A 115343-nucleotide genomic window follows, 5' to 3' on the forward strand; every position below is an offset into this window, starting at 1 on the left:
TCCAATAGCGTTCGTAAACTTCATCTGTATCGCCAAGGGGTGAAATACGTTCACATTTATTCAAGATTTCTTCATCTGGAAATAAACTAGTATTAGTTTGATATTTCTTGGGTAATAAATCAAAAGATGCCTGATTAGGAGTTGCTAAACTGAGATTGATGGTTAATTGTGCTGAGACTTCGGGTTGTAATAAATAATTGATCCAAGCATATGCACCATCGGGATTTGGAGCGGTTTTGGAAATTACTAAAGTATCAGTCCATAAAGAAGTCCCATTTTGGGGAATAATATATTTAAATTTAGGATATTCTTTCATAATCTTAATCGCGTCACCAGAGTAACACATGGCGATTAATGAATCACCTGATAAAATTTTATTTCGCCAGGCATCAGTATCAAATCCAGCCAGAGATGGTTTGAGTTCCTGTAATTTCTCATAAGCTTGTTTAATCTCACTTTCATTGGTGGAATTGTAAGAATAACCCAACATTTTTAAAACTGCTCCAAACACCTCACGAGTATCATTTAGCAAAGTCATTTTGCGGTTGAGTCGATCGCGATTTTTCCAGAGATATTCCCAATCACTAGGAGGTATTGTTAAAACTTCACTATTATAAATAAAACCCGTTGTTCCCCAAGTAAAAGGAATACTGTAGCGGTTATTTGGGTCATAGGAAGGGTTTTGAAATTGGGGAAATAAATTTTCCACCCCAACAAGGCGATCGCGTTGAATTTCGCTTAATAATCCTTTATCTATCATCTCTTGGACTTTATAGTCAGATGGATAAATAACGCTATAAGCTCCACCTCCACCTGCAAGCATTTTTGCCAGCATGATATCGTTAGATTCGTATAAATCAGCTAATAATTTAATTCCTGTTTGAGCAGTAAAAGTTTTGAGTAATTCTTTATCGTCAGTATATTGTGTCCAAGTAAATAAATATAATTGGTCACGCTGTCCTGTGATATTAGCTTGCGCTTTGACATTACCAAGTTTCCAGCCGCAGCCTGTGATTGATAAACCCGATAATGCTGCTAAATATTTCAAAAATTCTTTTCTTTTCATCATCACTAATGGCAAATAGACAAACAATCACTCTCTCCCCACCATGCATAAACTGAGGTGTTAGAGTCAGGTATAATTCCCGCAGTATTCGGCTGCATCACTGTAATGCGATCGCCTGTTTCCAGTTCAACGACGTAGTTAACGTGAGTACCCAAATACATAGCATTAATCAGTTTGCCTTCAAAAAAATTGTTTTGCACACTGGGCTGATAAAGTGACAATTGAATTTTTTCTGGACGGATACAAACTGTGACTGATTGTGATATTGCAGTCGGTGAATTTTCAGTCCGACTCACTATAATTTTTAATCCCGTTTTAGTTCTAACTTGCAAATTTTCTGCATCTATGGTGACAACCTCACCAACAAATAAATTTGTATCACCAATAAAATCGGCGACAAATGTCGTCTGAGGCTGTTCGTAAATTTCACTAGGGGAACCAATTTGTTCCACCTTACCTTTATTCATCACCGCAATGCGATCGCTCAATGACAGCGCTTCCTCTTGATCATGTGTCACCATCACAAAAGTTAACCCCAAGTCTTGATGGAGGTTCGAGAGTTCAACCTGCATTTCTTTGCGTAATTTTAAATCGAGCGCCCCTAAAGGCTCATCCAACAAGATAACCGCAGGTCGATTTACCAAAGCTCTTGCTAAAGCTACACGCTGCTGTTGCCCCCCAGAAAGCTGCGATGGAAAACGCGATCGTAATCCTTCCATCTTCACCAAAGCCAAAGCATCATTAACCCGATTTTGTATTTCCGATTTGCGTAATTTTTGTAACTTTAAGCCAAAAGCAATATTATCCCAGACACTTAAATGCTTAAATAAAGCGTAGCTTTGGAACACAGTATTAACTGGTCTTCGGTAAGGTGGAACATTCGCCATCGATTGTCCACGTATCAATAACTTCCCCGCATCTACCGTTTCAAACCCAGCAATCATCCGTAATGTCGTTGTTTTCCCACAGCCAGAAGGACCGAGAATACTAAAAAACTCCCCCTGTTTGATATCTAAATCAATTCCATGTACGGCTGGCTCTTGGTGAAAAAACTTAAACACATTTTGCAATTCCACATCTAATGGTTCTAGCGCCGCTTGATTACCCCGGTTTTGCTGTACAGCTTGAGACATAACCCTGAAATCTCAGTAAATATACGTATTTAAACAAATCGATATAGCCTATCAGGTAGACTGTGAATACTACCTTGGTTTATTGTATCCGCCAACAATAAAATATACAGAACAAAAGAACCCCACCTTGGTTTTCGCCATCAGCAAAACCGGGTAGAGTTCTAATTCAAAGTTGTAACTTTGTTTACATTAATTTAAGCTTTTTTCAACCAGCTAAACATAGCTCGTAAATCTTTACCAACTTCTTCAATTGGGTGTTCAGCTTCTTGACGACGCATCGCCGTAAACCCAGCTTTACCAGATAGGTTTTCCAAAACGAATTCCCGTGCAAACTGACCAGATTGAATTTCCGAGAGAATTTTCTTCATTTCGGCTTTCGTTTGGTCGGTGACAACACGGGGTCCACGTGTATAATCACCATATTCGGCGGTATTGGAAATGCTATCACGCATTGTCGCTAAACCACCTTCAACAACCAAGTCAACAATTAATTTGACTTCGTGCAAACATTCAAAATATGCCAATTCTGGTTGATAGCCAGCTTCAACTAGGGTTTCAAAACCAGCCTTAATTAAAGCACTTAAACCACCGCAGAGTACCGCCTGTTCGCCAAACAAGTCAGTTTCAGTTTCTTCGCGGAATGTAGTTTCCAGGACTCCGGCACGGGTTCCACCAATTCCTTTCGCATATGCCATCGCGCGATCGCGTGCTTGTCCGCTAGCATTTTGGTAAACTGCAAACAAGGCTGGTACACCCTGTCCCTGTTCATAGGTGCGACGCACCAAATGTCCAGGTCCTTTGGGTGCAATCATCACCACGTCTACGTTTGGCGGTGGTACAACTTGTCCAAAATGAATGTTAAAACCGTGGGCAAAAGCTAAAACATTACCTTCTTGAAGATTGGGTTCAATCTCATTTTTGTAAACGCTTCTTTGAACTTCATCGGGTAACAGAATCATAATGAAATCTGCTAAGGAAGCCGCATCTGCTACACTTTTGACGGTTAAACCTGCTGCTTCAGCTTTTGCTGCTGACTTACTACCTGGATATAACCCGACAATTACATTCATGCCACTATCTTTCAGGTTTAACGCATGGGCATGACCTTGCGAACCATAACCGACTATTGCGATCGTTTTCCCAGCTAAAAGGTCTAAATTTGCATCTGTGTCATAATACATCCGAGCCATAAGTCGCGTCTCCGTCAGCAAGCACCTGGTTTACTCAGATTTTTGATTTTATCCTAAATCAAGACCCTTACTATTTTTTTCCTTAATTATTTTTTCAGAAGAATGCAGGAGTCAGGAGTCAATAATTAAGAGTGATACGGAGACTTAGAGACGCGGGGACACGGAGAAATTTGAATTATAAGTGATTATCAGAACATGATATCAGTAGGGGTAATCTAAGTATCAGCATTTAAGTGTTTTTTCCTGAAATCTCACCTATTTATACATAGCTCTCACAATCTCACAACGATAAAATTGGTGTCACCACCTATAATCTGTTGCTTGTTTGTTGGGAGTTGAGATTAAAGGGTATTGCTTCTGTTCTTCAGGATTACAAGAGCGCTGATGGGAGCATAATTAGTATAATATCCCCGACTTCTTTGGGAAATCAGGGATATTTTAAACAGCCAATTTTGGATAAGGAGAGATAACTTTAATTATTAGCTAAATTTGGCTTCACTTCATCACTAGCTAATAATTGTCTTAATGCTCTGACAACAGTCTTCTGTAACAATTGCTCGGTAATTTGCTGACCTAATCTCTGTACCCCAGGATTAAAAAATATTTGCGTAATTTGGGGAATCAATTGATTGGCATCAAAACCTCGTGTTTGTTGCAGAATTTGCACAACATTCTGAATATGTTCTAATGTTTCTTGCTGTTCTAAATTGGCTGCTGCTGTTTCCTTAACTGCGGTAATTCCTACTTGTTCACGCAATAAATAAGTAAAGTTATGCAAGAAATTTTTCCGCAAACCATCGACACTTTTTAATAACTCATCAACCAACTTTTCACGAATATACTCACCGCGTTCAGATGAAAGAAAATCGATTGCTTGATTCAAAACTAAATCGAAATCATACTCTTCATTATTTCGAGCATTTTTGAGGAGGTTTTCTAAACGATTCCAGCGAAAACTGCCCTCTTTAAATAATAAATCTCGTAATGATGTTCTTAACTGCGGTGCTGGGTCGGTTAATAGCCGTTTGGCGACATAGGGATAGGCTTCACTCAAGACTTTGAAGTCAGGGTCAATGTATATTGCAATACCTTCCAGTGTTACCAAGGAACGAATAATCAACGCATAGTAAGGAGGTACGCGGAAAGGATACTCGTACATCAACTCGGAGAGGTCGTCAGTTATACTCTTGATGTTGAAATCGGCGACGCTAGCACCTTGGGCATTGGCAAAGACTTTCGCAAATGCGGGGATAATGGGTGTGAGGTCAGTATCGGGCGAGAGAAAATCTAGTTTGACATAATCGTTCGCTAAACCTTCAAAATCACGATTGACGACATGAACGATCGCCTCAATTAACCCGTAACGCTGAGGTGGTTGTACTTGGCTCATCATCCCAAAGTCAAGATATGCTAACTTTCCATCTGGGGTAGCGAGTAAGTTGCCTGGATGGGGGTCTGCGTGGAAAAATCCATGTTCGAGTAACTGCCGCAAGGAACACTGTACACCCACCTCAATCAAGTAACGTGCGTCGATGCCATCTGCTTCTAATTCTTGCGTTTGTGTGAGTTTTTTACCGTTAATCCATTCCATCGTGAGCACGCGACGGTTTGTATATTCCCAGTATATTTTCGGTACATATATGTCTTTCATATGACCGTAAAGTTGGAAGAATTTTTCGGCATTTTCACCTTCATGGATGTAATCCATTTCTTCAAAAATGCGATCGCCCAATTCGTCCAAGATACCAGCTAAGTCGCTACGCACCCTTTTGACTTTCTGTTTCGCCCACACAGCTAATTTGCGAAGAATGTATAAGTCAATGGCTATGGCTTCGCGCAAGTCGGGACGCTGAACTTTGATGGCGACTTCTTCACCGCTAAATAATTTACCTTTGTAAACCTGTCCTAAGGATGCTGCGGCGATGGGATGGGGGGAAATCTCCGCATAGATTTCTTCAGGCGTTTGTCCCAGTTCTTCTTCAATAAATTTATAGGCAGTTTCATTGGGAAATGCAGGTAATTTATCTTGTAACTGGGTTAATTCTTCTAAAAATACGGGGGGGACTAAATCTGGTCTTGTAGATAGTGCCTGACCGATTTTAATGTATGCTGGTCCCAATTTAGTCAGTAATTCTCGAAATTGGACGGCGCGACGACGATCATTTTTAACCTTGACACCTCGTTTGCCATCAAACCAGACCCCAAAGGCAAAGCTGAGTGTCGGTGCTAAAACTGTCAAAATCCGACTAAATACCTTTAAAGGTCGAGATTGATAATAGAATGCGATCGCATCCGCGTCATACTTTAATTCAAATTCTAAACTTTTGCCAGGATTTACTACAGGGGATGGCAAGTTTGACACCTCCCCTCTCAAAGCCAGCAAACTCACCTCCGTTAGTTGGCTTGGGTGACTGTCTTTTTCTAGCACTTGGGAAGTAGGAGTCATTGTTTTCGCGTTCATCTAAACTTACCACCGCATCACAAGAGTAATGTTAAGTATTGTAACAAGGAATAAATTAAGGTTTGATTAAATTAGCTAAATTAGCTAAATGAGATTAGCTCTTAATTAAGCTTAACGTGCAACTAGTGTGGTGACGTACCCGGAGAACCGAAAATTTCTTCCTAGCTAACCGATGGCAAAGGAGAAGAGGAAATAGGAAACTTCGGCTTGTAGTTATATCTATCTAAGATAAATGGTGGCATATACGACAGAATCCAACTCTGTAACCATCGTTAAATCATAGGTACAAATATTCTGAAGTAATAAAAACAATGTTAAGTATTCCCGTAAATTTACCATTACCGCGATCGCCGCGTTTGGTGACAACTTTGCCGGGAGAGCGTGCAAGAGCATTGGTAGAGCGCGATCGTGCTGTAACATCACCATCCTATACCCGTGATTATCCCTTAGTGGTGGCACGGGGTCAAGGTTGTATGCTGGAAGATGTGGATGGTAATGTTTTTCTGGATTTGACAGCAGGGATTGCGGTGACTGCAACAGGTCATTGTCACCCGGAAGTTGTGCAGGCAATTCAAGCACAATCCGCAAATCTACTGCACATGTCTGGTACTGATTTTTACTATGAGCCAATGGTGGAGTTGGCGGAAAAACTAGCAGTTAAAGCGCCATTCCCAGGGAAAGCACGTATATTTTTTAGCAACTCTGGTGCAGAATCGAATGAAGGTGCAATTAAGCTAGCAAGATATCATACCGGACGTAATTTAATTGTGGCGTTTTTGGGTGCATTCCACGGGCGCACCTACGGAGCCATGTCGTTGACGGGTTCTAAAACGGTGCAAAGGGCAAATTTTGGTTCCCTACTTCCAGGAGTGACACATATACCTTACGGTACGCACACCAGTTTGGACTATCTGGAGCAGCAGTTATTTACGACGCTGTTACCAGCGAATGAGGTGGCGGCAATTGTTGTTGAACCAATTCAAGGAGAGGGTGGTTACATCGTACCCGAAGATGGTTTTTTGCCACGTATCCGGGAGATATGTGACAAACACGGCATTTTGATGATAGTTGATGAAGTGCAATCGGGGATGGGGCGTACTGGAAAGCTGTTTGCTGTCCAACATTGGCATGTCATGCCCGATATTGTGACTACGGCAAAGGGGATTGCTAGCGGTTTACCATTAGGAGCAATTATAGCGCGATCGCACATAATGACATGGCAGCCTGGTTCCCATGCCACGACATTTGGCGGGAATCCGGTAGCTTGTGCTGCTGGGATTGCCACATTACGGTTGTTAGAAAATGGATTGATGGAAAATGCCACTCGTATGGGGGAAATTTTACAAGCTGGCTTATTTAAATTACACCAACGTTTTCCCCGACTTTCATCGCCACGGGGAAAAGGATTAATGGTAGCGGTAGACTTATTTGATGAGGTGGGAAATTTTGACAAGGAATTACGCGATCGTTTTTTACAAGCTGCTTTTTATCGTGGTTTGTTATTACTTGGTTGTGGAAAATCTGCAATTCGTTTTTGTCCACCTTTAGTTATTGATAGTGAACAAATTCAAATAGCTTTAGATATTATTGCGAAGATTTTAGCGGAAATAATCGAGTGAATAAATCAGTAGTGAGAATGCAGAATACAGCACTATCATTTGAGCGAAACACATTTAAAATCTGCTTTTGTCTCAGACTTCTATCTTTGTAATTTTTTCTGCATTCATCTACTATTTTATTCCCATGATTTACATCATTAATGGGTAATTTGGCTTCAATACAAACAAAATTTATTATCGTTCAATTAGTTTTTGCAGAAATATAATTGATATTGTTAGAAGATTATATGTAAGCCTCAGGAATAAAGACGATTATTTTTCATCATAAATATTTATGATCAACACTATTAGTAAAATCACAAAATAAAAATATGAAACCAGAAAATATTAAACTAGTTTGGAATTATCTTTGGCAAGAATATATCAATCGAGTCAGTTATGCCCGTACTTACCAAGAAATGATTATAACTGCTGGAGGAACTATTGCCAATGACCATATTGCTTTTCGTTCCCTACGCTTAGATATTAATACAAACCAAGGTCAAATTAATTTAGGAATTAAATTATTTGAACCAATCTTAAATTTCATGGGATATGAACAAGCTGGAGAATATTTTTTTCCAGATACACATTTATATGCGCGTCATTACAAACATCCAGAGCAGAAAAAATATGATTTACCCAAATTATTCATTAGTGAATTAATCATTGCAGAATTACCTGAGGAAATCGCTGCTCTAATTAGCAAAACAGTAAACGATGGGAAATTTGATTATTTGACTCAATTGTCCACATATAGTCAGCAACTAAATGATTTTGAGTTGAATATTGAACCCAAAACAATCTTTACTCGCCCTTGGCAAACTCCTTATCTTTCAGTGATTGAAAAAGTCAATCAAGTCAGTCAATATGGTGCTTGGGTATTATTACATGGATATGCAGTGAATCATTTTACAGGTTACATAAATCGTCAAAATACATCTAAATATCCAGACATTGAGATAACATCTCGTGAATTAGCTAACTTAGGCATACCAATGAAAGCCGAAATTGAAGGTAGTGTTCATGTGGGTTTGCGACAAACTGCAACCCATGCAGTTAGCGAACAAGTCACAGTCATTGATGATAAATCTGGTGAAGAAATTCAAATTCCCTGGACTTATGCCTATTACGAATTAGCTCAAAGATATATGGTAGAAATTGAGCCAGGAAAGCGAGAATTATTTGATGCATTTCTCGGTCAAAATGCACGACAATTATTTGAAATGACCAAGAAATAACTTAGGAGCAAGAATCATAAATCAAAATTCAAACTTTCATAGATTTTCAATTTCAATCCTAAATCTAATATATAGAAATCATTATGATTTCTGCATTCTTGATTCTCCTAAAATCACTAAATTAGCTACTAAAAACACGTTCAAAAAACTTTATAATCTCTAACCAAGCAGAAGTCGTAGCAGCAGAATCATACCTATAACCATCATCACGCATAAACGTATGTTCAGCAGCATATAAAAACACTTGGTGAGGTATTTTTGCCCCTTCTATTGCTTTTATGAGGATATTGCGATCGCTCTCTGGAATATGGGGGTCTAATGTACCCAAAATTAACAACATTTCCCCATTAATTTCCCCTACCCTTTGAATTGTATCGGCGACATCTTGACCTAATTTACCACTAGGAATACCCGTCGGATAACAGCAAACACTTGCTTTAATTTCCTCTTGAAACGCAGCCCGAAAAGATAAATGTCCACCAATACAAAAACCAAGAGTACCGATTTTACCAGGAGTCACCCCACTATCAGCTTTTAAAAAATTAATAACTGCACTACAATCGCGATCGTATTCAGCAACTAACGTGCGACGAGCATCATCATTACCCCGCATTCTCCCAATATTATCAGGTTCAATTATCGTGCCCACAGGCTCAATTCGATGAAAAATTTCTGGTGCAGCAACCACATACCCAAAACCAGCCAAGTAGTTAACAATCCTAATCATTGCACCACCAAGTTGATAAATATCACTGTAAAATAAAATGCCTGGATAAGTGCCTGGTGGTTTCGGAGATGCGACATAAACCCGCATTAAACTATCATCAACTCTTAAGTCAAGATTACGTTTAATTATTTGCATAAATTTTGAGATCAAGTTTTAGATTTATTTTGTAAATAATAGCTTGTAGTGATTTTAGCAATTGGATAAATTTATTAATTTATCACTCATCAACTATTACACAAAATATTTAGCAAAACTAATATTAAATATTGCTTAAATATTGCTGAGAGTTAAAATTATTTTTAATTTTATAAAAATTTATCTAAACATTAATCATTTACTAGTAAAACTACACCTAAACAGGTATTAAGAAAAACAGCACTTGTAATTACGTGGTTATAATCCAAACAAATAATGAGGGTGTAATAGGCTCTCAAAGAAAACACACTACACTTTGAGTTCTATATTTAATGAAACCTACCTACTCTTAACTTGGAGATATCGCATATGTATAAAAGGTATTTAGATAAATTTATTTGTTATTAATCCTGCGCCCTGGAAAATTAAGTAACTGGCAATAAGGAGCAAGTATAAATACTTTACTTCTTGCTGGATTTATGCCATGCATTAGAAAGTAAACGTGAAGATAAAAGAACCTATAGAGGCGATCGCATTACATCAATAAGCAAATACGATAAAATTTTTTCTCGTTATCGTCGAAATTTGCCCAAATTCTTAACCCAAGAATGCCCTGACTATGGCAATCTGGGAAACAGAACATTTAAAAATCTGATATTTTCGCTACAAAAATTTACCTAATCAAGGTTATGCAAACCCTGCCCACCCCTACTACTAGCACTGCATCCAGCCAACCCACTTTTGACACAACAATCAAAAGGCGCAAAACCCGTCCTGTAAAAGTGGGTGATATCACCATCGGAGGTGGATATCCGGTGGTAGTGCAGTCGATGATTAATGAAGATACCCTGGACATTGATGGTTCAGTTGCTGCCATTCGTCGTTTACACGAAGTCGGTTGCGAAATCGTTCGTGTCACCGTCCCCAGCATGGCACATGCCAAAGCCTTGGCAGAAATCAAGCATAAATTAAAACAAACCTACAAAGACGTACCTATTGTTGCTGACGTGCATCATAACGGCATGAAGATTGCCTTGGAAGTCGCCAAGCACATCGAAAAAGTACGGATTAATCCAGGTTTGTATGTATTTGAAAAGCCTAACGCCAATCGTACCGAATATACCCAAGCCGAATTTGAGGAAATTGGCGAAAAAATAGCAGAAACTCTCAAGCCATTAGTTATTTCCTTGCGTGATCAAGGAAAAGCAATGCGTATCGGCGTAAATCATGGTTCTCTGGCTGAAAGAATGCTATTTACCTACGGTGATACCCCCGAAGGCATGGTGGAGTCAGCTTTAGAATTTATCCGAATTTGCGAATCCCTCGATTTCCACAATATTGTCATTTCGATGAAGGCATCGCGAGTCCCAGTCATGGTGGCAGCATATCGTTTGATGGCAAAACGAATGGATGATTTGGGGATGGATTATCCATTGCACTTAGGTGTGACTGAAGCTGGTGATGGTGAATACGGACGGATTAAGTCTACTGCTGGAATTGCGGCATTACTTACCGATGGAATTGGCGATACGATTCGGGTATCCCTAACAGAAGCACCAGAAAAAGAAATTCCCGTTTGCTATAGTATTTTGCAGGCGTTGGGACTGCGGAAAACAATGGTTGAGTATGTCGCTTGTCCATCTTGCGGACGTACTTTGTTTAACCTGGAGGAAGTATTACATAAAGTCCGGGAAGCAACTAAACACTTGACAGGGCTGGATATTGCTGTTATGGGCTGCATCGTCAATGGACCAGGTGAAATGGCTGACGCAGACTATGGCTATGTTGGGAAAACACCCGGTTATATCTCCCTGTATCGCGGTCGGGAAGAAATTAAGAAGGTTCCCGAAGATAAAGGTGTGGAAGAGCTAATTAATTTGATTAAAGCCGACGATCGCTGGATCGAACCATAATTGGGATGTGGGGACAGGGATACTTGGGAGTAAAAAGAGTAAAGTTAAAGATAAAAAATATAAATCTTTTCCCTCCCTTTCCCCCTTAATATCTCCAAAATTTTGATAAAGTTTGTATTATCTGCCACACAACTAACCGGATTTCAGAGAAAATATTTAGAAATAACATAATATGCTTAGTCAGTACAGTGGTAGCCTGTGTTAGATTGAGCATACTGACTAAAATAAATTTTTTCCTCTGGCGCAGCAGTCATTATGGTAATTACTAAAAGTGGACTTGTTTTGGGAGCTACGGCTGTGACGCTAACTACAATAGCTTTTACAAGCCTAGGCATTCATTCTCAAGGACAAGCTCTATTTAAAGAAAGCCCTAAAGAATTGGTCGATGAAGTTTGGCAAATTATCCAACGCCAATACGTGGACGGTACTTTCAATCAAGTTGATTGGCAAGGTGTTCGCAAAAAATACTTGAACAAGTCTTACAGTAATAGGCAGGAAGCCTATAAGTCTATCCGGGAAATGCTAAAACTGCTGGATGACCCCTACACCCGGTTTATGGACCCAGAGGAATTTAAAAACATGCAGGTGGATACCTCAGGGGAACTTACGGGTATTGGTATCCAAATTGGTCTTGATGAAAAAACTAAAAAGCTGACTGTCATTTCACCAATTGAAGATACACCAGCGTTTAAAGCCGGTGTTTTAGCAAAAGATATTATTACCAAAATCAATGGTAAAAGCACTGAAGGCATGGATACTAACCAGGCAGTATCCTTAATCCGAGGTGAAGCTGGCACCAAGGTAAAATTAACAATTCTGCGTAGTGGTCAGCCAAAGGAATTTGAAATTACCCGTGCCAAGATTGAAATTCACCCTGTGAAGTTCTCGCAACAAAATACTCCCATTGGTAACATTGGATACATTCGCCTCAACCAGTTTAGTGCGAATGCTGGTAAGGAAATGCAAGCTGCAATCAAGGATTTAGAGAAGAAGCAGGTTTCTGGCTATATTTTAGATTTACGTGGAAACCCTGGTGGTTTGCTCTTCTCTAGTGTGGAAATTGCCCGGATGTGGATGAATAAAGGGACAATTGTTTCGACAAAGGATCGTAAAGGGGAGCCAGAACGAGAAATTGCGAATGGAAAAGCACTCACTGATAAGCCTTTGGTGGTAATTGTTGATAAAGGCTCGGCAAGTGCCAGTGAAATCCTGTCGGGTGCTTTCCAAGATAATAAACGAGCGGTAATTGTCGGTTCGCAGACTTTTGGTAAAGGCTTGGTACAGTCAGTACGTCCCTTGGATGATGGCTCTGGGTTAGCGGTGACAATTGCCAAATATTTCACTCCTAACGGTCGGGATATCAATAAGCATGGTATTGATCCTGATGTCAAGGTTGACTTAACAGACCAACAGCGTCAGGATTTGTGGTTACGGGAGCGTGATAAACTGGGCACAATGAAGGATTTACAGTTTGCTAAAGCTGTAGAAGTATTGGGTAAGGAAATCGCCAGTCAGGGTACGACGAGAGCTGAAAAGTAATCAATTTAGAGACGCGATATGTCGCGTCTCTGCTGAATGATTTGCTAAATTATTGTGGTTGACATTTGCCTGCGCGAATAAAACTAATAGCCGGTACTAAAGAGTAATCTCCCAATCAGCTTTAACGTTGAGCATGGCTGTTGATTGAATGATATATCCAGAATCAACAATCTGGTGACTATCCATCCACCAAATTGCAGTTTTTCCATTACTATAGTTACGCCAGATCAAGTCATACTTATTATCACCATTATAGTCTGCAATTGCTTCAAGTTTCCAATCAGTGTCTTTTAAAAATACTTTATTGGACTTTTCTATAGCAATAAATTCACCATGAACAGAGTAATTATTAAAACTATCTAACTGATTAACATCGACAAACCAAACAGCCATTTCCCCGGTATAATAATTACGCCAAACAATATCATCCTTGCGATCGCCATTTAAATCGCCAACTTTTTCTATCTTCCAATTTAAATCTGTTTTTACTAAAAACTTAGCATCTTTAAGCCGAGAACCATTCATTAGCCAAATAGCATTTTCACCAGTTTTAGAGTTTCGCCACAAGATATCACTTTTACCATCAGCATCAAAATCGCCAGCATCAACCATTACCCAATCAGTATCAATGGTTCTATATTCTAAAAACTGACCATCCAGTTGAAAGTCATTCATGAACCAAACAGCATTTTCACCAGTTTTAGAGTTCCGCCATAAGATATCACTTTTACCATCGCCATTAAAATCAGCAGCAGCAATTATTTTCCAATGAATATCTTCGACTCTGGTAATAAATTGGCGAGACTCAGCACTAAGAGGCTGCAAGCCATCCATCATCCAAATCGCATTTTCACCCGATGAATAATTCCGCCAGAGAATATCAGCTTTACCATCACCATTAAAGTCACCTGTAGTCACAATTTTCCAATTCACATCTGGAACTGGAGTTATAAATTCGGCATCGCGAAGTTGGAAATTATCGACTGTCCAGATAGCATTTTCCCCAGTGGTTTGATTCCGCCAGAGAATATCAGCTTTGCCATCACCATCAAAGTCATGTTTGCGTCTCTGAATTTGGGGTTGGTTATTAAGTAGCACGGAAATAGTATTTGCATCATAATTTGTCACCACCAAATCTTGTTTACCATCACCATTACCGAGCAAAACTGAGATGTTGTTAGACTTATAATTTGCTACCGCCAAATCTTGTTTGCCATCACCATTAATATCCCCAATACTAATACCTTCAGGTCCATCCCCGGCGGTGAAATTGATTGGAGCAGCAAAAGTACCATCACCATGACCTAGCAACACTGAAATGTGATTAGAATTTGGCACGGAAGTATCCCCATAATAACCGTACTTTGCCACTGCCAAGTCTTGTTTGCCATCACCATTAATATCTCCAATACTGACGGCGGCAGGAGCATTTTCTGCGGTTAACTCAGTGGGTGCGGCAAAAGTGCCATCACCATTTCCCAACAATACTAAGATTTTGCTGGAAATATAATTGACAATTGCTAAGTCTTGTTTGCCATCACTATTAATATCTCCAATCGTGACTCTAGCTGTATCCATAGAACCAGAGGCGACTGTGAAGTTAGTGGGGGCAGCAAAAGTACCATCGCCATTACCTAGCAACAATGAAACATTATTGCCATTAAAATTGGTGACTACCAAGTCTGGCTGGCGATCGCCATTAATATCACCAATACTGACCCCAGAAGGACCATCTCCGGCGGTGAAGTTGATTGGGTTGGCAAAAGTACCATCCCCGTTACCTAGCAACACCGAGACATTATTGGAAATATAATTGGCAACTGCTAAATCTTGCTCACCATCACCGTTGATATCCCCAATGCTGAGTGCCCAAGGAGCCTCCCCTGCTGTGAAGTTGATGGGGGCAGCAAAGGATAGGTTGAGTGTTGAACTGTTGAGTGTTGAACTATAGGTTTGAATTGTTTCTGTAGTCAAAGCAATAACTGATTCAATACTTCCAGTCTTAACTTCCAAGTCCCAATCACCACCAAGGACTATATTTCCTGTTAAGTTGTTGGAAGCAGCAACATCTGCCCCTGTCAACTGACTCATCAAGTTAACAAATGCTTTTCCTGTAGTACCTGCACCAACGTTACAGCCATAAAGCAAAATATCGGCATCTTGGGCGAGGGCAGTTTTCCAAGACTGCATTTGATTGGCGTAATTGTTAAGGTTACTCACATTTAACCAATCGTTGCCTAATTGCAATCCTCCTGTGTCTCCGTGGGAAATAATATGAAGGCTAGAAATGCCTTCGCGTCCCATCAAAGTCTCAGTAATTTGAGCGATCGCATCTTGGTCTGAGTTGAGTATATGAACTTCACTTCCCTGGGAAATTCCTTTTACTAGGCTTTGGTAATCCGCAATTCCAGTATCAATAAAAACAAGGGAACTGCTAGATGTTGATAGTAATAAGTTGGTATTTAATGGTGGAGATGTGAGATTGATTGCAAAATTTGAATTTATTTTTGTGTTTAATTCTTGATTGGTTTTACTTAAATTATTCATGATTTATTAATTTGATTTTAAATTGAAATTTTTAAGTTTTCTTTTTAATCAAAAGTAAGAATGAAAAATCAATACTTTATGTACATAGACGCACAAATTCTGGAAATGATTCCATATTTAATGAATATAAATATGTAGATATCTTAAAAAGATTATCAAGATTTCGTATTTTCTAGAAATGACTAGAGTACGTTAATTTTCAATAGTTTATATTATTATTTTTCTAATAAATGACAATTTCAAATTTAAAGTACACTAATAGTTCTTATTAACTTAATGTACAAAAATAAACATATCTTGCTAATCGAAAAATTACTGAATATGTGCAAGATTATTTTTATGAAAGCAAGTATAAACACTGAATAAAAAGAACATTAATACAAATAAAATATACACAAAACAAACATAGCAAACATTTTTTCATACATCAGATTTTATCCGTTCGCATGAATCTACACCTCAAAAACACTGATAGTCACATCAGCCGCGACTTTAGTGATTATTATTTTGGTTGGCATTTACCTGTGCGAATTAAACCAATACGACGTGCGATCGCATCTCCTTGAGAATCAAATGGTCCCCATTTTTCGATAATGTCTTGATTATTAATTTCTTGTTCACTGGGGACAATTTCGCACTTTCCTGTCGATTGTTTGATGATGTACCAAGTTTGCGCGCTCTCGGTCATAAATTTGTAAATGGGTGATTCAAAGGATTTATAGTATTTACACTAATGACAAAAAAATAGTATTTTTTTTAGACTTTTAATATTGTTTTTAATATTAATTAGATAGTTAGATCAATATGAAATTTACAATTCTTTCTTTAAGCACAGCTTTAGTTGCTAGTGTATCATTTCTACCACCAGTTTTCGCTGAAAGTGTAAGTTTTTATTCTGGAGGCGGTTACAGTGTCAAAATTGTCGGGTTTGCGGGTTCCGCATCTTATACAGGATGCGATCGCCAGAATCGCTGTCTCACAATTACCGAAGCATCCAACTACAGTCGGGGTAGTTATGTTTGGGAAAATCGAGGTTACACTTACTCAATGTCACCTGTGGGAAGAAGTGGTAAATATCGTTTGAGGGTTTTTAACCCTAGCGGTAAAGTATTACTCAATCAAGTCATGAATCCAAGATAGTAAATATTATTTTTTCATCCCGATGTCGTTACTTAAGCTGTGGATATAGAGGAGGTAGATGCACCCTAATTCAACTGTCACCTCAGTTTCAAAGACTGAGGTTTTTTATTTTTAAATATTTCTTTCGCGGTATAGCCTCAATACAAACTTACCCGCAGGTGTTTCTCGAAATTCTTCAATTTCTGATGCCATTTTCACTGGCATTTCTGCTAAGGGACGAGGTTTAATCGGATGTTCAGGAGGTTGAATAATAGGCGCAGCAAGGGCAGCAAAAGTCAAGTCCGCAGCCGAAAATTTATCACCTACTAAATAATTACGTCCATCTGCTAGTAATTCACTGACTTTCGCAAAGATTATTTTGATTTGCGCGTAAGCTTCTTGACTCGATTCTGTAGTTAAATCAAATCTTTTTTTTAAAATCTTTTGCATGTAGGGGAAAATCAGAGGCAGTAATATTTTTTCAATTCTGGGAACACCTTTGCACCAAGCACGCTGAATATTTTTGTAGTTATGATTAATGTATGAATATCCCCAACGACGTGTAGCAATTCCTAATTGACTATCAAATAATTCTTCTAACTCTTCAACTTGTTGCCGTAGTTCGGGATTATTTGGGTATAGTTTATGATCATTCAGGGCAATTGAATCTAGATACTTGAAAATATCTGTTGAATCTGTAAACACTTCCATATCGGTGACTAAAATCGGAGTCGTTTTCCCTCCTAATTTTGCTGTCACAAATGTGTGAAATGGTGGCGTGTGGGGTTCTTCGATGAAATTAAATTTCATTCTGGTTAGTGCCCAGCGTACTTTTTCGCAATAATGACTCACTGGGATGGTAATCAAGCGAAATGGTTTTTGTTGATTCATAACTGTTTAGGGTTTTGAAATAAATTAAGATGAATAAGACCGAGCGGTCTTTTATTGTGCAAAAAAACTTGAGTTTTGTTGAGAAAATTACATCAAAAATTCTACGCCTTCAAACTACTATTAATGTAATTATTTAAATGTGCGATCGCTCGTTCGAGATGAATTGAATCGTCGCAGAGTTTACTCATCATGACTGAGCCTTCCAGGGTGGAAATGATGATACTCGTCACTTCGTCAACATTAATATTCGGCTGGATTTCGCCTTTTTTGATACCTTTGCGGATAATTCTGCTCAATAAATCACTCCACGAATTCATTGCCTGTTTTGCCCGTGCTTTCAAAGCCGGATGGGCATCATCACTTTCAACAGCAGTATTTAATAATGGACATCCACCTTTCATAATCGGATGTTCAGGATTGTCGATATAGGCACGAAATACATTAATAATCGCTTGCAAACGTTCTATGGCATGGTTTTTGTCTTTCCAAGCCTCGCGGAAACGTTGCTGGATTTGCGAGACTGCATAATCGAATGCCTGCAATGCTAAATCATCCTTACTAGCAAAATGATTGTAAATTCCTCCTTTCTGTAAACCCGTCACCTGCATAATGTCGGACATTGACGAACCAGCATAACCCTGTTGATTAAACAAGGCTGCACTTTTCTCAATAATCATGGCTTTGGTTTCTTCGCCTTTTGACATTATTGCGATCGCCTGACTCCAGAAAAATTAGACCGATTGGTTTGAAATTAACACAATATATTTTTGCAGTCAATTAGGGGCGAACCTGAATATATGTTTATATATGGTTGATATTCGCCCCAATCAGGAAAATATTAGGCGCTCAGAGTCAAAATTTTCTCCACAGTTTCCGGGTTTACGTCTTGTTTTTCCCCTAATGCAGTGTAGCCATAACTTTTCAGGCGATCGATGACTAAGGGAATCGTGTCTAAGCCGACACCATAGTCTGATAGTTTTGTGCGCGTACCTACTGACTCAAAAAAGTCACGAGTTTTAGCGATCGCGGTATTGACTCGTTCTTCTTCACTTCCCTGCTCGATTCCCCAGACTCGTTCAGCATATTGGAGGAGTTTTTGCCATTTATTATCCCGTTTTACGGTTAATGTGCTGGGTAATACAACTGCTAAACTTTGTGCGTGGTCAAGTCCGTGTAATGCAGTTAATTCGTGCCCAATCATGTGAGTTGCCCAATCTTGAGGGACACCAACAGCAATAATGCCATTTAATGCCATCGTTGCACACCACATAAAATTAGCACGGGAATCGTAGTCGCTGGGGTTGGCAATGGTTTTTGGACCTTCTTCCACTAATGTTTTGAGGATAGCTTCAGCCATGCGGTCTTGCAATGGTGCATTGACAGGGTAAGTTAAGTATTGCTCCATTGTGTGGGTGAAAGCATCAACAATCCCATTACTGACTTGGCGAGGGGGTAAAGAAAATGTGGTTTCGGGGTCGAGAACTGAGAATTGGGGAAATACTAGAGGACTGTAAAAGTGTCGTTTTGCTTGGTTTGCGGCTTTAGTAATGACAGCTGCTGTATTCATTTCTGAACCTGTGGCGGGAAGGGTTAAAACGACACCAAAAGGGATTGCAGATTTTACAGGTGCAGCTTTTGACAAGATATCCCAAGGGTCGCCATCAAAGTCAACGGCGACAGAAATAAATTTTGTGCCATCGACTACGGAACCACCACCAACAGCAAGTAAGTAATTTACATCTTCTTGTCTGACTATTTCCACTGCTTTCATCAGTGTTTCGTAGTGGGGGTTGGGTTCGATACCCCCAAATTCGATCAGATTATGCTTTGATAATGCAGATTTAACCTGGTCATAAACACCATTTTTTTTGATGCTACCACCACCATAGGTCATTAATATTTTGGCATCTGTGGGTATTTCGGCTGCAATATTAGCGATTTGACCTTTACCAAAGAGGATTTTGACTGGATTGTGGAAGGTAAAGTTTTGCATTGATAGCACCTTGGGTTAATTGTAGGGACGTGGGATTGTGGAAATTGCTGATTTAAACTACTTATAATCATTGTAGCTAGTGGTTCGCTTCGTGCTGATGTGGGGTTTTTTCCAGTAACGAGGCGATCGCATTTGGACTAATTTTGCCTAAAAATTTGTTGCCACCAAAATTAATATGGCTGCTGAGGATAAAAACCTGCATAAATAATCACTTTGCAACCTATGAGTAAGTAGTTGGATATCACCAGTTGTAAAAGAGATGAAAGCAATGAAAAAAGCAATTAGAAACCTACTCTTGGGATTAACAATCCTGCCATTAAGTGTTTTAGCTCCTAGCGGTAACGCCCAAGCATCCTTCGCGGTGACACAATGGTTTTTCGGGAATTGGGACTGCACTATTGATGGTAGACCTGCAAAGATGCAATGGCGGGTAGTGGATGATACCCAAGTCAATTGCAATGGTGGGGTCTGTAGCAGTTCATCAGGCGTTAAAGTAGTTGGTCGGTTTAGCGATAATGGTAGCGCTTGGGTTCCTTTAGCGACAAGATATTCTAACCGGACAGACTTGGGAATTCGTTATTTGGGTCGAGAACAGGATAATTGGTTTTTGCGATTCCAGCCACGGGGACAGTCAGCAAGTGGTTGGACTACTTGGCGTGGAAATCGCTATCCTTTGATGTGTCGGAAGCTGGCAAGCTAATGACTGATTTCGGATTATCAGGGTTCAGGTAATTTCCAGAATCAAAAGAATTAAGTATCCTCAGATAGATGTGAGACTAAACTCCTTCGATTAATTTAAAAGTGTTAACTAGGAACTGTAAACTATTAAAAAAATATGTAATGTTGAGTAAGGTTGTTTTAATTAATATGACGGAATTTATTAATTTTTCCTGATGTTAATGACAAGTCACATTGAGTTTGCCAATATTTAGCCGACGTATCACTTCTAAATCTTAAATTAAGATTAATAATAATTACAAAGAGCCTCATTTAGGCAAGTTTAATTTTCTCAAAGTCTACTTTAGTAAGCATTAGACAAGGATGAGTGAAGATGTTTACAAGGCTAAAAATTACAAGATGATTTAAGAAAAGTGCATACAAAAGCACAACCAACTTTCAAAAGATTTGCCTAGAATATAGCTGGGGGATATAAAACAGGACTTGTCCAGTAAGTGATGATCGGTAATTGTCAATCCTGCAATTGTATTAGTTAAGTAATTGGCTCATAAACCCAGGCAAAGAACAACTAATCAACCTCCAACAAGAAACCTAATTGCCGAATATTCAAGCGCATAGCAAATTAAGTTCCATCAAAACAAAATCAAATTCTATAAGTCCTGAAGAAACCAAGTCCCAGAGGAATTTTATGTCTAATTTACTCGAACAATTGCGAAAAATGACTGTTGTCGTCGCCGATACTGGAGATATTAGCGCGATCGCAAAGTTCACACCAAGAGATGCAACCACCAACCCTTCCCTGATTACAGCCGCAGCCCAAATGCCTGAATATCAGGAAATCGTTGACCAAACCCTACTTACAGCCAAGCAGGATTTAGGTAAAAATGCATCACAAGCAGAAATACTCAGTTTAGCATTTGACCGCTTGGCAGTTTCCTTTGGCTTAAAGATTCTGGAAATTATCCCCGGTAGAGTTTCCACCGAAGTTGATGCTCGTTTATCTTACGATACCGAAGCAACTGTGAAAAAAGCCCACGAATTAATTGCTCAGTACAAAGCTGCTGGTGTTGACAAAGAACGGGTATTGATTAAAATTGCTACGACTTGGGAAGGTATTCGTGCGGCGGAAATCCTGGAGAAAGAAGGAATCCACTGTAACTTAACTTTACTATTTGGTTTGCATCAGGCGATCGCTTGTGCTGAAGCTGGTGTCACCTTGATTTCTCCTTTCGTTGGACGTATTCTCGACTGGTATAAGAAAGAAACCGGACGCGATAGCTATCCTGCTACGGAAGACCCAGGTGTAGTTTCTGTCACCACAATCTACAACTATTACAAGAAGTTTGGCTACAAAACTGAAGTCATGGGTGCAAGTTTCCGTAATATCGGTGAAATTATTGAACTTGCTGGTAGCGATTTGTTGACTATTTCGCCCCAATTACTAGGTGAGTTGCAAGCTACTATCGGAGAACTTCCCCGCAAACTTGATCCTGCAAAAGCTGCGTCGATGTCCATTGAAAAAATTACAATGGATAAAGCGACTTACGACAAGATGCACGCCGCAGATAAGATGGCAAATGAGAAGCTTGATGAAGGTATCAAAGGTTTTACAAAAGCCTTGGAAAGCCTTGAACAACTATTAGCCGAACGTCTAGCGAAACTCGAAGTTTTGGCTTAGGTTGAGCTTAGAGAACAATTGCTGAATTACCTGAATAATTAGTTCTGTATTTTTAGATATATCCCTGACATAAATGTCGGGGATATTTTAGTTGTGGTAGTTTGCAAATGGAGATTTCAGCTATAAAACAATACGGTACTGCTCCGCAGAAGCAAGCTACAGTTAAGGTTATTAGTCAATCGATTTGTTGAGAACCAAGATTTGGGGGACGGTTGCGTCCCCCAAGCCCCCTCCAAAAAAGTTGATCTGTTTTATTCGCAGTAATTGATTTTATTCTTAACTGAACTGTATTGAGCTATAAAAAATTCTCGGTATGATAATCAAGTAAGAGGGTAAGGATACGGGGGACGCTCGCATTCTTCTACTTTCTATTGTCCAAAATCCCCAAACACCATGTATATAAAAATTCTAAAAATATGAAAGTGTTAAAGCTAGAAACGGTGATTGATGCATCAGGAAATTTACACCTTGACATTGCAACAGAATTATCACCTGGTACTGTTGATGTAGTTATTGTTTTAAATCCGAGCATCCCAGATACAGTCCAGACAAAATCCTACGATTTTTCTGATTTAGCGGGAAATTTAAGCTGGCAGGGTGACGGTGTCGCGATGCAGAGGATGTTACGGGATGAGTGGTAAACGGTATTTGCTTGACACAAATGCCATCGTCGCCTTATTGCAGGGTTCTGTTACGTTAGTTAAATTATTGCAAAATGCTGACTGGGTTGGAATTTCCATTATCAGCAAAATTGAATTCTTAGCATTTTCGGGCTTGAGTAAAGATGACTGTCAGCTATTTGAAGAATTTCTCAAACGTGTAGAAGTGGTGAATTTGCTAGCTAGTAACAATTTATTAATTGAACAGATTATCCAAATTCGTTTGCAATATCGGATAAAGCTTCCAGATGCGATTGTTGCTTCCACTGCACTTCAAGCTGAAGCTAGTTTAGTAACTGCTGATGAGGAATTTACAAATAGTGACAAGTTTGACAGTTGTGAATTGGTAATGACCAAAATTCAGCAGGTTAGAGGGCAAAATTATGAAAATACTAGTTTTGAATGCAGGTTCTAGCACCCAAAAGAGTTGTTTGTACGAAATTAGTGGTGATACTCTTCCCCAGCAAGCACCAAAACCACTTTGGGAAGCAAAAGTAGATTGGAGTCACCATCAAGGCAAAGCCGAAATTGAGATTACAACTGCAAACGGTGAATCTCTACAAGAGGAAATATCTACAGATTCGCGTGTAGAAGTTACCGCATATTTACTAAATACCCTTAATCAAGGCTCTACTAAAGTCATTAATCAGCTTACAGAAATTGATATTGTTGGGCATCGAGTAGTACATGGTGGTAGAGAATACCGAGAAAGTACAGTCATTACAGAAGATGTGAAAAATGCGATCGCTCATCTTGCAAATCTCGCACCAGAACATAATCCAGCAAATTTAGAAGGAATTATTGCCATTGAAAAACATCTGGGCAATATTCCCCAAGTAGCAGTATTTGATACAGCTTTTCACAGTAATATGCCTGATGCGGCTGCTATCTACCCAATTCCCTACGAATTAACAGAGAAAGGTATCCGTCGCTACGGTTTCCACGGGATTAGCCATGAATATTGTGCCAACCGTGCAGCACAAATCCTCGGACAAGATTTAGCTGCTTTACGCTTGATTACCTGTCACCTGGGTAATGGTTGTTCCCTAGCTGCAATCAAAAATGGTCGTAGCATCGATACAACTATGGGTTTTACACCTCTGGATGGTTTAATGATGGGGAGTCGTTCGGGTGCGGTTGACCCTGGTATTTTAATTCACTTAATGCAGAAGGAAAATTACACCCCTGAAAATTTAAACCATGTCTTAAATAAAGCCTCTGGGCTACGTGGAATTTCTGGTATGTCCGGCGATATGCGCCAAATTCGCCATGCTATTTCCCCAGAAAGTAATACTCCCACAGAAATTCGCGATCGCGCTCAACTGGCATTAGATATTTATATTCATCGCCTCAAGTCTTATATTGGGGCAATGATTGCTAGTTTAGGTGGCTTAGATGTGTTAGTTTTTACTGCTGGAGTTGGAGAAAATGCGCCAGAGGTTCGCAAACTTGCCTGTGAAGGCTTGAGTTTTTTAGGTGTAGAACTTAATCAGGAGAAAAACAATAGTTCATTAATGGATACAGAAATTAGCACCGTAAATTCCACAGTACGAGTATTAGTTATCCACACTCAAGAAGATTGGCAAATAGCCTGCGAATGCTGGCAGAAAATCATCAAAAATCAAGTTAAATTTGGAACAGATTAATTTCATTTCTGGAAGTAAAACTTAAGAGCGGCTGAAATACCCAGATAATTATCAAATACTAATCAAATACTAATCAAATAAAAATTTGAAAAAGCTGACTCCAGACTACTATTAGTCTATTGTTCCCTTCTCAATCGCGTCATCCTCAACGTAAAATTACCCTCCACAGATTCATTCCCAAAGCTGCGAACTCGAATAGTATAATTGCCTGTCTTGGGAATACGAGCAAAAATCAGCGAATTTGTAACTCCTTCTCCGACATCATCATTTTGTTCAATTGTTATGCCCTTCGGAGAAAGTAGAGCCACAATAGTATCAAAAGTTTCTGATTTTACCTCAATTTCGATTAAATCATCTGCCGTCAGATTCACAATATAATCGCGAGCAAATCCACCTTCACCTGTGGGAATATCAGATTTTGAAAGTTGATCTTTAATTTCTTTTCCCAGTGTTAAAGGAATGGGATTATATGTTTTATTAGGAGTTACTGCTTGTACGTTAATTTCAGATGTAATCAAAATAATAGAAGTGATAATCGATTGATTTAATATTTTTTTTAGCATGAATTTCATATCCAAAATTTTAAGTGTGAATAAATTTCTGTGAGTGTAGTTGAAAATATATGAATAATCAATAATATCTCAAAAATGCTTTGATTGTATCTTTAGAGTCTTTTCAATATTTTATTATCTTCCTCATGCCGTTTCAATGCAAAAAGCACATCACTTCTGTACTTCCATACTTCTCGATCGCTCGGATTTATTTCAAATGCTTTATTGTAGCTAAATAATGCATCTTCCCAAAGATTTAATGCAGTTTGACTAATTCCTTGATTTTTCCATGCGTGATAATCATCTGGTTTCAGTTCTATGACTTGATGATAGTTTTCAATTGCCTCTTGATACCTTCCTAAGGTATGCAGCGTATTTCCCAAATTAGTTAAAGCCTCAATAAAATTAGGGTAAATTTCCAAAGCTTTTTGATAGCTATGAATAGCAGCTTCATATTGCCCCAAATAATGCATTATCAAACCTCTTTGACACCAAGCTTCCTCATATTCTGGATAAATATCTAAGGTTTTATTGTAGTTTGTTAGTGCTTCTTGATATTGCCCTAAAGAATATAAAATACAGCCACGATTGTACCAAGTTCGATAGTAACCTGAATACATTTCAATAGATTTATCGTAACTAGCCAAAGCTGATTTTACGTCACCTAAATACCCTAAAACATCACCACGGTAATGCCAAGCGAGATAATCACCAGGATGAAGTTGCATAACCTTTTCATAATTTTCTAGTGCTTCTTGATAGCGCTTTAACTTACACAATAAATCGCCACGCTGATACCAATTAGAAATATCATTAGGAAAAACTTCTAACTTTTGATTACATTTTGCCAAAGCTTCCTCATAGCGTTCCCTTAAAGAAAGTAAATTAATCTGCGATCGCCAAGCATCATGAAACCAATGCCAAGGATAATTAAAGCTAGTTTCTATACTTTGAGATTGGAGATTAACAATATGATTATAAGAATCAATGGCTTCATCATAGCGTTCTAAATTTCTCAACGCATGTCCGCGTTCTAACCAGATAATATAAGCATCCGGCTTCACAGCTAAAGCCTGATCAAAACAAATTACAGCTTCATCATCTCGTTCTAAACTGCGTAATAAATTACCGTATTTATGCCAAGCTTCGTGGAAATTGGGCTTGATAGTCACCGCTTGTTCATAATAATTGATAGCGGTTTCTGTGTCTTCCTCTTCTTCAAAAATATTACCCAGGTGAAACCAAGCCTCAGCAAAATCTGGCTTAATGGCGATCGCATGTTCGTAGGAAGCGATCGCATCTTCAGTCAGTCCTAAATCAAATTGTTCGTTTCCCAAGTTGTACCAAAACTCATAGTCACCTAATACGCTCATATTTGGCTCTACCATCGCAGTAACAGATGAAACTCAAACTCACCAATTGATGATTTGAGCAAACACTAATCTAGCCTAACTTCATGATTTTTGACTTTTTGCAGCCACATTTACGTTCAACATGAAGCTATAACTGAAGGACTATAAAATCCCACATCATCAAAACACAGATTGAACCTTCTTGAAAGTTCATGCTGCTAACAATTACAACTACACAGCAACCTGCAACTGACTTGGGGTATTCTCCCACTGGCTACATTGGTGACAAGTTAAGGCTGTAAGTCTTTTGTCAATAAGCTTTCAGAGAATTGTTGAAAAAAAAACTGGTCAGACCCTCGTTGAAGATCGGGAAAAGGAGCGACAATCAACTTAACATTTGGTTTTCGTTTCTGTTTGATAATACCTAAATCTCGATTGTGGGGGTCAGCAAAATACTTAACGGGATCTGTTGCCTTACCTTTTTGATGAGCCATAGTGAAGTGATAAAGACCGCGATAAATCATTTCTAATGAAATCTCATCAAAGGGGAGAGAAAGTTCATCCGCTACAGCATCACCTAAATCTACTAAAACAGCATAAAATAACCAAGTCGCCCAAATTTGTAACTTAATTCCATTGAGTGAACCTGTCCACAAATAACTTAGCCCCAAGAGTCTTTTTACTGTATTAAAAGCATCTTCAATCCGCCAGCGCCGCCGATATAAATCTGCTACTACATAAGGGGGTAAAACATTAGGGTCTAGGACACTAGTTAAATAAGAATGCCATGTTTTTCCTGACCTTACTTCAATCAGGCGTAAGCTAATAAATGGAGTCTTATTTGTTCCAGAACCCAGACGTATCTTACGGTCTCTCAGTCCATAACTATCTGTAAATACCTGTTCTACCTTGATTGCTGCTCCTTTTTTTATTCTGGTAATAAATTCAACTTTTTTCTCGATTAATTGTAGCCAAAAATTAAAGTGATAAAACCCTCTATCCAATAATATAATGGTGTTTTCTGTCACTAAATTTAGGATATTTTTTTCAAGTTTAATATCAGAAGCTTTAGGATTTTCTTCAAACCAAATTTCTACAGGTAATCTGGTCATTAAATCAATGACTGTACTCATCTTTCCTGCTAATTGTCCTCTTGGAGCCAGTTCTAGGCTTTGTAATTTCCTAAACAATGCTTCCAATGTTGAGCCATCTACTATCCAAATTTTCTCAAATTTTAATAAGGTAAACTGAATACTTTCTGGCAGTGGACGTTTATTTCTACTGTGCCAAGCTGTTCTCAAACTCGGCAATAAATCTTTAAATACTTTTTCAAATAATTCGGATGGAAATGTCAAAAATCTCTGTGATACAGCTTGTTGACTAACTTTTGTGGGATTACACCACAGAAAACCGTAAGAGAGCTAATATTCTTGTCAGTTCTCTGACTCCTGCTACATCTCTCCACAACAGGGTTAACACTGCTGCCATCATTAACGGTAAATTCAGTATCCGTTCTCTGAGTCCTAATTTACGGTAGTAATTTTCTTGATTTGTAATGGCTGGTGTCAGTAATCTTTCCAATTGCTCGGCTATGACTTCATCTTCCACCATTGGTCGCTGTTTCTTTTTTGCGTGGTCTCTGTTGGTTTTTTTGCTGCTGCTCATGGCTGGACTCAATCGCTCAATTACTTGTCTAGATTGAGTTTCCCACTATTTTTGACCTCGGCAAATACTACCCTTGACAATTTCCCCTTTTCCTTAACTTGTCACCAATGCACTGGCTATGTTTTACTGGTTTATTTTGGTTACGGTATTTACTTCAGAACCAAGATTTGGGGGATTCTCTCCCAAACCCCCGATTGGGTGAAGTTTATGGGGAAGCTTTCCTTCCACAAAACTATCCTTCGGGAACCAAGCTACGGATGGTTGCGTCCCCAAAGCCCCCTCCAAAAAGTAGATATGTTTTGTTTGCGGTAATTGATTAATTATTCTTAAGAATGTTTTTTAGTCTGGTTTCAATCCCTGATAGGGATTAGTTTGAATTGCAATATTGGCAGGCGATCGCATAAAATACTGTCGTATTAAGTTTCAATCCCTGATAGGGATTAGTTTGAATTGCAATCCCACTCCAGAAATTATGGAATGGTTAAATGAGGGTTTCAATCCCTGATAGGGATTAGTTTGAATTGCAATTCTCGTGGCAGCACAAGCTAATATCTACTGGAGATACGTTTCAATCCCTGATAGGGATTAGTTTGAATTGCAATGTTTGTGATTTGATTTTTACAGCACAATTTAGAGTTTCAATCCCTGATAGGGATTAGTTTGAATTGCAATTTGACTGTGGGGTACACCACACTTTCCTACATTCTGTTTCAATCCCTGATAGGGATTAGTTTGAATTGCAATTGGTAGCATGGCTCCTCCCCAAGTGCCGTTTGTTTCAATCCCTGATAGGGATTAGTTTGAATTGCAATGCGATACGACGCAAACTTACTATTGTCCCTATTTTGCGTTTCAATCCCTGATAGGGATTAGTTTGAATTGCAATAATATTAAGCAAAGGGATGGAATGCGATCGCTTGTTTCAATCCCTGATAGGGATTAGTTTGAATTGCAATTTAATGAGCAGATGAAAGAAAGTGGATTGCCAATGGTTTCAATCCCTGATAGGGATTAGTTTGAATTGCAATTAGTTTTATTCCTTGATTCTTACTACGACGAACTTAAGTTTCAATCCCTGATAGGGATTAGTTTGAATTGCAATCAATGGAATAGTTCATTGTTATCTCTAATTCCTGTTTCAATCCCTGATAGGGATTAGTTTGAATTGCAATCAACAAATAGCACAATCGCAAATAGCGGATAGTCAGTTTCAATCCCTGATAGGGATTAGTTTGAATTGCAATCGACTTAGTTGGTTTATCTCTACTACAACGTAAGGTTTCAATCCCTGATAGGGATTAGTTTGAATTGCAATAATAGGAATGACTGAAAGCAACTACCGGAAATTGGGTTTCAATCCCTGATAGGGATTAGTTTGAATTGCAATTTTAGAGTCTTGATTGCCCATAAATTAGGATACTGTTTCAATCCCTGATAGGGATTAGTTTGAATTGCAATAAGATTCTATTATCTTTGCTGTTTATTTAGTTGAAGTTTCAATCCCTGATAGGGATTAGTTTGAATTGCAATAGAGGGGTTTTACCCTCTAAACCCTGGTTAGTAGTTTCAATCCCTGATAGGGATTAGTTTGAATTGCAATTTGGTAAGTCCCCTTCAATCCCCGTGGCTTTTTTAGGTTTCAATCCCTGATAGGGATTAGTTTGAATTGCAATCTGCTAGGGAAATACGATATACGACAGCAGTAGGTTTTGTTTCAATCCCTGATAGGGATTAGTTTGAATTGCAATTTGTTCTTCCGCCGCGCCCGCCGTTGAGGTTTTTGTTTCAATCCCTGATAGGGATTAGTTTGAATTGCAATAACGGAATCAAGGCAAAGGTACTACAAGAATACTACGTTTCAATCCCTGATAGGGATTAGTTTGAATTGCAATAGGTTGCACCACAATCTTTTTCATTGGGAGAATAGTTTCAATCCCTGATAGGGATTAGTTTGAATTGCAATGCCAGCGCAGCTTCTCCTTCTCCCAGCCTTCGTTTCAATCCCTGATAGGGATTAGTTTGAATTGCAATAGCTCGCTACAGAACCCTTACTGTATTTAGTTTTCAAGGTACATTTGCGCTAACCTCCTTTAAAATACTATTTCAGCCGATTAAATGTCAATACCAATCATGACCAGAAACGCCAAAACCCTTACACAGCAACATATTTCAGACTTGCGCCAACCTCACTTCTGCAAAAAAACGCTAAAACCTAGACTATACAAAGAATCTAGCGGCTAAAATCCATACATCTTTTCCAACACCCACATATTGGCGCAACAAGCTAGCAAATATCAAGCAAAATTTCTCTCCCCATCTCCCCATCTCCCCATCTCCCATCGATTTTATCGTCAGTGCAATGCTTACAATATTAAAGTAAAGAAATATTTATTTTGCTTTAATTTTACAGATGAAATATATTGTTTTAATTGCCGGATTTGAATCATTTAATGCCCAATTATACCGCAAAGCGGCAGAATTAGCGGTTTTACGCTGTTCTGAGTTAGATATACAGGTATTTAGCGATCGCGATATTACAATTCAGCCAGAAAATGTTGAAAAAGCACTCCAAAAGGCAGATGTATTTTTTGGTAGTTTGTTGTTTGATTACGACCAAGTCATGTGGTTGCGCGATCGCGTTTTACAAATTCCCATCCGACTCGTGTTTGAGTCAGCTTTGGAATTAATGGCATTAACAAAAATTGGGGAATTTGCGATTGGTGACAAACCCAAAGGAATGCCCAAACCCATAAAATTTATTTTAGATAAATTTAGTAATGGACGTGAGGAAGATAAACTTGCGGGTTATATTAGTTTTCTGAAAACGGGTCCCAAATTACTGAAATTTATTCCTGTTCAAAAAGTCCAAGATTTACGCAACTGGCTAATTATATATGGTTATTGGAATGCGGGTGGAATTGAGAACGTCGCTTCATTGTTTTGGGTATTGGGGGAAAAATATCTAAAGCTAAAAGTTGGTGATATTCCCGCAGTTCGGGAAACCCCAAATATCGGCTTACTTCATCCCGATTATCAAGGTTATTTTGAATCCCCACGGGATTATTTACAATGGTATCAAGAGAATAAATTACGAGGGGAAGAAAGTGGAAAAATCCTCAATTATCCAACGATTGGTATTCTTCTTTATCGTAAACATGTAATTACTAAACAACCCTATATTCCCCAACTAATCCGCAAATTTGAAAATGCCGGTTTAATTCCTTTACCTATATTTATTAATGGAGTCGAGGGACATGTAGCAGTTCGCGATTTGATGACAACGGAGTATGAAATACAGCAAAGAAAACTGGGAAATATTGAGATTAAATCCCTATCGCCAACAGCAGTTAAAGTTGATGCCATAGTCTCAACTATTGGTTTTCCCCTCGTTGGGGGACCCGCAGGTTCAATGGAAGCAGGGCGACAAGTGGAAGTAGCAAAACGTATTTTAACTGCGAAGAATATTCCGTATTTTGTTGCTGCACCATTGCTAATTCAAGACATTCACTCCTGGACACGCCAAGGTATAGGTGGCTTGCAGAGTGTTGTCTTATACTCGCTACCCGAATTAGATGGTGCGATCGATACTGTTCCTCTGGGTGGCTTGGTTGGAGAAGATATTTATTTAGTACCTGAACGTGTCAATCGTTTAATTGGTAGAGTTAAAAGTTGGATTAATTTAAGACAAAAACCTGTATCAGAACGCAAAATTGCGGTGATTTTATATGGTTTTCCACCAGGTTATGGAGCCACTGGAACAGCAGCTTTATTAAATGTTCCTCGGAGTTTAATTAAGTTTCTACAAGCTTTAAAAAATCAAGGTTATGACATTGATAATTTGCCAGAAGATGGGGAAGTATTAATTCGTTTGCTAAAAGAGGCGGACGAAGAGATAAAAATTGCAGATAAACATGGATTAATACAGATGAATGTTGCGAATACTATTAATACTGTTAATGTTCGCACTTTAGAAAAGTGGCTAGGTTATTTACAAACCAGCCGGATTGAAAAACAATGGAAATCATTAACAGAAAGCGGCATCAAAACCTATGGTGATGAGTTGCAAATTGGGGGGATTACTTTAGGAAATATCTGGATTGGAGTACAACCTCCTTTGGGTATTCAAGGTGATCCAATGCGGTTAATGTTTGAACGTGATATGACACCACATCCGCAGTATGCAGCATATTATAAGTGGCTCCAAAATCAATTTCAAGCAGATGCGATCGTGCATTTTGGAATGCATGGAACTGTGGAATGGTTGCCAGGTTCCCCATTAGGAAATACTGGTTATTCTTGGTCAGATATTTTATTGGGTGATTTACCAAATCTCTATATATATGCTGCTAATAATCCTTCCGAATCAATTTTGGCAAAACGTCGCGGTTATGGTGTGTTGATTTCCCATAATGTCCCACCTTATGGACGTGCAGGTTTATATAAGGAATTAGTGACTTTACGTGAGTTAATTGCAGAATATCGCGAAGATGCAGAAAAAAATTATGTCTTGAAGGAAGCAATTTGTAAAAAAATTGTTGATACAGGTTTAGATGCTGATTGTCCGTTTGAGGAAGCGAAAAAATTAGGAATATCATTTAGTCCTGAAAATGTGCGTATGTTTAGTAATCATATATTTAATGATTATTTAGTCAAGCTTTATGAGTATTTGCAGGTTTTAGAAAATCGCTTATTTTCTTCCGGTTTACATGTTTTGGGAGAAGCTCCAAATGAAGAAGCGATGCAGTCTTATTTAAATGCATATTTTGGAGAAGAGAAAACAGAGAATATTTCTGTTTCCGAAGATAATTTAACAGATAATTCACAAAAGAATATCCAAGAGAATCAAATTCGTGATTTGTTAATGCAAAATACCGATGAGTTAACAAATCTTTTACGGGGTTTAAATGGCGAATATATTCCTCCTGCTCCTGGTGGTGATTTGTTGCGCGATGGCGCTGGTGTCTTACCAACTGGCAGAAATATTCATGCATTAGATCCTTATCGAATGCCCTCTCCTGCTGCTTATGAAAGAGGTAGGGAAATTGCTCAGAAAATCATTCAACAGCATTTACAAGATAATGGTAAATACCCGGAAACTGTAGCAGTCATGTTATGGGGTTTGGATGCAATTAAAACTAAGGGTGAATCTTTAGGTATTCTCTTAGAATTAGTTGGTGCTGAACCTATAAAAGAAGGTACAGGACGCATTGTTCGATATGAATTAAAACCTTTAAATAAAGTTGGACATCCACGAATAGATGTACTTGCCAATTTATCAGGTATTTTCCGCGATAGTTTTGTAAATATTATCGAACTTCTGGATGATTTATTTCAACGTGCAGCAGACGCAGATGAGCCGGAAGAACAAAATTTTATTCGTAAGCATGTTTTAACTTTAAAAGCACAAGGTATTGACAATGCGGCAGCGAGATTATTCTCGAACCCATCCGGTGATTTTGGTTCTTTAGTAAATGACCAAGTTGTTGATGGGAATTGGGAATCTGGAGATGAATTAGCAAATACTTGGCAAAGTCGAAATTCATTTAGTTTTGGGAGAAAAGATAAAGGGCAATCACGTCCAGAAGTTTTAAAAAATTTACTACAAACTACTACTCAAATTATCCAAGAAATAGACTCAGTTGAATATGGCTTAACTGATATTCAAGAATATTATGCTAATACTGGCGGTTTGAAAAAAGCTGCTGAAAAAATTAGTGCGAAAAAAGTCAATGCCAGCTTTGTTGAAAGTTTTTCCAAGGATACAACACCGCGAAAATTAGATGATTTATTGCGAATGGAATACCGTAGCAAATTACTAAATCCTAAATGGGCAGAAGCAATGGCAAACCAAGGTTCTGGTGGTGCTTATGAAATTTCCCAACGGATGACAGCATTAATTGGTTGGGGGGGAACTGTTGATTTTCGTGATGATTGGGTTTATGAGCAAGCATCTGATACTTATGCTTTAGATGCAGAAATGGCAGATAAATTACGCCAAGCAAATCCAGAAGCTTTTCGTAATATTATTGGTCGAATGTTAGAAGCACATGGGCGCGGTTTTTGGAATGCGAAAGAGGATAAATTACAGAAGTTACGCGAGTTATATGAGTTGACAGATGAACAATTAGAAGGAGTGACGGTTTAAAGTCAAATTACAGTACAAAAGAACTATGTAATTCTCACTTGATTTTAGGCACGGGAATTTAATAACTTTTAATTCTCAACGAATATAAACATGCTGCGTTACGCTGTGCTAAGGACACCCTGCTTTTGCACTTTATTTACCTTAGTGTAGCTTACGCGTTTCTCGCCAAGCACCCGAAAATAGTGAACCTGATTCAAATATAAAACCAAATTTCCATATCTTCATCAATATGGAAATCTCACCGACGAGGGCATAATATTGCCCACAAGTTTCCCTCCAGCGAAGTATATTAAGCATTCCTAAGGTGAGACGAATAAATTTCGGGAATGGGGGAAAATGAAGTTGTAGTAGTAGATAACAGGTTGGACACAAACCGAGCATGACTAACTAGCCATATTTATAGACATGTTATTTCAACCAGCCTACAGATATCAAAAATGAATAAAGTGTGGGGGAAGAAACATGAGAAGCAAATTATTGACAGCAGTAGCATTAGTGAGTACGTTATCTTTTGCGGCACCAGCATTTGCACAGTCGGAAGTAAATAGTAACGTTCGTCGCTTAATAGAAACTAGGGAATGCTACGCATGTAATTTGACTGGCGCTAACCTCCAAGGGGCACATTTAATTGGTGCAGATTTGCGGAATGCGAACTTACAAGGTGCAAATCTCAAAGATGCCAATTTAGAAGGAGCAGATTTAACTGGGGCAAATTTACAATCTGCAAACTTAACATCGGCATTTATTAACAGCGTCAGCTTAAATAACGCCAATATGATGAATGCCAATCTCACAAACGCTCAATTTATCAGTGCCGAACTCGATGGTGCTAACCTCATTGGTGTAAACTTGGCAGGCGCAGAATTATTTAACGTCAACCTGGGTATTGGTGGAGAATATTAATTGATTGGGGTTTGAGATATCAGCATATAGCAACCAACCCCTATTTTCGCGATTTTAGTCAAATCGGTATTGCCCATACAAGGTTTTACTGCACAATAATTTAGTGCCTGTTTAATTTGTAGTTCAGCGAATTAAGCTAGGTACTAAATTTAGTTGATCATACATCATGACATTAGCAGATTTTCAAGTTAGCGATCGCGATATCAATGAAGAAACCCTGTCAACTTACCTAGAAAGTGATGCATTAGCGGTTGATACCGAAACAATGGGACTACTTCACCAACGCGATCGACTTTGTTTGGTGCAATTGTGCGATAATTCCGGTACAGTTACGGTAGTTAGGATTCTTCGTGGACAAACAGAAGCTCCCAATTTAAAAAAGCTGCTGGAAGCTAGCAACGTCACCAAAATCTTTCATTTTGCTCGATTTGACATTGCCACACTACGTCACCATCTGGGCATTCACGTCAACCCCGTATTTTGTACAAAAATAGCCAGTAAGCTAGCCCGTACATATACAAATCGTCATGGACTCAAAGATTTAATTTTAGAACTCGAACAAGTGGAACTTGATAAAAGCTCTCAAAGTTCTGACTGGGGAAACGCCATCAATTTAACCGAAGCACAATTAAGTTATGCAGCCAATGATGTACGTTATTTAATTAGTGCTAGACAAAAACTCATAAATATGCTTAAACGTGAAGAACGCTACGAATTAGCAGAACAATGTTTTCAATGCCTATCTGCGATCGTAACGTTAGATTTAATGCAATTTAAAGATATATTTGAACATTAGTGTTTGAGAATATTTGAGGATTCGATAACTCAAAACTGGGTTTGGGGTAAAAGGTTTTCTCTTTTACCCCTCACTTTTTTCTAGAATTGACAATGCTAGAAATAAAGCGATGTGTCAACGCTACTAATTTCAAATTCGCAGGCACGAGAAACCAATTCTTGAGGTAATTCCTCAAAACTTACCAAAGGTAAATGTTGGGGATTTTCCAGTAACTCTTTGGCAAGTAAGAAACCAGCAATTGTCCAAGTTTGATATTTTCGAGATTGCTTACCAATCAATCTTCCTTTTTTGCCATCATAATATTCAATCCATTCATCCTGCCGTAAGCGTGGTTGGGCAATTGCTAATGCCTTCTTCGCCAAATCAGTACGGTTGGTTTTTACCGCCGCCGCCGCCAACATCCACAATAATACAGGCCAGCTACCCCCATTATGATAAGACCAAGGAATATTCTTTGGATCGCATCCAGTGACAATACGATATTCTTCACCCTCCAAAGCTGGAAAACAAATCTTCATTGGCATATCACCAATAAGATTGTCCCATCTTTCATCAATCAAATTCATAATGGCTTGTGATTGTTCTTCGGTAGCTAATTCGGAAATAATAGCCATTAAGTTACCGAGTGAAAAGAAGCGTGTATCCAGTTGAGATGGTCCTACATTTCCTGCCAGATAACCACCTTTAACAGGCAACCATTTATCTAATTCATAATAAGGCAGAGAATCGGCATAAATATTAAAGAGATTGACTGCCATTTTCCCATATTCTTCGCCTTTAAAACGGTAAATTGTATTGAGACGATTTAAATCAATCCAGTAGTGTTGGCGAATATGAGCGCACAAGAGCGGTAAGCGATTATCAATAGCCGCAATAATATCCTGATTTCCGGTATTATTCTCACAAATTAATAGTTCGCGGGCGGCTCGCAATGCGGCATAAAATAAAGCTTGGATTTCTAAAGGGTGTCCGTAAATTCCCATCCGACGGTCAATCATACAAGCACCATCTGGTACTAATAGTGTCGGATACATATCAAAACGGTTAGCCAAACACAATTCCAGAATTAACTTAATTCCTGTTTGGAATTCTGGACGATATGCAAAGCAAAAATCCTTTGTCGCAACTACATAAGCCCGTAATAATATTATCCACCACAAACAAGAATCTACTGGTGTAACTCGTGCGATCGCATGTTCACCAAAATCTGCATCAAGGAACTCTTTCCCATCAACTGAAACAACTTTAAAACTTGCAGGCATTAATCCTCTTGCAGCTTTATAAGCATCAAGTTGCCTTTCTTTCGGCTGCAACTTTAAGGTTTCTTCTAAAAAATTGCGAACAATTTCAGTTCTACCTTTAGCGAGGAAAATCAAAGCTGAAGATACAAAATCCCGGACAAATACTTGGTCATAATTGAGAGCATCTGCTGAAGTATCAACAGCTGCTACTGTGCCAATTGGTCGCCCCTGATAATATACAATAGATTTTTCTAATGCTTCCCAAGCTTCCGCTTCGATATTTTTTACTGTCACAAAATCCTCTAGTTGCATTGCCAGAATAACTCCAGTTTAATTGTTTTTTCGTGAGTAGATGTACATTATTTGTATTCTGCTATTTTCAATCTTAAACAATTATTTTATTATCTATCTAGATGATAGATAGCTGTAAAATCATGTAATCTTAAAAACAAATATATAGCGCCAGTTAAAGCTGCTTTTTTAATCACAACCATCGCTAAAATTTGTCTTGATTTTTGGCAATTAATATTCTCAACTTAACCAGCTACTAGGGCTTTAGCTTCATATATAATATTAATTGCTAGGAAATTACACTCAATTACTTATTAGATAAAAGTGTCATTTTTTGAAAAAACACAATATTGTTTTCACAAGGAAATGTACTTTTGACGAACTTAATTTCTGAACTTGAATAGCAGGAAATTACAGAATTACTATTTACCCATATATTAATTATAATTTATAACTTTTTTTCACAATATGCAATATGATTTTCAGACTTCCTGCATTACACTGATGTCTAAGTAACATAATTGACGTAAAAAGATGTTTTTAAAGATTTACGCCAGCAGAAAAACACTGAAAAATATTTAAAATTATGCCTTTTTACCCCTAAAAGTGATCTCCGACAATAATATCGGTACTCCAGTATAAAATTTTTCTTGTTCTGCTAATAAATTCTTAACTAGACACATCATTATTACTAAGCATCTTTAATAAAAATGAGAGGTATACAAGGGAGCATTTGACTCTTTTCAAAAGTAATAATCTTAACCATTTGCTTCATTATTTTAGTCAATAAATATGAAGTAGTTATGACAAAATTTATTGTCAATTACTATACAAAATCATATTTAATGCTTTTATTTGATTTACTGAGTTCGTTTACAATCGTTTCTGAAGCTTTACAGCATAAGTATTTTAGACTAAGAGTTCGGAAAATCCGGTATTAAAAATTAAAGTTTTAGTAAATTTACTCATTTGACAGCGATGTATATATTATTCCAGCTTAACCTTAATTGTTAAATCGCCCTTTAAAAATTATCATCCGTTATTATGCTGAAATATATATTATCATTGATAACTAGCACACCACATATATACTTAAGTAATAACTCAGAGATGATTTTTGATACGTAAAGATTTTTTTGGAAAGATACCACTTGGGTTACAATGTGTGAAAAAATATTTTTGCAAATTGTCAACAGAACTTAGCTAACACAAGTATTTTCAGCATCTATCACCGACAAAATGTGATTAAAGCTACAAATTAGCAGTTAGATATCCAAAGTATATGGTGACACTGGTAATAATTGTTTATACCTAGCAAGAGCAGATGCATATTTTTAATTGAAATTGGTATATATTTTGACAATTAATTTGATTATTTGGATTCATCTGCAAAAATGACTTTAAGGCGTTACTCAAAAAATAGACAACTCAAACTACCCCAATCTGTGGGGTAGAAGAAGATTAACATTCCAAACAAGCATTTGTGTAGCTTGATTTACTCCCAACTGTACTCATCTAAAAACAGAGAAAAATCTGATGTTAATAAATGCTGAAGTCATAAGTAAACCATTGGTTGAGAATTTACTAAATCTTTGGGCACAACGTTACACAATAAACTTAGCTTCGGAAGAAGCACAAAATTTATTATCGAATCATGCCTTGTTAAAAGCCATATCACCTCAAGGGCGTAGCCGCACCGTCCAAAAATTAAATGGAAATATCTTAAATATAAATTGTCAGATGGCTTTAATTCAAACCAAGAGTTTGTATACCTATAAATCAAATACATTAGATTTATCTGAAGCAAAACGAATTTCGCAATTTACTTTTCGTATTTATAAAAAAATTGTTGATATCTATCAAAATCATCATTTGGAAGCAATTGTAACTGCAACAGAAGAATTACTTAATAATTCTAGTATTTCCATGATAAAGGTAATTGGAATCCCAAATATTCTAGAACTTTCATCCGCACTCGAACCAACATTACTGATATTTCAGGAACAACATATAATATCCAAAGACTGGTGTTCTTTAGGATTTATGACAACACACTTAAACTTTTGTAATCAATTAATTTTGAACAAACTAGAACCAGCCGAGAAATTTTTGTTTACTCCCTATTTAAAATTTCTTGAGGAACAAGTAGCAATACCTTGGCAACGAGTTTGTGTAGCTGCAAGTAAGGACAAAATTGATTTTGTGAAGCGCAAATTAGTGCAAGAGATGCTTCCCAAAGCCCATGAGATAGCTGATGCTGCGTATTATAAACTTTTAAATTTATTACCTCGTCATCATAGCCGTCGGGGACTTTTAGATGATAAGAGAATTAAGCATTCTTGTATTCGCGATTTGAATATGTTTCAGGCATATTTTTGGCTATGTTTTTTGGAAGAAACTGTTGCACCAGTTGAACAAGAGTTATTGCCTTTGTGTGTAATGGTGGTTGAGGGTATGAATATTCAATGGGAATTGACGCAGAAGTGGTGTGAAGTTTTAGCTGTGGAAATGATGAATCACCTGACTCCAGAATCAAAACATTTATTACAACCTTGCTGGCAAAATATTCAAGAGGTATTTTGGCAGCAGCGCCATAATTTAGGTTGTAGGGAATAAATAAATTTACGAGAGTTAATTGAGGAATTTAGGAATTTCAGAATTAAAAATTATCAATGAATCCTATAAATTTGAATATTGGTGTACAGCATAAATTAAATCATTTGGTGTACCAATATCTAGATAACTGCCATTTGGAAAGACTTCTGCTTCAACATGCATCCCATTTTCAATTGCGGCTTGAATAACATTACCAATAGGAATTTCTGGAAGTTGTGAAATGTTAGCCTTATTTTGTAACGTCAAAATATACTCGTGGAGAAATTCAGTGAATACAGGTGTCCAAACTGCGATCGCCCACATGTATTTTAACTGAGAATGTTGCGGTTTTTCTATAACTAAATTAACTTTTCCCCTGGCATCAAAGTCAACCATGCCAGCTTTTTGTGGCGTAGAAGTGGGGAATAATCCTAAAACGACATCCGCATTTGTTGTTGCTTGACGCGCCAAAATTTTTGTAAAGGCATCCTCTGGTTGAAAAAGAATATCAGGGAAACCCAATGCCACAATTGCATCCCTGACAAATGGATACGCCTGTTCTAGTGTAAAGGGAACACCATAGGATAACCCCATGATTAAATATCCCAAGTTCATCGACAGCATTGTGCCATCCCCAAAATATGTGGGAATATCCCATTTGCCAGGTCGTAGGATAAAATAAGCTATCTCGATTCCTGCCAGGCACATTTTTTCTAACAGGTAATGTGACACCACCTTTGGGTGTAAATTAGCTGAATTACTTTGATTATTTAAACTTTGGAAGCCAATTGGATATAATTCTTTACTCAGTGGTAAAGGCGAAATACGTGCCGCTTGTCCTCCAGCAGGTAACAATCCAATAATTTTTCTTTGATTCATAATTCATTGGCATGAGAATATAATGTATTATTTTACTCACGAATGAACTCACAAATATCCGTTTCCAAAATTCGCTAGTACACAACGGCGCAAATAGCGCCAAGTTGGCGGTGTCGGTTTCCGTCATACTAGTATTTGGCTAATACTTATTAATATCAAGTTCATACGCCCCAATAAGCAAATAAAAATATCCCCTTCTTTACATCCACTTTTGAGTAAATAATGCAAGAAAGGGTTAATACATTGTATTCTTTTGTAATAATTACTCAACTGACACAGCATCAACATCAATTGATTCGGTTTGAGATGTCGATTGCGAAGATGCATTAGCAGTTTGGGATTCTGGGGTGCCTCTGCGTGCTTTAAAACCTTCAATGGCAATCTGTGATACTTCTGATACTAACAATGTCAAAATCAAAACATCATCGAGTTGTCCAACAATAGGTAAGAAATCAGGAGCAATATCAATGGGGCTAACAAGATATAAGAATGTTCCCAGAACAACCCACCAGCGATATTTGGGATTGCGAAGTAAGCCGCGATACCAGTTATAGAGAGCTTCGATAGAAAATTTCATTTTTTTCACCTCTAGTTACCTTTAATTTTTACTCGTATTGCCCTAAACTTCCTGTGGGAATAACCGTCCTAAAATTGTCTGGAAGGTGCTACATAGGTTTTTCCGTAAAGCCTAATAGTGAGATACTTAACACCAACAAGATATTTATACATCTATCTCCAGAGACGATTATTTCGGGAAAACGGATATAGAAATCAAGGGAGGAAAGTTAGCAAAATGGATATATTAGCTGAATTTAGAAAGGGCGGGATTGCTATGTACCCCCTAGCAGTCTTGTCGGTTTTGGTTGTGAGCGTCATTTTGGAACGGCTTTGGTTTTGGCTGCGACTTTTAAACCAGGAGAAGCAAATTGTGACTCGTGTACTAGAAGCGGCACGGGAAGATTGGACTGTAGCGCGGGATATTGCTCAACGTGCTATAGATCAACCTATCGGTAGATTTTTGTTTGCTCCTTTAAATTTACCAAAAGCTGACGCTGAGACCTTTAGATTGGCGCTAGAATCATCCGCAGACCATGAATTATCGGGAATGCGGCGAGGTGATAAACTATTGGAAGCCGCGATCGCATTAGCTCCGCTTTTAGGATTATTTGGTACTGTGACGGGATTAATTCAATCTTTGCGAGGTATCAAAATTGGTGATTTGGTGGAACCAGAATCGATTGCGAGGGTGACTGGCGGGATTGGTGAATCCTTATACAGCACTGCAACCGGAATGGTGGTGGCAATTGTGAGTTTGGCTTTTTATCGTTTATTTCAAGCATTTATTTTCAACCAAGTCAGAATTTTTCAACGGGCTGGTAACGATTTAGAATTGCTCTATCGCCAGTCTCCCCCTAATTACGATTTATTACGTTTAAGTGCAGAAACTCAGAATCCAGAACGTTACTCAGCAGCAAACTATCCCACAGAAATCACTCCAGCAACTACCCCAAATCCAACGACATCGGAAACAACCACACAAGATTCTTTCAATTATCCCCGTCGTCGCCATCAGCGCAATTTCGGCGAACCTTACGAACCCTCAAGCGATAATAATTCTCCCGATTCGGAAAACTCCTGAGTAAATCATTGAGTTTGTCGCCATTACAATTACTCGATAACTTCTGCCATCATCTTGCCGCTATGAAAATCAAATCAACAACTCCAACCGATGACGTTCAAGTGCAAATTGTCCCCCTAATTGACGTTATTTTCTGTATTTTGACATTCTTCATTTTGGTGACACTGCAATTTTCCCGGCAAGAAGTTATCAAAGTGATTAATTTCGACTTACCCAAATCAAATACGGGAACAGCGATTCCTGGTGCGAGCAACTTACCCGGTTCCCCTGCGGAACCCCAAAGATTAGTTTTACACCTGGATGGACTCGGACAAATTCGCGACACGAACCAACCTGGGCAACCTGTAATTACTAAAGAACAGCTACCTGCTTTTTTAGAAAATTATGTCAAGCAAAATCCAGACAAACCTCTGATTTTGAACGCTTCGCGATCGGCACAGTATAATGATGTCATTGAAACCCTGACATTATTGCAACAAGTTGGGGGTTCCCGTGCCTCTCTTGGTGTTGCCGACTCTTCATCCTCCCTACAACCAACCAATCCAGGTTTTCCTTCCTTTCCTGGTACAGTTCCCCAAGAAAACAATCCCCAACTCACTCCAGTTAATCCCCAAGGTGGCACAATCCCGAATCTACCACCCACTACCAATCAAATTCCTGAACCAGAAAAACCTGCGGCGACAACAGTACCACCGCAACAATAAAAAACTAAATATTAAGTTCGCCTCAATACCTGTCGAAAAAAAGACACGGGGAATTTTTAATCACAAGTGTTGATTCTGAACTTAATATTTACATCATTTCTACATGATTCGCCATAATTCACCGCAGAGATAAATACATTCCCACCCTGTTAGCGGGGGTGCTTAGTAATTGGAGAATGATTTTATTTAAATAAAAACACGTAAGTAATTATACTGTTAAGTATAATAAACTTTAACTGTTACTGGATAGCTTCAGTAATCTTTGTGATATCATAATTTATAGTCTTAAAAATTAGCTAACTAAATAAAATTGACCAGTCTACCACAACTGGTCAAAACTCACTCTAATTTATCTTCTCAGTAGAGTATGTCCCGTTTGCGCGTCTCAAAGCGCACCAGGAAACTTTTCTTAACAATATTGTAACATCCAACACAAAATTTTAGTTGACTTTTCTAAAAAAAAGTCTAGTGGAGAATGGCAAAAATAACTATCCAGTTAAAAAAGTTGAGAAAGCCCTGAAAACAACGCCTTCTTCCCGAAATTGGCTTATTCGCCATTCAAACTAACTTTATTCTCGCTAATTGTGGTTGTCCCCAAAGAATACGTTCATTTTTGTAAATTGCGATTCCTGGCTTGGCACCTTTGGGTTTGTAGACATGTTTGAGTTGGGTATAAACTACAGGAACTTGTTCACTTTGGCGGGCACGGCTGTAATAGGCTGTAATATTGGCAGTATATTGTAAATCGCTTTCTTCGGGAACTTTGCCAGCTGGGAGGCGTAGAAGGACATGACTACCGGGAATTTCTTGGGTATGAAACCATAAATCGTAATCGCTAGCCACACGAAATGTCAGTTGATCATTTTGACGGTTATTGCGTCCAATCAGAATTTCAAAACCACTGGGAGTCCGATCGCGTCTAAAATTAAAAGTGGGTTCATCGCGATCGCGACTTTTATAGCCTGTATCTTCGATATACTTTTGAGAAACCAATTCGTCGCGAATTTCTTCTAAGGCTTGTAAATCCTCGGCTGTTTGATAAGTTTCAATTTGAGTGATTGCGGCTTCCACTTGTTCTAAATATTCGATTTCGGCACTAACTTCTGCCAGTAATGGTTCAACGGCTGCACGCGCCCGTTTTAATTTTTGGTGCTTTTTGTAGAGAATTTGGGCATTAACTACGGCATTTTTATCTGGTTCGAGAGTGATAGTTACAGGTTCTCCAGTTTCAAAATCAGCCAGTCTCATTTCCTTCATCCCTGGTTCCCAGGTATGCAGATGTGCCATTAGTAAATCTGCTTTTTGGCGGTATTCATCCGCGCGATCGCTTTGTTGCAATTTCTCAGTAAAGGTGATTGCCTTCTGTCGCAGCTTTTCCAAAATATTGTTAAGCTTTTGACTCAATTGGTGCCGCAACTGAGAAAATATTAATTGATTAAACTGGCTTGTATAGTAGCTATTTACCAATTGTTGTGTATTGGCTGCCTTCTCGATGCCACCCCAACCAAGAACACTGTACCCCGATTCCAAAAAAACAGGCTCAAATTGATGTTTTTGCAAACATCCCAACCATGACTGCCAGTGTAAAAATAAATTTTGCCATTCTTCTACACTCAAGGAGTCAGTATTCACTTCCAAATCAAGATTTGCAGCCTTTAACATCGACTGAATTAAGGCTGGGGACGTACCGCGATAATTTTTGAGTAATTGTTTTTTTAACGCGCCCGGTAATAAACTGACTCTTTCTTGCCAGCGTTGCGAAGATTCCTCCAGACTCGGTATGGTATTCGTCATCCTGGGTGGTGATTCATACAATTGCCCCGTGAGGACGGTACGGATACTTGATTGTTGTTGATTTACTTGATGAGCCGTAGTAATAATCTCATTTTTGGCATTTGTCAGCACAACATTACTATGCTTGCCCATGATTTCCACATAGACATGGTATAAAGCATCCTCCCCAGGACGACGGGCAAATTGCAAATCAACAACCCGTTCCCAAGGTGATGTAGTTGCAATTTCTACAAGTGCTAAACCACCTAACTGACTAAGGAGCTGCTGACTGAAAGTAAAAGTATCGGGAGTGCGGGGAGGCGCATCACCAATATGTAAACGTGCCGCTTGGGGATGCCAAGAAATTTCTAGCCAGCCCCGTCCCTGTAGCGTACGCAGGGCAATACTAATTGTAGCGCGATCGCGTTGATAAACTTGTTCCAGACGCGATGGTAAAAAGCTTTGGCGCAGTTCGCTACAAACCGCAGTTAGGGTAGTAAAGTCAAAGGATTGCACGGCGAATGCCCATTTTGGTTAAAGCTTCGTTGGTTAGTATAGCTTGAGTTTATCGGTGTTTGTCAGCTGTTATTGGTTTCAATGATTTTTTGGGTAAATGAACCACACTTAAGAACGGGAATTTAATAACTTGCAATTCTCATGGAATATAAAATGGTGTGCGACGCTGCGCTAACTGCACTTTTGTAATTTATTTAATCCACATTCGTTACTGACAGTCGCCCAGTCAAATGATTTCCTGTAAACTATTGCGGTTTATTTACAGAATTGTATTATTAACTTAAGAAAAAATTTGTAATATTTAGCGTCCCCCGATCATGCAATGCTTGCAGGTGACATTAGCGTTAAAATCATCGCTTCCATGCAGAGACTGGAACACCTGTTGCGAGATTACAAGTAATTACAACATTATTTTATAAAACCCAAGCCTAAATGCAGAAACCAAAAATAACTCAAATTCCCAAGCCAACTCGCTACCAGAATGCAGCGATAGATTACTATATGGGAATTACAGGTTCTTCCTATCTCCATTATGGGTATTGGGAACCACTGCCACAACCAGGTGAAGAACTGAATATATCCCGCCTACGTGTTGCCCAAAAAGCATATACAGAGAAGCTTTTCAGTTTTCTTCCAGAAGGTGTTAATACTATCCTTGATGTTGGCTGTGGTATAGGTGGTAACGCAGTATACTTAGGCGATCGCGGTTTTGCTGTTGAGGGGTTAGCTCCTGATATCATTCAAGAAGAAAAGTTTATTCAGAATACCAAGGGTAAAATTCCTTTCCATTTGACGAGATTTGAAGACTTTCAGTCATCCAAAAAATACGATTTAATCCTGTTTAGTGAAAGTAGTCAATATATTGCTGTTGATGATTTAGCTGAAGGTGCGGCTGGTTTACTGAGTCGTGGCGGCTACTTACTGATTGCTGATATGATGCGTGCGGATGCCGAATATACAGAGGGCATTTTTTCCAATTGCCATGTAGTTAGCGAACTGAAGATTGCTTTGGAAAAAGCTGGCTTTAGTTTAATTAAAACAGAAGATATTTCTCATGCGATCGCACCTACGATTGATTTGAGTATTGAGAATTTCCGAACTTTTGGGTTGACGACGATTAAATATATTGCTGACGTTGTCAAGATAGCTGTACCACCCATACATGCCATCGGCAGTTGGGCATTTAAGCGCTGGTTAGAAAAACTAATTGTCGAAGGTTTGCAAGCAAAGAAAATCTTTGAAAGTCATCTGTGTTATGAAATTCAACTTTGGCAGCTATCAAAGTGAGTCAAAAATCCTAATTGTTGGATTTGCTAACTATATGGTGTTAGGCAACACCCTCAAAGGCACTACCTGAACACCATATGATTATTGAATCATTATGCAATGCGATCGCTCACATTCGCACCAACTCCGACTTCGTCGGCAATTCCCACTAATTTAGCTGTTAATTCCCACATACGCACAGCTTTTTCGTCATCACGAGCTTGGGAAGAGACTCTTTGCACAAATGCTTTACGTTCTTGGCTGTTGCGATTTCCCCAACTCCAGTATGCACCAGATTGCTTAAATTCTGGGTCGGCAATTACCGAGGCAACTCTTTCTCCGGCTAATTCCTGAGAAACGTAACCCTTAGTTATATACTTTTGGAACAAGGGGAAAAGTTTCTGGAATAATGGATAGTGATTGCGGAATAGGGGTGTATCGGCAACGCATCCGGGATAAAGTGAGGTAAAGCTAATCCCAGTGGAGTCATGGAAGCGTCGGTGTAGTTCCCGCATGGTTAGCACATTGCAAACTTTACTATCTTTGTATGCTTTGACGGGTTCAAATTTTTTCCCATCAACCATCGAAATTGGCTCTTTAAACCCAGCTTCAAAGCCTTCAAAATTGCCCAAGTCGGGGCGAGGATAAACTTTTCCACCTGGCTCATCGGGATTGTGGGTGACAGTACCCAAAATCACCACTCGCTTGTCATACTCTGGCGAGTTTTTCAAATCTTCCAACATCAGGTTACACAGCAAGAAATGCCCCAGGTGATTGGTTGTCATTGTCAACTCATAACCTTCTGGGCTTCGCAACGGTTCTTTCAGCAAAGGCATGTAAATTGCGGCGTTGCATAACAAAGCCTTGAGAATCTTACCACTGGCTCGAAATTCCCGGACAAATCGGCGTACACTTTCCAAGTCGCCTAAATCAATTTGCATAATGCTATAACTACCCTGTGGCATTCCCACAGCTTGAGCAGCGTCTCCAGCCTTGCGGACATCGCGACAAGCCATTATCACATGCCATCCTTTGTTAGCAAGGGCTTTTGCAGTGTACAAACCGACTCCAGAGGAAGCTCCTGTAATGATTGCTGTTGGTTTTCGCTCTTGCATGATTATTATTAAAACTTCTTTTTCTTTTATCGTGTTGACTGTATCTAGAATCGCATATCCGGCTCTCAGTAACCTTTATTTTTTTTTAAGCTGCTCTTGCCCTTCGGTAGCTAGTATGTGAAGACGAAAGTAAAAAGCGCAAAGTAGAAGGTGTCGGTTTCCTTCACGTCTAACTTTGTAAGAGGGCAAAAGAAAGACAGAGGATTATATAAGTTTTTCAACCATTTTTGGATGGTGGCTTTATTGCCGCCGTTGTGTAATAGATTTATTGATTAAAATGGTGTTTTTACGACCAATTTACATATCTTGCTGAAGTTTGGATGTCTAAAAGTAAGTTCTCTAGCGTGCAAATGTAACCGATTCACATCTGCCTGACACCCATACAATTTATCACCTAAAATCGGCATATTTAAACCCATTTTATCACTGGCATGTACCCGAATTTGGTGAGTTCTTCCTGTGATTGGTTGAAATTCCACACGGGTATATTTGCTTTGTCTTTCCAGAATTTTATAATGGGTTACACTTGCTTTCCCATTGGTGAAATTAACTTCTTGATAAGGACGATTTTCGGGATTTCCCCATAATGGTAATCTGATGACACCATTCTGAGTTTCTAAGTAACCAGAAAGCACTGCTTCATAAATTTTTTCCACCTGTCTTTGGAGAAATTGCTGACTAATTTGGCGATAAATATCCAGGTGACGAGCGAATAGTAAAATACCAGAAGTTTCTTGATCTAATCGATGTATTGCCATTAAATTCATTCCATCTGGGAGTAGATTTCGCAAGCGACTGAGAACACTATCTTGGGTATGATGATATCTACCAGGAACAGAAAGTAATCCTGCTGGTTTATCAATCGCAATTAAATATTCATCTTGGTAAATAATTGGCAGTGGTGAATGGGGATTAGTAATTAGAGATGGGGAGATATTTTCACAACTTTTTTGTGTCTTATTGTCCACCAAATCAAGTTTCTCCACTTTTTCCTTTTCCCTAGCTTGATTTCCTCCAATTCCAGATAATAAAAACCCCATTATCGGCTGACAACGTTCCCCACAAGCCCCATAAAATTCTCCTGGTATCTTATCACCAATTCTCGAAGGTTCACCCCACCAAAATTCTGCCATTGCTAAGGGTTTTAATATATTTATAGCCGCATAATGTAGTAGTTTTGGCGCACAACAATCACCTGTTCCCGTCGGCAAACCTAAAGGCATTAATTGTCGTAAAGTTTGTGATATCCCCAAGAAGTTTGTCAGGGAATATGTGGTATGCATTTGTGCTTGAAGTTGTTGAGAAAGTTGTTTACGAAGTTGTTTGAGTTCTACAATGCGCTTATCTGCAACTTCTATAATTTGTCGAATGGAATGTGTTTTTTGATTGACTTCGCGTTTCCATAATTTTAATTCAATTCCATCTTGACGACTGGCGGCATCGAGTTCTGCAAGAGCTAGCGCCAATGTTTCTCCAGTCAGGGTTGCAGTAAATATTTGTCGCTGTTGATGTCGCTGTTGTTTACGTTGTTGGTGAACTTGCTGAAGATTTTGCGATCGCACTGCCAATTCTCGAGCTATAGTTTGATATTGTTGGCGTTCTGGTATTTGTTGCAGGGTAATTATTTCCTGTTTAATATTATCTAATTCTGCTAAAGTGCGACTTTCATCTAAAGCGACTGCATCTCTTCCAGGGATAGGTGGAACCCAACCTGCAACTTGACTACATCCATTTAATAATCCCGAAAATGCTTTGAGTATTCCTTGTTCGCCATTTGGTAATTCAACTAGTAAGATGCCATACATTTTGCCTTCGCGGGAATATTGTTCATCGCTGGCTAAATACTGCATTAATCCACGAGCAATATTTTCCACTAGGGGAGTACGTGGAAGTTTGAGTAATGTACCAGTTTGAGGACAATTCCCTTGGTAGAAGTAATTGGCACTGGCGGTATTGAGATAGTGCTTATCAATGGGATAATTATGATCTAAAAAATCTGATAGTGGATGTAAAAGTCCCATATATGGAAAAATAAAATGGACAAAATCAAAGATGCGATCGCAATCTATGCTGCTAATTTCGTTTTATTCAGCTTAATTGTTCTCTCGATTCGATTTCCAGCTAATATTTTGAATGAAGTCATAGTATCTAATTTACCAAAAACTACTAATGAATTACTACAGGCTGCCAACGAAGTCAGAATTGCTAGTTTAATTAGTGCAATTCTAGACCCTATTTATATTGGTGCAATTGTTTACTGTGTGTGGCAAATTAAACGAGGTGGAGCTTTTAATTATACTAATGCAATGTCTGTTGGACTACAAAATTGGGGCAAATTATTTACCGTAAATTTAGTAGTGGGAATATTTATTGTCTTAGGTACTATTGCTTTTATTATTCCCGGAATTATGTTAGCTGTGAGATACTCCTTGACTACATCAATTGTGATTGTGGAAGGATATGGAAACAGTTCGGTAGTTTTAAAGCGCAGCGCTAATTTAACCACAGGAAAGCGTTGGCAAATATTTAGCATTAGTTGTGTATTGATTATTTTATTGTTGATTATGTCAATTATCATTGGCATCCCGTTTGTATTTTCAAACAGTATTATTAGTAACGTCATCTCTGCATCTATTGTTGATTTGATTATCCCTATATTTGCAATTGTGCTGTTTTTATATTATTGGCAAGCACAACAGGAAGAAAAAATTGCCTAAGGGAACCTGAGTTCGGGTTAAGAGTTTTGTTTCAATTTGAATTAAGAAGCGTTGCAATTTGTCAAACCCAAAAATTTTTCTATTTCTTATTTGCAGGGGGCTTGGGGGACGCAACCGTCCCAAGTTTGACGGGAAGAAAATCTCCCCCCAAACTTCTCCCAATTCTTGGTTTTAGCCATAACAACAGAAAAAATATTAGTTGGATTCAAGGAATTGTGCTGAAATTTGAATAAAGTAACATCACAACCACTATCTCAGCTGATCCCGAACTCAGGTTAAGTAAGCAGTTATTGAGCGATCGCACTTTTTGTATAAGCTAAAATAATACCCTGAACGAGAAAAAAGCAAATTTATAATTTTTATGTCTACTACTACGACTGTAAAGACTGAGTACGAGGCGATTATTGGCTTAGAAACCCACTGTCAACTCAGTACCAACACGAAAATTTTCTCCGATAGCTCCACAGCATTCGGTGCTGACCCTAATACTAACATTGACCCTGTTTGTATGGGTATGCCTGGAGTATTACCCGTTCTCAACCAAAAGGTTTTGGAATATGCGGTAAAAACTGGGTTAGCTTTGAATTGTGAAATTGCTAAATATAGTAAATTCGATCGCAAGCAATATTTTTATCCCGACTTACCCAAAAATTACCAAATTTCCCAATACGATTTACCGATTGCGGAACATGGCTGGTTAGAAATTGAGTTGATTGATAAGGATGGGAATCCGACTCGCAAAAGAATTGGTATTACTCGCCTACATATGGAGGAAGATGCAGGCAAATTAGTCCATGCAGGCAGTGACAGACTCTCCGGTTCCGCATACTCTCTAGTAGACTACAACCGTGCTGGTGTGCCTTTGGTGGAAATTGTCTCCGAGCCGGATTTACGTTCTGGGCAAGAGGCTGCGGAATATGCCCAAGAATTACGGCGAATTGTCCGTTACTTGGGTGTGAGCGACGGTAACATGCAAGAAGGTTCGCTACGGTGTGACGTAAATATTTCTGTGCGCCCTGTCGGGCAAGAAAAATTTGGCACAAAAGTCGAAATCAAAAATATGAACTCCTTCAGCGCTATCCAAAGAGCGATTGAATACGAGATTGAACGTCAAATTGAGGCTGTGGAAGCGGGTGAAGAAATTATTCAAGAAACTCGACTCTGGGAGGAAGGTTCGCAACGTACTATCAGTATGCGGAAAAAGGAAGGTTCCAGCGATTATCGTTACTTCCCAGAACCAGATTTGGGTCCAATTGAAGTTTCTAGCGAACAGCTTACCACTTGGAAAGGCGATATACCCGAACTTCCCGCCAGTAAACGCCATCGCTATGAAGAAGAATTGGGACTTTCAGCTTATGATGCGCGTGTGTTAACGGAGGAATTCGCAACTGCTGCATATTTTGAAGCTGCGATCGCATCGGGAGCAAATGCTAAAATTGCTGCTAACTGGATTACCCAAGATATTGCTGCTTACCTAAATAAGCAAAAACTGAATATTTCCGAAATCGGTTTAACTCCCCAAAATCTCGCAGATGTGATTACTCGCCTCGAAAGTGGCAAAATTAGTAATGCGATCGCTAAAGAAAAGTTACCCGATTTGCTCAATGGTGTTACTCCTGAGAAAGCCTTCGCTGGTAAGGAACTTATTTCTGATCCTGGGATTCTTGAACCCATAGTCGATGAAGTTATCGCCGCCAACCAAAAAGAATACGAAAAATACAAAGCCGGAAACACCAACCTCAAAGGCTTTTTTGTGGGACAAGTCCTGAAAAAAACAAACAAACTCGCCGAACCTCGTCTCACTAACGAGTTGGTGGAGAAAAAACTCAACGCCTAATCTCAAAGCACAGAATTATTCTGACTTAAACCGAATTAAAATACCAGGTTTCTACTCAAATACTACCTTGCACAATAGCAGGATGAATTAGCCTCACCCAGAGATTTCAGACATTGAATCAGCAGCACCCAAATACTGAGACTGTGTAAAGCCTTAAAGATATCTTTACAAAATCTTTACCAGAAAAGTTACAATAATGGGTAGCGCCCCTCATCCCTATAGTGATAGTATGTGTTAAGTAGATGCACCCTGATGATCCGGAGAGCTACGCAAGTGGCTCTCTTTTTTGTGCAAAGACATTTAACAAAATATCACTAACTGGTGACACGAACTTGATATAATCGCCAGTCGAGTCATCAATGGGAAAGAGTCATGGCAGACTGGTGGGAAATTACAGGCGGAGTTACAGCACCCAGAGGGTACAAAGCAGCAGGAATCAAAGCTGGATTAAAACCTTCGGGATTACCAGACTTAGCTTTAATAGTTTCAGATGTAGATGCGATCGCCGCAGGGGTGTTTACAACAAGTTACGTGAAAGCGGCTTGTGTGGATTATTGTAAAGAAAGATTGCAGGCAAAACACAGTTCCCGTGCGATTCTCTGCAATGCTGGACAAGCGAATGCCGCGACAGGGGAACAGGGAATGCAGGATGCTCTAGAAAGTGCGGAATTACTCGCAAAAGCATTAAATATTTCGCCAGAATTAATCCTCCTGGCATCAACGGGAGTGATTGGACAGCGCATCAAAATGGAGGCAATGCGAAGCGGAATCCCGCAACTTGTGGCAGCCCTTTCGGAAACTGGTGGAGATGCGGCGGCAGGGGCAATTATCACCACAGATTTAGTCACAAAAAGTATTGCTCTAGAAACTAATATAGGCGATCGTCCGGTGCGAATTGGGGGAATTGCCAAGGGTTCGGGGATGATTCATCCGAATATGGCGACAATGCTAGCTTTTGTCACCTGCGATGCTGCTGTATCACCTCATCTATGGCAGCAAATGGTTTCCCGTGCGGCGGATAGAAGTTTTAATTCGATTACCGTTGATGGCGATACTAGTACGAATGATAGTTTAATTGCTCTGGCAAATGGAGAATCTCGGACTCCAGCAATTACAGACATCGGTGCAGAAGCAGAGAAACTCGAAGCAATGTTGACAGCAGTTTGCCAGCATTTAGCTAAATGTATTGCCCGTGATGGAGAAGGAGCAACTTGTTTAATCGAAGTTCAAGTTACAGGTGCAGCTGATGAACACGCAGCTCGTCAGGTAGCAAAAACTATCGTTGGTTCATCTTTAGTTAAATCTGCAATCTTTGGACATGACCCCAACTGGGGGAGAATTGCGGCGGCTGCTGGACGGGCAGGCGTGGCGTTTGAACAAGAGAATTTACGGATACAGTTGGGTGATTTTTTATTGATGGAGAATGGACAACCTCTACAATTTAACCGCGCTGAAGCCAGTGCCTATTTAAAGCAAATTTCCGCAAATTCATCTCTGCCAGCAAATGTGACTGCTACCAATATGAGCAATGTTGCACCGCAGCGAGTTGATAACCCTGTCGTCATTCAAGTTAATTTAGGAAACGGACATGGTTCGGGAATAGCTTGGGGGTGTGACTTGAGTTACGATTACGTCAAAATTAACGCTGAATATACAACGTAGATAGGAAAAATAACAGAAGCTTTCATAATCATGTTTTCCTAGACTACTGGTGATAAAACAGATGCAGATAGTTTTGAATCCTCAGTAAGTAATCGGGTTCAATTAGAGCAAAGCAAATGCCGGGTTTCGATACTCAAGCTCTGTGCATTGCCATAGGAATCATGTTTGATTGTTGTTGGCGTAGCCTGTGCTTTGCACTTATAAAATCTCGTAGTCGGGTATGTTAGAACAGAGTTCGTAACGCACCAAATCCTCGCGAATGGTACGTTACGCTGTCGCTAACGTACCCTACGTATATTTTCAATAATCAAATCTGACTCCTATATGCTCAACCCTAATTCAGTAGTTGTTTTGAGCATTGAGGGTAGTCGAAATGCATCTTACCAACAATTCCGCCTTCCCACTTAACTCAAAATCAAAAAATTAAATATCGTCAGGTAAAATCCATTTGGGCGGTTCCATCATTTTCTTCATCCGCGCCGCTTCGGCAATTTCCAACATTTTATCTAACGGAGTATCTTCGATAAACTTTGATGTCGCTTCACGATGCTCGATACTAGGACACTTATCACCCAAAACACAACCATTGACACAATCAACTTGGCAATTAACTTGTTTTTCTTCCACCATAAATTTTCTCTCCTCTACATTTTTGATTTTGAGTCGCAACTGAATTCTCAACCGCTCATCAGCAAAAATATTGGTATTCTCTCAAAATGATTTTAACTTGATATCTTATCCAGAAATGGAACTATTAGTGCGATCGCAACTTGATAATTTTAGCTTGACTCGTCGTCAATCATGTTAAGATTGCCCCACCCATTAACCGCTCATAGCGCGATCGCAATTCTTGCTTCATCAACTGCCATCGCTCTAAAGTCACGTCAATTTCTATAACTTTTTCCGCAGCTTGGCGCGCCAAAACTAATATTTCTTCGTCTTCAACTAAACTGGCTAGGGTAAAATCTGCGACACCAGATTGCCTTTTTCCTAACACCTCACCGGGACCTCGAAATCGCATGTCCATTTCTGAGATAAAAAAGCCATCTTGCGATTGTTCTAACACCTTCAATCTTTGCTGTGCATCGGGACTTTTGGAACTACTCATCAACAAACAATAGGATTTTGCTGCACCCCGCCCCACACGTCCCCGCAATTGGTGCAGCTGTGATAAGCCGAATCTCTCGGCATGTTCAATCAGCATTACCGTGGCATTGGGCACGTCTACACCCACTTCGACAACAGTCGTAGAAACCAAGATTTGTGTTTGGCGATCGCGAAATTTACTAATAGCTTCGTCTTTTTCTGCGGAACTCATGCGCCCATGCAATAACCCAACTTGAAATTCCGGGAAAATTGCTTCTTGTAATTTTTGATGCTCCTCTATCGCCGATCGCAAGTCTAATTTTTCTGATTCTTCCACTAAGGGTAAAACGACATAAACCTGTCTCCCTTGGACAATTTCCCGACGGATTAAGTCGTAGGCATCACTGCGCTGACTTGCCATTAATGCTGTAGTTTGTATCGCTTGTCGTCCTGGTGGTAATTCGTCGATTTGGCTCACATCCAAGTCCCCGTGAATGGTTAATGCCAGGGTGCGGGGAATCGGAGTCGCTGTCATTGTTAATACATGGGGTTGGTCGCCTTTTTGTTGCAATTTTGCCCTTTGTTCGACCCCAAAACGGTGCTGCTCGTCAATGACGACTAAGCCAAGACGGTTAAAGTTGACTGGGTCTTGAATTAAGGCATGGGTTCCCACCAGTATGGGTAATTCTCCGGTTTCTAAATGGGCATGAATTTGTCGTCTTTTTACTGTTCTGGTTGAACCAGTCAGTAATTCTACGGGCAAATGTAAAAGATTAAACCAACTAACTAGCTTGCGATAATGTTGTTCTGCCAATACTTCAGTGGGAGCCATTAGTGCTGCTTGATACCCAGACTGGATGGCGGCAACAATAGCAATGACGGCAACAACTGTTTTTCCAGAACCGACATCACCCTGAACTAAACGGTTCATCGGTACAGGTTTTTGTAAATCTTCGAGAATGTCGCTGACAACACGTTGTTGTGCCCCTGTGAGTTGGAAAGGCAAAATTTTGTAAAAGTCTTCGAGTAATTGACCACGAGGGGTAAATACGGCAGTAGTTTGGACTTGTTTAGCTTGTTGTTGACGTTGGAGTAAACCCAGTTGCAGGTAGAAAAATTCATCGAACACAAGACGACGACGGGCTGCTTGCAAAGAGTCACTATCGGGGGGAAAGTGAATATTCGCGATCGCATCCTTCAATTCCATCAAGTTGTATTTGTCTCGCAAACCTTTCGGTAAAGGGTCTTTGAGGTTGTATGTGGCTGGTAGGGCTGCAATTACTGCTTGACGCACCAGGTTAGCAACTACGCCTTCGGTGAGGGCATATATGGGGACGACACGACCGATGGTTAAGGATTCGATAGTGTCGCCGGGATGTGCCAAAACTTCGAGTTCGGGATTGTCTAAAGTTTTGCCATATTTACTTTCTTTGACTAATCCGCAAGCGGCAAGGGTTGTCCCAACTGGATATTGCCGTTTTATACTTTCTTGCCATCCGCGACTGGCATACCTAGCACCTGCATAAAAACGGCTGATTTTCATGCGTCCGCTATTGTCCCGCAGTTGCATTTCCAGAATGGTTAATTTTTTGTTTCTGGGGCTGGTAAAGCAATTTATACTTTTGACGGATGCGACAATTGTCACCGTTTCCCCTGCTTGTAATTCGATAATTTTGACTTGTTTGGCATAGTCAATATGATCGCGGGGATAGTAAAAAAGCAAGTCGCGAACGGTATATAAACCAAGGCGGGCTAATTTATCAGCTTGTCTGGGGCCAATTTCCGCTAATTCACTGAGTTTCTGGTTAATGCTGGGGGCTAATCTTTTGCTGATTTCCGCGACTATGGGGGATTTAGGATTGGCAATTGCAGGAGATATGGAGACTGAAGAAGTGCTTGCGTCCTTTTTGATTTGCCCACTGTCTTTATTTCCCCCTTCCTCCAGTTTTTGTAGTTGGTAAATATAACGACGGGTTTGGGCGATTAAACTTTGACGTGCTTCGATGTCTAGATGGGGATAATTGGCAAATTCCTGGGCTAATTGCTGCCAGCGATCGCGATGGGACTCTTCTGGTGTATCATCTATTTCGGTTAGCATCCCTGTGGGAAATTTACCGAATGTTAAACACAAAAATTCGCTAAAACGATATTGTCTCCCCATCAAGTCAGTAAAACCTTGTTCTGCTTCGATGGTGAGGGCTTTTTGCAATCGTAACCAATCTGGTTTTTCAATCATTAGTTAATAGTCAATAGGTAGTAGTTAATAGTTAAGTGGGTAATGAAGACAAAAATTGATAACTCATAATTAATAACTAATAACTAATAACCAATCAATAAATAACTAATCTTCAAACCAACTGGCACGCCATGCGTTTTCGGCTTCCACAACAGCACGTTCACGTTGTTTTTTCAGGTAATCACGGCGTAGTTTTTGCAACTGTCCCATCAAGATACGAATTTGCTTGCGTTTTGCAGCCAGAGCGACATCAGCAAACTCAATTTCACCCAAGCGTAGGTGAATAGCCATAATTTTGGTCAGTTTAGCATTACGCGATATTCTTGCCCCTTCCGGGAAAGCTTCGCGCTCAGAATTGCTACGTGGCGATCGCCTTTCTCCATCCACTTCTATGACTAAGTTGATCAAATTTGGTGGTCCAGGCATAACTTCGGTTGTAGCTTCAGATGCCACCGCAGCTATCTCTAAAATTGGTTCAGGTAGCTTTTTCGGTAAAATTCCGGATTTTTGAATGGATAAGTTTGCATCCCGTGAGGCTTTTTTTAAGGTAAATTGCAATGCCATTTCTAGACTTTGTTGCCATTTACTAATTTCGACGGGATTCGATGGATTAATTTTGGAAAAATGTAAAGGTTTGGGCGGGGTAAGTTTGGAAAATGGGAAGGCTGAAGACAATGACGATAATACGGAAGCGGGAATTCTTTCGAGAACTTCCTTTTTCAATTCTTCATTGTTTTCGCCCTCTTCACCCTCTTCGCCATCTTCACCATCTTCATAGTCTTCATCTGCATCTAGTTCTCCCATGTCAAAAGGAGAATCTTCGTCACTCAATGATAATTCCACAAATGCCAAGGGATTTGGACTATCATCAGTATTTTCTAATACCTCACCTGTCAAATCAAAACCTAGTGCTGCCTGGATATCCTCCATATCATAATCATTTGAAGAGTTATCAGATGCCGATCGCTCTTCACTATTAATAGATTCATTAGTTAATTCTGATACCTCTGGTTCCGCGTTGATGTACTTCAGAAGTTGTTCAGCTGTCTCTGTGCCTAAATTACGAATCGCTTGTTGAACCTTTTGTCGCTGACTCAAGGACAAACGCAAAAAAGCTTCTGGGTATCCTTGTGTACATAGGTGATACGTTGCCAGCATTAACTGCTGTCGTACTGCTTGTCCTAATGAACTGAGATAGGCAGTATAAGAATCATACAATTCCTGGGCGACAAGTGCGATCGCCGCTTCTAATGATTGTATATCACGCTCAATTCGCTCAATTGCTCTCGCCATATTTTCTGCTGGTACATACGTAAATACAAAACAGATTTTTTAGTACAAAATTACTTGTATTATAAAACGTAAGTTAGTAGTTAATAGTTATTTATTGGTGGTTATTAGCTGTTTGTCCAAAATTCGCCATTGACAAAATATAATGAACGAAAAACAGGTCAATCGCTTGACCTGCCTTGTCATATAGTTACGATGAGGTAGCGATTAGTTACAAGCTAAAAGTTAAATACCAGACATTAAAAACTAAAAGTTAAAAATATTAACTCTTAAATTTTAACTCTTAACTCCTAACTCCTAACTCCTAACTAATTACTTTGCACCTATTTGTGCTGCAACTTCATCAGCAAAACTAATTTCTTGTTTTTCGATACCTTCACCCAGAACATAACGAACAAAACGTGTAACTTGAATTGTATCGCCAAGTTTTGAACTAGCTTGCTTAATTAATTCTTCGACAGTGATGCTTTGGTCACGAATGTAAGGCTGATCAAGCAAAGTCAATTCTTTCAGGCGTTTTTCAATACGTCCCTGCACAATTTTTTCTTTGATATTATCAGGCTTATTCGCGAGGTCATCGCGTCCCATCTCAATGTCTTTTTCTTTTTGAGCAATATCAGCCGGAATTTCGCCAACATTGACATATTCAACGTTGGGACAAGCGGCAATTTGCATTGCTACATTTCGAGCTAATGTTTTAAAGTCTTCATTATTAGCTGCCGTTTCCTTTTGGCAATTTAATTCCACCAAAACCCCAACTCTACCACCAGTGTGAATGTAGCTATCAACTGCACCTTGTGTACCCTCTGGCAATGTAAAATTGACAAAGCGACGCACTTGCATGTTTTCACCCAATTGGGCAAATAACTCTTTAATTGATTCGGCAACAGTCACGTCTTTGTTGGCAATGTAAGGTTGAGCCAATAGGGAATCAACACTATCAGCAGTGGCAGCTTGCTTGGCAATGTTATGTACTAGTGCCTTAAAAGCTTCATTACGGGCAACGAAATCAGTTTGGCAATTGACTTCAGCCAATACACCAACCCGACCATTTGCTTCCACAAAAGTATCAACTAAACCTTCAGCCGCAACTTTACCTGAGGCTTTCTCGGCTTTGATCATACCTTTCTGACGCAACCATTCGGAAGCCTTTTCGACATCGCCCTCATTTTCTTTAAGGGCTTTTTTGCAGTCCATCATACCAGCACCAGTTTTTTGGCGCAGCTCTTGGACAAGTTTTGCAGATATTTCCGCCATGTTGCCTCAATCCCTAGATACCTATTTGACTGACACTTTACTAAAAAATCAGCGCTGAGTAATGAGTACCGCGTAATAAGTTTTATTTGAGATTCAGATTTGAGATTTAAAAATAACAATTTTCAACTTCAAAATCTGATAGTGCGATCGCTCATCAGCAGACGCAAATCACAAAATGCCGAACATTTGGTTAAATATTTGAGTTAAATATTTAGCGAAATATCTATCATTCTACTAACTACCAGCACTCAGTCCTCAGCCCTAAACCCGCAGAACTAAATAATTACTCTGCTTCTTCTTCCGAAGGTTCGACATACTCAGATTCTTCGTATTCGTATTCTTCTTCTGCACCTTCGTAATCTTCGTAATCTTCCTCAACATCCAACTGACCGTGACGACCTTCGTAGATTGCGTCAGCGAGTTTGCCAATAATTAGCTTAATCGAACGGATAGCGTCATCGTTGGCGGGGATGGGGATGTCTACAACATCAGGGTCACAGTTAGTATCCAACATGGAAACGATGGGAATACTTAACTTTTGGCATTCCTGGACGGCGTTATATTCACGACGCTGGTCTACAATGAGAACAACATCGGGTATTTTCCGCATGGCTTTGATACCGCCCAAATACTTCTGTAACTTCGTCATTTCCCGACGTAGCATCGAAGCTTCTTTTTTGGGTAACAGGTCGAGTGCGCCATTTTCTTCGCGGCGTTCGAGGTCTTTAAGACGATCTACGCGAGTTTTAATGGTTGTCCAGTTGGTGAGCATTCCCCCCAACCAGCGTTGATTGATGTAATATGCACCACAACGAGATGCTTCTTGAGCGATGATGCCTGCTGCTTGGCGTTTGGTGCCGACAAATAAGAATTTTTTACCTGCTTCAGCTTGCGATCGCATGTAAGTATACGCTTCGTCCATTAATTGGGCGGTTTGCACCAAATCAATGATGTGAACACCATTACGAGCTGTATAGATATACGGATCCATTTTGGGGTTCCAACGGCGGGTCTGATGCCCAAAGTGAACCCCTGACTCCATCATTTGAGCCAATGAAACTACTGGCATATTTGCTTTTCTCCGATTCGGGTTAATCCTCCACCCAAGTGCATTTCCAATATCGGAAACACCCGAATGCTTGGATGTGCGGAATTTTGTGAACTATATTAAGTTAGCATAACTTGGCAAATGTGAAGGGTGGATTTCCCGAATATTTTTGAGGAGAATACTTGACTGAATAATGACTTCATCAAATAATCTGACTGCGATCGCACTCCAGCATGTCTTGAGCAGGCATCAATCCAAAAACCTGCTAGCATCTGAAAATACTAACAGGCACAAGTTTTAAGTTTTCATCAGAAAAAGTTCTTCAATACTAAAAATCGGAGCGGCGGGATTCGAACCCACGACCTCCACTACCCCAAAGTGGCGCGCTACCAAGCTGCGCTACGCCCCGTAACAGCGATTTTAGATTGTTTACACGACTAATCTAAGCTTCGCATCGGTCAACCAAAATATAATAGCACAATCTGCCAGAAAAATAATAATATCGCCAGAAAATTAAAATACTTTGAGCATACTCGCAGCTTGAAGTAAACCAGAAACGGCAGTGGCGGCAAATTCCCCCTCTACACAGCGCCCAGAGTTGAGAATAAACCGCAAACTATAGTTATCGGGATAACCAGCAACTTCCATCCAAACTAAATCGCTTTCAGCTTCACAAGCAATTTTTTCTTCATCCATCAACTCAGATGCAAGTTGTTCCATGGTATTTGCCAGTTGTGCAGATAAACGGCAAAAATCATCCAATTCAGCCTCAGTTAATTCCACAGCCCAATTATCAGTACCCACTAACCCTTTAAATAAAGGTGCAGAAGGATTCCAACCAATTCGCCAACCATTTCCAGATTTAATGACACGATTCATGATTTTGGATATTGGGCATTCTCCGCTCTTTGGCTTTCCTTCTCTTTTTATCTACTGTTTTTTGGGACTAAATACATTTACCAAAGCTTGGACTAATGTATCACGTTGGCGACGAGAAAGTTTGGTGATCGCGGCTTTATCTCCATCCAAGGGATTTTTTCTCAAAAGTTCGTGCCCTGGATAATTTGTGTCATAAATAACTTCGTTGACACCTAAATAATCAGCTAAGGTTAGTTTCCAATCCAAGCGGTAATTTGGTGCGCGTCCTTTAAGATAGACATGATATTGAATCATCCGCCCAACTAATGTGTTATTTTCGGCAATTTTTCCGCCTTCTCTATTGGTGTAAGTATTTTCTTTAGGAAAATTGGGTAATTGCTGATAAACTTGTCGCCAAGCATCACCAACCGTAATGCGCTGTGCCATCACGGGTTGAGTCGTGAAAAAGTTGGAGATGAGATTAGTATTGATATGACTGGGTTCAGCACTAAAGAATACAGCAGCCATGACTATGAGTAATAGTGCTAAATATAAAATTCTGCGAGTTGATTTCAGTCTGAAAAATCCCGATTGAGTAATTAAGTTAAAAGGGATATTTGGCATATTGGGAATTTTATGATTAGCCATTGTTTTTAGGAGTTTGTCTATTTATTGTGTCTACATTTGGTCTGCCGATAAAAATAATTTTAAGTTATATTCAAATCCGGTGAATCAGTTATCATTAATTTTCTCCACCTCGGTTTTATCCTCATTATTTCGGCGAACGTAATATTACTGCCTCAATTAAAATTGAAACGCTGGAAACGCTACAAATAGGGAATTCCTAGCCAAAATATAATCTTACGAATATATGGAATATATATAATTTGCGGGCAAAGAGTTCTTCGATTTAATTCAAAGATTCTTCGCCCGCCCCTATTATTCAGATATTACGTCCCTCAGTTTTTCCGTAAAACTTAAAGTTCACCAATAATTTCCGGTTGAGTCAACTCATCAGACATCTCGATAATTGCCCGCAACACTGGTTTCATCATCACATCATCCGCATTGTCGAAATCTTCGTAACGACGACGCTTTGCACGGTTTGCTACTTGAACGGTAATACGATAGCGATTAGAAGCAGCATGAATCAAATCTTCTGCACGATGCATAATTTGAGATTGCGTTGTCTCGAACTTAGAGCGCTTGAGCATAATCACTGGTTCTTGAGGTCAACTTTTAGTGTAACAGCAGTGCATAGGGAATAGGACATCTCTATTCCTCCAACAACGCGATCGCATCTCCTATAATTTTCCCACAAATGCGATCGCTAAAATTCAGTTACTAACAGGCTCTAAAATTATGGGAAGAAAGAAAAATTATCAACTCTGCATCTTCCCCTTTTGGGAAAACAGACAGCATCTTTTATCGTCTATTTCAATAATTTCCCTATATCTTCTTTGAATTAATTGGCAATTCTCCCGACCTTACAGCAAATTACCAATTTTCATCAGTAGAAATCAAGCAAACAGCTTTCCGTATTGATGGTGTGTTTATTCCCCAAACCCAAGAACAACCAATTTATTTTGTAGAAGTTCAGTTTCAAGAGGATTTGGGAATCTACTCACGTCTATTTTCTGAAGTTCATTTATACCTTCGACAAAATCAACCTGAAAATAATTGGCTAGCTGTAGTTATTTATCCATCCCGCAACATTGACACCGCATCAACCAACCATTACAGCGAATCCTTTGCTTCCGGGAGAGTCACCTGTATTTATTTAGATGAACTTGGGGAAAGTGCATCCCTACCCATCGGAATTGCTACGATAAAATTAGTCATAGAAAATGAAAAACAAGCAATAGACCAAGCCAGGGAGTTAATTACTAGAACTAACCAGGAAGTTGCTTCAGTAACTCAACAGCAACAATTATTACAAATAATCGAGACAATTTTGATTTATAAATTTCCCAGAATGAATATTGAGGAGATACAAGAAATGTTTGGATTAAGTGAGTTAAAGCAAACACGGGTATACCAACAAGCTTTTGCAGAAGGTGAACAGAAAGGAAAACAAGAAGGAAGACAAGAAGGGAAATTACTTGCTGTAGCACCAATGTTAGCAGCTGGGTTAAGTATGGAGCAGATAGCGCAAGCTTTAGGTTTAAGTGTGGAGGATGTGAGAAAAGCTGCACAAAAATCTCCCCAGTAAAAAATGGCGATCGCACACTCCAAACCCATCCCACTCAAACTAAAACGCGATCGCACTCTCGTCGCGCAAGCTTCGCTAACTACAAAACAAACTCAATTGCTAATTTATCTCATCTCATCAAAGCTTGAAAGCCTGCTTGTACAAAATGCTGGTCGAAAGTTAAAGCTTGAGTAATTCCAGATTGCTTCATAACTATAAACGAAATACAATCAACTAAACCCCATGCTTTATCTTGATGGGTTTTGTAAAGCTTAAATGCTTGTGTAAAGAATTCCGGGTTCAGTCGTACAATTTCTACTTCATCTGAGGTCAGGAAATGCTCAATAATTTCAACAGCCTCATCTTTGTAGTTTCGAGCTAGAGCATTACCAATTTCCAATAACACTGCATCAGTTGTGATTAAGGGATGAGTTTCTAAGCTATCAGCTAATTCGCTAGCTTTTTGGTGATATTGGTCACGCTGGTTAATCAGTGCTACCACGAATAATGTATCAACGAATATTTTATTTCTCACCCTCATCCGCAACTAGATAGGAATCAAGATTACTAGCAAAATCCTCTGGAGCATCAATTTTAATTTGTTTCAATTTTGACATAAAACTATGCTTTCTCAAGTTTTGTTTGGATTGGGCAAAATCTTTAATTAAAAGATATAGCTCGTCTAGATATTCTTCGTTGAGGCTATCAATTTCAGCTTTGATGTTGTCTTTTGCGGTCATTTTCGCCTTTCCTGTAAATACCATACTTATTGTAACTTTTAGGCATAGTTGGAGAGCGATCGCACTCCCAAACCCATGCCAAACAAACGCGATCGCACTCCCAAACAAACCTAAAATGCGATCGCATTCCCTACAGCTTCCCCAAAAACGCGATCGCCATTCCTCAAAACCAAACGCGATCACATCCCCCACAACCACCCTACAAACGCGATCGCCACTCCAAAGTTTCCCAAACAACCGCGATCGTCACCCCTACAACCCAAACAGTGTCGTCATCTCCGCAACCACCCCAAACCAAGCGCGATCGCATTCCCTACAACCCAAAACGCGATCGCACTGCAACCCTTCCGTCATTGCGAGGAGGAACGACGAAGCAATCGCAATATCTCCAAAGTCAACGCGATTGCTTCACTCCACTTCGTTACGCTCGCAATGACAGACTGAAAAACCCTCCTTCGTTACTTCAACCCCAATTTTTTCCTAAATTCATTACTATAGTATGCGTCTTCCCAATTCTTGGCAGCTTTCACTTGCTCAGGTGTGAGGTTTTGAACATATCTTAAGTCTGAGCCTTCCAGGTTGGCATTAGTGAGGTTGACACCTTGGAAATCAGCATTCCAAAAATTAATAGAACTCAAGTCAGCACCACTGAGATTAATACCAGGAGCTATCAATATCATTTGCTCTTTGCTAGGGTCAAAATTTTGGGGTAGTTTTGTATCTTTGTTGTAAATAGCTTTTTCGAGGTTTGGAATCAAGAGCTTTGCATTGCTAAGGTCGGCACTAATGAGGTTAGCACTACTGAGATTAGCACTACTAAGGTCAGTATTACTGAGTTTAGCAAGGCTGAGGTCGGCATTACTGAGGTCAGCACCATAGAGCTTGGCACCATTGAGATTGGCAAAGCTGAGGTTGGCATTACTGAGGTCAGCACCATAGAGCTTGGCATAACCAAGGTTGACACCATTGAGATTGGCATAACCAAGGTTGGCATAACCAAGGTTGGCACCATTGAGATTGGCATAACCAAGGTTGGCATCCTTGAGGTTGACACCATTGAGGTAGGCATCATAGAGATTGGCTCTGCGGAGGTCGGCATCGTTGAGGTCGGCATCGTTGAGGTCGGCATCGTTGAGATTGGCTCCATTGAGATTGGCTCCGTAGAGGTTGAGTTTGCTCAAGTCTTCACGATAAAAACTAGAACACCCCCCAAAGAATAGAAATAATATATTTTCGGGAATCCATTGCCACTGCCTTTTTTCCCAACATCCCTCAGTCAGTAATTCCATCGCAGCACGGCTTCCTAGTTTCTTATTCCTAATAGTGTTCCATGCTTCGTTGAAACTTTGCTGCCTCAAGTGCGGAATAATAACCAAAAATGCCACAAAAATCGGAATTGTCACCCACCCAGCAGTTAGCAATAACGCCCTTTGTCGATATTTCTCACTCGCTTTGATAAACTCTTCAGCCAGCTGTGAAAGCCCTAATTGTTTCCCTTCCCCTTTCTGCCATGCTTTCACCTTCTTTAATTGTCCACCTGGCAATAAATAATCCTTTTTTCTGCCTTGATTGCTCCATTCCTGTGCCGCAGCTTCAATTTTTCGCTTTTCTCTCAACCTATCCCGGTTCTCATCCAACCATTTTCTCAACAGCAACCAATGACGAATCAACGCCTCATGGGCTACATCTACAAATTCTTCCTGGGTGACAATTAACCGCGCATCTGCCAATTTTTGCATTACCTGTTCCACATGGCTGGATGTCACCAAATCCCGCAATAAAACCCGTCTGCGGGTATCTTCCGTTCCCTCTCCCAACTGCGTCAACTCTAAAAAAATCCGCTTGGCTGCTTCCTGTTCCTCCCCTGACAAATCCTCATACACCTCAGTTGCGCGTTTTTGTAGGGTTCCTTTCACCCCACCCAAACGGGTATAAGCAGCTAGGGTTAATTTATCCTCTGTTCTCTGTCCCCATAATTCCGTCAGGGTATATTGCAACAACGGTAAAAAACCCGGAGAATCAGCCACATCGCTAATTATCTGCTCCACCAATTCCGATTCCAGGGCTAAATTTACCTGCTTTGCGGGTGCGGTAATTGCTTGTCGCAATTCGGACTGACTCATGGGGGTGACTGTGAGTAAATTATCCTGAATTTTTGCCGCTAGTTCCCCATGTTCTGCACATTTACCAAAAAAATCTGCTCGCATGGTCAACACCAAGCAGAGTTTATCCCCGCACCGTTGCAAACCAGCCAATAAATAATCGAAAAATTGCTGTCGTTCGTTCCCATCGCTACAGAGGGTAAACACCTCCTCGAATTGGTCTACCAGCAACACAACTCGCGGGGTATAAAAAACGGTAATTAACTGAGAAAAACCACCCCCAGCAATCAATGCTTCCGCTTGCTGTAACTGGGATGCGCGTTCAATATCCGATAACCCACCCGATAAACCAACACTCACAAAAGCCCGTGCTAAACTCTGCAAGGGATGCTCACCGGGTTGAAAAATCTTGATTTGCCAGGTGTCACTCCCCGATAACCGTTTACCTTGCTGCAATTGATACAGCAGCCCCGCCCTCACCACACTCGATTTCCCGCTTCCCGAAGCACCCAAAACCGCGAGAAAGTTACTTACCCGGACTTTTTCTAGTAATTGGTCTGTGAGTGATTGCCGACCGTGAAAATACTTAGCATCTTCTTGGATAAAGTCAAAATATCGTAATCCGCGATAGGGACAAACCAGACTCGTCACCCCATTCTCAGCCACTTCTTTAATTGGTTCCTGGGTGCGGGTAAGGTGAATAATACCGCCAGAATTAGCGAAAATCGGACGCTGGGGAAACTTGGGTAAGTTTTGAGAAATGGCATCCACTACAGTATAGTTTGTCACCTGTTTCTCTTTCGGTTCCAAAGCCTGTAGCAGCGCTGTGGTAAGGACACTGTGATTTGTGTCGATCGCCTCAAAAGCTGGCTCAAACTCCCGTGAAGCGGCAATAAAACACCTATCTCGACCTTTTCCCCTATCCCCTGGATCGGCTTCGGCAAAGTTAAGCAATTCCCCACTGTAACAACAATCTAACCAGATAATTTGCTGTTTAACTTCGCTTGACTGCAATAATTGCCGTAACCATTGCAAAGACAAACCCCAGTTACCCAAATCTGGATTGACATCACTCGTCGCTAAATATCCTTGGTGAATACCACCGCGACTTTTTCGCAACCCATGACCGGAAAAATACAGAAGCGTAGTGTCGGGAATATTTCTCCCTTCCGGTTTGAATAATTGGACTATGGCATCTTCTAAATGAGCTAAAGTTACTCCAGTTTTCTGCCCAACCTTAATCGTATTATTTTCCTTATTTTTAACCGCAGGAAGTCGTTTAACGTTAAACTCACCGTAGCTTTCCAATAGTTTCGCTACTGCTTCTGCATCTTGTGCTGGTGCTGTTAAATTGCTCAGACGCTCGTAACTATAAGTATTAATGCCAACAACCAAAGCGTCTCGACTCATAGCAGCAAGCCTTGTTTAGTTTTGTAGAGTGATGATTTTACTTACACAGCTACAAAATATTTACCATGATTTCCAAGTAATTTTGCTGAAATCCTGTTTTAATTAGTAATTATTTTTCTCTTGCCGCATCCATAACTATGACTCAACTCACACCTATCCAAATAGATGAAAACACAATCATCTACATCGAAGCATCGGAAGACGTAAATATTTCCCCTGTTGCTACAGAAGAAGAGGAGGAAGAAGCACTAGATGAAAAAGGAATGAGTCCGGAAGCAGTTCGCAAGCAAATGGTGCAAAATTTCCAGGCAATTCAAGGCACAATCCGCGCTTACACAGTTTATTCTTTGAATGCATTTAAACAAATGCCTGTTAGTAATGCCAATGTAGATAAAGTCACCCTAGAATTTGGCATCGAACTCGGTGGAGAAGCAGGAGTTCCCTATGTGACAAAAGGAACGGCGAAAAGCAATATGAAAATTACCGTTGAATGTTCATTTCCCAAAGAAAAGGAAAACAAATAGTGACATGCGTGACAAGTTAAAATGATGCACTGGGAATTGAGCGTTAGCGCAGTTCCTCCAAAGGAGGTTAGCATCCTTAACAATCATGTTTCTTTCCCAGATTTTGACAATATTTTAAATACAATGACTTATTGACAAAAGGAAAATGAACTTAACTTGTCAGCAATGTCTCCTAATTTCTATTTTGCTACTCCCAAAATGCAACCGCTACGGGGAGCTACATCTAAACTAAGAGTTTTTGTTTTACCTTTTTCATTCTCTTCAATTTTTGCATTCCCATAAAGCAATTTATTAGGAAGAGAATCCAACTCAGCCACATCTAAATTTGCTTTTGCTGATACTGTACCTGCATTGACTGCAATTATTAACTCTTCATTTCCCTGTTCATTTTTCAAACTGCGGGCAAAAATATACAACTCACCTTGGGCATACAAAGTTTTGTAGTCTCCAATCCGCAAACATGGGTATTGGTGTCGAATTGCAATTAGCTGGCGATGCGTGTCAAATATATCTTTATCCCAATTTAATTCTAGGGGAAATACTCGACGACAATCTGGGTCTATTCCTCCTGGTAAGCCGACTTCATCTCCATAGTAAACACTGGGCGCACCCGGAAATGTCAGTAACAACAATGTGGCAAGAATGACACTATCTTTATCCCCACCTGCTATTGTCATTAATCTTGCAGTATCATGACTAGCAAGTAAATTTAACTGTGTCAGTTGGATTTCCCAAGGGTAAAGTTCGAGTAATTCTTCAATTTTGGCAGCATATTCAGTAGCAAACAATGGTGGATACGGTTTGTAATCGCGTGACTGTACTTGTTCTAAAACAACTCTATCACCTGCTGCAAATGCGATCGCAGCACCGGCAAATAAATAATTCATCACGCCATCAAATTGGGTTCCATCTAGCCATTCTCTAGAATCTCCCCACACTTCGCCAACAATATAGGCTTCGGGATTAATTACTTTAACGCGATCGTGAAATTCTTGCCAAAAACCTGGTGTCTTAATTTCAAATGGCACATCCAATCGCCACCCGTCAATGCCAAATTCAATCCAATATTCGGCAATTTCCATGATATATTCCCGCACTTCGGGGTTATCGTGGTTAAATTCTGGCAAGGCACGGTTTCCAGCCCAACTTCCATAATTTGCTGGTGCATCTCCAGTGTAAGGAGCCAGGGGCCAGTTTTCTATTTTAAACCAATTGACCCAAGGAGAATAGGGACCATTTTCTAAGACATCGTGGAAAAAAAAGAATCCGCGACTCGAATGATTGAAAACCCCATCCAAAACAATTTTGATATTACGTGCATGTGCAGCATCCAATAATTCCTTAAATGCCCTATTGCCTCCCAGTATGGGGTCTACTTGATAATAGTCGTGAGTATGATAGCGATGATTGCTGGCTGACTGAAAGATGGGAGTGAAGTAAATTGCATTAATCCCTAAAGATTCAATGTAGTCCAATTGTTCGAGAATTCCCCACAAATCTCCTCCCTTATATCCTTGTAAAGTTGGCATTGCTTCCCAATCTTCCCAAGTGACATTATGGAATAATTTTTTGCGGGGTTGTTTACTTTTGGCAAAACGATCTGGGAAAATCTGATAGAAAACAGCGTGTTTTACCCAATCTGGTGTTTGAATTTGCATGTATAGCTGAGTTATAGCTTCATCGCCATATTTACAGATTCATTTGAGTTTGCGATCGCACTTATGATAGAGTTATCGCCTCTATAATTCCTCACACAAGCTGATTTCAACATGTGAAGAAATGTTACTAAATTTATTATATCGAGCCAGAAAATTGGCTGAAAATTGATACTTAGTTCAAGGGCGATTAGGTAGCCAGTTTAACCAAGCATCCCAATTTTTAACAATATCAGCAAATGCTTGATAACCTCCAGCACGAGGGTGGGCTTTGTCATAAGCGTATACTTCATCAAACCAAATATTTGATTGTTTTAGAACCGAAAAAACATCAAGATAGGGAATGTCTAACTCCCGACAAATTCTTGCAAAATACTTTGATAATTCCGCAATCCGAGTATTTTGATCATTATCCAACATCGGTGGAGGTCCCACCATTAAAACTGGATATAATTCTTTTGCTTCTCTCAAAATTTGTCGCACATTAAAGATAGAATTTAGCAGCGATACCCGCAGTTTCCCATTGATAATGACTGTATCGTTGACACCAAACGAAAATACAACTCTACCGTTACAATCGGATGGTAAACGATATATAACTTCATTTCGCCAGCGCTGTTTGAGTTCTTCAGTTGTCTCGCGTCGAACTCCTAAATTGTAATAAGTGATGTCATAACCTCTTTTATTTGCATCGACACAAATTCTCCCAGTCCATCCCAGACATTCACTATCGCCGGTTCCATTCACAAAAGATTCGCCAACAAAGCAAATTCTGACTTGAGACTCTTGTTCTGGTTTCACTTTTTTTAGATTTAAAAATATATATTGTTCAAAAATCTTAACCGAATAAATCCCTATCGACAAATTGCGATCGCAAATTTTGAGATTTCTCTCTGAAAATAATTTAGTAATTTGGTATTAGTTGTTAAAAACAATACTGAAAAATAAATAGGAGAGATAGAAATATCTACCTCTCCTGTACAGGGGATAAAGAAAAAATTAAAACCCTAATTGCTTAACCAGACTCAAACTTCGTACTCAATACTAATGTATCAAGTCTTAATACTTAGTAGCGATAGCCACCACCACTTGTACCTGGTTTGTGAACGATAAAGCTAAGAACTTGACACTGTTTGATATTGTCAAAACCAACAACACGGATGTAGCAGTTGCCATACTGTGAGCGGCACTGTTGTACTTCACCAAGAACTTCTTGGGTACTACGTGCATTGAACAAAGGCAATTTCCACAATGTCCAGTAAAATTCAGTTGGTTCAGACTGTTCATTGAACTCAACCGCAGGAATGTAACCTTGGTTCAAAATGTATTGAACTTGTTTTTGGATTTGAGCGTCAGAGAGAGGAGGAAGGTAAGAAAGAGTCTCAAAACGACGCTCTTTTGGTAAAGTTTGCATAGCTTAATGGTGTGATGGGTTGCAATAACTGGTTATTTGTGATGCTGGGGAAAATCGCGATTAGGTTTCCGATTCCGTTTTCAATTCAGTGTCCGAACTAGGGTTAGACAAGCTAAACTGCGTGATGCGTTCGAGATGCTGCTTACGGTGTTCCATATTGGCTTGCTGAATACCGGTGCGTACCATTTCTGGTAAAAACTCGGCGACTTCTTCGGCAATGTGTTCGCGAACAGTCATGATTCGCATTGCTAAATCTGGCTTTTCACTAAACAAACTTTCCAGAAACTTTTCCCCATCTTGCACCTTCCCGGCAGAAAAGTTATGCAACCAATGCTGTAAGGGAGGATTTGTTTCATCAAGCTGTAATAACACTGTTCGCAATGCCTGATATGTCAAGTAGCTTTGCAGCGTCTTTGCTGTGTCTTTCGCAATTTGCTTTATATTCATGCCTGACCCCAGCCTTAGGAGTTATGAGTTATGAGTACAAATTTTTTGATTTAGTTAAGATTCGTGTATTTTGAGGAAAACTTTCTGTCTAGCAGAATACTTCACTCAAGATACTGAATTTTCCCTAAACTAATTAGCACTAATAACTCAACACACATCTGCGTAGACGCTTCGGCTTCTGAAAAAGTGAAGACTGAAGGCTACAACACTGAATATTAAACGGTATCCATTGCCTCGAACTCGAACTTGATTTCTTTCCAAAGTTCACAAGCAGCAGCAAGTTCAGGAGACCACTTACAAGCTTCGCGGATAACATCGTTACCTTCGCGAGCCAAGTTGCGTCCTTCGTTACGTGCTTGGATACATGCTTCCAAAGCAACACGGTTTGCGGTTGCACCAGGCGCATTACCCCAAGGGTGTCCCAATGTACCACCACCGAATTGGAGAACGGAATCATCACCGAAGATTTCCACAAGTGCGGGCATGTGCCATACGTGGATACCACCGGAAGCAACTGCCATCACACCAGGCATAGAAGCCCAGTCTTGGGTAAAGTAAATACCGCGAGATTTATCTTGCTCAACGTAGTTTTCGCGCAATAGGTCAACGAAGCCCATTGTAATTCCACGTTCACCTTCCAACTTACCAACAACGGTTCCGGTGTGGATGTGATCACCACCAGACATACGTAGGGTTTTAGCTAAAACGCGGAAGTGGATACCGTGGTTCTTTTGACGGTCGATAACCGCGTGCATCGCCCGGTGGATGTGTAACAAGATACCGTTATCACGACACCATTTAGCCAAGGTGGTGTTAGCGGTGAAACCTGCTGTCAGGTAGTCATGCATAATGATGGGCATCTTGAGTTCTTTGGCGAACTCAGCCCGTTTCATCATTTCTTCACAGGTAGGTGCGGTAACGTTGAGGTAGTGACCTTTGATTTCGCCTGTTTCTGCTTGGGCTTTGTGGATTGCATCAGCTACAAACAAGAAGCGATCGCGCCAACGTTGGAAAGGCTGAGAGTTAATGTTTTCGTCGTCTTTGGTGAAGTCCAAACCACCACGTAAACACTCATAGACAGCGCGTCCGTAGTTCTTTGCCGACAAACCTAATTTGGGCTTAATGGTACAACCCAACAAAGGACGACCGTATTTATTTAATTTGTCACGCTCTACTTGAATACCATGTGGAGGACCTTGGAAGGTCTTGAGGTATGCAACTGGAATCCGTAAGTCTTCCAAACGCAATGCACGCAACGCTTTGAAACCAAATACATTTCCGACAATCGAGGTCAACATATTTGTTACAGAGCCTTCCTCGAACAAGTCCAAAGGATAAGCAACGTAAGCGATGTATTGGTTATCTTCACCAGCAACTGGCTCGATATCATAGCAACGACCTTTGTAGCGGTCTAGGTCGGTGAGCAAGTCAGTCCATACAGTTGTCCAAGTACCTGTGGAAGACTCCGCCGCAACAGCAGCACCAGCTTCTTCGGGTGGAACTCCAGGCTGGGGAGTCATCCGGAACGCAGCAAGAATATCTGTATCTTTAGGTGTGTAATCTGGGGTGTAATAAGTAAGTCTATAATCTTTTACCCCTGCCTGATACCCGGATTTGCTCTGGGTCTTCGTTTGAGCGTAAGACATATTTCCCTTCCAACAAGATGTCACTATTGACGCGATCGCAATTCCCACATTATGCAATTTCCGCTTTCTAATTCCTCAAATCAAGGAGCCTTCCCCAAGGACTAAGCCTTATAAACGAAGGTTAAGCATTGCCGCCACAAATACACAGGATAAACACCTCTGATAGTGAGTACCAGAGTTAACTAACCCTTAAAACCAAAGGTTTTACTTACTTGTTGACATTTAAACCATTTACTCAAGCATGTCACTTTAAGTTGGTCTTGCTCTTCCTGTCTGCTAGATGAAGAGAGCTTCCTTATCTCTTTGCTTAACATCCAACTAAATCGTCTCGACTTCATCGACCACTCCGAACAACGAAGATGGCTCTGTATTTTGTTTCTCTGTCATACTCTGAGAATTCAAGTTTCTGACTCGCCAAAAGTCTTTTCGGCTCTCGATCGCGATTTGACTTGACTCTAAACTAGGCACGGCACAGACAAAAAAATTCTTTGACGAATACTTAGCTGAGTGATAAGCGAAAGACAAAATTGCACACTGCGTAAATTGTGATTCGTTAATCACTATACCAACTATACAATAAGTTAATCTTTGAATATTCTTAACTTTCTGATTTAAATTTTTTATTACATATTGTTTTAAACATTTTGTAACAACCCATTTACAAACTGTCCAAGATGTGAGTCAAGTTGAAGATAAACAAGAAGCAATTTATACTTATAAATAAAACATACTTAGATAATGTTGAAATTTTCTGAATTTGGGAACACTGATAATAATCCTGAGCTTTTCGCAAAGGCGATGGGGAGTGTCTCCAAAGGAAAGTTGACAGTGATATTTTTTCGCAAGCATATTAATTTAATCATGACCTCAGCCTTGACAGGGTTGATGGTTTTTCCTGGGGCAAATACAGCGACATTTGCCCAAAGCAATTTAGTAGATATTGATCCATCTGAGTTAACTCCAGCTTATCCATCTTCAGCACCTCCTCCTGGGAAAGAAGAATCAAGCGATCGCACCCAAGAAATTGACTATCGGGTAAATGCTTTACAAAGGGATTTTACAGGTAATCTTTGGGTTGGTTCATGGCGAGGATTATCGCGGATTGACCCGAATACAGGTCAAATCTTAGCGAGAGTTAGTTTACCGAATACAGCCATTGGTGCGATCGCTCAAGATAAAGTTGGGCGTTTATGGGTGGGAACTTATGAAGGCTTGAAGCGAGTAGATTTACGTACCAGTGAAATCACCGCTCAGAATTTATTTTTACCTTCTAAGCGCGTTCTTTCTTTGTTAGTAGATAAACGCGGTTACTTGTGGACAGGCACTGATAGCGGTTTAGCCTTAATCAGCCCCGACCAAGGTTTAATTATGACCACAGTCAAAAATTTACCTGGTGTGAGTGCGAATGCCATGACCTTAGATGCCGAAGGACAACTTTGGGTAGGAACCTTAGATGGCTTAGTACGGGTAAATACAGCCAATGCCTTCATTATGAAAAAAATTCAAAATTTACCAGGGGGGACAGTACAAACCTTAGCAATTAGTCCCCAAGGCTTAATTTGGGCGGGTATGCCAAATAACTTACTCGTGATTAATCCTAAAAATGGTATGGTGTTACGCTCTGTAACAAGATTGCGTGGTAAAAATGTGACATCAATTCGCTTTGCCAAGGATGGTAGTGTTTGGGTGGGTACAAATAATGGTTTAATGCGTTTAAATCCGAATACAGGCGCACTTTTAGACCAAGTTGCTGGTTTACCATCAAGTCGAGTTTTGTCATTAGAACCTGATACCGGTAACAAATTGTGGGTGGGAACTAGCGAGGGTTTAGCCTGGTTAATGCCGAAAATGCCAAAAGCAAAAACCCATGTAGCCTTCAGTCGAGAAGTAAAATAATAACTATGGGAATGAAGGGGGATATGGGGATACGGGGACGCGGGGACGCGGGGATGCGAGGACGCGGGGACGCGGGGACGCGGGGACGCGGGGACGCGGGGACGCGGGGACAAAGAAGCAAAGAGGTTTCTTTTATTAATCTCCCACTCTCCCCCTCTCCCACTCTCCCACTCTCCCACTCTCCCACTCTCCCACTCTCCCACTCTCCCACTCTCTCCCTCTCTAATTCCTAATGCCTGTCACTATTCAGCAACTTATCCAATGGAAACAACAAGGTCGTTCAATTGTCTCTTTGACGGCATGGGATTATATTACGGCACAACTTCTTGATGCGGCGGGTGTTGATTTAATCTTGGTTGGCGATTCAATGGCAGTCGTGCTTGGGTATGAAACGACACTACCAATTACGCTGGATGAAATGCTGTATCATGCAAAAGCTGTACGACGTGGAGTAAAGCGGGCATTAATGGTCGTAGATTTACCATTTTTGACGTATCAAGAAAGCATCAAACAGGCAATACATTCGGCTGGTCGAGTATTAAAAGAGACAGGCGCACAGGCAGTAAAATTAGAGGGAGGATATCCCGCAATGGTGGCAACTGTCGCGCGTTTAGTGCAAGCAGGGATACCAGTGATGGGACATGTGGGTTTAACGCCGCAGTCAGTACATCAATTGGGTTTACGACAGCAGGGAAAGAGTGAAAAAGAGAGCGATCGCATTTTTCAAGAAGCTGTAGCATTAGCAGAAGCAGGAGCATTTGCGATCGTTTTGGAACATATACCCGCAGATTTGGCTTTACAAATTACCCAAAAATTAAATATCCCCACAATTGGTATTGGTGCAGGTGTACATTGCGATGGACAAGTTTTAGTCACTTCTGATTTGTTGGGCTTGTCAGAAAAACAACCACCTTTTGCCAAGGTTTATACTAATTTACGTCAGATAATAAATAGCGCAGTTCAGGAATTTAGCACGGAAGTCAGAGAAAAGAAGTTTCCCCAATAAATCCCCAACAAATTTGATTATTATGTAAAGGCAAACTCCAACCTCAATTAACTTGGAGTATTCCTATGGTTCTACAAATTCAACCAATCTCAAAAGAACCGATTGTCACTTGGGAAGCACTCCCAGCAGACTATGTCCTCCCCGATGATCCAGTGGAAAATATTCAACAACCTCCCCTTGCAGCAGCACTTACCGATGCTTTAGGTGCAGCAGGACGCATTCAACCACAAATGCTAATTGGTTCTAACTTTGGATTAGTCGCGACAGTCAACAAGAAAACTGTCGTCAAAGCTCCAGACTGGTTTTATGTACCCCAAGTACAACCTGTCGCAGCAGATATTATCCGTCGTAGCTACACCCAAAATTTAGAAGGTGCTACTGTTGCTGTTGTCATGGAATTTCTTTCCGATACCGAAGCTGGAGAGTTATCGGTACGTTCGACTCCTCCCTATGGGAAGCTTTATTTTTACGAAAATATTCTCAAGGTTCCGACTTACGTTACCTATGATCCCTACGAACCAAGTATAGAAGTACGTTGCTTGCAAAATATCGAATATACCAAGGTTGCCGCCGATGAGAATGGACGCTATTGGATTCCCGAACTGGAATTATTTTTGGGAATTTGGCAAGGTGAAAGGTTATGTCAAACCCTAAACTGGTTGCGGTGGTGGGATAAGGATGGAAATTTGCTGTTGTGGAGTAGCGAACAAGTTGAACAGGAAAAACAACGTGCCGAACAGGAAAAACAACGTGCCGATTTATTAGCAACTAAATTACGAGAATTGGGTATTGACCCAAACAATCTATCGTAATCAGGTTCTTGTTCTAGTTTAACCTCTACTGCACTAGAACTTTTATACTAAAATAATCATCGAAATAGTAGAATGCAGTTTCATCACAAGCTTATATGACTTCTACTCCAGAAATGTTATCAATTTCAACACCAGTTCCTTTCCCAGACCACAAGCAATTACCAGAGTCTGATGGTAATTTTGTGAAAAATTTTCAAGAGCATCCCCAAAGTATTTTACTAACAGATTCAATTACTCCAATCTTGCAAAAAATTCATCCAAATGGAGACTATTGTATTGGTCAAGATAGTGGAATTTATTGGCGAATGACAGACCCGCCAGAAAAAGGTGCAGAAGCTCCAGACTGGTTTTATGTAGGAAATGTACCACCAGTTTTAAATAATCAAATGCGACGTTCCTATGTGTTGTGGCAAGAGTTGATTCCCCCACTAATTGTTTTAGAATTTGTTTCTGGAAATGGCGAAGAAGAAAGAGACAAAACTCCTTGGTCTGGTAAATTCTGGGTTTATGAACAAGTAATTAGACCTGCTTTTTATGGTATTTATGAAGTGCAACAAAGTCGAGTAGAAGTTTATCATCTAGTCGAAAATCGTTACGAATTAGTTACAGAAAACCAACGAGGGCATTTTTCGATACATCCCCTTGGCGTGGAATTGGGTATTTGGCAAGGTCTGTACCAAAATGTTACTTTACCTTGGTTGCGTTGGTGGGATGCCGAAGGGAATTTGTTATTGACGGGTGATGAGCGTGCCGAACGAGAAAAACAGCGTGCTGATTTATTAGCAGCTAAATTAAGAGAATTAGGTGTTGATCCCAATACTCTTTCTTGAAATAAATATTAAGTAATTTGGTATTAAAGAAATCAACCTATATAACTAAACAGAAGCGGGATTTTGGAAAATATTTTGATTTGGATATTTTTGGTATTTAGAGACGCAACATCTCACGTCTCTATGATATTTTGAGATTTATTTTCCGTAGGAATTTATTCAGTAGGTTTTGCCATATCTCCAACTTTGAATGTAGTGCCAGAAATAATTTTACCAACGCTGGATGAGGCATCAACTTCTGTTAATTCAACTAAGCCAATTTGTTGAGTAATTTTGCGAAGAACTTTACCTGTTGCCGGGTCTTTGACTTCTCTAGTGACTCGTTCAATTGATAGTTTCATACCTTGACGATAACCACTAGCACTACCTTGATTCAAGATTACAGTTCTACCAGAAATATCAGCAACTAAAGCTTCTTTTGTTGGTAATGATTTTGGGACTGCTGCAATTTGACTGGAATCAGAATTGATTTTTTTGGCTACTTGCTCGATCGCATCTGCTGTTGCCAGTGTCAGTAATTTCGACTCTTTGTTGGAGTTACTATTAATACTAAATCCACGCACACTGAGGTTGCCATCACCGCGTCCTGATTGACCTTTTCCTTCTGCGGTGGCAATAATTTCACCTGTGGTTGTATTTACCATACGTATATTTAATTGAACATTCGCTGAAGCTTTTTTACCTCCTGCACAAACTCCAAAAGCGCAAACTCCACCATTATCACGTTCAATATTAAAACCAGTTACAGAACCAATGACAACAACATCGACTCCCAAAAGTTTACCAATTTGGGCGGCAGTGCTAGTATCAACTCTTCCCGAAGCACCAAGATTTTGCTCTTGTAAAATTGCGTCTAATTTACTCCGTTCAATGACACTATATTTGCCACTATCTACTAACTTATTGACTAAAATATCGCTGACACCTTTACCATCACCTCGAATATACCAGTACCAGGAATTGTAGTCAGCAACGGAACTATAATCAAAATCGAGGACAGCTATTCTAACTTTGCCTTTGGATGTGGATTTAAGATTTTTAAGTTGAGGATTTTGTGACTGGATATTTGCGGAATTAATATTAACAGATACAGTATTTTGTGTCGATATATTTACTAGTTGTTTCTCTGCGGCATTTACACCATTAATATTGATGATTCCTCCACAGCCAAATATTAATCCAGTAGTGATGAGAGGTAAATAAAAGCGTCCTAAAGCCATAATATTTTGTGTAGATTTTGTATTTTTGCTAATTTTATGCATTTGTATTACTCCCTTCACCATCAATTTAACTGAGTAGCATTGAGTCTGATTTTTCTGCTTCTAAGTATTTAGCAGGTAAATAGATGACTCATAATATCTATAATCATCTCCTAAAAACAGATATTTTCACTAGCTAACTCAGCAAATTTACTTAATCTTCATCACTTACTGTCAGTAAACACAACTACAAATTAGAAATTTGATTTCCTAACCCCGTAACTTAGAAATTTCATACTAAAAGTTGGCATTTTTATTGTGGGAGAACCTAAAAGTACAGAGAATTATGAAAAAAATAATAAAAGTATTGGTATGTGGGGGCAAGCAATAGTTTATATTTACCGAATGGGGCGATGCGCCTTCGGCGTTAAGCTTCGCTGATTGCAGTCACTAGCTTCTTGATAGTGGAGTACCCAAAGCCGCACAAGTAGACTTAAACAAGTGGCAAACGAATAATAACGAATAATAAAAGTTATCAAAAGTTGTTGTCGTTCCTGCTGAATCGGAAGCATTTAAGTCTAAACTGAAGAGTCTTGCCCAAAAATACCTCAAGCTTTAAACCTCAAGCTTAAAAAATCAAGCAATCATGTCTAAGGTTCTCGTCTCCGATCCAATTGACCAGGCTGGGATTGATATCTTATCCCAAGTCGCTACAGTTGATGTAAAAACAAGTTTAAAACCAGAAGAACTCATTAGCATCATTGGTGAATATGATGCCCTGATGATTCGTTCGGGTACTCGTGTCACCAAAGAAATCATCGAAGCTGGTACGAACTTAAAAATTATAGGTCGTGCGGGTGTCGGTGTTGATAACGTTGATGTTCCTGCGGCAACCCGTCACGGGATTGTAGTAGTCAACTCGCCAGAAGGTAACACGATCGCGGCAGCTGAACATGCGATCGCCATGATGCTATCCTTATCTCGTCACATTCCTGATGCTAACGCATCCGTAAAACGTGGAGAATGGGATCGCAAAACTTTTGTGGGTGCAGAAGTTTATAAGAAAACCTTGGGCATCGTCGGTTTAGGCAAAATTGGTTCCCATGTTGCTGCTGTTGGCAAAGCAATGGGAATGAAATTGCTTGCTTATGATCCTTTTATTTCCAACGAACGTGCTGAACAAATCGGCTGTCAGTTGGTGGATATGGATTTATTGGTACAACAAGCTGATTACATCACGCTCCACATTCCCAAAACACCGGAAACCGCCCACCTGATTAACGCTGAAATGTTGGCGAAAATGAAGCCCACCACCCGCATTGTTAACTGCGCCCGTGGGGGTATCATCGATGAAGCCGCTCTGGCAGATGCAATCAAGGCTGGACAAATCGCAGGTGCCGCATTAGATGTATTTGAATCTGAACCCCTGGGTGAGTCTACACTACGGGACATCGGCAAGGATATCATTCTCACACCCCACTTAGGTGCATCCACCACGGAAGCCCAAGTCAATGTTGCCATTGATGTCGCCGAACAAATCCGCGATGTTCTCCTCGGACTTCCCGCACGTTCTGCTGTCAACATCCCCGGACTCGGGCCTGATGTTCTCGAAGAACTCAAACCCTATATGCAACTGGCGGAAACCTTGGGTAAATTGGTCGGACAACTCGCTGGTGGACGAGTAGAATTACTCAATATTCGCCTACAGGGTGAACTGGCAACCAATAAGAGTCAACCACTTGTAATTGCTTCCCTTAAAGGTTTGTTGCATCAAGCTTTGCGCGAACGGGTTAATTATGTCAATGCCAATATTGAGGCAAAAGAACGGGGTATTCGCGTCATTGAAACCCGTGATGCATCAATTCGCGATTATGCAGGCTCGTTACATTTAGAAGCGACAGGTAATTTAGGAACCCATGCGGTGACAGGGGTGCTTTTGGGTGATAGTGAAATCCACCTAACTAACATTGATGGTTTTCCGATCAATGTTCCCCCCAGCCAACACATGCTATTTACTCTACACCGCGACATGCCAGGAATTATTGGTAAATTAGGTTCCCTGTTGGGTAGCTTTAATGTCAATATTGCTAGTATGCAAGTTGGTCGTAAAATCGTGCGCGGTGATGCGGTAATGGCTCTCAGTCTTGATGATCCCTTACCTGATGGCATTTTAGCTGAAATTACCAAAGTCCCTGGTATTCGAGATGCGTATACAGTAAACCTGTGAATTTTCTGTTAAGTCTATAGATTCCTGTCTATCGATGGTTGGGAGTTAAGAGATATGAGTTAAGAGTGATTAGTTAAGAATTAAAATCTAGAATTTCTAACTGTTTAATTCCTAACTTTAACTTTATTCTCACTCTTAATTCCTAATACTGATTCAAAAAATGTTTGCAACACATCCAGAATATGAGACGCGATACATTGCGTCTCTACAAAATTCATCTGTCGCATTCTTTTTTCAAATTGGTATAACTTTAAATTTGTCCAACTCTAAACTCCTAACTCATAACTGTTTGTTGTGTCTAACACCTGGTGGGAATTACAGATTTTTTGCGAAACTGAACTAGAAGACTCTATTTTCTGGCGATTAGAGAATTTTGGCTGTCGCGGGACTGCAAGTGAGAAAAAAGGCGATTCCAGCCTGGTTAAAGCTTATTTGCCGCAAATAAAAGTGGATTTACTCGATTTAGCGGCACTATCATTGTGGCTGCGACAGGATGCCCTTTGCTTTGGCATGGCTGAACCAGAATTACAGTGGAATTTGATTGACGAAGAAGACTGGGCAAGTAGTTGGAAACAGTATTGGCATCCCCAGGAAATAGGCGATCGCTTTTTAATCAATCCGGCATGGCTACCTCCACCAGAAAATTCAGATCGTCTCGTCATTAAACTTGACCCTGGTGTAGCTTTTGGGACAGGCAATCATGCCACTACCCAACTTTGTTTAGAAGCCTTAGAAATGCGTTTCAGTGACTATAATGCCTTTTTTCAAAGTGGGAATACGAAAGAAGACAATGTGGTAATTGCGGATATTGGTTGCGGTTCCGGTATACTTTCTGTAGGCGCAATTTTACTGGGTGCTAAGAAAGCTTACGGAGTTGATACAGACCCTTTAGCAGTCAAAGCGACTATGGAAAATTGCCTTTTAAATGGCATCGCTGACGGGCAAATAATCGCGAGAGAAGGCAGCGTGGAAACCTTGGCAAAAATCCTCGAACAGCCAGTAGATGGCATTGTTTGTAATATTTTGGCAGATGTAATTATTAGTTTAGTACCCCAAATGAGCGCGATCGCTAAACCTTCAACCTGGGGAATTTTTAGCGGAGTTTTAGTCGAACAGTCCAAATCCGTGGCAGACGCTTTAGAAAAAAATGGTTGGATAGTGGCAACCCTATGGAAACGTAAGGAATGGTGCTGTTTAAACGTGCGGCGTTCTTAGGATTTCAGATTTTCATCTGGAAATTGAAGTTTGAATTGAACTTTGAATGGCAATGCAATCTTCCCAACTTCAATCTTCCCAACTTAATGAGATATATGAGCAACATAACAACCGGGATACTTCAGCGAAGAGCCCGGTTTTGTGACATTTCTAGTTAATTTAAAGCTTCGATTCCAAATGTCGGACTAAATCAGGTGCTTGCATTACACCCTCAATTTTGTCCACAGGTTGACCTTGTTTAAATAAAACTAGCGTTGGTAAAGCGTAAATCTGATATTGACTTGCTAATTGCGGATATTTTTCAGTATCGATTTTCGCAACCTGCATTCTACCTTGGAGTTGGGCATTTACCTGTTCTAAGATTTGGCTCATGAGTTTGCAAGGACCGCACCAATCAGCATAAAAGTCAACCAGTACGGGCACATCAGAATGAGCAAGCATTTCTTCAAAACTATTGAATTGCTTTTTCGTAGCCATATAGCACCGACTTATTCTATGGTTCGTCTCTAATCTTAGTTTGGGAAAAGGGGAAACGGGAAAAGAGAAATTTTTATTTGTAATACTCTCCTTGAACAGCAAAAATCAGCCACAAAATTCCATTAACCATTACCCCTAAACCTGTAAGATAAATTTGCGCGTTAATTAAATATCTTGAGGAATCTTCAATGGAATTGCTGCCAGAAAACTTGCAAACATTACGGAGTCAAGTTGCGATTGTTACAGGTGCATCGAGAGGGATTGGACGCGCGATCGCACTCGAATTATCCAAGCAGGGTGCGACTATCGTTGTTAATTATGCCGCTTCTAGTGCTGCTGCCGATGCAGTTGTTGATACCATTACCCAAGCTGGAGGTAATGCGATCGCTCTCCAAGCTGATGTTTCCAAAAGTGAGCAAGTTGATGCACTCATTAACGCAGTGATGGAAAAATTTAGTCGTGTTGATATCTTAGTTAATAATGCTGGTATAACTCGCGATACTCTCTTACTCAGGATGAAGCCTGAAGACTGGCAAGCAGTAATAGACCTAAACCTCACAGGTGTATTTTTTTGCACTCGTGCTGTCAGTAAAATTATGCTCAAACAGCGCTCCGGTCGCATTATTAGCATAACCTCCGTTGCCGGACAAATGGGCAACCCCGGACAAGCAAATTACAGCGCTGCCAAAGCTGGGGTAATTGGTTTTACCAAAACTGTCGCCAAGGAACTCGCTTCCCGTGGCATTACAGTAAATGCGGTTGCTCCTGGTTTCATCGCTACCGACATGACTAGTGAACTAGGAAACACCGAAGAAATTTTAAAATTTATTCCCTTAGCCCGTTTTGGTCAACCTGAAGAGATTGCGGGAATGGTACGCTTTTTAGCAGCAGACCCAGCCGCAGCTTATATTACTGGGCAAGTGTTTAATGTTGATGGTGGTATGGTGATGGCGTAGGGGGTTTATTTGTCTTAGATAACGGTGAAGTTGTGCGGCGGCAGATAACCTCGAACACTCACCGATAAACTCTAATCTGTCTGCACCAGTGTATTAGGTGTGTATCTGTTGTTTATGATGGGCAGGTTCCTCCGCTAATCACAATTACAGACCACTAGCAACTACTGGAACAGCTTCAGCAGCCCATTGCAAATAATTATCCAAAACTTCTAGTTCTTCTGCAACAGCCTTAAGGGATAACCGCCTTAAAATATCTATAGTTATTGGTCTTTTGTCATCCCAAAAAATCATAGAGTCAAAAAACTCTAGGGAAGGATTTGAGGTAACAAGACCAAAAATAAATCTAGCTTCTTCCTCAGTATCAAACGACAAAAAATTTACAGTATCGTCAAGCATTACTGGCTTTCCGCCCAAAGGTTCGATAAGGCAAAATCTTAATTGCTTATAAAGCCCAGAAATTGCTATTTTCCAGCTTTTGAAGGAATACGAGCCAATGCCAAATATAGAATATGGTGGCTTATTCTTATAAATAGAACTTTTTCTGTTTTTTAGATGCTCATCGTGTTTAAGTAGATATTCCCAGGTTTTAGGTGCTTCATGTTGAATGATGCTTGTATCATCACCAATAAATTTTTGTGTAATCAAAACAAGTTTTCGATAATCATTGATTCTGCCATTACCAACATCTGAACTTTTGAGGAGAGGATATAAGTAGCTGTTCTCTAAAGGATATTTTTCACCCATTCCATTTATAAAAAAAGTATCATGAGCTTCCTCTAACTCCATCACCTTAGAGCAGTCATGCTTAATTCCAGAATGCCAAATATATCTTAATTCCTGTCCTGCCAAATGTTTCCACTTCTCAAATTTAACCGTATCTTTTAGGAGTAATCCATTTCTTTCACCAATTAGGTATGATGCCTGCCTAGACTTTAAATCCTCATAAATTTTACAATCAAGGTTATCATAAGAATCAGTGGATAAAACAAAGAGACACGCCTCAACTGAAGCTCTAAAATAAGACTTTGCATCAATTATATAAATCTGAGCAGAAAATTTATTATCTGATTTCTTTCCTATCTGGCGTATTACCTTTCGAGCAACGGAATATTTACAGAGAATAGCTATAGTTCCTTCTCTTTTTGACAACCACTCAACATATTTCAGCAGCATCCATTCGGAAATATCGAAATTTCCTGAGCCAGTAATAGCCTCAATACCTCGACGATTCTGAAAGTTTGATTTAGAGGGAAGATTTTGACTATTAAGAACACTTAAGTCACTACTTGTAACCCAAGGGGGGTTACCAATAACTAAAATATAACCCGAAAATTTGGAAATCAGATCGTCCCAGTTTGTATCAAAAAAATTAGACTCATATATAGTTGCATTTCCAGAATTTACATATCCAGAGATAGAGAGCCTCGCTTCTCTAACATATTCCTTGTTAATATCTAAGCCTATAATTTTTGAATTTTTAAACTCATTCAGCGCAGCCCGAATAAAAGCTCCTTTCCCACAGGTTGGCTCTATAACAAATTCTGGTGATATCTTATGATTTCTCCTAAGAGTTTGAATAACCTCTCTTGCAAGATTGTCAGGAGTTTGAAAATCACCAAATTGCCATTTTTCTGCTGATTTTCGCATTATTACCTATCTAACTCTGATGATTCCTGATGTGTTGCCAGCCTGCTGAATAACTCGACTATATTGTAATCTCCACTGAAGAGCATTTGAAATTGTTAAATAGCCTTGATTCGGGGGCGATTCTAAAATTCTGTCAGCTAACTGATTAGCACCTATTTCGTCAACCGGCAAATTCCTCTCCATAATAAAGGCGATAATATCATCCTTATTTCCTTCTCGACTTAGAATATCTATGATGCCTCTAGTTGTCTGAAAATCACCTGTTCTACTCTTATCTACAAAAATAGTGTGTCGCATATCTAATCTTCCAGTTCTATTTACAGGATCATCATACTTATCGTAAACAAAAATAAGAAGATGATACCCCAACCCAAATACTTTTTGGGTTGCTGACTCAAAGGGGCAAGAAGATTGCGGCTGCTTTATGCTTGTTACTTTAATATCAACTTCAAGGGCAGGAAGATCAATACCTAAGGCTGAATTTCCTGGTTTATAATTATAGGCTTGGGCTAAATAAGCCGTGAATTTACGTTCGAGATAAGTTCCGACAGCTTTTCCATCTGTGACACCGTAAAGCGTAGGTTCGTCGTATATGGACTCTATTTCAGCAAACCTAGCTGCTTCAGAGCACAAATATTCTATGGTCAGTATGGGCTGCATTCTTTTCTCAGATTATGGCACTGAAAATAATACATCAGTTTGTAGCAGCAGAAAAGCATACATCAAAGTACTCCAGCTTATACCTGAAGTGCTTTCGCTTGGTGCTTTGGAAGAGATGAACTGCTCACACGTGTAATATTGATGATACTTAACGCTTCCATATAATCACGCCTCAGAGGTCATTTATACCGAATCTTTCTGTTTAATTCCCTTAATCCCGGTATTATACGAAACTTTCCATATAAACACCCTTTTAAGTATGGTTATACGGAATTTTTCTGCCTAAGTTCCTAATTATACGATCGCGAGAGAGCATATGTCTTGCTGGTTAACCATTCCTCTCTGAGGCGCGATCGCATTTCACTACTCAATTAAACTTTATTCTCCTTCCTTGACAACAACTACCCGCTCCTTCTCAGGTATCATCATTTTTGAGGCGCGTATGCGCTGCCAAACTGTAAAGGCTAATAGTAATACGATCGCTATCGCTGTGGCTAATATCTGTACTGGAGTTAATCTTTGGAAGTACATTGCCACTAAGTTAGATACTAATGCGATCGCCCATAAAGTTAAAGCTGCATGGCGTTGCGATAAACCCCACGCCAGTAAACGATGGTGGAGGTGGTCTTTTCCTGGGGTATTCATCGGATTTTTACCCGCCATTAACCTCCTGACAACCACTTGAGTTGTGTCAAGCACTGGTAGCAACAAAAATAAAACTGTCGGTACTAATCCGAAGATTGTAGATGTTTGAAGTTTACCTAAAATTGAAGTAGCTGCTAAAACATAACCAAAGAAGTATGCACCCGCATCGCCCATAATGATGCGTGAGGGGTAAAAATTGTGACGTAAGAAGCCGAGTGCTGCACCTCCTAAGGCTGCTAATACCAATGTTGCAGCTGCACGGTTATAAGATTGGGCAGATACAGCCAGCAAACTCATTGAGGTAATAAACCCAACTCCTCCCACTAAGCCATCCATGCCATCCATTAAGTTAATGGCATTGGTAATTCCTACTACCCAAAGCACTGTCACCAAGGTTGAGAGGGTTGAGTCAAATGGTGTGCCAAGAGTTACTGCGATACTAATTTTGTTGGCAACTAATAAGAGCGCTGTTAGGACTTGCACCAACATCCGGACTGAGGACGGCAAGCCAAATTGGTCGTCGATGAAACCAATCAGCACTAGTATTGAACCCCCTAGCAAAATAGTCAGGACTTGGATTAAGACATTTTGGACTTCAATCGGTCTTAACAAGCTCGCCAATACCATTGCCGCCATTACGCCAGTGTAAATAGCCAATCCACCTGCATTTGGTAAAGGTTCGCGGTTCAATCGTCGGGCATTAGGTTGGTCAGCCCAACCAACACGCAGAGCAAATTTCCGGACTGTGGGCATTAAACGCCATGTAACTAGCCAAGCCAATAAAAAAGTAAACACTACTGCCAACCAGCCGAAACCGCTAGGTTTAGCAATTCCGAGAGACTGAAGAAATCCGTTTATATCCATCTCCCGACTCAATAATTATTGTGGTTTTCCGCGAGCTTCAAATGTATATTAATCATTTTTTTCTACTTTATCTGTATCCAAGTGGATTTTAAATTTGAGATTGGGGATGTGTGGGGTTTGACAATAACCTGCTAATCTAACTCCTTCAAAGACTGAAAGCTTTCTTCCGGGTCAATCTCACAAGTGCGATCGCATTACTTTAATAACGTAAATCTACCATCCAAATTTATTTGACGGTATTTACGAATTAGCACTCCCTGCCTTTGAGTGCTAAATTGTCTAGTGTAAGGATTAAAAACGGATAATATGGCGAAGATTGTAGCATTTGATGACGAATCTCGGCGTGCCCTCGAACGGGGAATTAATGCCCTGGCAGATGCTGTGAAAATTACCTTGGGTCCGAAAGGTCGCAATGTACTTTTAGAAAAGAAATTTGGTTCTCCTCAAATTGTCAATGACGGGATTACCGTAGCTAAGGAAATTGAATTGGAAGACCCCCTAGAAAATACTGGGGCGCGGTTGATTCAAGAAGTAGCTTCTAAAACCAAGGATGTTGCTGGTGATGGTACCACAACTGCGACGGTTTTAGCGCAGGCAATGATTAAAGAAGGCTTGCGGAACGTTGCGGCTGGTAGCAATCCGATCGCAGTTAAACGCGGGATGGATAAAACGATTGAGGCTTTGGTTTTAGAAATTGCCAAAATCGCTAAACCCATCGAAGGTAGTGCAATTGCCCAAGTAGCTACTGTCTCTGCTGGTAATGATGAAGAAGTCGGCGCAATGCTTGCCGAAGCCATGGAGAAGGTGACGAAAGATGGCGTAATCACTGTTGAGGAATCCAAATCTCTTTCTACCGAACTCGAAGTTGTAGAAGGGATGCAAATCGATCGCGGTTACATTTCTCCCTACTTCATCACCAACAACGAACGGATGACGGTTGAGTTTGAAAATGCTCGCATCCTGATTACAGATAAAAAGATTAGCAATATTCAAGACCTAGTTCCGGTTTTGGAAAAAGTTGCCCGTTTAGGTCAACCTTTGCTAATTATTGCTGAAGATGTGGATGGGGAAGCGTTGGCAACTTTGGTTGTTAACAAAGCCCGTGGTGTTTTGAATGTAGCTGCGATTAAAGCCCCTGGTTTTGGCGAACGTCGTAAAGCGATGTTAGAAGATATTGCGGTACTCACCCAAGGACAGCTAATTTCTGAAGAAATTGGTTTGAACTTGGATACCGCAACTTTGGAAATGTTGGGGACTGCCCGCACAATCGAAATTGATAAAGAAAGCACTACTATTGTTGCTGCTGGCGAAAATAAGGAAGATATCCAAAAACGTATCGCCCAAATTCGCAAACAACTTGACGAAACAGATTCCGACTACGATAAGGAAAAATTACAAGAACGCATCGCCAAATTAGCTGGTGGTGTTGCTGTAATTAAGGTTGGTGCGGCAACTGAAACCGAACTCAAAGACCGGAAATTACGCATTGAAGACGCACTTAATGCGACTAAAGCCGCAGTCGAAGAAGGGATTGTCGCTGGTGGCGGTACAACCTTAATTCACCTATCGACAAAAGTCGAAGAAATCAAGAAAAATTTCAGCGAAGATGAAAAAATCGGCGCTGATATCGTTGCCCGCAGTCTCGAAGCACCCCTACGCCAAATGGCGGACAATGCTGGTGTTGAAGGCACTGTTGTAGTTGCCCATGTTCGCGAAGCCGCTTTTAATGTCGGTTATAACGCTGCTACAGGGGAATATGAAGATTTGATTGCTGCTGGTATTATCGATCCCGCCAAGGTAGTACGTTCTGCTCTCCAAAACGCTGGTTCCATCGCTGGGATGGTACTGACTACTGAAGCTGTCATTGCTGAGAAGCCTGAGAAGAAACCTGCTGCTGCGCCTGACATGGGTGGCATGGGCGGTATGGGCGGCATGGGCGGTATGGGCGGTATGGGTATGGGCGGCATGGGTATGGGTGGTATGGGCATGATGTAGTAGATGCAAGTAATTGCCTCAACTACCCCAACCAGATTCATTCCGTCTCTACGGATAAATTAATTATTTGTAAATTTTTATTAAGCAGTTTGTCTAAGTCTGGCAAGCTGCTTTTTTATTAAGATTGTTGACTAATATTCTTGATTAAGATTGTGATTATTTAGAGCTAGGAATATCAAATAATAAATCCCAAATTATTACTAACTGGTAGTATAATGTGGCTGTCTTTTAACTAAGTCTATCAAATGCCAAGTTAGATATTGTCATTAAATAGCGATCGCACCCATCTCGAAATTGCAAATTGAGAAAAAATTTGCGTAAATAACCAATAAAATTAGGTAAATTTCATGGGAAAAAAATATCGTCGTATTTCTCAAGTAACTTCCCAGGCGATCGAAGACACAGATGATTATCGAGAATTTTATCATCATCCTGGAGAATTACCAGGGACAATCAATATTCGCACGGATTCTGTACCTTGCACAATCAGATTAATAGATTACAACGATGGCGAATTTATTGACAAAAACAATATTTCTCTGGAGGAATGTGAAAAATATTTAGATACCCACTCTGTATCTTGGGTTGATGTTCAAGGATTAGGAAGTATAGACACTTTAGAAACTTTAGGTAATATCTTTAATCTGCATAGTCTGGTATTGGAAGATGTGGTGAATATGTCAGAGCGTCCAAAAATCGAGGAATATGAAGAACAGTTAGTAATTATTGCTCGTATGGTTGTACCCAAGGACTTTACTTGTGGATTTTATAGCGAACAAGTCAGTTTTGTCTTAAGTAAAAATTACTTACTCACAGTTCAAGAAGAGCCAGAACATGATTGTTTTGAGCCTGTACGCAGTCGGCTAGAACGTAGTCGAGGAATTATTCGCAAACGTGGTGCAGACTACTTAGCTTATGCACTTCTGGATGCAATTGTTGATGGTTTTTTCCCTGTACTAGAAAAATATGGCGATCGCATAGAAGAATTGGAAGAAGAAGTAATTGCAAACCCTACTCGTTATACTCTTCAGAGTATATATCAAATACGCCGAGAATTATTACAGCTACGACGTGCGATTTGGCCTCAACGCAATGCCATAAATTCATTAATTAGGGATAGTAGTGAACTAATTAGTGCAGAGGTTCAGTTTCATTTTCGCGATTGTTATGACCATACAATACAGGTTATGGATATGGTGGAAACCTATCGCGAGCTAGCCGCCGGATTAATGGATGTTTACATGTCAGCAGTTAGCAATAAAATGAACGAAATCATGAAACTGCTCACCGTTATTTCGGCAATTTTTATTCCCCTAACATTTATTGCCGGTGTCTATGGCATGAATTTTAATACCGAAAAATCGCAGTATAATATGCCAGAGTTGAATTGGTATTGGGGGTATCCACTCTGCTTGGCTGTAATGGCTGCGATCGCCTCAGCTTTACTATTCATTTTTTGGCGACGTGGTTGGTTAGAAAATCATTCATCAATTAAAAATTAGTTATTAAGCTGTTAACTTTTAAATCTGAGCAAATTGCTATATTATTCCCAAGAATTAGCCGTGAGGAGTCAAGACTTAAAATTATGCGAGCAGGCGACAATAATTTACTAATATTAACCTTCTACATCATCGGTATATCTTACACAATCAATCGGATGATTGAGTCTATCGACGACAAAATAAATTTCTCTTTTGACAAAGCATCCGTCGATGAACAACTAAAAAAGCAAGAAATATTTGATGATGTCGGCATTAGCTTTAAACTATCTCCAACCTCTGGATTAGAAGACTTAAAAGAATTATTAATGTTTGTTGAAAACAAGTCGAAAAATCTGGCAGTTTACGTTGATTGGGATAATAGTTCTATCGTCATTAAACATAACAAACAATCGATGCGAGTCATTCGGAAATCACCTGATATTACTCGTGACTTAGCTGTGTCACAAAGCCCTGGCTTAGTAGCTCCAGAAAAAACCCTCACAACAACAATTACTTCTGAAAATACATTTGAGCGCGATAAAGAAACCGGAACTTACAACACGAAAAAACCAATTGTTGATATCAAAGGCTTAGAGAAAAACCCCGTCAAAGCCAATCGGATTTTATTCAAAAAATTCATGAATGAAGAAATCACCTTAGAATTTTCGCTCCAACTAGTATTGAGATTATCAGAAGTACGTGTCGGACTTGCCCCAGGACAAAATAAACCACCCATGTGTATTGTCAATTGTCCCTTTATCATCAAAAAACTCCCTTGGACTTACGCCCTTCCTTGGAACCAAAAAAGAAAATAATTACAATCTAGGAACTATCTGGTCATCAAAGATTAAACTGGATAATGGGAGAGAGTAGGTGTAGGTGGTTGCAGACCCATAAAAGTGCTGAAACAAAGAATGCTGAGGGCTGAGTATTCAGGATTTAGTATTCCACTATCAGTCATTTTATGGTTTGAGGAAAGTCCGGGCTTCCGAAAGACCAAACTTGCTGGATAACGTCCAGTGCGAGCGATCGTGAGGATAGTGCCACAGAAAAATACCGCCAAAAGCTTGTTAGGAGTTAGGGGTTGGGAATTAGGAATTAATCACTCATAAGTTTTTAACTGACAACTCCCAACTATTTTGGTAAGGGTGCAAAGGTGCGGTAAGAGCGCACCAGCAGCGTCGAGAGGCGTTGGCTCGGTAAACCCCGGTTGGAAGCAAGGTAATGGAACTACGGTTGGTCTTTTACCAGTTCCGCAAATTGAGCCGCTAGAGGTGTCCTGGTAACAGACATCCCAGATAGATAACCGCCGTTGTTTTGTCGAGATGTTACTTGTAGCATTTCTACAGACAATAACAGAACCCGGCTTATGTCCGACTCTCTCCTTAATTTTCTGATTGGTTAATAGTTAGTGATTGCTAGTCTTTTGTTATTTCTTAACCAATTCCCAATGCCCAATTCTCAATAAATAATAATGTCTCTTGCGTACCCACGCCGTCAGCGTCAACTGGAAAATTTGGTCAAAAAATTAGGTTTGCCACTGGAAGCACCAATTAAGTGGCAGTTACTTGATATGGCGTTGACGCATCCAACAGTATCCGAATCTGCAAACTACGAACAACTGGAATTTGTTGGTGATGCAGTTGTACGTTTGGTGGCTGCTGTTGTGTTGTGGGATAATTACCCTGATTGTTCAGTGGGTGATTTTGCTGCCATTCGTTCGGTTTTAGTTAGCGATCGCATTCTCGCTCAACTTGCTCGTTCCTACGGCTTAGAATTATACTTGCTCGTTGCTGGTAGCGCCACCACAGACAAAGTTGGTCAAGAATCACGATTTGCCGATTCGTTTGAAGCTGTACTTGGCGCACTTTATCTCAGTACCAACAATCTTGACTTAATCCGCCCTTGGTTAGACCCCCATTTTAAAGAACTAACCACCGAAATTCGCCGCGATCCCGCTCGACTCAACTATAAAGCCGCACTTCAAGAATGGACACAAGCGCAGTATAAAGTATTACCAGAATACCGAGTTATAGAAATCCAGCAAGCCCAGCACAATCAAGACAGGTTTAATGCAGAAGTGTGGCTACATGGGAAAAAACTCGGCGAAGGTAAAGGGCGATCAATTAAAGCTGCCGAACAAGCCGCAGCAAAAGTTGCCTTTTTATCTATTAATCCTCAGTAATAACTCTGAACTCAATCTCGGATTAGTCAGTTAATAATCGATAAGACTGTTAATGCTTACTGATGCTTTGTAGCAGAAATTACTTAGCGTTAAAATTCTGCATTGCATCAGTCATAGTTTATTAGTACACAAGAACTAAACTAATAACCATTAGCTAATAACTATTAACTATTAACTACTAACCAATGACAAAAAAAATTAATCTAGCTGTAATTGGAGTTGGACGCTGGGGAGTTCACTGGCTCAGGGTTGTATCCGAAAATCCCCAGGCAAATTTAGTCGCTGTGGTAGAGCCAAATCCAGAACGTCTTGAGGTTGTCAAAAGACAATACCGACTCAGTGATGATATTTTGCTAACAACTGAGTGGCAGGCATTACAAAAGTTGCCTGAACTTGATGGAGTCATCATTGCTACCCCTGCGGTAACTCATTACTCGCTGATTATGGATGCATTGCATTGGGGGCTACATATTCTTGCTGAAAAACCCCTGACAATTCATCCTTGGGAATGTCGAGAGTTGTCTCAGTTAGCAGAACAGCAACAGCGCATTCTCATGGTTGATCATACATATTTATTTCATCCCGCCGTCACAAGGGGTAAAGCAATTATCGAGTCAGGTGAATTAGGTAATTTACGCTACGGATATGCCACTCGTACTCATCTGGGACCAGTGCGTCAAGACGTTGATGCGCTTTGGGACTTAGCTATTCACGATATTGCAATTTTTAATACATGGCTTGGAGAGTACCCCGTGAAGGTGCAAGCAACAGGTTCAGTGTGGTTGCAAGAAAAACAATCGGACTTAGTTTGGGCTACACTTACCTATCCGAGTGGATTTCAAGCAAATATACATTTGTGCTGGCTAAATAACGATAAACAACGACGTTTGGGTATTGTTGGCAGTCAGGGTAGTTTAATTTTTGACGAAATGTTAACAAATGCACCATTAACCTTACTGAAAGGAGAATTTGATATCCAGGACAATTGCTATATTCCCGTTAACCACAGTCAGCAAATATTAGAATTAGAAAAAGCTGAACCATTACAAAAAGCCTGTCAATATTTCCTTGAATGCATACAAAAAAATACTTATCCTGTAATTTCATCCGCGCAGGTAGGTACTAAGTTAGTGGAGATTCTCACTGCTTTGAGTGAATCTTTGCATCAAGGAGGGGTAACAATATTTCTTGATTAAAGGGAAGAGAAAAAATAGGGAAAAGAGACAAAAGGAAGACAGGGAAAATAATTACGAATTAGTACGTAGTGAGTTGACAATACCATTTTCTGGATGTTCGTGATTTTTCTTGAAATTATCATCAGGAGATGTCATCACTAATTCTTCGATCGCTAACAATTCTGGTGGTATTTTTAATGATGCTGTGTCGATTAAGGGTAGAGTAATGGTTGCAGTCGTACCTTGGTTAATGCCATTACTTTCTAGGGAAATTGTCCCCCCCATCAACTCCATTAAGTTACGGGAAATGGCTAGTCCTAAACCTGTACCTTCAAATTTACGGTTTGTAGAACTTTCAATCATCACGTAGGGACGAAATAATTTTTGTTGCTGACTAGGTTCGATACCAATTCCTGTATCTTGAATGGAGATAATTACATAGGGCTGGATTTTTGGCGGGTGTTCAAGTTGATTTGTGAACTGATGTTCCAGCTTAATTTTTGTTGTGATTGTAATGCTACCTTCTTCTGTAAATTTTGTCGCATTGCCAATGAGATTTATTAATACCTGTTTTAATTTTTTCGGATCAGCTTTGACTGGCATTGGCGATGTGAATTCAGGAATACTAAAATGTAATCCTTTTTGTTGAATATTCACAGATTGTAAGTTAATCACTTCTTTTAATATTTGCCGCAAATCAATTGTTTCCAAAAAAACTGATAGTTTGCCAGCTTCTATTTTAGAAATATCCAGTAAATCGTTAATAATTTCTAGCAAATGAATGGCAGTATCATCAGCCCGTTTGAGAAATTCTAATTCTTCTTCTTTGTTATCGCACAAATCTTCACGCACTACGCGGACGCAGTTAATAATGATATTGAGTGGGTTCCTGAGTTCGTGAGATGTTGTTGCTAAAAATTGACTTTTAACTTGGTTTGCTGCTTTTGCCTCTTTCCAGGCACTTTCAATTTCTTCAGACCAAGCTTTGAGTCTTTCCAGCATTCTATCAATTGCTTGTGCAAGCTGATTAAATTCGCGAATTTGAAAGTCGTGGGGTATGGGTTGTGTTGGCGAAGTGGCATGAATGTTTAAGGCATAATCGCGCAATTTTTCCACTGGATTCGCCAAATAACGGGCGATGTATAATGATGCGATTAAACAAGCACTAATTAAGCCTATTGTCAAGAGGACAAGAATTATTTTGATTTCCGTTAACCCATATAAAGCATTATCTAAAGTTGTGACATCCAAGATTACCCATTTTTGATTTGTGGTATTGGGGATGGGACTGGGAATGGCTGTATAACCTGCAAGTAATTCTTCACCTTGTTTTTCAAAGAAAAATTGCAAACTATCCTGTTTGCCTGCGATCGCATGTTGTACAATCTTCTTTAACCTGGATGCATCCTCATGTTGGTTAATATTAGTACCAACTCTTTGAGCAATGGGATGCGCCAAAATTGTCCCATCATCGGCAATCACAACCGTTGAACCAGTTAGCAATACGGGTTTATTCTTAATTTTTTGCTGCAATTCAGATTGAATTGACAGTAAATAACGCATATTCCCGGTATTGTCATATACTGGAGATGAGAGAAGCATCTGTAATTTGTTTTGTGTACCTCGTTCAGAATCTCTTAAGGATTTAATATATATTTTTGGTGGCACAATCACCTTGATGCGAATATTATTTTCTAGTCCCACTGTTTGTGAAGTTGAAGCTTGTGAGCTTGAAGTTTGTGAGCTTGAAGTCAGATTAGTTTGGCTATTAGTAAAACTATCATTGACATTTCTCGCTTCCAAAGGCTCATCACCGCATGTACTGGCAATGACTCGATTAATTGCTAAATCTTGAAATTGAACGCATTCAATTTGTTTTGGTAAATTCTGTTCGAGTAAATTGATAAATAGCTGCACATCCACACTAGAACCAGAACGTAGTATCGTTGTTTGGCTCGCAGTTAGTAAGTTTGTCTTCAGATTTGCGACTCTATCTAAAATTTTTTCCCCTTTGAGAACTGCACTTTCGGTTAAATTTTGACGGGCGGTGTTGAGCTGAGTATGGCGGGCTTTTTTGAAGACTACAATTTCGCCAATCAACAAGACTGGAACCGACAGCAGCAAAATTCTTGTCACTAGTAAGCGACGAAATGATAATTGACGCGGTTTAGGCATCGGCAATCTCACTGAGCATACGCAAACTATAACAGCAACAATATACAATCAAATAGTGGACAAACATTACATAATGATTATCTCTTTGGTTGTTGCAGTTATTAATATAACTTGATTCCGGTCTCTCATACACTGGAATTAGCAATCTATCAAGCATTGAATTACCTAAGTACTTGTTGCAAATTTAAATCATGACATGAAAAAGCTAACCTTTCCTTAACGTTACTAAATCTCAGCTTGAATAGCTAATCTCAGAACAGCCAGAATCATGAAAACAAATAAACACAGAACACAGACAAACAATCTCACGAGATACTTCTTTAATCTAAATGTTGCAACATCATCCTTATGTTACAGTTATCCTCGCCATGAGTGCGGATGGCAAAATTGCGGACTTTAAATCTTCTGCCGCACGGTTTGGCTCAAAATTTGACAAGGCACACCTGGAAAAACAAATCGCGGTTGCGGATGCTGTACTATTGGGTGCTGGCACTCTCCGGGCTTATGGGACAACACTTACTGTCTCGAATCCGAATTTACTACAGCACAGAGAAAAGACAGATAAACCTTTACAGCCTCTTCATATAGTAATTACAGAAAGCGCAAATCTCAATCCGGAAATTCGTTTTTTTCAGCAGCCTGTGCGACGTTGGTTGTTGACGACACAGGAAGGTGCGAATTTTTGGCGGAAACGCTGGGAATTTGAGCGGATTTTCACTTTTGCAGCAAATCTCGGAAATGAACAGCTTAATCAAAAAATTAACATAACCGCAGCATTAGCACAATTTAAACTCGAAGGTATAGATAATCTGGCAGTCTTGGGTGGTGGTAAGCTAGTAGCTGCAATGTTCGAGTTAGACTTAGTGGATGAATTATGGTTAACAGTTTGTCCTTTAGTTTTGGGTGGTGAGATTGCGCCGACACCCGTAGCTGGTAATGGATTCCTGGAAAATTTCGCACCTCGTCTCGAATTACTAGAAGTAAAAACAGTCGAAAATGAGGTTTTTTTACACTATCGAGTCGTGGGGAGAAAAGAAGTAAATATGATTGATATGGGATGAAGGAACTGCGATCGCACTTCTCTTGTCCTATCCTAGAGAAGATCATATGTCATGGGTGGTGAAGCCGTGTTTTTTAGCGTTGTAATTCCAACTTATAACCGTAAACCGATATTAGAAAAATGCCTGCAAGCTTTGGAAGTACAGCAGTTAAGTCATAGTGCTGTCACTGGCTATGAGGTGGTGCTTGTCGATGATGGTTCGACTGATGGGACTTTGCAATGGTTAGAGAAATGCAAAAACGAGTTTCCCCATGTGCGGGTATTTTCACAAAATCATCAAGGTCCTTCTGCGGCGAGAAATTTGGGTGTCGAACAAGCGACTGGTGATACAATTATCTTTATTGATAGTGATTTGGTTGTCACGGAAACATTTTTACAATCCCATGCTGATGCTTTAGTCGCCGGGAAAAATAAACTTGGTAACGACAAGTTTTTTACTTATGGTGCGGTAATTAATACAGCTAACTTTGAAAATCCCACCTCCGAACCATATAAAATTACCGATTTTTCACGAGCTTTCTTTGCAACAGGAAATGTCGCGATCGCTAAACATTGGTTAGAAAAAGCAGGACTGTTTGATACAGAATTTCAATTATATGGTTGGGAAGATTTAGAATTAGGTGTTCGTTTAAAAAATCTGGGATTAGTATTAATAAAATGTCCCCAAGCTGTCGGCTATCACTGGCATCCAGCCTTTAATATTGACCAAATTCCCAACTTAATTGATAAAGAAATTCAACGGGGAAGAATGGGAGTTTTGTTTTATCAAAAGCATCCCACTTGGCAAGTACGATTAATGATTCAAATGACATTACTCCACAAAATATTGTGGGGAACGCTATCTTTAAATGGATTTTTAAATGAGCGGACAATGTTACCGATTTTAAAATGGTTAATTAGTATTGGTCAATCACAGTTAGCTTTAGAGCTAGCACGAATTTTCTTAAATTGGTATAACGTCAAGGGTGTTTATCAAGCTTATGCTGAGATGAAGGGATAGAGGCAGTCCCGATGAAAAAATTTCATCACCAAGCATGAAAGGCGGACACGGAGAAACGGGGACGCGGGGCGAAGAATACGAATGACTCTTTCAAGCTAGAGGGGGCATTTTCACCCTCACTGTGAATACGGTTAGTTAAGGATATTGATTTTAGGGATTTTATCCCAATTTGAAAAAAGAATGCGACAGATGAATTTTGTAAAGACACGGTATAGCGTCTCATATTCTGGATGTGTTGCAAACATTTTTGGAATCGGTATTAGGTCTACAAAAATATGGCAACAGATTTAAAAAGGCTACTAAAAACTATCTGTTGCCATTAATTAGGGAATTGGTATACTTTTGATTTCCGACCTCTTTTTGCAGTCAGAAATACTAAGTATCCCTGAAAATTTTAAGACTTGTAAAGATTGACTTTTTTAGCTAAACCTAATGTCTGTAAGACTTTGATACTCCACCAAGTGACATCGATTTCCCACCAATGATATCCAGCTTTGGCAACGTTGGGATATTTATGATGGTTGTTGTGCCATCCTTCTCCATAAGTAACAATGGATACCCACCACAGGTTACGAGCATTATCATCTGCCTCAAAGTTGCGATAACCCCATGCATGGGTAGCTGAGTTGACAAACCAAGTTGAGTGCCAGAGTAATACCGATCTAACTACGACTCCATAAATTACAAATGACCATCCGCCTAAAACATAAAGTAATACAGCTAAAGGTATTTGTAAGATTAAGAAATGCTTATCCAGCCAACGATAGAAAGGTTGTTTTAATAAATCGGGTGCGGCTGTTTGGTAAATTTCGCGATTGAAAAACTCAGGACGTGGGTACAAAAGCCATAGTACATGGCTCCACCAAAATCCACGTTTAGCTGAATATGGGTCTTTATCCACATCTTCCGTATGTGCGTGGTGTTGTCGATGTCCACTTACCCAAAATATTGGTCCACCTTGCAATGCTAATGCTCCCAAAATTGCGATCGCATATTCTAACCACTTAGGAACCTGAAAGCTGCGATGGCTCAACAATCGGTGATATCCCAAACAAATACCAATACTCCCAAATAGCCAGTGCAAAAACAGCGTCACAAATAATGCTTTCCAAGAAAAGAACCAAGGTGCAAGTAACGCTAACCCATGAAACGCTCCAAAGAATAATAGATAAGTCCAATTAAAAGAACTTTTAGTAGTTGATTGTCCGCTTGCTAGAGCGGTAGAAACAGGTTTTGATGTCATAAAATTCTTGTTGTTTCTTCTTGATAATAAAGCGAACTGCCCTTAACTCTGTGTAATTTTTGGCTTCTGAGCCTGGAATTAGCTATTTGATGATCATGTCCGCAAATCAGTTACAGTAGAAAAGCAAGTCTCACTTACATTACTAATCCTAGCAATATTTCCAATATTGTGCAAGTGCCGCTTGCATTATTTTTCAAAATTGCTAAATTATGCTTGAGGAGTAGTATTACTTGTGACTCAGGAGGGATGAACTGAGTTAGTATTTTGAGTATTTACCCCTTATTACTTTTCTTTTTCGGCTATGAACTCTACTCATGAGCGTTTAATGCAAGCTGCACTTGAATTATTTACTACTCAGGGTGTGGCGAATACAACAACTCGGCAAATAGCGGAATTGGCTGGAGTGAATGAAGTGACGCTATTTCGCCAGTTTGGTAACAAACATGGGTTGCTTTTGGCTTTATTTGAAGAATCAGAAAGATTTACAAATTTGGCAGAATCATTGGTGGAAGAAATAAATCCGGCTGATGATGCTGGTCAAATTCTCAAAAATTATGCAAGTAACACTTTACTTACTTTCGAGCGGGTTCCTGATTTTATTCGTTCGGTGGTGGGCGAAGCTAGTCAATATCCGCCAGAAAGTCGGCGTGCATTGGGAAAGGGGCTGAAGGAAGTTAATCGCAAAGTGGGTGAATATTTTGCAAATGCGATCGCCCAAGGATTATTAACGACAAGTTTACCTGTGGAAAAGCTGGCGGCGTTAGTAAACACGATGACTTTGGGGTATGCGATTATCGAGTTTACTAGTGAGATGCACGAATTTTGGCAGGATAGAGATGAGTTTTTAGAGACTTTGGTGGAGTTGTTTGTCGCTAAAGGTTTAGATTCTTCCGCAAATTTGGCGAAAATAAACCAAAATTTAGTAGTGACGACGAGAGAAATTGTGGATTTACCTGGGAATTTGGTTCACCAAATTTTACACCAAGCCAAAAAATCGAGTGTGCAGGATTTTGCTTTAGCATATTTATTATTTGCAACTGGGATATATCCGACTGAAATTACAACTTTGCAAATAACCCAGCAAATAGCTGATACTCAAGCAAATATTCTCCAAATCACGACACCGAAAATTACCCGTCAAGTACCTGTAAATCAATGGGTGATGGGTAAGCGGTATGGTTCCTACACTAATAATCCGCTAACTCGATGGTTAAAAAGTCGTAAAGATAATCAAACTGCCATGTTTATTAACGAAGCAGGTTTAGCCATGTCGGCATTAGAAATAGAGGAATGCTGGCAAAAGTGGACGGAGACAATTGTCACCCCAGAAGGAAAACAGCCGACAATTTCGCAAACCCAACCAACATGGTGTGTCGAAATGTTAATGCGGGGTATGAGTTTAGAGAATTTAAGTATTTTAACTGGATTGGCGATCGCCCAATTACAACCACTGGCACATCGAGCCAAGGAAAAAGCGGCGATCGAACAAGCAACTCGTCTCGATCAAAAACCTGGCTAGATGAATTCGTTTAATTTGTAATTGTAAACAAATACCCCACAGAAAAGCATAAGCTTTCCCATAGGGTATTAAAAATTGCAAATTGTACTGATTTAACTCTATGCAAATTCACAATTAGGAATCATATAAAAATAAGTAGTGCAAGCGTCTCTGCTATTTCCCAAGGTTGGGCTTTCCGTCGCCGGAGTTTTCCGTGAAAAACATCTCCCCGGAAACTCCTCTCCACACTACTTGTTCAATTCATTTTTACACGAATACTTAGAGGAAATTAACCCACATTTGCCAAAAGTAATTCCGGCTGTGATGACTTAATTACCTTGATTTGTCCATCGTCATCAACATCAACAGTCGCGGTATCGCCCTCTGTGACGTGACTACCAAGTATCGCCTCAGCGAGGGAATCTTCTAACAAACGCATAATTGCCCGACGTAATGGTCTAGCACCATAGCTAGGATCATAACCTTCTTGAACCACACGTTCTTTAAAGCGCTCTGTGACTTCGAGACGAATACCTTTCTCCAATAAGCGAATCGCAACATCCTTAAGCATAATTTCCGAAATCTGCTTAACTTCGCCTTTATTCAACTGGCTAAAGACAATAATGTCGTCGAGACGGTTGAGAAATTCAGGACGGAAGAAAGCTTTGAGTTCTTCATTAACCAAAGTCTTGATGCGGTTGTAGCTAGCTTCGGCTTCGTTTTCGATTTGGAATCCTAAACCACCGCCACCTTTTTCGATTACCTTAGAACCAATATTGGAAGTCAAGATAATCAATGTGTTCTTAAAGTCAACTTTTCGACCCTTAGAATCGCTGATGTGTCCATCATCAAGCATTTGCAGTAATGTATTAAATACATCTGGATGTGCTTTTTCTATTTCGTCGAAAAGAATTACACTGTAAGGTTTGCGGCGTACAGCTTCCGTAAGTTGTCCACCTTCATCGTAGCCTACATAACCTGGAGGCGAACCAATTAACTTGCTGACGGTGTGGCGTTCCATATATTCGGACATATCGACGCGAATCATCGCATCTTCCGCACCGAAGAAATAAGCTGCCAAGGATTTCGCCAACTCAGTTTTACCGACACCAGTAGGACCAGAGAAAATAAAGCTAGCAATCGGTCGGTTGGGATTTTTCAAGCCGACACGGGCACGACGAATCGCACGAGATACAGCTGTAACAGCCTGTTCTTGACCAATGAGACGCTGGTGTAAAGTATCTTCGAGATGTAGTAACATCTCCGACTCAGATTCAGTCAACTTGTTGACAGGTACACCAGTCCAGGAAGCGACAATTTGGGCAATGTCTTCTTCATCAACCACAGGATTGCTAATAAATTCGGCTGATTCGGCGTGGAGTTGCTCTTCTAGTTCCAGTTCCTTGTCCCGCAGATTACCTGCTTTATCAAAGTCTTGCAGGCGAACAGCTTCTTCCTTTTGTTTGCCGACAGCCAGAAGTTCACGCTTAACTTCCCGACTGGTGGAATGCATGGAATTCCTTAAACGGACGCGAGAACCTGCCTCATCGATGAGATCGATCGCCTTATCTGGCAAAAAGCGATCGCTAATATATCGATCTGACAATTCTGCTGCTGCCTTCAAAGCGGCATCGGAAATTTTCACACGGTGGTGCTGTTCGTAAATAGACCGCAATCCGTACAAAATCTGGATGGTTTCTGCAACCGAGGGTTCGCCCACCATAATTGGTTGGAATCTCCGCTCTAATGCGGCATCACGTTCAATGTGCTGGCGATACTCATCCAGGGTAGTTGCACCTAAACACTGCATTTCCCCCCTAGCTAAAGCTGGTTTGAGAATATTGGCGGCATCCATGCCACCTTCAATTCCCCCTGCACCAACCAAGGTGTGAATTTCATCAATTACGAGGATGATATTTCCGGCGCTGCGGACTTCCTCCATGATTTTTTTGAGTCGTTCCTCAAAGTCACCACGGAAGCGTGTACCTGCAACCAAGGAACCCATGTCCAAACTAATAACTTGTTTGCCCATGAGGATTTCCGGCACATCTTGATTGATAATGCGCTGTGCCAAACCTTCGGCGATCGCGGTTTTTCCCACTCCAGGTTCGCCAATCAACACCGGATTGTTTTTGGTGCGACGACCAAGAATTTGCACGGTACGTTCGATTTCCTTGTCACGACCGACAACTGGGTCAAGTTTGCCTTCTTGGGCTAACTTGGTCAGGTTTTTACCAAATTCTTCGATTGTGGGATTTTGTTGATGACGACGCTGGCTGCCACCAGAAGCACCAGGAGCAACTGCCACATCTTCACCCAAACGGCGAATTACTGCCGTGCGGAGGTCTTTGAGGTCAATAGCAAGATTTTGTAAAACTTTGGCGGCGACACCCTCACCTGCCTCGGTTAAGCCCAAAAGTAAATGTTCGGTACTAATGTAATTGTTGCCGAGCGATCGCGCTTCTTTGAAAGCCTGCTCGAATAAGCTTTTAACTTTAGGGGTAAAGGGGATTTCTGGTGGTACGAAACCAGAACCTCTACCGATAATTTTCTCTACTTCTCGACGCGCATCCTTGAGGGTAACGCCCATGTCACTCAGCACTTTAGCGGCAACCCCGTTACCTTCTCCAATCAATCCCAGGAGAATTTGCTCAGTACCGACGAAGTTGTGTCCCAGTCGGCGTGCCTCCTCCTGAGCTAACATGATTACCCTAATGGCTTGGGAAGTGAAGTGTTCAAACATAAGCGGGTTATTGCCTCCCTTGCTGCTTGGACTTAGAGTGAAATTTATTCTCACCCTCAGTTGAAGTTGTTTGTACTTTTATAAAGATAATGTATCTTTATTTAACGGCTGATGACAGTAGTGAGAGCCGTATGCCCTAAGTTGTATTAGCCGCCTACTTAAGTGTAGGTTCTTAGGGGCTTGAGCGTTGATTTATTTGTCAGGAAACTGGGTTAATTTGTTTTCCCGTCTGCTGGCTATTGCCATTAAGCATTTAAGTCGGGATTGGGGATGGATTCCCAGGTTATCCATTTAGTTGTACCATCAGGCATTGATTGGTTAAATTAACGGTGAGTTGGCAAAAATAACCAGAAAGTTAGATATAACAAGAAAAAGCCCCAAAATGGAGAAAATACAGAGATTTTGGTATTTAGCTTAATTACCTGATATTGAGATAGCTTGATTCTGGCTTATTGTGATTCTGGCTTATTTTTTAGGATAGTATCTTAGCCAACCCTCTAAAAACAACTTAGCACTGAAATAACTGCGATCGCTAATGCCCCGATGAATAAAGACCAACGACATCCCCTGGAACACAGAGACAAATCTATAGTGGACAGTTTACTTGTTGGAGAACCCACGGACACTAACTTAGCAGAATTAGCGCGATTACGTATCCGTTATCAAGGTTTTCCCGGTGCAAGAGATATCCATATAGATTTAGATAATATCATGCAAAATTGGGGTTTAACAGAGGAAGAACTCTTTGAAAAAACCCGTGCCATACATCAAGTGGGCGGAATTTATAAAACTCGTGGCAAAAAAGAAGAACAGGACTGGAATTAGTTGAAAATTAAAAGTCAGCCTTGATGAAAAAATTCTCTATCATCCACAATTAAAATGTCATCGAAATCGGAATCATCTCAAAATTTATATCCACAGGAGGATGATTATTTTCAACTTACCAAAATTAATGAGTCAATGGCAGACTTTGCTCAAGCAGCCTTATTTATCTGACAGACAATTGTGATGACAATCACAACTAATAAAGAGAGTGTAGTTACTCTCCTGCACACTACACTCTCTTGAGGTTTTCTATTTAATTTCAGCCGACTTACTGATTAACAATGAGTCATTCTTAAGCTGTCGTCCATTCAGGAGGTGCTGTTGTTATGGCTCTTTCCGAAGCAGTTGTGCCATCCATAAACCAGATTGCATCATTACCGGTGGTGGAGTTGCGCCAAAAAATATCAGTCTTACCATCGTCATTAAAGTCACCAAGACTGTATTGCAGCGATGAGTCAGTTTTTGGCAAAAATGCTGAGGTAGAAATGCTAGTACCATCCATCAACCAAGCGGTATTTTCACCTGTTCTAGTATTGTGCCAGAAAACATCCGTTTTTCCGTCGCCATTAAAATCACCAGTGCTAGCTTGCCAATCAGAAGTCATATTAGTGAGATTACCGCTAAAAATTAGGGTTCCATTCATGAGCCAAGCAGAAGTTTCTCCTGTTGCTTGATTACGCCACAGCAAATCATTTCTACCATCACCATTAAAGTCGCCAACGGTATAATCCCAAGAAGAATCCATCTTTTGTAGGAAAGAACCAGAGTAATTGGTTCCATCCATTAACCAAACCGCAGTTTCGGTGGTATTTTTGTTTCGCCAAAATAAATCTGTCTTCCCATCACCGTTAAAATCAACTATGGTTGGAGTCCAAGATAAATCTTCCGTTTTAGGTAAATAGGCTGCGGTGGTTACTGTTGTATTATCCATTAACCAGGTTGCATTTTCCCCTGTTTTGGTGTTATGCCAAAAAACATCGCTTTTCCCATCTCCGTTAAAATCAGCAATCTGAAAATTCCAGTTACTATCAATTGTTTGCTGTTGAGTGGTACTGACAACATTAGTACCATCCATTATCCAGATATAGTTTTCACCTGTTGTCGTATTACGCCAAAATATATCACTTTTACCATCACGGTTAAAATCAGCTAGTTTGTAATCCCACTCAGCATCCATATTTGCCAAAAACTTGGCATCAGCGATTCTGTCACCATCCATCACCCAAATAGCAGTTTCACCCGTCTCACTATTACGCCATAATAAATCGCGTTTACCATCACCGCTAAAGTCAGCGTTAGTTGCCGGATTACTAAATATAGAGTTAGGATTTGGATTTGTTCTGGGTACGTTAGCTGCTTGATTTGTAATATTATCAGGGTTCGATGCTGGAGATTTTCCAAAAGAGAATGAATAGCTAGTATCTAACATTTCTCCGAATCTATTCGGAGGCAGATAAGCACTGACAGAGTTAATATTACTTGTAGGGATGTTTAGGGATTCTTTGGATGCATTCATGATACACTTCTACCTTTTATATTTATATAATATTTAGATATTTTCTGCATATATTCTGTCAAAGGATAACAAACATTCTATTAATTAAAAGTTATAAATAACTCTTTATTCCGACAAAATTTAAAATTAGTTAATTAGGGGAAATATGCCTATTTAAATTACATTTAAATATATTTAGATCTAGATTTAGATACTCAATTAAAATTGATATCCCCGATTTCTTGAAGAAATCAGGGATATTAGTTTGCATTTATCTAATTTTTTAGAAAGTGTACCAACCTAACGGAGTGGCTGTCACACTACTAACAGTACCATCTGCTGACCAAATCATATTTTCACCGGTACTATTGTTATGCCAGAATAATTCGGTGGTACCGTTGCCATCAAAATCACCGAAGCTGGATGTCCAGTTAGAATCCAAGGATGGTAAAGCGGTTTCGGTAGCTGTTCCGCCATCCATTTGCCAGCCCTTATTTTCGCCAGTGCTTTGATTGCGCCAGAAAATATCAAGTTTACCGTCGTTGTTAGAGTCACCGAAAGAGTATTTCCAATCAGAACCAGCACCTTGGGTTGGTAAATCTACTTGCGTAAAATTAGTACCATCGATCAACCAGGTTTTATTTTCACCTGTTTGAGCATTGTGCCAGAAGATATCAGTCTTCATATCACCGTTAAAGTCAGTTGCGGAGAATTCCCAACCAGCACCAAAGGTTTCTAGCATGACTCCGTCGAAATTAGTACCATCCATTATCCACAGTGCATTTTCACCAGTGACATTGTTGTGCCAGAACAAATCAGTTTTACCATTGCGATCGACATCCGTAATGGTGTAGTTCCAATTGGAATCAGTTGATGGTAAGAATGCAGAACTAGCGATATTTGTGCCATCCATAATCCAGACAGCATTTTCATTAGTTTGATTATTGCGCCAAACTAGATCGGATTTGCGATCGCCATTGGTATCAGCAACGGTGAAATCCCAATTACTATCTAAAGTTGCGATCGTAGTTTCAGAAACTATGGTTCCGCCATCGATTATCCAAGCGCTGACTTCACCACTATTTTTGTTTTTCCAAACTAAATCAGTTTTGCCATCTCCATTTAAATCGGCAATTTTAAAATCCCAATCAGCGCCACGATTACCTAAAGAAAAACCTTCAGGATTAGAACCATTCATTAACCAAATGGCAAATTCACCAGTTTCGGCATTACGCCACATTTTGTCAGTTTTACCATCGCCATTAAAATCAGGATTTATTGCGGCGCTACTAAATATAAGATTTGGATTGGGATTAAACCCTTCAGCCTCTGGGCTAGATGAGCCGTTGAAGCTATTAGTATTATTTGGAGAAATGCTAGTATCAAAATTATTTGTTGCAGTATATTTTGAAGCACTAACGCTAGGATCAAGCGGAGACTGTGTAGAATTGTTTGAATCAAACATAATTGGTAATTGACAACATGTTCATCAACCGTTTTACAATCGCTTAGTTATTAAAAGTGTTAGTCCCTAACAAATAAAGACTTTTGCACAAGTTTTTCAATATTTAATTAGTTCGTAAATAACATTGTTTAATCGAGTAATTTTTGCATAAAAATATCCCCGCCTAATTGAATAATTTGGGGATATATACTAATGGGAAAGACATCGTATAAATGCTTGAGCTTCTGGATGTTGAGAATTGATAAAATCTTCCGGCTTATCTAATACAACTAATTCGCCTTGATACATTAATCCAATCCGCGAAGCTAAGATAAATGCTTCCTGAATATCATGGGTAACAAAAATAACTGTTTTCCCTAATTCTTGCTGTAATCGTTTAAATTCTTGCTGAATTTCTAAGCGTGTAATTGGATCAAGTGCGCCAAATGGTTCATCCATTAATAGCATTGGGGGGTCGGCTGCTAGCGCCCTGGCAACTCCTACACGCTGTTTTTGTCCTCCTGAAAGTTCGTGGGGATAACGTTGGGCAAATTCTCCAGGTTCTAGTCCAACTAAATGTAATAATTCGTGCGATCGCGTTTTAATTTGTTTTGGTTTCCAACCTTCTAATGATGGAACTAAACCGACGTTACGTTCAACTGTGAAATGCGGAAATAGTCCTGTTTCCTGAATTACATAACCAATCTTGCGCCGCAATTTGATTTCATCCCACTGATGTGTGGGAATACTATTAAATAAAACCTCCCCTTGCGTTGGTAATAAAAGACGATTTATTAGTTTCATGGTTGTAGTTTTCCCACTACCACTACGTCCCAGTAATACTAGTGCTTCCCCTTGATAAATAGTAAAATTCAAATCTGATACTAAATTACGATATGCATTGGGGATTAAGCTTTGTTTATCAGGACGACGCAGGGAAACATGCTTGAATTCGACAGTAGTTTGCTTTTGTGACATAGGTAAAGATGGGTAGGTAAATTACTGAAAATATTGCGACAGAGAAATAATCTTTTACAATTAAATTTACAAGTTTGTGTAATCAAAACCCCGATATGAAATTTGTTCTTGCAGATGCGATCGCCACCCAATCGCTCGGTATAAAATTCGGTGAATTATTGCCTGCTGGTACTGTTCTGCTGCTTTCAGGTGATTTGGGTGCAGGAAAAACTACGTTTGTTCAAGGAATCGGTAAAGGCTTGGGAATTACTGAGGCGATCGTTAGTCCAACTTTCACCTTAATAAATGAGTATACTGAGGGTCGCATTCCACTTTACCATCTCGATTTATACCGTTTGCAAGCGAATGAAGTCTCTGCACTCAATTTAGACAGTTATTGGGAAGGCTTTGAGGTGACACCTGGTATAGTGGCGATCGAATGGGCGGAAAGAATGCCTTATAAGCCAGATAGTTATTTAGTTATACGATTTATGGCTGTAAGTGATAGTGAAATGCGCGAAGTCGAAATCATTCCGTTTAATTGGAACTTCAATGAAGAAATGCTCAGGGATATCTCGCAATACGGTTCGGTTAGGGAGGGAAAGAGTAAGAATAAGATGTAATCATCTATAAAGCGATTCTAAAAGTCAAGAGCTAAAAGTCAAGAGCTAAAAGCTAACTGCTAATAGCCATTTTGCTTAATCGAAGCGTATTGGCATATCTCACACTTCTGCAATAATTTGGAAATGTGAATAGCTATCTTGAAATCAATAATTTTGTTGTTTCTGGAATTTCTCAATACAACTGACGATTAAATCAAAACGGAAATTATCAACTAAGTTAGTTAAAGTCTGAATGAGTATCACTTGTGACTCAGGTATTTGATTAATCAATTCTACAGCTAGTTCATCGTTGAGGCTCAGGGCAGCAAAGTGTAGTTCTTCTAGCCAGGCTGGTGGCATGGTGCTGAATAAATCAGGGGAAATTTGTGATGTTTCTAAGATTTCGATATGAGGATTTGATTTCGGTTGTAAATTCTGTTCTGATTTATATTCATAATTGACTTTTAAATAGTGGGCAATTATGTCATACACTTGTTGTTCATGAAAAGGTTTGCCAAGAAAATTATTACAACCAGCTTTAAAAATATTTTTTTTCTGCTCGTCAAATGTACTGGCTGTTAAAGCAATAATTATTGTTGATAATTGGTGGTGAGATTCTGGTTCAGATTTTAGCTGTTTTCTGATATTTTTTTCTAATTCTCTAATAATTTTAGTTGCTTGACAACCATTTAATTCTGGCATTCTAATATCCATAAAGATTAAATGTGGATGCCAATTCTGCCAAATTTCTATCACTTCTCGACCATTAGTAGCTTGTTGAATTTCAAATCCTAATGGTTCAATTATTTTAGTAATTAACAGACGATTTTCTAGGACATCTTCAGCTATCAGAATCCGGTAATTTGGTTGATGTTTGGCGACTCCAATCACTCGTGGTTTTGGAAGGCTGTATTCTAATTCATGAATATGGGCGAGGCTAAATTTGATATTAAAAGTAAAAATTGACCCTTGATTAATTTTACTATGAACATAAATATCTCCGCCCAATAACTTGACAAACTCACGACTAATAGCTAAACCTAAACCTGTCCCTTCGCTTGATTTGCGACCAACATCGGTTTGTATAAAAGGATTGAAGATAGCATCCAAATCTTCTGGCGCAATTCCAAATCCTGTATCGGCAACTTCAAAAATGAGACACTGTTCATTCAAAGTATTTGCTACTGATAAATCTTGATTTTGCCAATTTTTCGGAAACTCATTGTTGTGATAATTATTGTTAGTTACTTCTGATTCTCTACTTCTGTCCTGCGACAAGTCTTCCGGAATTGGGAGAATGCCTATTCCCGATTTTCTGGGTAGCTGCTGTTGATTTTGAGTCAATGATAAATGATGATTTTGTTCACTGAATAGTTGATGTTCCGGCTTTTGAGAATTTACATAGGATAAAGACTCCGGTTGTTGAAGGGAAATTGTAGATTTATGGATAATTGTGAGTTTGCGAACATCATTTGTATATTCCTGATTTTGGTCTGGTTTTTGTAGTCTGACGCGCAAAATTACACTACCTTGCGGTGTAAATTTAATGGCGTTATTTAATAAATTAATTAAAACTTGGCGAAGTTTACTTTCATCGCTGTAAATATACTGGGGTACATTGCCAATTAACTCAAATCTAAATTCCAAACCTTTGTTTTTTGCACGTAATTGCAACATCTGCTGGAGTGAGTCTAATAACGCATATAAATCAAAGTTCTTTTCAACTAATACAGTTCTACCAGCTTCAATTTTAGACATTGATAAAACGTCATTAATCAGTTCCAGTAAATGCTTGCCACTACGGTTAATAATTTTGATATGCTGTTGCTGTTCTCTGGTTAAATCTTCTTCATGAGAGAGTAGTTGACTAAAACCGAGAATTGCATTGAGAGGTGTTCGTAATTCATGGCTAATATTTGCTAAAAAAGTGCTTTTTGCAATATTTGCCGCTTCTGCTTGTTGTTTTGCTTTTTCTAAGGCGAGATTTTTTTCAACCAGTTCTTGAGTCCGAGCGCAAACTTTCATTTCTAGGGTTTGAGCATAATTTGCTAAAGCTTGGTGTGAGAATTGCAATCTTTGCCAAAGTAAATACATGCGACTGACTAATCCGGCACTAATTAGTCCCAACATTGGGGATATGACAGTAACCCACCAACCAGCCAAAAATAATAAATAAGAACTGCTCAGAAGACTAGTAAAAGCGATCGCAAATAATAACCCTTTCCATTTCGAGCCAGAATTTGTTCCTATCTGCGCTCGCCCCAATGTTATTTCCCATCCCAATATTGCCCCTAGGCTCGACCAAAGTAAAATCCACAACCATTGCAATCTCTGGGGTATTCCTCGCAAAAGCTGTCCATTATCTAAAGCTGCACTCACAATCTGGTTGGCGAGTTCTGCATGGAGTTCTACACCTGACCATGTACTACGGGTATTAGTTGTGTATGGTGTATAAAACTTTTCACTGGTACTTTCCGCCACAGAACCAATTAAAACTATTTTCCCTCTGAGTAAGCTTGCGGGAACACGATTTGCCAGTAGGTCAGAAATTGATATTTTGAGGACTCCCGGCTGATATTTGCGGAAATTTGCCAAAATTTGATATCCACCCACATCTGCATGTACATAACCACCCTCACTATCCTGTAGGGGTACAAACCTCGCCTTACCAAGTTGGAGAATTCCGTTGCTTCCTTGACTTTGAGGTTGAATCTGTCTAGCTGCTAGATAAGTGAGCGCTAGTTTTGCCCCTAAGGTTAAGCTGGTTTTCCCTTGATTTTTATTTTCTCTGCCACTATTCTCTAACCGTACCGATAACAAGTAACGTCTCACCTTACCGTCAGTATCTAACACTAGGTCGGAAGCTGCAATTTGATTGCGATCGCCTAAAATTGGGGGAGCTTCGACTATCGGACTACTAGCATCACTTGATACCTTATGAATTCCAATCAGATTTGGTGTGGAAGTATAAAATTGTAATAATTCTTCATGTCCAGGTGGAACAGGAAAATTGCGATATAGGTTTAATCCGATTACTTGTGGTTGCTTTTGTTTGATTTGATGGAGCAATTTCACTAGGGTGGCATCAGAAATGGGCCATTGTCCCCAACGTGACAAATCGGACTCATCAATTGTCACAACTACTACACGATTTTTTCCGGATTCCGGAGGACGCAGACGAAACAACTGGTCTAAAACTGCACATTCGAGAAACTGAAATATCCCTGTGAGTTGCAAGGCGATAACAATTGTCGTGACACCTATCGCTGTGATTTCCACACCGTGACATCGAATAAGTTGTTGTTTTAACCTTTTCCACATAGTTAGGGGATTGGGGGGAAAAATGTCAGGTTGATCATGGATTGGCGATAGATATGGAAAGAGAGACATCGGGAAAGGCGGAGAGTCTGTCACCCGGCATCTGTATGCTTCTGTTTCTCCACATTTCTATGTCTTGGCATTTCCCTTGTCAGCTTTCTCCTGTTTTTAATTAGCTGTGGCAATCATACTCAGACCGACTGATGTGAATAACTCTTTCCAGGATTGAGAGATTTGGGTATTACTAGGTTGTTGGTGTTGGAGTTCGATGATTGTGGCGACTGCATCATACCAGAAAGCTTGTTTGGCGTAGAGAGAAACACGTTCAATTGCTGATGCTTGGGCTAATTGTTGTTGCAAAGTCTGGTCTAATGGTACATGTTCTATCCAACCGCCTACTACCCAATCTTCTGTACGATCGCTAGGATTACAGGTGACAGCAAATGACCAATAGTAAATTTTGTTTTTCACTAGTGGTGGTGCATCCTCTGGTAAGTTAATGCTGATTAAGCCATTGCGATCGCTAATGGGTATTCTTGTTTGATAAATTCCATTCATCTCTCCGTCAAATAAGCTGAATTCTGCCGACTGAGCGATGCTGGGGGGAAGCAGGACAAAGAAGACGGGACGTTGTAATCGTGACAACCCAATATATTTACCGGGGCTGAGGGCTGCCAGAACTGGAGTCTGATTGGATAATGTCGAAGCACAAGCCAAAGTCACAGGGCGGGAACCACCACCAGCAGTTCCACCACGTGGCGCATCTCTTCTGGGAGGTGGCTCAAAGTTGGCGGGCATTGGGTTTGCTGCCCATGTAGGTATAGTAAGATTTGTTACCATTATCCCTGATACCAACATCATAACAGTCGGTGTGTTCTTGAATGTGTAAATAAATCTATAAGGAAGCATTTGAATTATAAATTAGATTGTGTTACTAGAAGAATTCGGAGGTCATAACTGAGGATAAATTATGTAAATCGCCAATAAAATAGTTGATAATATATGTGAATCCTAGATTCTGACTCCCGGACTTGAGGCATTCAAATCAATTATCTAGCCTCTACAGCCAATTGCCAACTAGTATAAAAGCTGCCCAGTAATAAGGATGTTTGAATTCCGGCGTTTGTAAGAGTTCTAACTGTGCTAATCGCAATGCCTCGACTTTTGTTACTTTGGATTTAAGTAATCCTCTGTAAAAGGCACTCATTAATTTTGCGGTTGATTCATCGCTAACAGTCCATAGCGAAGCCAGAGTGCTACGTGCGCCAGAGCGTACTGCAACGCCAGCAAGTCCGAGAGTTGCCCTTTCGTCACCTTTGGCGGTTTGACAGGCGCTGAGTACGAGTAAATCAATGGGTGAGGAGCCTTTGAGATTGCGATCGCTCATTAATTTGCTTAATGTATGGATATTAATCTGTCCATCCCAGGTTTTGATGAAGGTATCGCTGGCTTTGGAGCTAAACTGTCCGTGGGAGGCTAGGTGCATGACGGAATATGCAGGGTTTTGTAATTTGGCTTTGAGTTTGGCGTTGGTAAAGTTTTCGTTGAGTAATACTGTGGTGGGGATTGTGGTGCTGATTTGTTGGATTTCTGGCTCGACTCCGGGTAAAGGGGCAAATCCGGCGTTGGTTTTGCTCATGCCGCCTGCTAATACCTGAATCTGATTGTTTTTTCGGGGTTGGGATTTAAAAAGTTGTAAGCTCGGTGCTAAGGCGATTTGATATTTCTCAATGAGATATTTTTCGCCGTCATGCAAGGCAGATATCGGTATATTCCGCAATTCTCGATCAAGAATAAACACTAGTGTGTGAATTTGATTTTTAACTAAATCAGGTGCTATATCTGCCAACAACCAAGTATAAATTTTTTGGGCAATTGTTAATCTTTCGGCGGCAAATGAAGTGCGTCGTAACGATTGGCGCATGTCTTTAATGGCTGCTTCGACTTG

89 protein-coding genes, 1 tRNA gene, 1 other RNA gene, 1 pseudogene and 1 CRISPR repeat array (2 of these 93 cut by a window edge) are annotated in these 115343 nt (G+C 39.9%); of the genes and pseudogenes, 41 read left to right on the forward strand and 51 right to left on the reverse strand.

Annotated features, from left to right (window positions below; translation table 11 throughout):
• From VB733_RS06105 to VB733_RS06120, 4 genes are all read right to left on the reverse strand, one after another.
• Positions 1-1069, reverse strand: the 5' portion of a protein-coding gene (locus VB733_RS06105) for a spermidine/putrescine ABC transporter substrate-binding protein (protein ID WP_323339202.1). 20 nt of this gene lie to the left of the window's left edge; 1069 of the gene's 1089 nt are visible here — the first part of the coding sequence; it begins with the start codon at positions 1067-1069; the stop codon falls past the left edge of the window.
• A gap of 2 nt (positions 1070-1071) precedes the next feature.
• Positions 1072-2199 (reverse strand): ABC transporter ATP-binding protein, encoded by a 1128-nt coding sequence (locus VB733_RS06110; RefSeq protein WP_323339203.1) that lies wholly within the window; start codon positions 2197-2199, stop codon positions 1072-1074.
• 194 nt (positions 2200-2393) lie between these two features.
• A complete protein-coding gene (gene ilvC, locus VB733_RS06115; protein ID WP_096616068.1) occupies positions 2394-3389 on the reverse strand; it encodes a ketol-acid reductoisomerase in 996 nt (331 codons plus the stop codon).
• A gap of 472 nt (positions 3390-3861) precedes the next feature.
• The gene (locus VB733_RS06120; RefSeq protein ID WP_323339204.1) at positions 3862-5850 is read right to left on the reverse strand and encodes an AarF/ABC1/UbiB kinase family protein; all 1989 of its coding nucleotides are present in this window, start codon (positions 5848-5850) and stop codon (positions 3862-3864) included.
• A gap of 311 nt (positions 5851-6161) precedes the next feature.
• Between VB733_RS06120 and VB733_RS06125 the strand changes: the two genes are divergently transcribed.
• Entirely contained in the window at positions 6162-7469 is a 1308-nt protein-coding gene (locus tag VB733_RS06125; RefSeq protein ID WP_323339205.1) for an acetyl ornithine aminotransferase family protein, read from the forward strand.
• Between the two features lie 311 nt (positions 7470-7780).
• Positions 7781-8689, forward strand: a complete 909-nt coding sequence (locus tag VB733_RS06130; RefSeq protein WP_323339206.1) for a DUF1338 domain-containing protein — start codon at positions 7781-7783, stop codon at positions 8687-8689.
• 121 nt (positions 8690-8810) lie between these two features.
• On the opposite strand, the gene VB733_RS06135 is transcribed toward VB733_RS06130, so the two are convergent.
• Positions 8811-9551 (reverse strand): dienelactone hydrolase family protein, encoded by a 741-nt coding sequence (locus tag VB733_RS06135; RefSeq protein WP_323339207.1) that lies wholly within the window; start codon positions 9549-9551, stop codon positions 8811-8813.
• Positions 9552-10240: 689 nt separating this feature from the next.
• Here VB733_RS06135 and ispG point away from each other — a divergent pair.
• Together ispG and ctpC are read left to right on the forward strand one after the other, a co-directional pair.
• Positions 10241-11464 (forward strand): (E)-4-hydroxy-3-methylbut-2-enyl-diphosphate synthase, encoded by a 1224-nt coding sequence (gene ispG, locus VB733_RS06140; protein ID WP_323339208.1) that lies wholly within the window; start codon positions 10241-10243, stop codon positions 11462-11464.
• Positions 11465-11719: 255 nt separating this feature from the next.
• The gene (ctpC, locus tag VB733_RS06145; RefSeq protein WP_323339209.1) at positions 11720-13003 is read left to right on the forward strand and encodes a carboxyl-terminal processing protease CtpC; all 1284 of its coding nucleotides are present in this window, start codon (positions 11720-11722) and stop codon (positions 13001-13003) included.
• Positions 13004-13099: 96 nt separating this feature from the next.
• Here ctpC and VB733_RS06150 read toward each other — a convergent pair whose 3' ends face one another.
• Entirely contained in the window at positions 13100-15550 is a 2451-nt protein-coding gene (locus VB733_RS06150) for an FG-GAP-like repeat-containing protein (RefSeq protein ID WP_323339210.1), read from the reverse strand.
• Positions 15551-16052: 502 nt separating this feature from the next.
• Positions 16053-16238, reverse strand: a complete 186-nt coding sequence (locus tag VB733_RS06155) for a DDE transposase family protein (RefSeq protein WP_323339211.1) — start codon at positions 16236-16238, stop codon at positions 16053-16055.
• Positions 16239-16354: 116 nt separating this feature from the next.
• Here VB733_RS06155 and VB733_RS06160 point away from each other — a divergent pair, with 116 nt between their 5' ends.
• Positions 16355-16690: a hypothetical protein gene (locus tag VB733_RS06160; RefSeq protein ID WP_323339212.1), complete on the forward strand. Its 336-nt coding sequence runs from the start codon at positions 16355-16357 to the stop codon at positions 16688-16690.
• Between the two features lie 111 nt (positions 16691-16801).
• Here the strand turns inward: VB733_RS06160 and VB733_RS06165 are convergent, their stop codons facing one another.
• The 4 genes from VB733_RS06165 to VB733_RS06180 form a co-directional block, all read right to left on the reverse strand.
• Complete coding sequence (locus VB733_RS06165) at positions 16802-17560, reverse strand: glutathione S-transferase family protein (RefSeq protein ID WP_323339213.1); 759 nt, start codon at positions 17558-17560, stop codon at positions 16802-16804.
• A gap of 101 nt (positions 17561-17661) precedes the next feature.
• Positions 17662-18264, reverse strand: a complete 603-nt coding sequence (locus VB733_RS06170; protein WP_323339214.1) for a TetR/AcrR family transcriptional regulator — start codon at positions 18262-18264, stop codon at positions 17662-17664.
• A gap of 134 nt (positions 18265-18398) precedes the next feature.
• Positions 18399-19553 carry an iron-containing alcohol dehydrogenase gene (locus VB733_RS06175; protein WP_323339215.1) on the reverse strand — a complete coding sequence of 385 codons (1155 nt, stop codon included), beginning with the start codon at positions 19551-19553 and terminating at the stop codon, positions 18399-18401.
• 76 nt (positions 19554-19629) lie between these two features.
• Positions 19630-19755, reverse strand: a complete 126-nt coding sequence (locus VB733_RS06180) for a hypothetical protein (RefSeq protein ID WP_323339216.1) — start codon at positions 19753-19755, stop codon at positions 19630-19632.
• 66 nt (positions 19756-19821) lie between these two features.
• On the opposite strand from VB733_RS06180, the gene VB733_RS06185 reads away from it, so the two are divergent.
• The 5 genes from VB733_RS06185 (at position 19822) to VB733_RS06205 (ending at position 24214) form a co-directional block, all read left to right on the forward strand.
• The gene (locus VB733_RS06185; RefSeq protein ID WP_323339217.1) at positions 19822-20253 is read left to right on the forward strand and encodes a DUF6006 family protein; all 432 of its coding nucleotides are present in this window, start codon (positions 19822-19824) and stop codon (positions 20251-20253) included.
• 666 nt (positions 20254-20919) lie between these two features.
• On the forward strand, positions 20920-21909 hold the full coding sequence (locus VB733_RS06190; protein WP_323339218.1) for a transaldolase: 990 nt from the start codon (positions 20920-20922) through the stop codon (positions 21907-21909).
• Positions 21910-22325: 416 nt separating this feature from the next.
• Positions 22326-22550: a hypothetical protein gene (locus VB733_RS06195; protein ID WP_323339219.1), complete on the forward strand. Its 225-nt coding sequence runs from the start codon at positions 22326-22328 to the stop codon at positions 22548-22550.
• Positions 22540-22983: a type II toxin-antitoxin system VapC family toxin gene (locus tag VB733_RS06200; RefSeq protein ID WP_323339220.1), complete on the forward strand. Its 444-nt coding sequence runs from the start codon at positions 22540-22542 to the stop codon at positions 22981-22983. The genes VB733_RS06195 and VB733_RS06200 overlap by 11 nt, the downstream gene beginning before the upstream one ends.
• Positions 22952-24214 carry an acetate kinase gene (locus VB733_RS06205; protein WP_323339222.1) on the forward strand — a complete coding sequence of 421 codons (1263 nt, stop codon included), beginning with the start codon at positions 22952-22954 and terminating at the stop codon, positions 24212-24214. The genes VB733_RS06200 and VB733_RS06205 overlap by 32 nt, the downstream gene beginning before the upstream one ends.
• Positions 24215-24330: 116 nt before the next feature.
• Here the strand turns inward: VB733_RS06205 and VB733_RS06210 are convergent, their stop codons facing one another.
• From VB733_RS06210 to VB733_RS06220, 3 genes and pseudogenes are all read right to left on the reverse strand, one after another.
• On the reverse strand, positions 24331-24786 hold the full coding sequence (locus VB733_RS06210) for a PPC domain-containing protein (RefSeq protein ID WP_323339223.1): 456 nt from the start codon (positions 24784-24786) through the stop codon (positions 24331-24333).
• Positions 24787-24878: 92 nt separating this feature from the next.
• A complete protein-coding gene (locus tag VB733_RS06215; RefSeq protein WP_323339224.1) occupies positions 24879-26153 on the reverse strand; it encodes a tetratricopeptide repeat protein in 1275 nt (424 codons plus the stop codon).
• Between the two features lie 254 nt (positions 26154-26407).
• Positions 26408-27728 (reverse strand): annotated as a pseudogene (locus VB733_RS06220) (IS4 family transposase).
• Positions 27729-28129: 401 nt separating this feature from the next.
• Positions 28130-29813: a CRISPR direct-repeat array (repeat unit 37 nt; unit sequence GTTTCAATCCCTGATAGGGATTAGTTTGAATTGCAAT).
• A gap of 379 nt (positions 29814-30192) precedes the next feature.
• On the opposite strand from VB733_RS06220, the gene bchH reads away from it, so the two are divergent.
• The 3 genes from bchH (at position 30193) to VB733_RS06235 (ending at position 35626) form a co-directional block, all read left to right on the forward strand.
• Positions 30193-33927: a magnesium chelatase subunit H gene (gene bchH / locus VB733_RS06225; RefSeq protein WP_323339225.1), complete on the forward strand. Its 3735-nt coding sequence runs from the start codon at positions 30193-30195 to the stop codon at positions 33925-33927.
• A 462-nt stretch (positions 33928-34389) separates the two neighbouring features.
• The gene (locus tag VB733_RS06230) at positions 34390-34830 is read left to right on the forward strand and encodes a pentapeptide repeat-containing protein (protein ID WP_323339226.1); all 441 of its coding nucleotides are present in this window, start codon (positions 34390-34392) and stop codon (positions 34828-34830) included.
• 166 nt (positions 34831-34996) lie between these two features.
• The gene (locus tag VB733_RS06235) at positions 34997-35626 is read left to right on the forward strand and encodes a ribonuclease H-like domain-containing protein (RefSeq protein ID WP_323339227.1); all 630 of its coding nucleotides are present in this window, start codon (positions 34997-34999) and stop codon (positions 35624-35626) included.
• Positions 35627-35721: 95 nt separating this feature from the next.
• On the opposite strand, the gene VB733_RS06240 is transcribed toward VB733_RS06235, so the two are convergent.
• Positions 35722-37179, reverse strand: coding sequence for a glycoside hydrolase 100 family protein (locus VB733_RS06240; protein WP_323339228.1), 1458 nt, complete (start codon positions 37177-37179; stop codon positions 35722-35724).
• A gap of 1515 nt (positions 37180-38694) precedes the next feature.
• On the opposite strand from VB733_RS06240, the gene VB733_RS06245 reads away from it, so the two are divergent.
• Positions 38695-39774, forward strand: coding sequence for a hypothetical protein (locus VB733_RS06245; RefSeq protein ID WP_323339229.1), 1080 nt, complete (start codon positions 38695-38697; stop codon positions 39772-39774).
• A gap of 63 nt (positions 39775-39837) precedes the next feature.
• On the opposite strand, the gene VB733_RS06250 is transcribed toward VB733_RS06245, so the two are convergent.
• Complete coding sequence (locus tag VB733_RS06250) at positions 39838-40632, reverse strand: sugar phosphate nucleotidyltransferase (protein ID WP_323339230.1); 795 nt, start codon at positions 40630-40632, stop codon at positions 39838-39840.
• Positions 40633-40894: 262 nt separating this feature from the next.
• Positions 40895-41209, reverse strand: coding sequence for a YkvA family protein (locus VB733_RS06255; RefSeq protein WP_323339231.1), 315 nt, complete (start codon positions 41207-41209; stop codon positions 40895-40897).
• Between the two features lie 216 nt (positions 41210-41425).
• Here VB733_RS06255 and VB733_RS06260 point away from each other — a divergent pair, with 216 nt between their 5' ends.
• Together VB733_RS06260 and VB733_RS06265 are read left to right on the forward strand one after the other, a co-directional pair.
• Positions 41426-42271, forward strand: coding sequence for a MotA/TolQ/ExbB proton channel family protein (locus tag VB733_RS06260; protein WP_323339232.1), 846 nt, complete (start codon positions 41426-41428; stop codon positions 42269-42271).
• A 62-nt stretch (positions 42272-42333) separates the two neighbouring features.
• A complete protein-coding gene (locus VB733_RS06265; RefSeq protein WP_323339233.1) occupies positions 42334-42975 on the forward strand; it encodes a biopolymer transporter ExbD in 642 nt (213 codons plus the stop codon).
• A 558-nt stretch (positions 42976-43533) separates the two neighbouring features.
• On the opposite strand, the gene VB733_RS06270 is transcribed toward VB733_RS06265, so the two are convergent.
• On the reverse strand, positions 43534-45264 hold the full coding sequence (locus tag VB733_RS06270) for an NFACT family protein (protein ID WP_323339234.1): 1731 nt from the start codon (positions 45262-45264) through the stop codon (positions 43534-43536).
• 432 nt (positions 45265-45696) lie between these two features.
• Here VB733_RS06270 and VB733_RS06275 point away from each other — a divergent pair, with 432 nt between their 5' ends.
• On the forward strand, positions 45697-46551 hold the full coding sequence (locus tag VB733_RS06275) for a class I SAM-dependent methyltransferase (protein ID WP_323339235.1): 855 nt from the start codon (positions 45697-45699) through the stop codon (positions 46549-46551).
• A 92-nt stretch (positions 46552-46643) separates the two neighbouring features.
• Here the strand turns inward: VB733_RS06275 and VB733_RS06280 are convergent, their stop codons facing one another.
• Together VB733_RS06280 and VB733_RS06285 are read right to left on the reverse strand one after the other, a co-directional pair.
• The gene (locus tag VB733_RS06280; RefSeq protein ID WP_416336294.1) at positions 46644-47645 is read right to left on the reverse strand and encodes a protochlorophyllide reductase; all 1002 of its coding nucleotides are present in this window, start codon (positions 47643-47645) and stop codon (positions 46644-46646) included.
• A gap of 272 nt (positions 47646-47917) precedes the next feature.
• Entirely contained in the window at positions 47918-49666 is a 1749-nt protein-coding gene (locus tag VB733_RS06285) for an RluA family pseudouridine synthase (RefSeq protein ID WP_323339236.1), read from the reverse strand.
• Positions 49667-49681: 15 nt separating this feature from the next.
• On the opposite strand from VB733_RS06285, the gene VB733_RS06290 reads away from it, so the two are divergent.
• From VB733_RS06290 to argJ, 3 genes are all read left to right on the forward strand, one after another.
• Positions 49682-50362: a hypothetical protein gene (locus tag VB733_RS06290; RefSeq protein WP_323339237.1), complete on the forward strand. Its 681-nt coding sequence runs from the start codon at positions 49682-49684 to the stop codon at positions 50360-50362.
• A gap of 361 nt (positions 50363-50723) precedes the next feature.
• Entirely contained in the window at positions 50724-52199 is a 1476-nt protein-coding gene (gene gatB / locus VB733_RS06295; protein ID WP_323339238.1) for an Asp-tRNA(Asn)/Glu-tRNA(Gln) amidotransferase subunit GatB, read from the forward strand.
• A 372-nt stretch (positions 52200-52571) separates the two neighbouring features.
• Positions 52572-53861, forward strand: a complete 1290-nt coding sequence (gene argJ, locus VB733_RS06300; protein ID WP_323339239.1) for a bifunctional ornithine acetyltransferase/N-acetylglutamate synthase — start codon at positions 52572-52574, stop codon at positions 53859-53861.
• A 423-nt stretch (positions 53862-54284) separates the two neighbouring features.
• On the opposite strand, the gene VB733_RS06305 is transcribed toward argJ, so the two are convergent.
• The 9 genes from VB733_RS06305 to VB733_RS06345 all read right to left on the reverse strand — a co-directional run bounded on the left by VB733_RS06305 (position 54285) and on the right by VB733_RS06345 (position 62850).
• A complete protein-coding gene (locus VB733_RS06305) occupies positions 54285-54491 on the reverse strand; it encodes a hypothetical protein (protein ID WP_096616140.1) in 207 nt (68 codons plus the stop codon).
• Positions 54492-54660: 169 nt separating this feature from the next.
• Positions 54661-57183, reverse strand: a complete 2523-nt coding sequence (recG, locus tag VB733_RS06310) for an ATP-dependent DNA helicase RecG (RefSeq protein ID WP_323339240.1) — start codon at positions 57181-57183, stop codon at positions 54661-54663.
• A 105-nt stretch (positions 57184-57288) separates the two neighbouring features.
• Positions 57289-58476 carry a hypothetical protein gene (locus tag VB733_RS06315; RefSeq protein ID WP_323339241.1) on the reverse strand — a complete coding sequence of 396 codons (1188 nt, stop codon included), beginning with the start codon at positions 58474-58476 and terminating at the stop codon, positions 57289-57291.
• Positions 58477-58785: 309 nt separating this feature from the next.
• Complete coding sequence (tsf, locus tag VB733_RS06320) at positions 58786-59730, reverse strand: translation elongation factor Ts (RefSeq protein WP_323339242.1); 945 nt, start codon at positions 59728-59730, stop codon at positions 58786-58788.
• A 283-nt stretch (positions 59731-60013) separates the two neighbouring features.
• Positions 60014-60799, reverse strand: a complete 786-nt coding sequence (gene rpsB, locus VB733_RS06325) for a 30S ribosomal protein S2 (RefSeq protein ID WP_323339243.1) — start codon at positions 60797-60799, stop codon at positions 60014-60016.
• A gap of 314 nt (positions 60800-61113) precedes the next feature.
• Positions 61114-61187 (reverse strand) — tRNA-Pro (locus VB733_RS06330).
• A gap of 104 nt (positions 61188-61291) precedes the next feature.
• On the reverse strand, positions 61292-61657 hold the full coding sequence (locus VB733_RS06335; protein WP_323339244.1) for a DUF1818 family protein: 366 nt from the start codon (positions 61655-61657) through the stop codon (positions 61292-61294).
• 51 nt (positions 61658-61708) lie between these two features.
• Positions 61709-62284, reverse strand: coding sequence for a hypothetical protein (locus VB733_RS06340; protein WP_323339245.1), 576 nt, complete (start codon positions 62282-62284; stop codon positions 61709-61711).
• Between the two features lie 329 nt (positions 62285-62613).
• Positions 62614-62850 (reverse strand): DNA-directed RNA polymerase subunit omega, encoded by a 237-nt coding sequence (locus VB733_RS06345; RefSeq protein WP_096609600.1) that lies wholly within the window; start codon positions 62848-62850, stop codon positions 62614-62616.
• A 239-nt stretch (positions 62851-63089) separates the two neighbouring features.
• Between VB733_RS06345 and VB733_RS06350 the strand changes: the two genes are divergently transcribed.
• Complete coding sequence (locus tag VB733_RS06350) at positions 63090-63848, forward strand: Rpn family recombination-promoting nuclease/putative transposase (protein ID WP_323339288.1); 759 nt, start codon at positions 63090-63092, stop codon at positions 63846-63848.
• A 109-nt stretch (positions 63849-63957) separates the two neighbouring features.
• Here the strand turns inward: VB733_RS06350 and VB733_RS06355 are convergent, their stop codons facing one another.
• The 3 genes from VB733_RS06355 to VB733_RS06365 form a co-directional block, all read right to left on the reverse strand.
• Positions 63958-64368 carry a type II toxin-antitoxin system VapC family toxin gene (locus VB733_RS06355; RefSeq protein WP_323339246.1) on the reverse strand — a complete coding sequence of 137 codons (411 nt, stop codon included), beginning with the start codon at positions 64366-64368 and terminating at the stop codon, positions 63958-63960.
• Positions 64352-64804 (reverse strand): hypothetical protein, encoded by a 453-nt coding sequence (locus tag VB733_RS06360; RefSeq protein WP_323339247.1) that lies wholly within the window; start codon positions 64802-64804, stop codon positions 64352-64354. The genes VB733_RS06355 and VB733_RS06360 overlap by 17 nt, the downstream gene beginning before the upstream one ends.
• A 221-nt stretch (positions 64805-65025) precedes the next feature.
• Positions 65026-68079 (reverse strand): pentapeptide repeat-containing protein, encoded by a 3054-nt coding sequence (locus VB733_RS06365; RefSeq protein ID WP_323339248.1) that lies wholly within the window; start codon positions 68077-68079, stop codon positions 65026-65028.
• 137 nt (positions 68080-68216) lie between these two features.
• Here VB733_RS06365 and VB733_RS06370 point away from each other — a divergent pair, with 137 nt between their 5' ends.
• Positions 68217-68603 (forward strand): CU044_2847 family protein, encoded by a 387-nt coding sequence (locus VB733_RS06370; RefSeq protein ID WP_323339249.1) that lies wholly within the window; start codon positions 68217-68219, stop codon positions 68601-68603.
• Between the two features lie 179 nt (positions 68604-68782).
• Here VB733_RS06370 and VB733_RS06375 read toward each other — a convergent pair whose 3' ends face one another.
• From VB733_RS06375 to VB733_RS06395, 5 genes are all read right to left on the reverse strand, one after another.
• Positions 68783-70261 (reverse strand): glycoside hydrolase family 13 protein, encoded by a 1479-nt coding sequence (locus tag VB733_RS06375; RefSeq protein WP_323339250.1) that lies wholly within the window; start codon positions 70259-70261, stop codon positions 68783-68785.
• A 177-nt stretch (positions 70262-70438) separates the two neighbouring features.
• Positions 70439-71059 carry a GDSL-type esterase/lipase family protein gene (locus tag VB733_RS06380; protein ID WP_323339251.1) on the reverse strand — a complete coding sequence of 207 codons (621 nt, stop codon included), beginning with the start codon at positions 71057-71059 and terminating at the stop codon, positions 70439-70441.
• Positions 71060-71324: 265 nt separating this feature from the next.
• A complete protein-coding gene (locus VB733_RS06385) occupies positions 71325-71672 on the reverse strand; it encodes a ribulose bisphosphate carboxylase small subunit (RefSeq protein WP_096609580.1) in 348 nt (115 codons plus the stop codon).
• A 60-nt stretch (positions 71673-71732) separates the two neighbouring features.
• Positions 71733-72119: a RuBisCO chaperone RbcX gene (gene rcbX, locus VB733_RS06390; protein ID WP_323339252.1), complete on the reverse strand. Its 387-nt coding sequence runs from the start codon at positions 72117-72119 to the stop codon at positions 71733-71735.
• A gap of 215 nt (positions 72120-72334) precedes the next feature.
• Positions 72335-73765 carry a form I ribulose bisphosphate carboxylase large subunit gene (locus tag VB733_RS06395; protein ID WP_323339253.1) on the reverse strand — a complete coding sequence of 477 codons (1431 nt, stop codon included), beginning with the start codon at positions 73763-73765 and terminating at the stop codon, positions 72335-72337.
• A 798-nt stretch (positions 73766-74563) separates the two neighbouring features.
• Between VB733_RS06395 and VB733_RS06400 the strand changes: the two genes are divergently transcribed.
• The 5 genes from VB733_RS06400 to VB733_RS06420 all read left to right on the forward strand — a co-directional run bounded on the left by VB733_RS06400 (position 74564) and on the right by VB733_RS06420 (position 78309).
• Positions 74564-75661, forward strand: coding sequence for a ligand-binding sensor domain-containing protein (locus VB733_RS06400; RefSeq protein ID WP_323339289.1), 1098 nt, complete (start codon positions 74564-74566; stop codon positions 75659-75661).
• 5 nt (positions 75662-75666) lie between these two features.
• Positions 75667-75894, forward strand: coding sequence for a hypothetical protein (locus tag VB733_RS06405; protein WP_323339254.1), 228 nt, complete (start codon positions 75667-75669; stop codon positions 75892-75894).
• Positions 75894-76667 carry a 3-methyl-2-oxobutanoate hydroxymethyltransferase gene (gene panB / locus VB733_RS06410; protein WP_323339255.1) on the forward strand — a complete coding sequence of 258 codons (774 nt, stop codon included), beginning with the start codon at positions 75894-75896 and terminating at the stop codon, positions 76665-76667. The genes VB733_RS06405 and panB overlap by 1 nt, the downstream gene beginning before the upstream one ends.
• A 65-nt stretch (positions 76668-76732) precedes the next feature.
• Positions 76733-77479, forward strand: a complete 747-nt coding sequence (locus VB733_RS06415; protein WP_323339256.1) for a Uma2 family endonuclease — start codon at positions 76733-76735, stop codon at positions 77477-77479.
• A gap of 95 nt (positions 77480-77574) precedes the next feature.
• A complete protein-coding gene (locus VB733_RS06420; protein WP_323339257.1) occupies positions 77575-78309 on the forward strand; it encodes a Uma2 family endonuclease in 735 nt (244 codons plus the stop codon).
• Positions 78310-78464: 155 nt separating this feature from the next.
• Here VB733_RS06420 and VB733_RS06425 read toward each other — a convergent pair whose 3' ends face one another.
• The gene (locus VB733_RS06425) at positions 78465-79571 is read right to left on the reverse strand and encodes a CsgG/HfaB family protein (protein WP_323339258.1); all 1107 of its coding nucleotides are present in this window, start codon (positions 79569-79571) and stop codon (positions 78465-78467) included.
• A gap of 583 nt (positions 79572-80154) precedes the next feature.
• Here VB733_RS06425 and serA point away from each other — a divergent pair.
• Together serA and prmA are read left to right on the forward strand one after the other, a co-directional pair.
• A complete protein-coding gene (gene serA / locus VB733_RS06430; protein WP_096609568.1) occupies positions 80155-81735 on the forward strand; it encodes a phosphoglycerate dehydrogenase in 1581 nt (526 codons plus the stop codon).
• 294 nt (positions 81736-82029) lie between these two features.
• Positions 82030-82950, forward strand: a complete 921-nt coding sequence (gene prmA, locus VB733_RS06435; protein ID WP_323339259.1) for a 50S ribosomal protein L11 methyltransferase — start codon at positions 82030-82032, stop codon at positions 82948-82950.
• Positions 82951-83109: 159 nt separating this feature from the next.
• On the opposite strand, the gene trxA is transcribed toward prmA, so the two are convergent.
• Entirely contained in the window at positions 83110-83427 is a 318-nt protein-coding gene (gene trxA / locus VB733_RS06440) for a thioredoxin (protein ID WP_096609564.1), read from the reverse strand.
• A gap of 188 nt (positions 83428-83615) precedes the next feature.
• Between trxA and fabG the strand changes: the two genes are divergently transcribed.
• The gene (gene fabG, locus VB733_RS06445) at positions 83616-84383 is read left to right on the forward strand and encodes a 3-oxoacyl-[acyl-carrier-protein] reductase (RefSeq protein ID WP_323339260.1); all 768 of its coding nucleotides are present in this window, start codon (positions 83616-83618) and stop codon (positions 84381-84383) included.
• A 144-nt stretch (positions 84384-84527) separates the two neighbouring features.
• Here the strand turns inward: fabG and VB733_RS06450 are convergent, their stop codons facing one another.
• The 3 genes from VB733_RS06450 to VB733_RS06460 all read right to left on the reverse strand — a co-directional run bounded on the left by VB733_RS06450 (position 84528) and on the right by VB733_RS06460 (position 88199).
• Positions 84528-86030 (reverse strand): class I SAM-dependent methyltransferase, encoded by a 1503-nt coding sequence (locus tag VB733_RS06450; RefSeq protein WP_323339261.1) that lies wholly within the window; start codon positions 86028-86030, stop codon positions 84528-84530.
• Positions 86031-86036: 6 nt separating this feature from the next.
• Positions 86037-86690 (reverse strand): restriction endonuclease, encoded by a 654-nt coding sequence (locus tag VB733_RS06455; protein WP_323339262.1) that lies wholly within the window; start codon positions 86688-86690, stop codon positions 86037-86039.
• A 378-nt stretch (positions 86691-87068) separates the two neighbouring features.
• The gene (locus tag VB733_RS06460) at positions 87069-88199 is read right to left on the reverse strand and encodes an MraY family glycosyltransferase (RefSeq protein ID WP_323339263.1); all 1131 of its coding nucleotides are present in this window, start codon (positions 88197-88199) and stop codon (positions 87069-87071) included.
• Between the two features lie 306 nt (positions 88200-88505).
• Between VB733_RS06460 and groL the strand changes: the two genes are divergently transcribed.
• The 6 genes from groL (at position 88506) to VB733_RS06490 (ending at position 95056) form a co-directional block, all read left to right on the forward strand.
• Positions 88506-90194: a chaperonin GroEL gene (gene groL / locus VB733_RS06465; protein WP_323339264.1), complete on the forward strand. Its 1689-nt coding sequence runs from the start codon at positions 88506-88508 to the stop codon at positions 90192-90194.
• Between the two features lie 347 nt (positions 90195-90541).
• Entirely contained in the window at positions 90542-91696 is a 1155-nt protein-coding gene (corA, locus tag VB733_RS06470) for a magnesium/cobalt transporter CorA (RefSeq protein WP_323339265.1), read from the forward strand.
• Positions 91697-91779: 83 nt separating this feature from the next.
• Positions 91780-92490 (forward strand): hypothetical protein, encoded by a 711-nt coding sequence (locus VB733_RS06475; protein WP_323339266.1) that lies wholly within the window; start codon positions 91780-91782, stop codon positions 92488-92490.
• Between the two features lie 50 nt (positions 92491-92540).
• An RNA gene (rnpB, locus tag VB733_RS06480) (RNase P RNA component class A) lies at positions 92541-93061 on the forward strand.
• 88 nt (positions 93062-93149) lie between these two features.
• Positions 93150-93860 (forward strand): ribonuclease III, encoded by a 711-nt coding sequence (gene rnc, locus VB733_RS06485; protein ID WP_323339267.1) that lies wholly within the window; start codon positions 93150-93152, stop codon positions 93858-93860.
• A 185-nt stretch (positions 93861-94045) separates the two neighbouring features.
• Entirely contained in the window at positions 94046-95056 is a 1011-nt protein-coding gene (locus tag VB733_RS06490; protein ID WP_323339268.1) for a Gfo/Idh/MocA family oxidoreductase, read from the forward strand.
• A 51-nt stretch (positions 95057-95107) separates the two neighbouring features.
• Here the strand turns inward: VB733_RS06490 and VB733_RS06495 are convergent, their stop codons facing one another.
• Positions 95108-97210 (reverse strand): ATP-binding protein, encoded by a 2103-nt coding sequence (locus tag VB733_RS06495; RefSeq protein WP_323339269.1) that lies wholly within the window; start codon positions 97208-97210, stop codon positions 95108-95110.
• Positions 97211-97539: 329 nt separating this feature from the next.
• Here VB733_RS06495 and VB733_RS06500 point away from each other — a divergent pair, with 329 nt between their 5' ends.
• A complete protein-coding gene (locus VB733_RS06500; protein WP_323339270.1) occupies positions 97540-98271 on the forward strand; it encodes a RibD family protein in 732 nt (243 codons plus the stop codon).
• A 51-nt stretch (positions 98272-98322) separates the two neighbouring features.
• The gene (locus VB733_RS06505; RefSeq protein WP_323339271.1) at positions 98323-99270 is read left to right on the forward strand and encodes a glycosyltransferase family 2 protein; all 948 of its coding nucleotides are present in this window, start codon (positions 98323-98325) and stop codon (positions 99268-99270) included.
• A 394-nt stretch (positions 99271-99664) separates the two neighbouring features.
• Here VB733_RS06505 and VB733_RS06510 read toward each other — a convergent pair whose 3' ends face one another.
• Complete coding sequence (locus VB733_RS06510; protein WP_323339272.1) at positions 99665-100513, reverse strand: acyl-CoA desaturase; 849 nt, start codon at positions 100511-100513, stop codon at positions 99665-99667.
• Positions 100514-100814: 301 nt separating this feature from the next.
• On the opposite strand from VB733_RS06510, the gene VB733_RS06515 reads away from it, so the two are divergent.
• A complete protein-coding gene (locus VB733_RS06515; protein WP_323339273.1) occupies positions 100815-102032 on the forward strand; it encodes a TetR/AcrR family transcriptional regulator in 1218 nt (405 codons plus the stop codon).
• 268 nt (positions 102033-102300) lie between these two features.
• Here VB733_RS06515 and VB733_RS06520 read toward each other — a convergent pair whose 3' ends face one another.
• Entirely contained in the window at positions 102301-104754 is a 2454-nt protein-coding gene (locus VB733_RS06520; protein ID WP_323339274.1) for an ATP-dependent Clp protease ATP-binding subunit, read from the reverse strand.
• 543 nt (positions 104755-105297) lie between these two features.
• On the opposite strand from VB733_RS06520, the gene VB733_RS06525 reads away from it, so the two are divergent.
• Positions 105298-105579 (forward strand): DUF3288 family protein, encoded by a 282-nt coding sequence (locus VB733_RS06525; RefSeq protein WP_323339275.1) that lies wholly within the window; start codon positions 105298-105300, stop codon positions 105577-105579.
• Between the two features lie 292 nt (positions 105580-105871).
• Here the strand turns inward: VB733_RS06525 and VB733_RS06530 are convergent, their stop codons facing one another.
• From VB733_RS06530 to VB733_RS06540, 3 genes are all read right to left on the reverse strand, one after another.
• Positions 105872-107095, reverse strand: a complete 1224-nt coding sequence (locus VB733_RS06530; protein WP_323339276.1) for a VCBS repeat-containing protein — start codon at positions 107093-107095, stop codon at positions 105872-105874.
• A 262-nt stretch (positions 107096-107357) separates the two neighbouring features.
• Positions 107358-108539: a VCBS repeat-containing protein gene (locus VB733_RS06535; protein ID WP_323339277.1), complete on the reverse strand. Its 1182-nt coding sequence runs from the start codon at positions 108537-108539 to the stop codon at positions 107358-107360.
• A gap of 189 nt (positions 108540-108728) precedes the next feature.
• Positions 108729-109496 (reverse strand): ATP-binding cassette domain-containing protein, encoded by a 768-nt coding sequence (locus VB733_RS06540; RefSeq protein ID WP_323339278.1) that lies wholly within the window; start codon positions 109494-109496, stop codon positions 108729-108731.
• A 95-nt stretch (positions 109497-109591) separates the two neighbouring features.
• Here VB733_RS06540 and tsaE point away from each other — a divergent pair, with 95 nt between their 5' ends.
• On the forward strand, positions 109592-110098 hold the full coding sequence (gene tsaE, locus VB733_RS06545; RefSeq protein WP_323339279.1) for a tRNA (adenosine(37)-N6)-threonylcarbamoyltransferase complex ATPase subunit type 1 TsaE: 507 nt from the start codon (positions 109592-109594) through the stop codon (positions 110096-110098).
• Between the two features lie 144 nt (positions 110099-110242).
• Here tsaE and VB733_RS06550 read toward each other — a convergent pair whose 3' ends face one another.
• The 3 genes from VB733_RS06550 to VB733_RS06560 all read right to left on the reverse strand — a co-directional run.
• The gene (locus VB733_RS06550; protein WP_323339280.1) at positions 110243-113398 is read right to left on the reverse strand and encodes a CHASE2 domain-containing protein; all 3156 of its coding nucleotides are present in this window, start codon (positions 113396-113398) and stop codon (positions 110243-110245) included.
• Between the two features lie 165 nt (positions 113399-113563).
• Complete coding sequence (locus VB733_RS06555) at positions 113564-114235, reverse strand: DUF928 domain-containing protein (RefSeq protein WP_323339281.1); 672 nt, start codon at positions 114233-114235, stop codon at positions 113564-113566.
• Between the two features lie 220 nt (positions 114236-114455).
• A protein-coding gene (locus tag VB733_RS06560) for a CHAT domain-containing protein (RefSeq protein ID WP_323339282.1) crosses the window boundary here: on the reverse strand, positions 114456-115343 show its end. The gene runs 1743 nt beyond the window's last position; only the last 888 of its 2631 coding nucleotides appear in the window; its start codon lies beyond the right edge, outside the window; its stop codon occupies positions 114456-114458.

The organism is Calothrix sp. UHCC 0171 (assembly GCF_034931845.1).
GTDB lineage: Bacteria > Cyanobacteriota > Cyanobacteriia > Cyanobacteriales > Nostocaceae > Brunnivagina.

Bases quoted from the DNA above. Each gene is read 5' to 3' on its own strand.
- VB733_RS06210 (WP_323339223.1), bottom strand. From the start codon at position 24,786: ATGAAATTCATGCTAAAAAAAATATTAAATCAATCGATTATCACTTCT.
- VB733_RS06250 (WP_323339230.1), bottom strand. From the start codon at position 40,632: ATGAATCAAAGAAAAATTATTGGATTGTTACCTGCTGGAGGACAAGCG.
- VB733_RS06125 (WP_323339205.1), top strand. From the start codon at position 6,162: ATGTTAAGTATTCCCGTAAATTTACCATTACCGCGATCGCCGCGTTTG.
- VB733_RS06150 (WP_323339210.1), bottom strand. From the start codon at position 15,550: ATGAATAATTTAAGTAAAACCAATCAAGAATTAAACACAAAAATAAAT.
- VB733_RS06160 (WP_323339212.1), top strand. From the start codon at position 16,355: ATGAAATTTACAATTCTTTCTTTAAGCACAGCTTTAGTTGCTAGTGTA.
- VB733_RS06175 (WP_323339215.1), bottom strand. From the start codon at position 19,553: ATGCAAAACTTTACCTTCCACAATCCAGTCAAAATCCTCTTTGGTAAA.
- VB733_RS06265 (WP_323339233.1), top strand. From the start codon at position 42,334: ATGAAAATCAAATCAACAACTCCAACCGATGACGTTCAAGTGCAAATT.
- VB733_RS06335 (WP_323339244.1), bottom strand. From the start codon at position 61,657: ATGAATCGTGTCATTAAATCTGGAAATGGTTGGCGAATTGGTTGGAAT.
- VB733_RS06215 (WP_323339224.1), bottom strand. From the start codon at position 26,153: ATGGTAGAGCCAAATATGAGCGTATTAGGTGACTATGAGTTTTGGTAC.
- VB733_RS06130 (WP_323339206.1), top strand. From the start codon at position 7,781: ATGAAACCAGAAAATATTAAACTAGTTTGGAATTATCTTTGGCAAGAA.
- VB733_RS06255 (WP_323339231.1), bottom strand. From the start codon at position 41,209: ATGAAATTTTCTATCGAAGCTCTCTATAACTGGTATCGCGGCTTACTT.
- VB733_RS06355 (WP_323339246.1), bottom strand. From the start codon at position 64,368: ATGAGGGTGAGAAATAAAATATTCGTTGATACATTATTCGTGGTAGCA.
- VB733_RS06190 (WP_323339218.1), top strand. From the start codon at position 20,920: ATGTCTAATTTACTCGAACAATTGCGAAAAATGACTGTTGTCGTCGCC.
- VB733_RS06555 (WP_323339281.1), bottom strand. From the start codon at position 114,235: ATGGTAACAAATCTTACTATACCTACATGGGCAGCAAACCCAATGCCC.
- VB733_RS06340 (WP_323339245.1), bottom strand. From the start codon at position 62,284: ATGGCTAATCATAAAATTCCCAATATGCCAAATATCCCTTTTAACTTA.
- corA (WP_323339265.1), top strand. From the start codon at position 90,542: ATGGGAAAAAAATATCGTCGTATTTCTCAAGTAACTTCCCAGGCGATC.
- VB733_RS06345 (WP_096609600.1), bottom strand. From the start codon at position 62,850: ATGCTCAAGCGCTCTAAGTTCGAGACAACGCAATCTCAAATTATGCAT.
- VB733_RS06165 (WP_323339213.1), bottom strand. From the start codon at position 17,560: ATGAATCAACAAAAACCATTTCGCTTGATTACCATCCCAGTGAGTCAT.
- rnc (WP_323339267.1), top strand. From the start codon at position 93,150: ATGTCTCTTGCGTACCCACGCCGTCAGCGTCAACTGGAAAATTTGGTC.
- VB733_RS06235 (WP_323339227.1), top strand. From the start codon at position 34,997: ATGACATTAGCAGATTTTCAAGTTAGCGATCGCGATATCAATGAAGAA.
- VB733_RS06550 (WP_323339280.1), bottom strand. From the start codon at position 113,398: ATGTGGAAAAGGTTAAAACAACAACTTATTCGATGTCACGGTGTGGAA.
- VB733_RS06405 (WP_323339254.1), top strand. From the start codon at position 75,667: ATGGGAATGAAGGGGGATATGGGGATACGGGGACGCGGGGACGCGGGG.
- VB733_RS06450 (WP_323339261.1), bottom strand. From the start codon at position 86,030: ATGCGAAAATCAGCAGAAAAATGGCAATTTGGTGATTTTCAAACTCCT.
- groL (WP_323339264.1), top strand. From the start codon at position 88,506: ATGGCGAAGATTGTAGCATTTGATGACGAATCTCGGCGTGCCCTCGAA.
- VB733_RS06180 (WP_323339216.1), bottom strand. From the start codon at position 19,755: ATGCAGGTTTTTATCCTCAGCAGCCATATTAATTTTGGTGGCAACAAA.
- VB733_RS06230 (WP_323339226.1), top strand. From the start codon at position 34,390: ATGAGAAGCAAATTATTGACAGCAGTAGCATTAGTGAGTACGTTATCT.
- VB733_RS06500 (WP_323339270.1), top strand. From the start codon at position 97,540: ATGTTGCAACATCATCCTTATGTTACAGTTATCCTCGCCATGAGTGCG.
- bchH (WP_323339225.1), top strand. From the start codon at position 30,193: ATGAAATATATTGTTTTAATTGCCGGATTTGAATCATTTAATGCCCAA.
- VB733_RS06110 (WP_323339203.1), bottom strand. From the start codon at position 2,199: ATGTCTCAAGCTGTACAGCAAAACCGGGGTAATCAAGCGGCGCTAGAA.
- ctpC (WP_323339209.1), top strand. From the start codon at position 11,720: ATGGTAATTACTAAAAGTGGACTTGTTTTGGGAGCTACGGCTGTGACG.
- VB733_RS06540 (WP_323339278.1), bottom strand. From the start codon at position 109,496: ATGTCACAAAAGCAAACTACTGTCGAATTCAAGCATGTTTCCCTGCGT.
- VB733_RS06525 (WP_323339275.1), top strand. From the start codon at position 105,298: ATGAATAAAGACCAACGACATCCCCTGGAACACAGAGACAAATCTATA.
- VB733_RS06200 (WP_323339220.1), top strand. From the start codon at position 22,540: ATGAGTGGTAAACGGTATTTGCTTGACACAAATGCCATCGTCGCCTTA.
- VB733_RS06245 (WP_323339229.1), top strand. From the start codon at position 38,695: ATGTTAATAAATGCTGAAGTCATAAGTAAACCATTGGTTGAGAATTTA.
- argJ (WP_323339239.1), top strand. From the start codon at position 52,572: ATGGCAGACTGGTGGGAAATTACAGGCGGAGTTACAGCACCCAGAGGG.
- VB733_RS06515 (WP_323339273.1), top strand. From the start codon at position 100,815: ATGAACTCTACTCATGAGCGTTTAATGCAAGCTGCACTTGAATTATTT.
- VB733_RS06120 (WP_323339204.1), bottom strand. From the start codon at position 5,850: ATGAACGCGAAAACAATGACTCCTACTTCCCAAGTGCTAGAAAAAGAC.
- fabG (WP_323339260.1), top strand. From the start codon at position 83,616: ATGGAATTGCTGCCAGAAAACTTGCAAACATTACGGAGTCAAGTTGCG.
- VB733_RS06315 (WP_323339241.1), bottom strand. From the start codon at position 58,476: ATGGCGAGAGCAATTGAGCGAATTGAGCGTGATATACAATCATTAGAA.
- VB733_RS06455 (WP_323339262.1), bottom strand. From the start codon at position 86,690: ATGCAGCCCATACTGACCATAGAATATTTGTGCTCTGAAGCAGCTAGG.
- tsaE (WP_323339279.1), top strand. From the start codon at position 109,592: ATGAAATTTGTTCTTGCAGATGCGATCGCCACCCAATCGCTCGGTATA.
- VB733_RS06285 (WP_323339236.1), bottom strand. From the start codon at position 49,666: ATGGGACTTTTACATCCACTATCAGATTTTTTAGATCATAATTATCCC.
- VB733_RS06385 (WP_096609580.1), bottom strand. From the start codon at position 71,672: ATGCAAACTTTACCAAAAGAGCGTCGTTTTGAGACTCTTTCTTACCTT.
- VB733_RS06415 (WP_323339256.1), top strand. From the start codon at position 76,733: ATGGTTCTACAAATTCAACCAATCTCAAAAGAACCGATTGTCACTTGG.
- VB733_RS06490 (WP_323339268.1), top strand. From the start codon at position 94,046: ATGACAAAAAAAATTAATCTAGCTGTAATTGGAGTTGGACGCTGGGGA.
- VB733_RS06365 (WP_323339248.1), bottom strand. From the start codon at position 68,079: ATGAGTCGAGACGCTTTGGTTGTTGGCATTAATACTTATAGTTACGAG.
- VB733_RS06275 (WP_323339235.1), top strand. From the start codon at position 45,697: ATGCAGAAACCAAAAATAACTCAAATTCCCAAGCCAACTCGCTACCAG.
- VB733_RS06495 (WP_323339269.1), bottom strand. From the start codon at position 97,210: ATGCCTAAACCGCGTCAATTATCATTTCGTCGCTTACTAGTGACAAGA.
- VB733_RS06400 (WP_323339289.1), top strand. From the start codon at position 74,564: ATGGGGAGTGTCTCCAAAGGAAAGTTGACAGTGATATTTTTTCGCAAG.
- recG (WP_323339240.1), bottom strand. From the start codon at position 57,183: ATGATTGAAAAACCAGATTGGTTACGATTGCAAAAAGCCCTCACCATC.
- VB733_RS06375 (WP_323339250.1), bottom strand. From the start codon at position 70,261: ATGCAAATTCAAACACCAGATTGGGTAAAACACGCTGTTTTCTATCAG.
- tsf (WP_323339242.1), bottom strand. From the start codon at position 59,730: ATGGCGGAAATATCTGCAAAACTTGTCCAAGAGCTGCGCCAAAAAACT.
- ilvC (WP_096616068.1), bottom strand. From the start codon at position 3,389: ATGGCTCGGATGTATTATGACACAGATGCAAATTTAGACCTTTTAGCT.
- VB733_RS06135 (WP_323339207.1), bottom strand. From the start codon at position 9,551: ATGCAAATAATTAAACGTAATCTTGACTTAAGAGTTGATGATAGTTTA.
- VB733_RS06530 (WP_323339276.1), bottom strand. From the start codon at position 107,095: ATGAATGCATCCAAAGAATCCCTAAACATCCCTACAAGTAATATTAAC.
- VB733_RS06425 (WP_323339258.1), bottom strand. From the start codon at position 79,571: ATGCATAAAATTAGCAAAAATACAAAATCTACACAAAATATTATGGCT.
- VB733_RS06475 (WP_323339266.1), top strand. From the start codon at position 91,780: ATGCGAGCAGGCGACAATAATTTACTAATATTAACCTTCTACATCATC.
- VB733_RS06420 (WP_323339257.1), top strand. From the start codon at position 77,575: ATGACTTCTACTCCAGAAATGTTATCAATTTCAACACCAGTTCCTTTC.
- VB733_RS06280 (WP_416336294.1), bottom strand. From the start codon at position 47,645: ATGCAAGAGCGAAAACCAACAGCAATCATTACAGGAGCTTCCTCTGGA.
- rpsB (WP_323339243.1), bottom strand. From the start codon at position 60,799: ATGCCAGTAGTTTCATTGGCTCAAATGATGGAGTCAGGGGTTCACTTT.
- VB733_RS06195 (WP_323339219.1), top strand. From the start codon at position 22,326: ATGAAAGTGTTAAAGCTAGAAACGGTGATTGATGCATCAGGAAATTTA.
- VB733_RS06305 (WP_096616140.1), bottom strand. From the start codon at position 54,491: ATGGTGGAAGAAAAACAAGTTAATTGCCAAGTTGATTGTGTCAATGGT.
- VB733_RS06395 (WP_323339253.1), bottom strand. From the start codon at position 73,765: ATGTCTTACGCTCAAACGAAGACCCAGAGCAAATCCGGGTATCAGGCA.
- VB733_RS06460 (WP_323339263.1), bottom strand. From the start codon at position 88,199: ATGGATATAAACGGATTTCTTCAGTCTCTCGGAATTGCTAAACCTAGC.
- VB733_RS06370 (WP_323339249.1), top strand. From the start codon at position 68,217: ATGACTCAACTCACACCTATCCAAATAGATGAAAACACAATCATCTAC.
- rcbX (WP_323339252.1), bottom strand. From the start codon at position 72,119: ATGAATATAAAGCAAATTGCGAAAGACACAGCAAAGACGCTGCAAAGC.
- trxA (WP_096609564.1), bottom strand. From the start codon at position 83,427: ATGGCTACGAAAAAGCAATTCAATAGTTTTGAAGAAATGCTTGCTCAT.
- VB733_RS06510 (WP_323339272.1), bottom strand. From the start codon at position 100,513: ATGACATCAAAACCTGTTTCTACCGCTCTAGCAAGCGGACAATCAACT.
- VB733_RS06520 (WP_323339274.1), bottom strand. From the start codon at position 104,754: ATGTTTGAACACTTCACTTCCCAAGCCATTAGGGTAATCATGTTAGCT.
- VB733_RS06505 (WP_323339271.1), top strand. From the start codon at position 98,323: ATGGGTGGTGAAGCCGTGTTTTTTAGCGTTGTAATTCCAACTTATAAC.
- VB733_RS06290 (WP_323339237.1), top strand. From the start codon at position 49,682: ATGGACAAAATCAAAGATGCGATCGCAATCTATGCTGCTAATTTCGTT.
- ispG (WP_323339208.1), top strand. From the start codon at position 10,241: ATGCAAACCCTGCCCACCCCTACTACTAGCACTGCATCCAGCCAACCC.
- serA (WP_096609568.1), top strand. From the start codon at position 80,155: ATGTCTAAGGTTCTCGTCTCCGATCCAATTGACCAGGCTGGGATTGAT.
- VB733_RS06185 (WP_323339217.1), top strand. From the start codon at position 19,822: ATGAAAAAAGCAATTAGAAACCTACTCTTGGGATTAACAATCCTGCCA.
- gatB (WP_323339238.1), top strand. From the start codon at position 50,724: ATGTCTACTACTACGACTGTAAAGACTGAGTACGAGGCGATTATTGGC.
- VB733_RS06260 (WP_323339232.1), top strand. From the start codon at position 41,426: ATGGATATATTAGCTGAATTTAGAAAGGGCGGGATTGCTATGTACCCC.
- VB733_RS06240 (WP_323339228.1), bottom strand. From the start codon at position 37,179: ATGCAACTAGAGGATTTTGTGACAGTAAAAAATATCGAAGCGGAAGCT.
- panB (WP_323339255.1), top strand. From the start codon at position 75,894: ATGCCTGTCACTATTCAGCAACTTATCCAATGGAAACAACAAGGTCGT.
- VB733_RS06155 (WP_323339211.1), bottom strand. From the start codon at position 16,238: ATGACCGAGAGCGCGCAAACTTGGTACATCATCAAACAATCGACAGGA.
- VB733_RS06205 (WP_323339222.1), top strand. From the start codon at position 22,952: ATGAAAATACTAGTTTTGAATGCAGGTTCTAGCACCCAAAAGAGTTGT.
- VB733_RS06535 (WP_323339277.1), bottom strand. From the start codon at position 108,539: ATGTTTGATTCAAACAATTCTACACAGTCTCCGCTTGATCCTAGCGTT.
- VB733_RS06170 (WP_323339214.1), bottom strand. From the start codon at position 18,264: ATGTCAAAAGGCGAAGAAACCAAAGCCATGATTATTGAGAAAAGTGCA.